Consider the following 115,343-nt stretch of genomic DNA (forward strand, 5'->3'; position numbering starts at 1 on the left):
ATCACGATGCCGGCGTTGGCCAGCGCGAACAGTGGCACCACCAGGTAGCTCGCCAACGGGTGGTAGAGCGTCTGCAACCGCTCGTTGGGCGACAGCGCCGAGGTGAGCCCGGCCCGGGCCATCCGGGCCAGTTGCGGGGTGGGCTGTTCCCGAAAGAGGCGGAACTGGTCGCTGGCCCGCTGCAGGTCGCCGCGGCCGGGAGCGTAGGCATAGGTCAGCAACCCCATCACCAGACCCACAGCGACCGGGTCGACACCGGACATCGAGACGGCGAGCCAGGCCGCCACCCCGAGCAGCGCGTAGACCGGCCCGAACCGCACCCCGCAGCCCCGGACGAGCAGCACCACGCCGAAGATCGCCGCCGCGACGACCAGCGCCGTCAGCGAGGGATGATGCGGGTACGCGATGGCCAGCACCGCGATAGCCACCACGTCGTCGACGACGGCGACGGTCAGCAGGAAGCCTCGCAGCCGTTCCGAGAAGCGTGGCCCGAAGACAGCGAGGGCGCCGAGCGCGAGCGCCGTGTCGGTGGCCATCACCGCACCCCAGCCCGCCGCAGTGGTGTGCCCGGCGTTGATGGCGAGGTAGATGGCGATCGGCACGAGCATGCCGCCGACCCCGGCCAGCATCGGCAACGCCAGGCGACGCCGTTCCCGCAGCTCACCGATGTCGAACTCGCGGCGCAACTCCAGCCCCGCGACCAGGAAGAAGAACGTCATCAGGCCGCTGTTGATCCAGGTGCGCATGTCGTGCGCCACCTGCCAGTCGCCGAGCCGGACCGAGAGGGGAGTGCTCCAGACCGACTCGTACGACGATGCGCTGAGGTTCGCCCAGACGAGGGCCGCCACCGCGGCGATCACCACCACCCGCGCGCCGCCGGTCTCGGTACGCAGGAACGAGCGCAGCGGAGCGTCGAACCGCCGGTCCCAGATGGTTCGGGCGGACCACCCCCGCTGCGTGTTGTCGCTCGTCACGGAAACAATCTTCGTCGCCCTGGACCGTCACGTGGTCCGGATTGCCACTCCTCCCCCGCGAACACGTCTCCTTGGCGGCACCCCTGCCGCGTCGATCTTGCAGTTTCGGTCACCGAGATGCAGGTTTCTGCGTCATGTGCCGCGACAGAAACTGCAAGATCGCGCCCCGACTCCGTCGATCATGGAGTTGTGGTGCCTGATTTAGCGCCGTAGCAGGTGCTTTGTTACCCACCACAAGTCCATGATCGACGGGACGGCCGGGGCTTGATGGGCCGCCCGCTTCGCCTAGCGCAACTCTTGGCGTTCGATCTCTGGGCATGCACGCAGCGCCACTGGTTGGTAGCGTGCCGGTGATGTTGCCGGTTGTCGCCGGCAGCGGTCCCCTGGGGAGGGTCGACGTGTGGGCGGACGACGCTGCTCTCGACGCGGCGGAGCGCCGGCTCGACGAGTGGGAGACGTCGCTCGCCGAGCGGGCGGCACGAGCGAAAGCGATGTCGGCGACGGTGCGGGATCTGACCGGCACCGCCCACGACACCGACCGGACCGTCGATGTCACAGTCGACTCAGCCGGCCTGCTGATCGACCTACGGCTCGACGAACGCGTCCGGCAACGACCCGCGGCGCACACCGCTCGGCAGATCCTGGAGACCACCGCTGCCGCGCGCGCCGACCTGCTTCGACAGGTCAGCGACGCAGCCACGGAGTCATTTGGCGACGACGCGAGCGCCCAGGCCATCATCGACTCGTACCGCAGCCGGCTCCTCCCCGACCAGGGATCGACCGATGCCCGCCGGTGACGGCATCCAGGTCGACCCGGACGACCTGACCGCCCACGCGGCCCGCCTCGACCGCTGCGCCAGCAGCCTCGACACCGCCCAGCAGGCAGGCCAGCACGTCCGATTGGGCACCGACGCCTACGGGCAGCTCTGCGCGATGATGCCGGTGCTGCTCGACGGCCTCCAGCGCACCCTGGTCGACAGCATCGGCGCCGCCGCCGCATCGGTACGGGACACCGCTGGCAAGCTGCGGGTCGGAGCCGACCGCTACCGAAGCTCCGACGCCCACGCCAAGCAGCTACTCGACGGGGTGCGGCGACACAGGTGACGTCGAACCCGCTCGTCGCCGCCGCTGCGGACACCCCACCCAGCGCCTGGGCGGGCGTGTGGATCTGCGAGGACATCGAACTCATCGCCCAGGGCGTCCGCACCGGCAGTTGGATCGACGGCAGCCTCGGCGTCGTGAGCGCCGGCCTGGACGCCCTCGCCCTCGTCTCCGACCCGGTCGGCGCCCTGCTCCAGTACGGGATCGCCTGGCTCATCGAACACGTCAAGCCACTCAGCGAGGCGCTGGACTGGCTCGCCGGCGACCCGGCGCAGATCACCGCACACGCGCAGACCTGGCGCAACATCGCGGGGTCACTCCGCGACGACGCCGCCGAACTGGCACGCGCCGTGCGCACCGACGTCGCCGGCTGGGGCGGCAGCGCCGGCCCCGCCTACCGGGCCTGGACCGCCGAACAGCAACAGGCCATCACCGGCCTCGCCCAGGGCGCCGACACCATGGCCGCGATCACCGAAGGGGCCGCCGGCCTGGTGGCCGCCGTCCGACTCCTCGTCCGCGACGCCATCGCCGCCTGCGTGTCCCGCATCATCGTGTACGCGGGCGAACTCCTCATCACCGGCGGACTGGCCGCGCCACTGGTCGTGGAGCAGGTCACGACCTTGGTGGCGTCGTGGGGTGCGCGGATAGCGCGGTTGTTGCGCGGGTTGCTGGCCAGCCTGCGGCGGTTGATTCCGGAGATGCGCCGGCTCGGCGACCTCATCGAGAAACTCAAGCAGGCACTGGAGCGACTCCTGAAAGGTGAGGCGCCGCCGATCCGAACCACGCCAGAGCCTGAGCCTCCTCGCGAGAGACCCGGCCATGGCGTGACGGAGCAGCAACGAGTCCACGATCTCGGCATGGATCCGGCCACCGGGCGATTTCGTCCGGGCGAGGCGGAGACAGCGGTCCGTTTGGAGCAGGAATTGGGCGTGAAGCTGCAGCGCGCTCAGGCAGACTCCTCTGCCGACTGGGTCGACGAAGCCGGTCGGACCTACGATGCGGTGGGCAACTTCCCGGCCCAGTTCTTTGACCGGCAGTGGCCGCAACTGCAGTATCAGATCGAGCGACACTTAGACAAAGCAGACCTGGTGCCGGTGGACGTCGCGCAGTTCAACCCGGAACAAGTGGCCCGTATCGAACAGTTCATTGCGGACCGGAGCCTCGGTCCGCGAGTATTCATCGTGGGGAAGTAATGGCTAGCCTCATCGTGCTGAAACCCGGCGTCGACTGGACCGCGACCGGGGGGTTGTTCGACTGGACGCTGGAGTTCCTGATCTCCCGCCTCTCGGACCGACAGACCGCCGACCGCCTGCAGGAGATCGTCGACAACAACCTCGGGTCGTTGTGGATCGACGATTTACCTGCCCCCGCACAGCAGGAAATTGTCAACCACTGGCGCAACGGGCTGGTGACGGCTGGCGAGCGACAGCTGCCGGAAACCGAGCACAAGGTCGACGTCCTCCGTCGTCTTCAGGAGTTGGTTGACGCCACCTATTCCGCAGGATTCTCCGAGACGCACGATCCTGGGTAGGCCGTCCGACCGCGTACGAAGTCGAGTTCACGGACACTGGTGGCCGCACCGTAGCCACGGTCACGCTCGAAGCCGACCAGGTGTCGCGGTGCGGTGGCCACCGTTGACAGGTGTCCATGCGACCGTATGGCGGGGCGCGGGGGTTAACGTGCGGCAGGTGCGGCGAGCCGCAGGGAGATGTAGTTGCTGCCATTTGGGCCGGGCCGGTGGTCGCCGTCAGGCTTCCAGCCGAGTTTGCCGTAGAAGGACTGTGCACGGGCGTTGCGTTCCCAGACCTCGAGCAGGCCTGTCGTCAGCGAAGCCTCCGTGAGGTAGTCGACAAAGCTGGTGTGCAGGCGTACCGCGATGCCGTTGCCCCAATGGCTGGGCATCACGTGGATCTGGTGAAGCTGCCCGACCGTGCGGGCGTCCTTTGTGGGCGAATTTGGGCGTCCCATACTCAGGATGCCGACGATCTTGCCATCTAGAGTGGCGCACTTCACCACCCGATCTGGTGAGTCGATGGCGCGCGCCCACCCGTCATGGCGTTGCTGCGTCTGCGCCGGGTCGGCGAGGTCGTCGGCGCTGAGTCCTCCGGCGATGTAGTAGGCGCTGCGGGCTTGAGTGTGCACCTCGACTATGCGCTCGACATCTACAAGCGTGGCTTGTCGGATCATCACGGGGATGCCCATACCGTCTACTCCCATCTACTGGTCTCGATCTGTCCTGCTGACTCGAGGCCGACAGGGCTGGCCTTAGCCCCTCAGTGAGGGCAGCTCGCAACGAAAGCCCGAGGCTGGGTGTCGTCAGCCGCTGGTGAGGCGGCCCTCCTGGTCGTACCGGAGGCGACCGCTGGTTAGGGCGACGTGCAGCCCGTACCGGAGCAGCTTGTCGATCTTTTCGGTGCGTCGGCGGTAGCCGAGCCGCTCCAGGCCGGCACGCAGCAGCCGCTCCTCGTCCATGCTCGCTACGCCCTGCAGCGCGTGCACGAGGGCGTTGGCCACCTCCTCGGGTGGCACCTCCTCGAACGCGCGGTCGTTGCTCGCCTGGGTGACCCGGAACCCTCGGTAGGTCTGCGGGTCGACGCCATCGGGCCAGGCGTACCGGCTCACGGTCGGGTGCGTGTAGAGGCGGCGGGAGTCGACGAGGGAAAGTACGGCGGTGCGTCGGTCCTCCCGGGTACGGAGGAAGCCGAACCGGGCGAGAGCGAGGCGTGCCAGCCGGTGCTGCTCGATGGGCCCTTCCGCCTCGATGATGTCGCGGAGCGCGTTCCGCATCAGATCGCGTATCCGCTGGTCGGTGGCCAGGAGTTCGAGGTCGGCCTGGTCTCCGAGCGAGGTTGGGGCGTACGGGACGAATGGGCTTGCCGTGATGGCCTCGGCGGCCGAAGCCACCGTGACCGGCACGACGACGGGTACCACCGACGCACCCCGAAGGGGCTCTTCGTCGACCGCTAGACGCGGCTGCGGCAACTCGGCGGCCGGTGCCGGGCATGGCTGCTCCACGTCCGTTGCGGGGCGCGGCTGCGGCACATCGACGCTCTCTGCGACCGCCGACGACTCGTATTCGGATTGGGCGGTCGTGGGGGTCTCGGCTCGGGTGACCGCGTCGTCAAGCCGGTCGAGCAGCGCCGACCGGTCGTGGATCCACGCCGGCAGCCAGAACCGTACGACCTCCGGCCAGCCCATGATCGAGCGGAGGAGCGTGGGTGCGGAGTCCCGGTCGGCCACGGTCGGGCGGGCGCTCCAGTCCGGGCCGTCGAGCATGACGGCCACCTGCCAACGGGAAGAGCCTGGTCTGCGTACGGCGATGTCGACTGTGAAGTCGGAGAGGCCATGTGAGGTACGGACCTCGTGGCCGCGGTCGCGCAGCGCCGCGGCCACCTCTTCGCGGATCCGGCTGCGCCGCTCGGTGCGGTCGGTGGCGAGGTCGCCCAGGCGTTCCGCGCCGGCGGCGGCCATCTCGCAGTACGCCCGCAGGTGCTGTGTGCCCAGCGCCGACGTACGGGACAGGTCGATGTCGGACGGGTCGAAGGACGAGTAGAGGATTACCTGGCGGCGGGCGCGGGTGATGGCCACGTTGAGCCGCCGCTCGCCGCCGGCCTGGCTGAGCGGGCCGAAGTTCAACGGGAGCTGACCTGTTTCCAGGTTGGTGGAGAAGGCCAGGGAGAACAGGACGACGTCCCGCTCGTCGCCCTGGACGTTCTCCAGGTTCTTCACGAAGATCGGCTCCGCGACCGCGCCGGAGAGGTGCTCGCGGATGATCGGATCGGTGCTCTCCTCCAGCAGGTTGAGGATCAGATCCCGCTGCTGGATGTTGAAGGTGACCACGCCGACGGACTGGGTGGAGGTCGCCGGGTCGTGCAACCGCAGGGTGATGTCCGCGAGGATCGCCAGTGCCTCGACCTCGTTGGTGCGGGATCCGCCCCGGTCGTACTGGCCCTCGACGCGTCGCCAGCTGACGCCCGCCGAGCTGGCGGCACCGGGCGACGGGAGGCTGGAGAGCTTGTTGTCGTAGTAGTAGCGGTTGGAGAAGGCGATCAGGGATTCGTCGTGGCTGCGGTAGTGCCAGGACAGCCACCGTTGCGGCAGTCCCGACTCGACGGCCTCGCTGAGGATGCTCTCCAGGTCCTCCGGCACCGGGCCGTTGCCCTCGTCGATCTCGTCCACGCTGTGGCTGGCCTGCATGATGCTGCTCGGCGGCATCTGCCGGGAGTCACCGACGACCACCACGGCGCTGCCCCGACCCATCGCGCCGATTGCCTCCGCGACGCGGATCTGCGAGGCCTCGTCGAAGATGACCAGGTCGAAACGTTGGCTCCCCGGCGCCAGGAAGTTCGCCGCGGACGCGGGGCTGACCAGCACGCAGGGGGTCAGTGCGAGCACCGCGTCCGGGTACTGCTCGAACAGTTCCCGGAAGGACCGCCCGCCCCGCTTACGGCGAAGCTCCGCCGCGAAGTCGGCGAACCGGCCACGCCGGTCGGTCGGGCTGAAGGGGCGGCGCCGGACCAGCACCGACGGCAACTGTGTCGGCAGCGCGGACCGAAGCTCACCAGCGGCTGCCTCGAACTGGCTGATCTCGTCGTCGTGCAGTTCCGGGTCGAAGTACTGCAGACCGCCGGCCCGTACCCGCTCGGCGAGGGACGCCGCCGCGACTCCCCGCCGGTAGGCCTCCTCGGCGAGATGCGCGGGCACCTCGACGCGCAGCAGCTGGTCCCGATAGTCGGTGAGACCGGCCGAGGCGAGCACGTCGGCGTGGGCCAGGACGGTCGCCCATCGGCGCAGCGGGAACAACTCCTCGCTCTGCAACTCGTGCAGCCAGGCCGCGCCGTCGCGCTGCCAGGCGTCGATCCAGTGCGAACCGCCCGCCCACAGGGTCAGCTCCGGCCCGCCCGAGCGCAACACCCCACGCCAGGCCCGCCATCGCGAGGCACATCGGTCGAGCATTGCCGCGTCGGCATCGGTGAACCCGCTCTGGAACAGCTCCCAGGCCTGCGGGTGCTGGCTCAGCAGCGTCCGGCCAACCCGGGTCGCCTCGACCGCTTCCGTCAACCGTTCCTGCGCGTTCGGGTCCGTGGGCAACCACTGCGACAGCCGCAGCCCACCGAGCCCCAGCAGGTGTTGGTGGAGCGCGGCGGCCTGCGCTCGGGCGGCGACCAACCGGCCGGTGAGCACCTCCACCTGTTCCACGTCGAGCGTGGCGCCGGCCACCAGATGCACCGCCAACCGGTCCGCGATGGCCTGACGGCGCTTGCCCTTGCCGAACAACCGCTTCGCCGCCTCCTGGGCCTCACCGTGCCAGGCGGTCAGCTCCGGCCGGGCGAACACGTCCGCCCGGAAGGTGGCCAGCTCACCGGCGAAGCCCTGCCGGAAGACCGCCAGGTCCGCCTGGAGCCGGGCCACCGCCTCGTCCCACCGCCGGTCGCTGGCGTGCACTGTGGTCTGCCGGTCCGGCAACATTCCGCGTACGGCGAGCCAGGCGCCCGCCTGCAACTCGCTCACGGTCTCCGGGGCGGGCAGCGTCCGCAGCAACTCGACCAGGCGCGGGTACTCGGCGAGGTCCGCGCGGAGCCGTTCGAGCTCACCGGCGATCTCGGTGACCGCCGCGCCGTGCAGCCCATCGAGGGTGCGGCAACCGCTGAGCGCCCACGGGTGCGCCGCCCGGAGCCGGGCCGACCGGGCGGCGGCCGGGAACTCCCGCAGTGTCGTCTCGACCTGCGCGCGTGCCGGGGCGGGTGCGTGCAGGTAGGCCACCGGGATCGGGGCGACCGGGCCGTCCCCGTACGCCAGGGTCTGCTCGTAGGCCGACCAGAGTGACATCCCGACGGGGTTGGTGGTGTGCACCTGGGCCGGGTACTCGGTCAGTGGGGCGAGCCGCGTCCGGTAGGCCGTCTCGACAGCCGTCCACGTGCCGTCGCCGCCCTGGTCGTACTGGTCGAGGGCGTCACGCAGCTGCTGGCGGATCGCGTTGAGGGACTGCTTGCGCCCGTGCAGGTCCAGCGCGAACGGCCCGAGGCCGACCTGCTTGAGGCGGCGCTTGACCACCTCCAGGGCGGCCTGCTTCTCGGCGACGAACAGCACCGACCGGCCCGAACTGACCGTCCGGGCGATCATGTTGGTGATGGTCTGGGACTTGCCGGTGCCCGGCGGGCCCTCCAGGACGAACGAGTGGCCCCGCTCGGCGCGCACGATGGCCTGCATCTGCGACCCGTCGGCGGGAATCGGCAGGTGCAGGTCCGCCTCGTCGACCATGACCTCGGCGTCGTCGGGGCGGGCCGGATCGTCGAACGTGGCGCCGGACGACTCGACCAGGTGCCGGACGACCGGGTTCTCCATGAACCTGGGCCAGTGATCGGTGAGGTCCCGCCACATCTGGAAGGTGGAGAACTGCAACAGTCGAAGACTGGCGGTCTCGTCGATGCGGTAGTTGAGCCGGTTGTCGAGCAACCCCGTGTTGATCGCCGCGAGGGTCTTGGCGATGTCGATGCCGTGCTCGTCGAGGACCGGTCGCTCCAGCTCCGGGATCCGCACGCTGTGCTTCACCCGCAACCACTCGATCAGGCAGTGGTTCGGGCTGGCGACCTCGGTGCCGTCGATGACCATCGCGTACGGGCGACGGCCGCTGCCGCCCTCAATGCGTACCGGCAGGAGGAACAGCGGCGCGTACGCCTCTCCCCCGGTCGTCTTCGTGTGCACCAGGGTGCCGATGGTCAGGTAGAGGTAGTTGCTGCCCGTCTCCTGCTCCATCGTGCGCGCCTCGCGCTGCAACGCGCGCATCGCCGTCTTGTAGCGGGCGTCGGTGACCGCGCCGTAGACCCGCCGGTCGGTACGCAGCTCCCGGGTCAGGATCTCGGCGTCGAGGTCCTGCGCCCGACGTGACCCGGCCAGCTCGTGGACCTGGCTGATGTCGTCCTGCGGGATGACCTGCACCTGCTTGCCATCGTGGATGAGGTCGTCGAGCAGGGCCAGCGCACCCGCCGGCACGTGCAGGTCCAGCCCACGACCACGCTTGGGCAGGTTGAGCAGCGGGTTACGCAGGCTCAGGTCAAGCAGCGACTTCTTCCACAGCTGGACGCGCGCCGGTGACCCGTCGGACTGCTGCGGGGCCTCCTCGCCCTCGTCGGCGAACTGGCGCAGCTTCGCGGCGGCGACGCCGGGCGGCAGGTCCAGGGACGCTGTTATCTCCGCCGTCGCCTCGGCGTCGACTGCGGCGGGCGTGATCAGTTCGTCGGGCGACGGCAGCGGCTGAATGCCGGAGCGATGGGCCAGGTGGACGTCGACAACGCCCTGCATCCGCTCACCGTCACCGCGGAAGTGGCCGAGCCCGACGCGTACCGCCTCGGTGAATGTCGCCGACTGCGCGCCCGGCCCGATGCGGGTCAGCTCGACCGGCACGGCACGGCCGGAGTCCACCATCGAGATCAGCAGGTTACTTTCGGTCACCGCGGCCGAGCCCAGCCGTTCCTCCTCCAGCAGGAAGCCGCCGAAGGCGTGCCCCGCGCTGATGAAGACGAGCGGGTGCAGCCCGGCCGCCTCCAGACACGCGGCGTACGTGACGGACAGGTCGAGGCAGTTGCCGAGCCGCCCGTCGAGCACCGCCGCTGTCGTCCGTACCTTTTGGCCGGTGTTCTCGAACGACGCCGGCAGAGTCTGGTAGGTGATCTCAAGTTGGCGCAACGCCTCGTACACCGCGCCGGCGATCAGCGCCGCCCGCTCCGAACCCTCCTGGTAGCCCTGCAACGAACCGGAGCCGGTCCGCGCGAGCAGGAGCTGGGCGGCAGCCCGCAGAACCGCCTCCACCGCCCGGGTGTTCGGCTGCACGAAAGCCGCCAGGCTGTCGTACAGGGCAGGGCTGTTGAACCACTCGTTGTGCGCCAGAACTCGTGACGGCGCGACCAGCCGCAGGGTCTGCTCCCCCGCCTGCACCCGGAGGATGTAGTCGACAGGGAACGCCTCGTCGGTGCGGTACAGCAGCACGCGGTCGGGCCTGAAGTCGAGGAAGTCGTCCCAACTCGTGCTGGCCCCGGGCCGCAACGGCGCGGTCAGGGTACGCGTCCACGGCTCGGTCAACGCCCCGTCCGGGCCTCGCAGTTCCAGCGTCACCGTGACATCGGTCAGCGGCACCGCACCTCGGTTGACGAGCGTGAGGTGACGCACCAACGGCACCCGGTTGTGCACCAGGGCGGCGTTGATCGCCGGCTGGACGATCAGCCCAACTTCGAGCTGGTCGTCGTCGGCGGTGAACTGCGCGAAGACGCTGTCGGACATGGGCGTTTCTCCAGGTGGCAAGGCCAGGACTCGTCAGCCTAGCGGTCACCCGACCGGTGGAGAGGGCCCCGGCCGTACGACGATCTTGGAAGTCGTACGTCTGAGGCAGGATGTGCGCCATGACGACGCAACACCAGCACCTGGTCTACGGCCACGCCACGGCGCACGACTGTCTCGCCTTCGCCGACGCGTGCACCGCAACCGAGGAGGCCGCGGAGATCCGGGCGCTCGCCGCCGCGCACACGTGGGGCGAGGCGCGGCAGATCCGGGTGACTCACCTGTGGAACCCCGCCGGTCCGGAATACCACGAGCCGGAGGACGGGTACGGCGACGACCAGCCCTTCGACATCACCGAGGTGGGCGCGGTCGCGGACGGAAACTGGCCGCCCATGGTCACCAAGCGGGCGTTCACGGTGCTGCCGCAGGACCTGCAGGACCGGTACGGCAAGCGCCAGGTCACGGTGCACGACGGCGACTACCTCGAGATTCCGCTCGAGTGCGAAGCCGAGCTGATTGCGGAGCTACGCCAGCGCGGCTACGAGGTGACCCGCGACGACGAACTGATCAACCTGCTCGACGGCGTCAACCTGGACTCGCTCACCGCATGAGGCGTGGCGGAGACCCCGGCATCGCCTCCGAGGGTTGACGTTCGGTCGGTCCGCCGCAGGCCGGGGTCTCCGTGGCTGGTGCTCATCGTCGGCGCTTGTTCAGACTCGGAAGGCCACCTGACACAGTCCGCACAGTGCCGTCCGGGTTGCTCCGGCCTGGCGTCTGTTGGGCCTCTGTCACTCGCCGCCCGGCGAGGTCGGAGGCGCTCAGGTTGATGACGACCCGGTCCGGCCGCTGCCAGCTCCGCAGGTGAGCCAGGGCAAGCTGTCTGTCGACGATGCCGGTGAGCGCACGAATCGCCGGCATCGCCCGGGACGGGTCAGCAAGCAGGAGATGGGCGACATCGGCTGGGGTCAAATGCCGCGGTGAGGCGTCGCCGGCTGAGATGAGGGATGCGTGAATTTCACCATTCTCAAGCCACAGCCACACCGGCAGCCTGCCGTCGTCGACCCGCATCACCGGGGTTGTCGACGGGATGCTCAGCGTGGTGGAAGCCTGCCTGGCCGCGAGGTGGGCTCGTAGGGCAACCGCCAGCTGCGCCTGTTGCCGCGACAGGGCCGCAACGTCGGCCGCCGGGCGGGACGGGGCCACCTGACCCGACGATGCCTTCGGACGGAGTTGCGGCGGCCTGGTCGGTGCGGCTCGCCGTTCCGCCGCTCGCCGTTCCTCCATGAACCAGCCGGCGAACGTCCACTGCTCCCGCGTGAAACTAACCGGGATGACCTCGGTCAGGTCTGGTGCCGACGTGTTCTGAACGGAAAGTTGGGCGTGCCGCTTCGCATGGTCGCTTGCGGTGAACGACCCGATATAGAGGATCGCGTCCAGCGGTATCCGCCTGACGTAGGCCTTCGGCCACGGCAGCAACCGCCAACGGCGGAGGACAAGGTGCTCCTCCTCGAACCTGGCGTCCCAACGCCGAGCGCCCATCCCCGCCACCTCCGTGCTGCGCACGCTAGCGGCCTGATGATCATCAGCGCACTCGGCACAACGGGCAGTTGAGATGCCGGATCGTCTGGTTGTGTCAGCGGTGCCGGCGTCTTGAGCAGCTGCCGTCGTGGCCGTCGCGCAGGAGGCAGCGCCGCCCGCCCGGCATCCGCAGGTCGCAGAAGACCCGGTGCCGGACAAGCTGATGGTCTTCTTCGGAGACGGTGGTCTCCCCGGGATCGGTCATCGGCAGCACCAGCATCCAGCGGCCGATGACCCGGGCAAGGCGCTGCGCGGCAGGCAGGTCGGTGGCGACGACGGGCAGGTGGATGACGTACCGCTGGCTCATTGGAGCTGGTCCCGCTCGTTGCGGGCGCGGGCCTGATCGGTCTGCCAGCGACGCAGCCCGGCCTTGATCCGGGCGGTCTCGCGGCGGCTCTCGGCGAGAGCGGCGTAGACGGCGGCCATGTCAACGGCGACCCGGTCGAGGAAGGCGTACACGTCGTCGGGGTTCAGACCGCGACGTCCGAACCCGACTGGCGCGAAACGGCGCTCGCGCACCTGCCACGGCAGCAGACTTGTGTACGCGGCGGAGCGGTAGGTCGCACCACTACCCGTCGCGGTTGATCGCTGGTTTGGAGCGTTCACGTCCGTCCGCCCTTCTTGGTCGTAGATGGGCGGGTTTGCCCGCCCACCCTGTGGAGGCACACCCGTCCCCTGAAACCCCAGTTCTCAGCGGTACGGTTCACTGCTCGGCGAGGGGTGTCCTGGGAAGCACGGCGGCCGTTCGGGGGGACCGGCGGGCCGCCGTGCTGTGATCAGCCTGCGATGGCCGCATTGGAGAAGCAACGTTTCAGGCCGCAATTTCGCCGTTATGCGTTGACTTTCTTTGCTGCAACCCGTGCGAGTTGCAGGGACGGCTCATGCAGTGTTGCGTAAGGGAATCAGGAACCGCGCGGATGCCGAACCACTCGACCGTGAGCAGCAACGGATGGCAGAGGATCTGCCGGGACACGGGCGATGTCGCGATGAGCTAACGCCCCGAGAGCGCCTCAGTGGCATCAGCGCACTCGCCCAGTTCAAGCTGACAGGCCACCACCTGCTGTCTACATTCCTCGACTAGATCCTGTTCCCCGCCCGACTGCTCCAGATCTTGTGCCAGAGCCTCGAAAGCGCGGCGCGCCTTTCGGAAGTCGCCTGCAAGCATCAAGAGGTTGGCGATATCAACTCGTAGCGCCAAGATCTCGGCGGTGAGCGGCGCACCGCCTTGCGGCACCAGGCGAAGGGCCCGCTGCAACACCTCGGCGGCCTGCACGAAACGCTCATTCTCGGCCAACTCTCTCACCTGCGCCCTCAACTCCACCAGTTCCCTCTTGGCCTTCTGCGGCGGAACCGAGACGGGGGCAGGGCCGGGAACCTTGTCGTCCGATCGCGCGGCCACGAGCCCTGGTGATTCACCGTTTTCGAGGAACGGCGTAAGGATCTGACGAACCTCGCCAGCCGACGCTGGCCTTTCCGCTGGGTCCTTGGCTAACAGGCAATACAAGAGGTGGGCCAGATCGTCGGGCACATCCGATCGATACTCAGTGATGATGGGAACCGGTGAGTCGATGTGACGGCGCATCATGTCTGGTGCGTTCGCCGCCTCATAGGGAGGGCTTCCGCCGAGCATCTCGAAGAAGATGCAGCCCAAGGCGTATAAATCGGCGGCAGGTCCCACCGGGCCGCCCTGCGCCTGCTCGGGTGCGATGTAGGCAGGGGTGCCGAGCGTGCGCCCGGTCGCGGTGAGGCGCGAGGCCTCGGCCGGACCGAGCAGCGCGGCTACGCCGAAGTCGAGAACTTTGACCACCCCCGATGGGGTGATCATGAGGTTGTGGGGCTTCAGGTCACGATGCACGAGCGAGGCGCGGTGAGCTGCCACGAGCACCGAACAGACCTGCGCGGCAATGGAAACCGCCTCGCCGACAGACAGTCGTTCCTGCTCGGCGATGTGGTCGGCGAGAACAATTCCCGGTACGAGTTGCATGACGAGGAAGAGGTCTTCGCCGTGTACGCCCAGGTCGTGTACGGCCGGCACTCCGGGATGGTCGAGCCTGGCGGTCGCTCTCGCCTCCCGCCTGAAACGCTTGCCCGCCGTCTCACGCTCGTCCTCCGGCACGTCCAACTGCCGGAGAAATTTGATCGCCACCGGCCGGTCGAGCCGCTCGTCGAAGCCGGCCCAGACCTGCCCCATACCTCCGCGACCGACCGGATACGTCAACTCGTACCGGTCACCGATACGCTCCCCCGCTTGCACCCACAACCTCCACGAATCGCACGTCGACCCCGCCTGAGCAGGCGCCGACCGTCAGGCTAGCTGTCGTTGTACGAGACGCCCGGTCAGGAACGGGCTGGGTGTGCCATGCCAGAACACCGCAAGCTCATCGCGCGAACGGGTGGCAGCGACGAAGAGCAGCGACCGGTCGCGCTGACGTTCACGTTGATAGCGTTTCGGGTCGGTGTCGCGGTACCTGTTGATCATCTGCCGAGGCATCAACCCGTCGCTGACCCCAGCGATGATCATGCGCTGGTACTCGAGCCCCTTGAACCGGTGCATCGTTCCGATGTGCACGCCGTCCGGGCGTTTCGGGCCGTCCGGGCCGATCTCCACCACTTCCAGGCCCTCAGCCTCCAGCCGGCTGATGACGTCCGTCGCCAGTTCCTTGGTCGGTACGCAGATGGCAACCGAACCGTCCGTCGGGTTGCCCCAACCGCGCAACTGCTCGACGATCAGGTCCCGCTCCTGAGCCCACGTCCCCGCCCCGCGGAAGACCGGCCGGCCGCCGCGGAGCAGCGACCGGTAGCCCGCCAGGTCCTCCTCACCGCCGTCGAGGTCGTCGTACACCTCCCCGGTCATGATCTGTAGGGCATCGGCGAGGATCTGCCGAGTCGTACGGTAGCTCAGGGTGAGCCGGGACGATCGCCCGCGGATGTTGACGCCGAGGCTGCTCAACGTGACGTGGTTGTCGTAGATGCGCTGGTGGGTGTCGCCGGTGAGGAACATGTCGTCGGGGCCCGGCGCGACCATGGCACGCAGCATCTTCCAGTGGGCAGCGCTGAGGTCCTGCGCCTCGTCGACCACCACGTGGCGGTAGCGCGGGCGGTAGAAACCGCCGGATGACTCGCCGGCGACCCCGGTGTTCTGGGCCGTGCGGTCCATCTCGAGGCGGGCAGCCCGTTGTGCCACCTGGCGCCAGGTCCAGACGCCGCGGTTCTCCAGCCAGGTGGTAAAGCGCTCGGTCAGCTGCCAGATCTGGTCCCGCTCGATCCGGGAGAGACTGCGTCCACGGTTGGGGCGGCGGGCCTTGAAGTAGTCCGTCCGCGAGTTGAGCACCTGACCGAGGATCACCTGGGTCCACTCGGCGGCAAGGAACTCCGCCTCCCAGGCGGTCTCCCCGGTCTCGATGAGAAACTCGTCCCACAGCTCAAGGACGCGATTGTCGTCCACCACCCGGCGGCTGCCGCCTGCCTTGGCTTCTGCCACCACCCGGCTGGCCAACCGGTCGATGTTGACGATGTCGACCCGGGCCACCAACTCCTGCCCGCCCAACGCCATAAGGCGGGTACGCAGGTCCGCAGCCAGGTTCCGATTGAAGGTGGTGAGCAGGATCGGCTTGTCCACCCCCGGCGGCAGCTGCCGCGCGAGGTGCGCCACCCGATGCAACGCGACGATCGTCTTGCCGGTTCCTGGACCACCTCCGACCCGCGCAGGCCCGTTGTAACGGCGCTCGACCAGCTTCCGCTGGGTGGGGTGCAGGAAGATCTGCCACCGCTCGAAGGCTTCGCCGAGCATCGCCTGCAAAGCCTCGTCGTCGGAGGTCACCTGCGTGGCGGGGCGTTCCACCGCCGCCTCAAAGTCCTCGGGGTCGACCGGCTCGTCGGCGCGTACCGGGTCCGTGACCTGTTGGAGCACGTCGTCGTAGGGGGTGCCGTCGAAGAGCGCGAAGAGCACGTCGGTGGTGAGCTGCGGCGCTCGGTCGAGCAGTTCCAGCAGCTCCGCCTCGGCGGTCAACTCCCGGATCTGCGGCAGCAACGGCTCGGAGACGCCCAGCTCCAGCAACTGAGCGTCGGTGTACGCCTGGAACAGCGGCTTCTGCGCAGGCTCCGGTTCGACGTCCGGCGGCACGACCCGACCGATGATGCTGTCACCGACAGGTGCCATGTCGATAACCTCGATGCCGCCGGTGACCCGGTTGATGCGGTACGCGTACCGGGAAAGGTCGTCGTACACCTCGCCCCGATGCTTGACCGCGACGAGCAGGTAGTCGCGCTCGGCGATGTGCAGCAGCAGCGCCCGATAGTCCTTGTTGACCCGGGCGGACATCAGCCGGGAGTCGCCGTTGAGCGCCTTCAGGTTGAGCCCCGGGTTCTCCGGGTTGTGCCGGAACTTGTGCATGAACTCGTAGACCGCTCCGATGTCGGCGCGGGTGAGCTTCATGACCTCCTTGTCGGCGCGGTCCAGCATCCGCAGGGTTGTTGCTCCGGTGCTCATAGACGTTCTCCCCCGCTTGTCACCTTGATCGCTGCCGCCAACTCGTCGACCGACCATTCCCGAGCGGTACGGGCGTGCCAGCCCGCGTCCGCGTACGCCCGGTCGCGATCTTCCGTCTCCGGGTCGTCGGACGGACCGGTGAGCACGATGGCGATCCGCCGATCGGGCCAGGCCAACTCGGCCTGCCAGCCCTGATCGCCCAACTCGTAGCCGACAACTGGTGCGGGCAGATCCTGCCGGGCGAGTTGCTGGACGAGCTGGTCCAGCGTGTTCTCGTCCGGGTCCAGGTAACGCAGGATGTCCCGCCACGGCGACTCCGTGTGGAGCGCGGGCGCGGCGGCTGCCGGCTGCGCCGCGATACCAAGCCACGTTGCCGTCTCCTCGTCGAGCGGCAGCGCGCGTTGAGCCAGCACGAACCCGGTGCCCTCGGTCACTGCCATCGAGGCCGGCTCGAAGGTGTCGAGGGCGGACACGGCGAGTTGACCAGCGTCACCGCCGCCATTTGCGAGGAACTGGATGACATTTCCCCAGGTCAGCCACGCAGCCCAGCGTTCCTTGTGCCGCTCGTCGGCGACTGCGGCCGGCAGATCGTCGACAACGGCGAGGGCCGACATGGTAGGTAGCGGTTTGCTGCGCGCATCGAGGACGATCGTCACCGGGCAGCCCGCGTTGTCCTGCGCGCGGGCGACCATAATGCGTCCCGCTGTCGGCGGGGGCAGCGATCCTCCACGCAGAGCGGCGGTCAACCTCTCTGCGACGCCAGCGGAGTCGGTCGTGCTGTTGTCCCGGGCTTGCTTGAGCACGCCCCACAGACCCGCTTCCGCTCGACGCTGCCAGCGGGTCAGGTCAGGGTCGGCGAGGAAGCGCATGAGCTGTTCGATGGGATTGACCCAGATGGTTTCCGTGAGCTCATCCGGGTCGGCGCCGGAAAGGAGACCCCGGTATTTGTCTCGGGCGAATCGTTCGCTGACCCCGCCATACGGGGTCCACCGTCCCTGCCCGTCCGCACTCCCCCAGGTCTTGACGTCGTCCCAGGTGGCGGCGAAGACCAGATAGCCGTGGGCGCGCAACCGGGCTCGCTTCTCGGCGTCGTCGGCGAGCCGGTTGTACTGGGACGAGGCGTGGTACTTGAAGCCGTCGAGGTAGACGGCCACCTCGGGCGAGGGTGCGTCGAGGCGTTTGAAGTGAACATCGGGGCGGGTGCCTCGAACGGTGTTCTGCAGCTTCATCTGCCAGTGGGTGACGCTCTGACCGTTGTCGCGAACGAACCGCAGGTCGGCGACGCGGGCACCGTCGTGGTCGGTCCGTCGATCGATTCGCAGCCCGGAGTTGGGCGTCTCACCAAGCGCCAACAGCTTGGTGAGGAAACGCATCTCCAGCTCGCTCTCCACCTGATGGATCAGCGAGATCTCATCTGTGCGGGTGCCCTCCTGCACGTCCCAGGTGTCGAGGAGCTTGTCCAGCATCCCCAACGCCTCGTCTCGGCTCATCAGGGCGAAGTGCTCGTTGCGGGCGTGCCGCAGAAGGCAGCGGTGACACACCGCCCTGCCTTCGTGTCGACAGACACAGTCGGCGATCCGCTGCCGCGCGAGTTCCAGGACCGCGCGGAACTCCTCAGGCTTGGCGAGGCGATGCAGATAGCCGGTGCCCTGCGGCTGAGTGTCATAGACGACCACGAAGTTGCGTGTCCCGTCACTCTGCCCGTCCGGCATGGTGGCCGACACGGCCTGGAGGTGCGCAGGGTCGCCGCCGTACTGGGCGGCGATGCCGAGGCGGATCGCGGCTGCGAATGACGCGATGCGCTCCTGCACGACGGCGGTCGCGGCGGGGATCAGGATGCGCAGGGCCTCGGTCTCCAGCTCGTGGGCGAGGATCAGATCGACATGGGCGTCCGCGCCTGCCGGCGAGCGCCGGTAGGGACACCACGGCCGGTGGTGCTCGGCACCCTGCACGACGGTGGAGCCGGAGGCCTGCGCGGCGAGTTGTTGACTCACTGCGGGGACACCATCAACCGTGGTCCCGCCGCAGGAGGTGCAGGCGTGGAACCGGTTGATTCGCACCTCCTCGCCCGCGAAGAGTTCGGCTGCCCGGTCGTAGCGCTGCGCGCCCAGGTTGAAGTGCCGGATCATCGCGTGTCGGCTGTAGTCGACACCGAACGTGTCATGAGCGTGCCGCCAGGACGAATCGACCTTCGCCGGATCAACGTCGACTGCGACCGTGGTGGCGTAGAAGCGTCGGTCCCGATCGTCGCTGTCGTCACGGATGCGGGCGTCGTCGCGCTTGTCGCGGCTGAGCACCCGGGTCGGTTGGAGGACCTGGAACAGCCGTCCGTGATCGGCGATGCCCGAGTCCGCGCAGCGCGGGCAGGCGCTGGTGTCCTCCTTGGCGAGGTGGGTACGGACGTAGCCACACTGCGCGCAGATCCGCCACTGCTCGTAGGCCGGCCGATCCGCCGGACCGACGTCGAGGCCGGAAATCTCGTGTTTGTAGCCCCGCACGTAGTAGCTGTTGCCCGGAGCGATCTCGACCAGCGCTTGGCGGGCGGGGCGGGCGTACTCGCGCAGTTCGCTGTGGAACCGGCGGTCGCCGTCGGTTTTGTCCTCCCAGGTCAGGGTGGCTTCCAGGTCGGTCCGGCTGTCGACGAGGGCGTAGTTCGGCAGCAGACCGAACTCGACCAGGGTGCCGTGTGCGGCTGCCGCACTGACTTCCCGAAGTCGACGACGAACCGCACCCTCCTCGGCCTTCAACATCTTGATCTCGCGTGCGTGGTCCGGGTCGCTGGGCACCAGCGTGCCTCGGGCGACAGCAAGCTCCTGCATCCGGCGACGCAGGTCGGACAATCGGAACTCCCAGACCTCGTCGGCTTCCTTGACGCGGTGGACGATGCCGTCCACCGCGAACTCCCGCAGCTGGTCGGCGGCGGCCCGCAGGACCTTGTCGCCGAAGAGCGTCAGGAACTTCTCCACCAGCCGAGCACCATCGCGACGGCCAGCCTCGGCGAGGCCGGTCAACCAACCGGTCGGACCGAACAGCACGTGCGCCCGCCGTGGCATCGGCAGCACTCCGGCCAGCCGCCCGCGGGCGGCCAGGTCGATCAGGTGGGCGAGGTACTGGCGGCGCAGGATCTCCACTGCGGAGAGGAAACAGCCAGGCGGAACGATCTGGCCGGCGATCATGTCGCGGGGATCGGTGAGGTAGTAGCGGTCCCGCTCGGTTCGTCCCACGAGGGTCAGCACGAGCGCGTTGCCGCTCTTGCGGCCGGCGCGGCCCGCCCGCTGGACGTAGTTGGCCGGGCCGTGCGGAAGGGAGGCGAGCACCACGGCGGAGAGGGCGCCGATGTCGATGCCCATCTCCAGTGTGGGCGTGCAGGAGAGCACGTTGGGGTCGGTGTAGCGCACGCCGTCGCGGAACTGCTTCTCCACCGTCTCCCGCTGGGCGCGGGTGAGCATGCCGGTGTGTTCGCCGGTGACCACCCGGAACACCGGGCGGTCCAGGTAGAGCCGCCGGTAGTAGTCGTCGGCGGCGGCGGTGTCGTCGTGGGCGGCCTGGAGTTGGCCGCGGCAGCGGTACTGCCGGCACGGCTGGCCGATCCAGTCGGCCACCCGGTCGGGGTGCTCGGTCTGCTGCCAGTGGCAGGTGTCGCAGCCGACTCCGGCAGTCACGGCGGACGCGTCGTCGAGTCGGGTCACCCGCAGGTGGCCGGGCATCAGCCCGTACACCGTGTTGCCGTCCTCGGTGTCGCCAACGGCGACCACGCCTTCTGCGGCGAGGGCCGGCAGCAGCTGGCTGAGGAATCCGGCAGCGTCACCGGAGTCGAGGCCGAGGCAGCGCGACGTCCAGTCCTGATACCAGTTGCCGCGCGCGGTGATCACGTCGAATTCCGAGCGGGACTTCGGCGCCGCGAGCAGGAAAGCGGGCGCGGACAGGCCCTTCGGGAAGGCGGGCATCCCGGCGGGCCGGCCGCCCCAGATCTGCCACCGGGTGCCGCCACGCTTCAGGTACGGCACCAGCCACTCGTGGAACACCGCACCCCGGGTCCGTAGCCGTTCCAGCAGACCGCGGAGGAAGGCGAGGTAGCGGGCGTCGTCCGGTGCCATTCCGGCCAGGTGACCGGGGCCGGTGAGGTGGACGTCCCGGCAGATCGCGGCGGCTCGCGCCGGATCGTCGAGGGCAACCTCAACAGCGACGCTGCGGGTCAACTCCAGGGTGCGGCCCTGGCGGGAGCGAAGCCCGGTCTCCATCACGGTGGCGAAGACGAGTCGTTCGCTGATCAGCTCCCAGGTCTCGCGACTACCGGTGTGCTCGCCGGCAAGCAGGCTGTCGACGCCAGGCTGGTCATGCAGGTCCGGCGGCACGACGGTGGCGAGAATCTCCGGCTTCGCCGCCTCCTCGATCATCTTGACGAAGAGGTCGTCGAGCCCGATCGACTCCCCAGCCTCCAGGCGGCCGGCGAGGAGGGAGCGCAGCGAGAACGAGTAGGACCGGTTGGCGACGAAACCGGCGCGGTGCGCGGCATCCTGGACCGAGTCGTTGAAGAGCAACGTCTTCTTCTCGGCTTCGTCGAGCTCCCCGCCGGTGAAGAGTTGCGTGATCGCCACCGAGGCGAGGGTGGCCAGGCCGGCGCCGAGGAAGCGGATGCCGTGGTCCAGCTCGCAGGACGGGCAGCGGTCCTTCTCGGCGCCGTCGATGTCGAGCACGTCGCCGAGCACGACGATCGCGTCGTCGGTGGGCTCCCGGTCCCGCTGTTCATCGAAGGGGCGCACCCGACGGCCGTACTCCAAAACCAGCAGGCCACGGGAGCGCTGGCGCACCTCGTCCTCGGTCGCGGCGATCAGCGCGCGGACCCGGCGCTTGTCCCGACCGACGCTGGCGCGGTAGATCTTGTCCGGGTCGGTCTCCAGCTCCTGCGGGTCCTTCTCCGGCGACAACGCCATCCAGCCCGATCGGCCGCAGTGCCGGCAGTAGACGGCCGGTAGCCGGGGATAGCGGTTGTCGGCCACCACCACGTCGGCGTCGGTGGCGTACGGGTCCAGCTCGCGCGGTGCCTCGCCGTACCAGCCGAAGGCGGCCTGGTGGGAGGTGCCGCGCAGCAGGCGGGAGACGGCGCGTACCCAGAGGTGGGTTTCAATGTTGAGCAGTGGGCGGCCGGGAGCTTCCGGGTTCTGCGCGACGGAGAGCAGGCCGACGAACCGGGCGAGAGCCTTCGCCGTGATCTCCGACGGGGTCTTCATCACGCTGCCCCATCCGGTGGCGTTCTTGCGGGGCAGCACGTCGATGATCTCGTCGAGCGTGCACGGCCGCGTCTGGAGCGAGTCAAGCACCGCCTTCGTCAACGGGTGCTGGCGGAGCAGGCCACCGAGGCGCGTCGGGTTGTCAAGACAGCGTTCGCCGACGACAAGCTCGGCGACCTCGGCCAACATCTCTTCGGGGTCACGGTCGTCGACGGCCGCAAGCTGCTCCGGGCTGGGCAGCGGCAAGCTGAAGTCCTGGCTGGCGACGAACTCGCCAGCCTCGTACCGGTCCTCCCCCACCAGCGACCCGGCGTCGAAGGGAACGCCGAAGACCTGCTCGGCGACTTCACGGATTGCGGTACGACCGTCCCGGCCGCCGCCCTCACCGAGCGTGGCGGAGGTGGCCACCGGGCAGATCGGCCCGAGCGGCCGGTCTGGCTCGTCGAGGTCGAGCGCGGCGGCGAGACGGCGCAGCAGCATCGCCACGTCGGTGCCCTGCGCGCCGTCGTAGGTGTGGAACTCGTCCAGCACCACGTACGCCGGCTCGGCGCCCTCCCACAGCGGCAGGTCATCGGCACGCTGGAGCAGCAGATCCAGCATCTTGTAGTTGGTGATCAGGATGTCCGGCGGCGTGCGGCGCATCTCCGACCGTTTGGTGAACACGTGCGGGTACTCGATGGCCGCGACGTCGCCGATGTAGAGACCGGCCGTGACCTGGCTGAGCGCCGGGTCGGTGAGCAACTCGTTGATGCGAGACGTCTGGTCCGTCGCCAGGGCGTTCATCGGGTAGAGCAGGATCGCCTTGACCCCGGCCCTGCCCTGCTGCTTCTGCCGCCGGCAGTGGTCGAGCACCGGGATCAGGAACGACTCCGTCTTACCCGAGCCGGTGCCGGTGGTGATCAGGGTCGGCTCGGCCGCCTTGCCCTTCGTCGACAAACGGGCAAATGCGTTCGCTTGGTGCAGGTAAGGGGTGAAGTCGGCCGGCGCCCAGTCCAGGCCCGCCCGCCAGTCCCCTTCCGCCGGGCGGAAGGGGGTGCGGATCCGCAGGTACGGGCCGCGGAAGATGCCCTGCTCCGGGTGGGAGAGGAAACCCTCCAAACCATGACGTACGCCGTCCTCGGTCAGACCGAAGGTGGTGGTCAGGTACTGGGTGAGGGTCCTACGCAGGGTGTCGGCGGCGATGGTCGGCCTCATGAGCGGATCACCGCCGCATGCTACTGCACCCCTTACCGGCGTTGACCTGCCCAAGTGCCCACCACGACGCTGAGTCGGATTCGCGACACCCCTCCTCGTCATGATCGCCTAGGCTGCGACGACCTGTAACCGAGGGACGGGCGACTCCTCCGTGACCGAGACGAACAGTGCAGGCCAGCATATCTGCCGCAACTGCGGCATCGTCTGCGTCGAGGAGGTCGCCGGGTGGTTCCACCCTGAGCCGTGGCGCACCCTCAAGGCGCGGTGGATCTGCGAGCACCCTGAGCCGCTGCGTGCTGCGACACCGCAGGAGAGCAGGCGCGGCGCGATGCGGCAGGTCCGACGCGACCGCTGGATGCGACAGGAGCAGCTTCAGCCACTCGTCGTCGCCGACGACAATCCGGTCGAGGTCGCCATCGTCGGCTGCTACCAGCTGCATCCAACTGCGCACGAGCATCCCCGCGGCTGGGGTTACCTGGCCGACGACGGTCACTACGGCTTCGGGGCGACCACCACGCGTCGTCGCTTCGACGGTCAGGGGGAGTTGGCGGCGGAGGCACGGGCCCTGTTCTGGGCGCTGCTTCGGCTCCTGCCAGCGCACCAGGTGACGGTCGTGACCGACTACCCGGAGATCGCCGACATGGTGAACGCCTGGCGTAGGGGCGATCTCACCGCAGCGCCGCCCGGCTACGACCTTTCCGATCGTCCGTCGGGCCGCGAAGCCAAGCTGATGTACCTGGCGCCTCGTGTGCATCAGCACGCCGAACGGGTGACCGTACGGGTCGCCGACAGCTACGAGGACACCGCCCTCGGCCGGGCAGCCAACGAACTTTCCCTCTTGGGCTGGAAGTGGTGTGCCGGCGAGTTGACGAAGACCACCGCCGCCGACCGTGCCCTCACGATCGCGAGCAAAGCCCTCGGCGTCGAGCCGACCCTCGTCCCTCGCATGAACGGGACCGAGGACCGGGACGAACCGCACGACGACTCGTCAGATTGACCGACCACCTCTCCCCCACATTGCAGGACGGAAGAGACAGCATGTCGAACGGTTCGTCGTCCCGAAGCCGCCGGGAGCTTCTGATCAACGGCCGCCGGGTCCGCATCTCCGACCTGATCGACGCGGACCTGCTCGCCGCGGACACCGAGCTGACGTTCCAACAGCGGATCGGCGAGACGCCCTACCGGGCGACCGTGACGGCACGGGGTCAGCTGCGCCTCCCAGACGGCCGCGAATTCGCCACTCCGTCCCGCGCCGCGGCAGAGGTCGCCGGGCTCGTCGCGGTGCCGGGCTGGGCGGTCTGGCGGGTCCAACCGAGCGGGCAGACCCTTCATCATCTCCGGGTCAAGCTACTCAAGGACGTCGCCGAGGAAGTGACGGCGGACCAAGCGCGGCCTCACAAGGAGGCGGAGGCGGTACGCCGCCGCTTCGCGGTGCTTGAGGAGGCCCGGACGGAGGCCGAGGAGGGTACACCGCGCACCCTGACCGTCCGCGAGTTCATCAAACACTGGGGCTTGGAAGACCGCGACCGGACTACCAGCGCACAGATCGACGCCGACCTGGCCAACCATGGCCTGACCACCATTCCGGATTTCCGTACCGTCAGCTTGGACAAGACGATCCGGATCTTGGTTCTCCCGGAGGGCGACATTGACGACGCCGCCACCGACGTCGCGGGCGACGGAGTTGAGGCAACATCTTCCGACGACGAGGAGAGCGTGGACGTCGGACTCACCCTCGGTAATCTGCTGCCGGACGACATGTCGCTTGCCTGGGTATCGCCCACGGCGTCCTTCGAAGAAGCGATCACAGCGATGCAGGTCGACGATTTCTCTCAGATCGCAGTGCTGACCAACCCCTACACCCTGCACGGCGCGGTGAGCTGGGAATCGATCGCGGCGGCCAAGCACCGGGATGCCAAGGCCATCTTCAGCGACGCCATCGATCGTCGCGCGGCGACCCGAGTCTTTGACTACAACGTACGGCTGCTCGACGTGCTGGAGACGCTCCAGCAGAACGGGTTCATCTTTGTCCGCGACGACCAGCGGAAAATTACGGGCGTTATCACTGCCGCCGACGTGGTGCGCAAGTACGACGAGACGGCGACTCCGTTCTTCCTGATCGGCGAGATCGACCAAGAGCTACGGCAACTCCTGCAGAACACCTTTGACGAGGAGACCGTGAGGCAGGCGTGCAGCTCGGCCGGATCGTCCTTCCGGTCGTTCGACTCCATGTCCATCGGTCAGTACCAGGCGGTGCTCGACAACCCGGACTGTTGGCAGCAGCTCGACTGGCCGCTCGACCGAAGGGTCTTCATCAAGCGTCTGGACCAACTGCGCAAGATCCGCAACAACGTCATGCACTTCAACCCCGACCCGGTCAGACTCACGGATGTCGGCAAACTCCGTCACTTCCTCGGCCTGATCCGTCGGTACAACCGGTGAAGGAGCACAGTTTCCGACTCGACGGTCGCGCCTACGCCATTCCGGCCGAGGCGGTCCACTCCAGGCTGGTGGACCAAATCCGCGAAGACGTTCGTGAGCACTGGGTCGAGGTCGACGGGGCACGCTGGCCGGTTAAGCAGGTGTTCGCTGCCGTCACCGGTCTTCGCCGGGACGCCTTCACGTCGCACATCGCCCTGCGCCACCTTCGGACGATGGGGTTTCCGACCAGCAAACTGCCTGGAGAGCGTGCGAGCGCCGAGGCGACCGAGCCCGTGGTCCTGCCGGTCTCAGGACCGGACCCTGCGGAGGCGTTTGGCACGCTCCTCGCCTTCGTCGACTCGGCGGACCTGACCGCACGGATCGCCGCCCTGGAAGCGCGATTCAACGGCGTCGACCGCAGTGCGGCGGCCGAGCTCGCCGAGGACGCCGGCTTGGGATTGGACCTTCTGCTCGCTGCGCTGCTGGTAAGAAGGCATGCCGGCCGGCTCAGTGACATCATCCACGCCGCCGTGATCACTCGGGTTGTACCCCTGATCCTCGACGAGGGCGAGCGGGTGGCCCGGCGGCCGTCCCTGGCAGCGGGCAACGACCCGAGCCGACCGTACGACCTGGAGACAGACCGAAGGATCGCCGAGTTCAAGATGTCGGTGTGGAAGGGCGCGGACGCGATGCGCAAGCGCGGCGCGTTCGCGGACCTGGTCCATCTCGCGCTCGACGCGTCGGGTCGCCGGGCGCAGCTTTACGTCGCCGGCCCACCGGCCATTCATTTCCTACGGAGCGCCACAGGGTCGGCCGCCTGGGGATTGAACCGATCATCGCCAAAGTTGCGGCAGCGCTTCGAGGAACAATTCGGTTCCTTGGACGTTCCGATCCGTGACTTCACGGCCGGGCCGGCCGCTCACGTCGAGCTGGTCGACCTGACCCTCTTGCTACCGGAAATCGCCCCGGCCATTGCCTAACCGAACTCGGCACCACCGTCAAGAAGACCTGGCCTTACTCGACCCAGACCCAACGTACATCAACCTCACACCGCCACCGGCGGCCTACGACCCATCACCTGGACAGCACAACCTAGGCGGTCAGCCGGCGCTCACGCCAGCGCTGGATGGTGCGCTTGTAAGGCTCGGGCATGTGCAGGTGAGGCACCTCGTCGTACGTGAACACGCCGAGTTCCTTGTGCTCCGCAGAGTAGACAAGCTCCTCGTCGCCGACGTAGCTGGCGCCGAAGCTCACGATGAACACGTGCCGGGCAGGCGTGATCACGTAGACCCAGGAGTCGATGATTTCGACCTCCGTGATGGTCAGCCCTAGCTCCTCGGCGACTTCCCGGCAGACGCCGTCCTCGGGCGTCTCGCCCACTTCGAGCTTGCCGCCAGGCAGCTCCCACTCGTTACGCTCGTTCCTCAAAAGCGGCACTCGGCCGTGGTGGTCGACGACAAGCTTGACCGAGATCGGTAGCTGGTACTCGAAATACCCCGGGTTCCGCTCGACCAGGTACGGCGGTCGCTCAGTCATGCGGGAAGTCCTTCCGTATGTGCAGTGTCAGTTCGGGGTCAGCAGGAGAGCGGCAATGTCGTCGGCCCGCTTGAACCGGCCGCCGCCATTGCCGGGTTCGTTTTCTGCATCGCGGATCAGCTTCTCCAGGTAGTGCAGCCCTCGATCGCGCGCATCGGGGATCACCTGGGTCCACGAGCGGTAGAGCCTGTAGTCGGTGACCAGCCGGGCGAAGCCGTCGGTGCACAGCAGTATGCAGTCGGTGTGCGTCCACTCGCCGCAGGCGGTGTGTGGGCGGAGCTGGCGTAGCGGGTGACCGGAGAAGACGGATTCGACATCCCCGGAGGTCATCGTGTGTAGCCGGCGTTGGTGCATCGCCGCGACAACGCGATCCGCCTCGCCCTCATTTGTCGCCACCGCCGCAGCTTCGCGTTGGTCGAAGTAACCAGTCGACAGGACCACCGGCCGAACGCCGTCGACAACAGCGGTAGCGTCGCCGATGCGGGCGAGGTCGTAGCCCGTGCCCTGGTCGACGCAGACCGCTATCGAGCAGGCGGGTGGCACCCTGCTTGGGGGGAACGACAGTGCTGCCTGCTCGTGGGCAACGTCCGCGGCAGTCAACGTCAGCAGCTCAGCGGCGGAACCTCGGTAGTCGTCGGTGCCGGCTCGGGCCAACCGCTCACCGATGCTGTCGACAAGCCACTGCACGTCACTGTCACCGGGCAGCATGGTGTCGTCATACAGGTCGGTTGCGCCGTCGATGACCCAGGCGAGGGTGCCGCGGTGGCCGACGCGGTCCTCGTTCGCCCGCGTACCGCCGGCGGAGGTAATCGCTTCTCCTACCTTCATGGCTGGTCCAACTCTCATGACATCCACGAGGCCGGTACGAACATCCCTGCCCCGATCATGGCGCACCCGATGACGACCGCTGCGATCACCCGGAGAACGCGGCTGTTGTTGACGAGAGAGAACGTACCGAAAACGACAGCGATCGCGCCGGACGCCACGAGCATGAGGCGGAGGCCCTCGACGCCGCTGCTCTGGCTGGCGATGTTGCTGGCCGTGGCGATGAACGCCACCACGGCGGCCAGCAGTCCCAGGAGTTGCAGCTGCTGGCCCTTGAACTCGGTCAACTCGGTGCGGAAACGGGCGTGGGCCTGGGCCCACCGGGTGCGCTCCTGCATCAGATCAATTCGGATTCGGCTCGACTGGTACTGGGTGAGCCGACGCAGGTGATCCCGGGAGGCGCGCGGCTCAAGTTCGATTGCCTGCGCGACGGCACCTCGGGCAGCCTCGAACTCCCCGCGCAGTGCCAGCACCCGACCTTTTGTCTCGTAGTAGTGGGCGATACGACCCTGGGTCAGGGTGATCGCGCGGTCGACCTGCCGCTCCACCTCGTCGAGGTCACGTGCGGGTCCGGGATCCTCCAGGCGTTCGAGGTATTCGACCCAGAACGCCGCCAGTTGATGGACCACCGCCGCCACGTCAGGCATGGCGGCGACCGCCTGACGGGAGTATTCGACCGAACTGCGAAGCGAGGCGAGGTCACCCTTGGCCCGGGCCACGATCGCTCGAAAGGTGTGGAAGTAGGGCTCGGCTCCGAACTCATCTTCGTGGTGTCGGACGACCGAGCCGTACTCGGCGTGGCGTTCCTCGCGTCGCAGGCGCAGCAGGAGCGCGTAGAGTGCCGCGAACCGGGACCGGGTGCGAATGGTGCGATCGTCGAGAACGGCACGCAGCAGTGCCTCGGGGTCAGGGTACGCCTCGATGACGGCACGGACCGCCTGCGGAAAGGCCGCGTCGGATGGCGGCGGAACCTTCGACAGCGCAGCGACGAGGTGGGCGGGGCTCTGCGGTGACGACACTGCCGTGCGCGCTCTAGGAACTCGCAATCGAAAACCCCCGGTTCAACCAGGCGTACGAATGGTCGCTGTCAACTCTCGCCAGGAACCGCACCAGGCTCCGATCCCCGGTGAAGGCTGTGCGCCCGTGCAGGAAGCGGTGATTGTGTACGAGGTAACCGTCGCCCGCGTCCAGGTGCAGGGATCGGGCCGTATCGGAGATCAGGCGACGGAGATCGGCCACGAGATCTGTATGCCCGTCGGTGCTGTGCGGACCGGCGATCCGGTCGTCGCGGTACCGAATGTGGGCGTAACCGGGGATGAACTCGACGACAGGCGGGCCGGATTGACCGCTCGTCGTCCTCAGCCGCAGACGAGCGATTGCAGTGTCGTCGGCCCGACGGCGGATGAGCGTCAGCACCCGGGCTCCGTCCACCAGGGTGGCGCATCCCCCGGCCCTCGCCGGTGCGAGCATCAGTGTGGCGAGCACACTGGGTGGCTGCACGTGCAGACTGCGATCGGTGTGTGGCGACAGGGGCAGATCCGTGAAGCCGGCTTCGTTGTCACCATCATTGGCGCGGACACGAGGTGCGATGACGGTCAGTCCGTCGGCGACCTGATGAGGATGGTCGAAGGGGACCGTCCAGCGGTCGAGCAGCGCCTGGACCTCGGCTACGGAGCCCTGCTGGATCAGGACGATGCCATCACGGGCGAGGGTGAGGGGCAGCAGGTCCGGACTCACCTCGACCTCGCATCCCGCCTCCACCAACAACATTCGCCTCGCCTACCCGCGGTCAGTCCTCAGGTTCGTCCAGTTCAACGGCCGCCGGAAGCAGCGACCGGTCAGGAGGCCGCACCGGGGCCGGAGTGGGCAACGCACCCAGGCCAGCTCCGTCCAACGCTGTGTGCAGCGTCCCGACCAACTCCTTGAGCACATCTTCCCGGGCTTGGTTGTAGGCGAGCTGTGCTGCCGCACCGGCAGCGGCGCCAGCGCGCTCGTAACCGCCCCAGGTGTCCAGCCACTCGTAGGATCCGTTGACGCGACGTATGCGGGCGACCCAGTAGATTGCCCCCTGTTTGCGAACCGTCCAGTAGCTGCCATCGGCCGTGTAGTTCCTGTACGCCATGCTGACCAACTTATCGACCGCACACGTAGGTCACCTCAGCCTTACGTCCACTTCGAACTTCGAGCGTCATGCGTTCGGACCCGGGTGAAGCATTCCCTGCGGCATCTCGCCGCTCACCGCCAAAATCGCTTAATGGTATGTAATTTTCGCTGCCGTGAGTAGCGCGTTGAAGTCCTCTACCGAAGGACACCGGCCTGGTAGACAGCTTGGATGGGTATCGGCCTGGCCCTCGTCGTCGCCGAGAATTTGCCGCACCGGCAGTATCGAGGCTGGACGTTCCACGCGGTCGACGCAGAGGTGGCGTTGAAAGCCGCGCAGGCGGGAAGATCGTGACCCTGGAGTGCAAGGGCACCCACCAGTCAGCGGGCTCGGCAACGCGGGGAGCCGGAAGCACCGGCGCAGCAAGCCCTGTTCGAGCCGGATCTGCCGTGGACGTCGAGCACCGCCGAGACGCTGCGGTTACGCAACGGTCTGCAGGCCGAGGGCACCCGCTACCACGCGCCACTACCCGGCGGTCGGACGTTGGAGGTGTTTCGAGGCGTGGAGAGCAACCTGTATCGACATCTCGCGGGGGGCCAGATCGGCCCGTACCTGCGGGCGGCGCCCCGCGTCTTCCGCCAGTGGTCGGCCCTCCGCCCGCAGGGCGAGGTCTTCTCACCGGGCCGCGACGGCACGGTCCTCGTCGTACGCGCCGCTGACGGATAGCGCTGAGGTCGTCCGCCCGGGCACGCGCTGCCAGCATGATTTGGTGCAGTTTTTCTTTTGTACGGGTCAGTCGTTTCGGGGCATCGAGATCAATCACGGCCCAATAAGCTCTGCCTCCTCATTGCCGAACGAGGAGGAACTGGATGTCCACAGCGCGGGGGACTGCCGTCATCGCGGCGACCTTGGTAGCAGTTATTGCAATATCGAGCAGTCCGGCGGCGGCCGATCCGCCTCAGTTGACGAACCAGCAGATCGCGGCCATGTCACCCGCCGAGCAGGGCCTTCTGCTTCAGCCGCTGCGGGAGATCGCGAATGCTGCCGCGGCGGTCGGGGCCACCTCTCACAGCGACGTCTTCTCCGGTCTCGAGCTGGACGGGACAACCGGGACGGTCAAGATCTATCTGACGGATCCTGGCGCGGCGAAAGGCTTCCTTGCCGCAGTGAGGAAGACCGATCCGACTATCGAAGCCGACCGGATCGAACTGAAGCAGGGTCGTCACACGCTCAGCGAGTTGAAGTCGGCCAGTGAACGACTCATCAATGAGCAGCAGCGTACGGACCTGTCGATCGAGAGTGTGGCAGTCCCCGCCGACGGCAGTGGTCTGAGGGTCCGCGCCCGGGATGTCGCACGCGCTGCCGAGGCATTGACGCCCTCCACCGTCGCCCGGAGGCCCGTCGCCGAACTGGTCGGCGTTCCTACCGTCGTCGAGCCGGCTACCGCAATGGCCGACGCTTCGCGGCGGCGGGACACCCCGCAATGGATTTCCGGCGCAGCCCTGAGCGCGTCCGGAACCACGCAGAGCGAGGGATACGACTGCACGTCCGGCCTGCCTGCCCGCCGGAAATCCGACGGGCGGTCATTCCTCATCACGGCTGGGCACTGCTTCGCCAACAGCGTGACGATCTACACCGGGTGGGAGAGCGGTGGACGCAACAAGATCGGAGTTACCACCACCCGATCCGATTATTACGACGCGGTGGCGATCGACACCTCCTCCACGGGAACGACAGCGAGCCGGACGTGGGACGGAAAATCGGGTAACTACACGGTCAACGACGTGACCAGCTCTGCTCTCTCCTACACGGGAGACTGGGTTTGCCAAACCGGCTACACCTCCGGTGTCGTGTGCGGCATCCAGGTGACCAGCGGCTGGCTTACCTGGGTGGGATCCAATGGCATCACTCACGGCGGGGTCGAGGCCTTCCAGCGCGACGGCATCACGGCGTGCCGGCCCGGGGACAGCGGAGGGCTTGTATTCAACGTGAGTGCCAACGTTCGTCAGGCCCGCGGGATCATCAGCCAGTGTGGCGGCACGAAGGCGAGGTGGACGGAGGCCCCGGCCATCTTCAACATCCTTGGCATGTCACTCGCACCCTGACACTGGCATCGGTGCTCTCCCCGCGGGGCCCTGTAGTCGGGGGCTGCGCGGGGAGAGCGTCGTTTCAACCCGGCAGTGGCGCTTTCACCACCAGCGAGGCGACCGAGGGCGGAAGCGGAACGCCGAGGACGAGCTCCTCCCCACGCTCTTCGACCGGGCCGAGCACCACCGCGACCTCGTAGCGATCAGGCCGGGCCCAAATCTCGGGCCAGGTCAGGGAAGGGCACAACATCTCTCGCGGACCGAGCTGCTGCTCGTGAGGTTTGCCGGGAGCGAGATCGAACCCATCTCGGATCGCGTCGACGCCTTGAGCGCTGGTGTTGCCCGGTTTGTTGACCATCGGCCCTCCGCCAACAATGACGCCGTCCTTCAGGTAGAGGACCTGAAGGAGCGATGGCGGACTGGAGGCCACATGGACCGCCCGAGTGGCGGCGAATGTCACAGTGACTGCGGGACCCGCGTCGCCATTCACCTTGGCTACCGAGGACACCTCTGCCGTGAGGATGCCTCCCGCAGTTGAACCGGGGTGGTCGTAGCGGTCGCCGCAGACGTACACCCCAGGCTCCTTGTCGGTGGTGGCGGTGGGCTTGGTGGGAGTCGACAGCCCCGGCGTTGCGCCCGTGCCGGTGATCGGATCACCGCCACCCACGATCCCGGCTGCGGCGACCGTCACCAGCGAGACCACCATGATCGACGCGGCGCCGGTTCCGGCCGCCAGTAGATTGCGCCGCCGCCGAACACGTGCGCGCAGGCGATCGGTGGCGAACGACGGCGGAGCGGCCCGGTCCGCCAGGCTTGCCAGACGCTCCCGCAAAATTCGATCATCGGACGGCACGGTCGTCCTCCCTGGTGTCGTCGTGCAGCAGCCCGGCCAGGCGGCGTCGACCGTCGTGCAGGTGGCGTTTCACCGTGCCGACCGCGCAACCGAGTTGTGCGGCGATTTCTGGGATTGGTAGATCAACGTGGTAGTAGAGGACGACGCAGGCTCGTTGCTGGGGGGCGAGCGCCAGGAGCGCCGCCTGAAGGTCGTGGCGGGCATCGACTGCGCGTGAGTCGTCCTCGATCCGGTCGGGCGCGGCCGCGAACGGCATCACTCGCCGCCACACGCTGCGCCGACGGACCCGGTCGAGGTAGAGGTTGAGGACGGCCTTGCGAACGTACTGCTCAGGGCTTTCGACCTTGTCGCGCAGAGGTCGGGTGAACGCCCGCACCAACGCGTCCTGCACCAGGTCTTCGGCGTCGCTGTCATTGCCGCACAGCAGGTAGGCGTAGCGTTTCAGCGCCGCGCCTCTGGTGCTGACGAGATCCGTCAGCACCTGCTCCCAACCGGCCACAACAGGGTCCCCTCGGTGTTGTCCTCAGTATCTTGGACGAACGAGAGACCGCTCCGGTTGGGGCATCCAGTGGCCGTGAGGACCATCCCAGCCGCAGTGTCGGCAGCGTGCCGATGGCCGCGATCCTGACCGAGACCCGAAAGTAGGGCGCTGCACGTCACCGTCGAGATGGATGGATCGTATGCCAAGTGTGCTTTTGGAAATTGCGCGTCGACGACTTCGGTCAATCACTTCAGCCCCAGTCGACGACTGTCGACAGTTGTCCGACAAGCGACGGAAGCCATTTGAGCCAGATAGCCGACAGGGTGATTCTTAGACCACCAAGCTAGCCTGCTCTCGTCGGTTTATTTTAGGCAGGTAGCCCGAAGGAGAATGTCATGTTCATCGTGGCGACGCAGGATCCGAATACACGGGGTCAATCCGAAGGAGCCGAGTCGGGTGCGGCCGCGTGGGGTGCGCTCCTGCCCATCGACGCCGGGCTCACGCAGGCCGAGGCGGATCGGCAGTTGGCCACCTACCTGGCCGGGGTGCAGGCGGGCGAACCGCTGTGCATCCGCGCGCACGGCAACGACGAGGAGATCGGTGACTCCGAGGCCGGCGCCAAGGACTGGGGCTGGACCTACAAGAAGTTGGCCCGGATGCTGGCCACCCACCTGACCGCCACCCCGAGCGTGGTCCTGATCCGGTCGTGCGCCGAGGAGGTGACCAACTTCCCGACGCAGATGGCGGTCCGCCTGGAGTCGAACTGGCCGGGCGCGAACCACCTCGACGGGGTCGTCATCTACGGCTACAACACATCTGTCAACATCAGCACGCCCGTCCCCTCGCCGCAGCAGCTGACCAAGAACGTCCAGGTCCAGCCGGTCATCGTCTTCTTGTGACCGACACCCGCGCCTAGCAATTCATCCCGTACGACGACTTCCCTCAGCATTTCGGGCTGCCCACGTAGCGAGCTGACGCATTCGCACGGCATTGACACTCTGAGATTCTTCAATCACTCTGGGTGCCTGTCTCGTGTAGTGCGTCAGCACCGGGGGTGGGCGTGGAGATTGATTCCCTCGTACGGTCTCTGAGCTACCAGTCGCTACTGGCGCTCAACTCCTCCGATCAGCTCGTCGACGACGTGCTCCGGTACGCCGAGACACACGCCAAGACGCGCGAGGCGTACTGGCACCACAAAACGTTGACCCCGGTGGACGTCGGCAGGGGCGGGATGCGGACCACCCCGGCGGAGGTGCTGCACGAGTTGGGGGTGGCCACAACCCTGCTGACCGCGTCACCGTTGTCGCAGGTGGCCCGGCACTGGGCCGCCGTCCGCTACTGCGCCACGCTGACCAGGAACAGCGGGCGTCTTGCGCTCACGCCGGATGCCAACGAGGTCGTCTACCACCACAAGGTGACCCAGTCCGAGCAGTTGGGCATCGGCCTGGCCCTCGTCGTCGCAAAGAACCTACTTCGCCGGCAATATCGGGGCTGGACGTTTCACGCGGTCGACGCAGAAGTGGCGTTGAAGGCCGGTTTCGTGGACGGGATCGGCGCGGTGGAGTCGGTCTCGCGCACCAAGAAACGGCCGGACTACATCCTGCTCGGGCACCACGCCACGAAGGCCCGCCGGCGGATGAAGATCGTGATCCTGGAGTGCAAGGGCACCCACCAGTCGCCGAGCTTCATCCACGGGCAGCTCGCCCGAGCCGCCGTACAGGTGGAGGCTCTGTCGGTGGGCGGGCACCACCCGCCGTCGCTGATGGTCGCCTCGCACCTCACCCAGGCTGGGATAACCGCCTACGTGCTCGATCCGCCCGGGGATGACGGGTTGTGGTCCGGTGATGACGACGAACTCGACGGCCTGTTGAGTACCACCCCCGAGGACCAGTTCTGGCGGCCCCGTACTGCCGCCCCAATAGAGCCCGAAGCGAGACAGACGCCTACCGGCGTGCCCTCCCCGGCAGACGAGGCCGATCCGGACCTGGCCGAGGAGTTGCCGCCGGGCGCACCCCAGGTCTTCGACATACCCGAGCAACAGCGCGGCTGGTTCACCCAGATCCTGACCCGCGCCGTGGCGGCCACCGCCCTGCTCTTCGCCGGGAACAGCGAAGCCGCCAGCGGCTATGCCACACCCCGCCAGCACGGCACGGAGGATCCAACATTCCAACCGGGGCTGTTCGACCTGGACCCGGCGTGGGCGACGAGCAGCGCCGGCACATTTGCGCTACCCAACGGGCTCTCCGCGGAGGGCACCCGGCACCGCGCACCCCTGGGACGGGGCAGAGTCCTGGAGGTCTTCCGAGGTGTGGAGAGCCGCCTCTATCGCGAGCTGGCCGACGGCCGGATCGGCGCCTACCTGAGGGATGCGCCCAGCTTCTTCGGCAAGCGAGCCGCGATGCCGGCCGACGGCAGCGTGTACTCGTTCGGCCGCGATGGCACAGTCCTGGTCGTCCGGACCCTCCACGGCGACGATTGAGACGCGCCTTCGAACGCTCGACTTGCCGGCCGCCTCGCGTTCGTCATCTGCCTCGTCCTCGTCGCCCGACTGGCGGTGGCGGTCTCCATCGGCGTCCGACCGGGCAGGGACGTGCCCTGGACGAGGGTCGGGCTGGTCATTGTCGGCATCCTGCTCGCCTGCGGTCTGGCCCGGATTCGCTACGAACTCTAAACCCCACCCCAACACCATTCCAACCGCGACGGTACGCGAATCAACCGCGCGTGGGAATTGCGCGTCCATGGCTCGTGTCGGAGGTGTCTTGTATGGTCAGACGCGTAATCGCTCTGCAAGACAGCAGCGAGTGGAATTGCTTCTCGGGGCGACGACCGCGCGTTTCAGCGATGGCATCCAGATGTAACAAAATGCAACATGGAGAGGGCGGGAGCCGATGGCCGACGACATGGGATCGACAGTGCCGCGACGGCAGCTCGGGCGGGCGCTGCGCGAGCTACGCACCGAGGCCCGGATGACTCTGGACGGCGCGGCCGAAGCGATGCAGTGCAGCCGACAGAAGATGTGGCGCATCGAGACCGGCCTCGGCCCGGTCCGCGCCCTCGACGTCAAGGTCATGTGCGAGCTGTACGGGGCGACCCCCGACCTGGCCGGCGCCCTCACCGCCCTGGCCAGCGAAACCAAGGCCAAGGGCTGGTGGCACTCGTACGGCGACGCCGTCCCCGACTGGTTCGAGCTGTACGTCGGCCTGGAATCCGCCGCATCGCGGCTGCGAGAGCACGACGACACCCTGGTCCCGGGGCTGCTTCAAACTCCGGCCTATACACGCGGTGTCTACCAAAACCGCCCCAACATGCCGGCTGATGAATTGGACGAGGTTCTGGAAGTTCGCCGCCGCCGACAGGAGATCCTTGTTCGCCGTCTCCCGAAGGCACCCAAGCTGGAATGGGTCCTGTCGGAGGCCGTCTTGCTTCGACGTGTCGGTAGCCCAGTAGTCATGGCCGAACAACTGGACCGCCTTCTTGAACGGACCGCGCTACCCAACGTGTCGATCCGTGTGCTCCCGCTGTCGGTCGGTGCCCACTACGGCGCGCTGGCAGGGGCCTTCGTCATGCTCGACTTCCCACTCGTCAACCGGGTCGTCCCTGATCAGTCTGTCGTCTACTGCGAGTCGGTGACCGGGGCGCTCTATCTCGACCGGCCCGACGAGTTTGCGGTCTACGAGAAGGTCTGGGCGAGCCTGCTCAACCTCGCGCTTGATGAGGAACAATCAGGAAGGATGATCGGCAAGATCAAGGAAGAGGTCCATCATGGCTGACGACCTGCTCGGTGCCCAGTGGCGGAAGAGCACCCGTAGCGGCGACAACAACGGCAACTGCGTGGAGGTGGCCGACAACCTGCGCGGTCTCATCGCGGTGCGCGACAGCAAGGACCCGGCCGGACCCGCCCTCACCTTCTCCCCCGCCGCCTGGACCAGCTTCGTCCGGGTCACCAAGTCTGGGCATTGAGCCGTACACCAGACGGGAGCGCAGCCGGCGGTCACGCCGGATGTGCTCCCGTCACGCAATCGTCAGGAGGCCGTGTCCTCGGTCACGGGCTGGGCCACGTCCTCGAACAACGACCACCGGTTCCGCCATGCCTCCACGTTCGCGGGGTAGATCGCCGTATGCCGGCTGTCCGGGTTGCGTAGACGAACGCCGCCGACGCTCGCCCATGAACTCCTCGTGCCTTTAACGTACCCCCGCACGTAGCTCGTCTCGTGCAACAGGGTCTCGGCCACCGCAAGGCGCGCCCCAGCCTGGTGCTTCTGGTGGCTGCTCGGAGCCATCTCCTCCTCGGGTTGAAGAGGGTAGCCAGCTACGACGGCTGCCAGCCCGCCTCGATCGCATCCTGAAGCCGCTTACTGAACACGGCATGCGCCTGCCGGTACTCGTTCTCTCGATCCGCCTTATAGAACGGCGCCACGTACCCTTCCGGCACCGGATTCCGCTCCGGATCCTCCTGGTACGCCGTCAGCCACTTGAACGCATCCTTCGACTGATTGACGCCTTGCGCATGGAAGTCGCGCGCAATCTTGCGGCCCGCAGCGTCAAACCACATCTGCGACTCATATTCCATCAACACTGCGTACTTTGAATGATATATCGCAATTAGCTCGTCTGCCTGCATGCCTAGCCAAACCGCCGCGAGAGCATCGATCTCGACTAGTGCCGCACGGCGCTCACGTTCCGTCCGCACGGGAGTAGACCATGCCCACTCCGACTGAACGGCGTTCAGGGGCGCCACGTCGGGCCAGTACACCACCCAAGGCTCCGCCAACCACCCAGAATCAAAAAGCTCCGACCATAGCGGAGCGAATGCATTAGTGAGACAATTCAGCCTCATCGACCTCAGCAATAAGGCGTTTGCGAGTGGGTGACCAGCCTCAGCACCCGGCATGAGGAAAATCTCTTTTCCGTAGAGAGTCGACTTCCCAGAGACCCTCACGGAGTAATCCAGAGGCAGACTCGCCCACAGCCCAGCATTTAGCGCGGTAAGGTGATTATCTTTTAGGGCCATTGTATGGACAGCTTTAACGTGAGAGGGCCCAGGGGGAATAATCGCAGCAAAAAGGCTGCGTTCATTTACCACTGAGATCATTTCTCGCCAGGCAATCCTATAGTAATCGGTAAACGGGCGCCCGCTCTCCCATTTCTCGGCCGCCTGCCTCAAACGATCCACTCCTCGCACTGGGCGGAAATTAGACCGCGGAATAGCGTCAGGCGAGACCACGGAGAGGTCCCATGACTCATAGTCCTTGTTACTTCGACACGGCATATTCGGGTGTTTGGCAAGAGGTGTCGCGACTCCAAGATGAGGGCCCTGCAGAATCACCTCATCCCAACTCGTCGGCTGAAACGTGTCTCGCGTCAGTACGCCCGCTTGCTGCGACTCACTCTCCAACAGTCCTCGGCTAATCTTTGGCGCAAGCGACTCCAGTCGTCGGCCGACTCCGCTAAGAGCCATGCTGGCCCTCTGTTCCGCCGACGTTACGGGATACCTGAGTCGGGCCTCAGATCGGGGAGTTTCCGCTTCGCCGGCCACCGATGACCATTGCGCAAGGACGCCTTCGTCGACCCTCACAATTCGACTTGAGTGTGGACGAAGGTCCCAGCCGCCCAGATATTTAAGCCCCGGCGGATCACCCGCGCCCCTGTGATCAAGAGATTGCACTAGTGTAGACGGGTCGTAGAGCCAGGCAATCTGGTCGAAAGAGATTTCGGCTTCCCTGCCATAGACATGGATGCCGAACTCAACGTTGTTATGAACATCCATGAAAAGGTGCTGCTTACGCTGATTCACGAAGTGCGCATGAAATCGCATTCGATGATAGCAATTACGACGCAGAGCACCCTCTCTCGCGCCGGAGAAATGGGTATCAGGATGAAGCAGTGCAGATATTCCACTTTTCCGCGCATTTCCCCAGGAGCGAATCGCAAAAGCGCGATACAAGTTGGCCTGAGTCCCCGCAAGCAATGGGTAGGTCGACACGCCACTAATGAAACAGGAAACCCCCACGTTCATCACCATGTCTTGCAGAAATATTTGCCGAGACACACTGACAGAGAGTAGGTCGGCTCGACGGGAAGACCACTTAGCAGGGGTAGCCGCAACAAGGGCAAACCAGGGATCGAGTTCAGCTAGTATTAGCTCCTCCACCCAACGGGGCCTAACCCAAGGCGGGTTGCCGACCTGGAGGTCAAATCCGCCCTTGGCGAAGGCTTGGGCGAAGGTGAGTTCCCAGTGGAAGAAGCCTTGCTGCTCAGCAATCTGGTCGGCCGCGAGGAGCCAGGGAAACCGGTCGGAAAGAGTCCAGGGCGAGTCGACGCCGATGACCCCGTCGAGCTTTCGCTCGAACTCGCTTATCTCGCTCAAGCTTGTGAGCGTCCGGCCGTAGAACCGCTCAGTGTTCTCATCCACGTCGCTGCGGCCAATGAGTGCTTCGGCGAAGGTCAGCCATTCGTCCAAATTGGACAGCGGCACCTGCTGGCGGAGCTGTTCCGCCACAGTCATTCGCCGGGTGCCCGTCGGCTTTGTCGGGAGCTTCATCTGCTGGGGCTGCACGTTGCCGAAGATGTCCGCCGTCTCGTAGACGACCGGTTCCTCGTACGCTGGCTCGTCTTTGATGTGTGAGACCTGGACGGGCACGGCCGGGTAGGCCGGGTCGGAGCCGTCGAGTAGCCCAACCTTGTCCAGCGGCCAGAACCACAGCGCGCACCAGACGTCCATCAGCGTCTTGAGCCGCCAGTACGGTGTGCCCGGCGCGGTCAGGTCGGCGAGGATCTCGTCCCGGGGCACCGCCTCGGTGACCGGCGGCAGGTCCTCGGCACCCCAGACCGCGATGTCGCGGCGGATCTCCCGCTCGGAGATGTCGAGGCGCTGCTGCACCAGCCCCCACAGAAACTCGACCCGCCGAGCGAGCGCCTGCAACCGCTGGACCTGCGAGTTCTTCCCCTTTGCGGACGGCGTGCGCTTCATCGCCGTACGCCAGGCTTTCAATCTCGCGGTTTCGGCCGGCGCCAGCTCGCGGGCCTCCTTCTCGCCCGCTACCGCGCCCCAGCCGTCGGCGGGGAGCAGGAAGTGGTGGATGGTGCCCTCGTCGATCGGACCGTCCCGGAAGGGCTGTTCCTTCGGCGCGGTGGTGAGCCACGACTTGTCGGCGAGCTGCTTCGCGGTGTAGGTCTTGCGGCCGCCGCCGATGAGCGAGTTGCCACGTTGCAGGTGCAGGCCAAACCATGGTGCTTGGAGGCCGGCGTGCATGACGTTGAGCCAGAGCGACACCTCGGCCAGCTCGACGGCGGTGCGGTTGAGGTCGACGCCGAAGCTGTTGTGCAGGGCGATGTACGCCTTCACCCGCTGGAGTTCGAGGTGGTAGTCCTCCGGGTCGAGGGTGACCTCCAGCTCCTTCTGCCGGCGGCGCAGGTATTCGGCCGCTACCTGGTTGATCGCCTCGTTGAGGAACGCGCCGGAGCCGAGCGCGGGTTCGCAGATGGTCCAGTCCAGCAGCTCGCGCGCCTTTGTTACCGTGTCGTCCTGGTCGAGCCGGTACTTGAGGGCGAGTTGGACGGTGACCTCGGTCAGCGACTGCGGGGTGTAGTAGGAGGCGCTGGTCTGCCGGTCCCGGCCGGCGAGCCGGTAGACGAACTGGCCGGGCTGGTAGCTGACCCGGCTCCGGACGCCGGTGTAAGCGTCCTCCTTGTAGACGAAGACACCGTCGTCGTACTCGTCGACCTTGGAGGCCGGGATCATCCACGAGCCGTCCTTCGGGTCGCCGTTCTTGGCGACCTCGTAGAGCTGCTCGGTGGCGACGAAACCGGTGTACGACATCAGGCCCTCGTAGACCGCGCCGAGCTGGTTGATGCCGAGCTGGGCGTACGAGATGAAGCCACCGCGGCGCTTCTTGCCGCCCTTGGTGAGCATCAGCCGGCGCAGCACCTCGTAGAGGACCTTGTTGCGCAGCCGGGTGTCGATCTTTGGTGCGTGCTCGTCGTCAGGGTCGCTGCCCGGCTCGGCGATCAGCCGGCCGATGAGCTTGGTCTTCTCCGGCAGGAAAAGGTCGGACTTCATCGGCTCGAAGCGCAGCCCCTCCCCCTCGCTGGCCTTGTCCTCGACCTCGGTGCCGCCACGTGGACGGTGCCCCTCGTTGACCATGCGGAACAGCAGGTCCAGTGACTCGTACAGGTGGGTGCCGTCCTCGGCGGAGGGGGCGAGACGGCGGGAGACGAGGTCACCGAGGCGGGCGAGGCTGTAGCCCTCGACGTACTGGGGATCGTTGACCGGCAGCACGCCCAGCTCGGGGCGGGCCTCGGCATAGAGCAGGAACAGGATCCGGTACAGGTAGCGCAGCGACTCCCGGCCCAACTCCTTGGCCATCTCGCCGAGGTCCATCACCTGCTGCGGCTGGTAGCCGGCCCGCCGGATCTGGTCGAGGACCTCGTTGGCGATGAGTTCGACGGAGACCTTCAGGCCCTCGCGGAGTTCGCTGGAGACGCCGACGGCGTGCTGGCGGGAGCCGGCGACCAGGTCCGCGAGGGGCTCGGTGCCGCCCTCGGCGGGTGGGCGCAGCGAGTTGGCGCCGAAGAGCGCGGCGACGACGTCGAACTCCTTGTCGTCGTTGCGGGCGTAGGCGGTGTCGAGGCTGACGGCCAGGTAGCGGCCCTCACCCCAGACGGTACGGTCGGCGAGGGTGATCACGCCGCCGCTGAGGATCAGCACGTAGCGGGGCTTCGGGCTGTCGGCGGCGAAGAGCAGCGAGGTGAGCTTGGCGCCCGTCGCGATGGTCTCGGTACTCGACAGGGTGAGCGGGTCGAGCAGCCGGCCGGCGTCGTCCGGGTCCTGGGCGGCCTCGGTGTCGACCGCCCAACCGCAGTCCAGCGCGACGATGCCGTGCGCGGTGGTCAGCTCCGCGTGGGCGACGTGGACCTCGTACTCCTGGCCGTTGCGCTCGACGGTGATGGTCTGCGGCTGCGGGTCGAAGCCGAGCGCCCGCAACACGTCCTGGTGCTGTTTGCGCAGCCGCTCCGGGTCGAAGAAGTCGACGTCGGTCAGCTCGGTCTTGGCGTCGAAGTACGGGCGGCGCATCCCGCGAAGCTTTGTGCGCGGCGTGCCGTCCCCAGCCTTCTCCTGCTCAGCCCACTGCTTGAGCAGACCCCCCTTGAGGGTGGTGGGCAGGATCTCGGCAAGGTAGTGCGCGGAGAGGTACTCGCCGCGGTTGGTCAGCGACTCGAAGCTCATGCGGCACTCTCCTGCGACGGTACGAGGACGGCGAGCATCCGTAGTAGCGGGTCGCCGGCGGTTTCCAGGCGGTCGAGCAGATCGTGCTGCTCCTGGACGGTGGTGTCGACGCGTTGGCGTCGCTTCTCCCGGTGCGCGCCGGGCAGCTCATCGAGGATGCTGGCCTGCTGGAAGGTCCTCAGCTGCTCGCGGTGCCGGTGCAACGGCTCGGCGTTGGCCTCGGCCCACTCGGCACGCTTGCCCTCCAGATATTGCCGGGCAACCTGGACGGCCTCCGGCAGCAGTTCCTTGAGCGGTTCGATCCCGATGGCCTCGGCGCGGTTGACCATGGCGGGACCGACGTTGGCCTCACGCAGCACCTCGTCCATCGGGCGGATCGTCGGCGACGCGGGCAGGTTGGAGACGGCCATCCACTGGACGACTGTGGGCTGGCCGAGGCGGTTGGCGTAGACGCCCTGGATCAGAAACGTCGGCGTGGTCACGTCGGCGGTGAGCACCGGGGCCTGCTGGCGACCGAGCCGGATCAGCACCTTGTCGACAAGCCAGTCGACCATCGGGTGCACGTCGCTGAGGAAGGCAATCTCCGGCCACATCGGGGTCTTGCTCTGCCGGGCCTGGTCGAGCTTGCGCTGCGCGAGCGCACGGTCGAAGGTGACCTTGAGCCGCAGGTCCTCGCCCTCCCGGTGCGCCCGCAGGTAGGTGCGGGGCAGGTCGGTGAGCCGGTGCACCAGGTCATCGGGGGCGAGGAAGCTCATCAGTTCGTCCTCGCGCCGCAGGTCGATGCGATCCTCGGGCCGGTCCTCGTAAATCTCGTACAGGGCGGCGTCGACGAAATCCTGGGTGGAGTCGAAGAGCTTCGGCACCTTCGCCTGGGGCACGTCCTCCGCCACGGGAGCGGTGCCGACCTCGCCGAAGAGGTCGGCCATCACGTCGACCTCGGCGTGGGCAGCCTCGTACGACTCATCCACCGACTTGCCGGCGAGCAGGTCGCGCACAAGCCGGTCCTCCTCGGCTTTCGCGTCGAACTGACCGGTCAGGGCCTCGACGCTGCCAAGACTGCGGTGCGCAGTCTCCTCGCGGTTGAGCAGCTTCTCGGCGACCGTGCGGTCGTCCTTGGCGTCCTCGCGATCGGAGGTGAGGATCAGCGCGCGGAACTGCGGCTGGTGCTTCTGCCCGTATCGGTCGATACGGCCGTTGCGCTGCTCGATCCGGATCAGGCTCCACGGGATGTCGTAGTGGATCAGGTGGTGGCACTGCTGGTGCAGGTTGACACCCTCGGAGGCAACATCACCGGTGAAGAGCAACCGGACGTCGCTGCCGGCCAGCTCGAACTCCTGGAGAATCGTCTGCTCGTCGGAGTCGGCTACCCCGCCGTGCAGCACCCGGATCGCGTTCGGCTTGAGGCCGAGCATTCCGGGGACGACCTCGGCGAGCCACTTGATGGTCGGCACCCGCTCGGAGAAGACCACCGCCCGGGTGCTGCTGTTCTTGCCGACGCCGATTTTCCGCAGCTCGTCGACCAGGCCCTTGAGCTTGCTGGAGTCGCTGTCGGTCATGGCGGAGGTCAGCTCCGCCAGCCGGTCCAGGGCCGCCCGCTCGCTGCCGGTGGCCTTCTTGCGCCGGTTGGTCACCGTCTCGTGCAGCGCGCGGTGGGAGGATAGAAAAGACTTCAACAAGGTGTACGGAAACAGCCGGTGCTGCCCGGTGATCGCCTCGTCGGTCCACTTGCCCGCCAACCAGACATCGGTCAGCTCGTCGAAGATCTGCTCCTCAATGGTGGTCGCCGCGCAGTGCAGGGCCTCAGACGGGCCGCGGTCGGCCCAGCGGTCGCCGATCTGGTCGCGTACCTCCGGGCTGATCTTCGTGCGGCGCAGGTAGAGGTGCGCGATGTCGCTGGCCTGGTAGTCCTTCTCGTTGGCGATCGCCGCCGGGTCGAGCAACGAGATCAGCTGCGCGAACGACTCCTTGTCGCCGTTGTGCGGGGTGGCGCTGGCCAACAGCAGCGCATCGGTCTTCGCGGCCAGGCGCCGGGCCAGCTCGTTGCGCTGGGTGCCCTTGTTGATGAGGTTGTGCGACTCGTCGATGACGACCGCATCCCAGGTCGTGGCGTCCAGGTGATGGCCGAACTGGCCGGCGTCCTTCAGGGTGTCGACCGAGATGATGGCCCGTTTGAAGTAGGTGAACGGGTTACGCCCTGCGGGGATCTCCTGCTGAATGCGCTGGATGCCGGTCGAGTCGAGCCGGACCAGCGGGATCGCGAACCGGGTCCAGAGCTCGCGCTGGAACTGCTCAAGCACCTGCTGCGGGGACACCACGAGGATCCGCTCGCCTCGGCCCCGACGGATCAGCTCGGCGAGGATCAGCCCGATCTCAAGGGTCTTGCCCAGGCCGACGACGTCGGCGAGCAGGATCCGAGGCCGCAGGCCGGACAGCGCCAGCTCGACGGGTCGCTGCTGGTAGGTCAGCGGGTCGAGCAGGAACCGGTCGGCGAGCGCCAGTCCGCGCTCCGTACGCGGCAGCGGCGTACGTCGCAGCACAGCCTCCAGGAAGAGGCGGCTCTGCCGGAACCGCGACGAGGTGTCCTGGATGAGGTCGGTCTCCTCGGGCACCAGCGGCGTGATGTGCTCAAGCTTGGTGAAGAAGGTCGCCTCGACGTCCTGCACGAACTCGGAGACGCCAACCGCCTTCACCATCGTGCCGTCCGCGGTGCCGGTCTTGACGCTGCGGATCAGCCACTCCTCGTCGCGAACGACGATGCGGGAGCCCGGGGCGAAGGTCGCGGCCTGGGTGGTGGTCATCGGTAGTGCCTTCCTACAGGGTCGAGCGGCGGGCGTACTGGCGGCGCATCTTGTCGACGAGCCACGTCACATCGGCTGGCACCTTGGCGGGCCGCTCGGCGTCGACCTTCGTGGGGGTCGTCTCCGGCACCGGGACGGTGTCCGCCTCAATGCCAGGCGTGCCCTCCGGGTCCTGTCGCGGATCATCCAGGTCCGGAGGGACCAGCAGTTCCGTGCCACCGTCGTAGGTGAGTTCGGCGACTTCCTGGCGCAGGGCGAGGACGCTCTTGCCGCTGGTAGCGGTGGCGACCGCGAGCAACCGGGCGCGAACGTCGGTCAGCCCAGGTCGGGCGGTGGGATCGAACGCGAGCATCGTGCCGAGCAACTGCACCAGCTCCGCTGGCACCCCGGACAGGTCGGGAAGGTCACTCGGCTCGCTGATGCGCAGCAGCAGATTCCACGAGTTGGTCGGCGGGTAAAGCCCGCGCCCGGTCAGCGCGAAGACCAGCGTCGCCGCGAGCGCATAGACGTCGACCACCGGCGTGAGGTCCCGCTCACCCTTGACCTGCTCGGGCGACATGTAGGCGGGAGTGCCGACCAGGGCGCCGGGCTCGGTCAGGTAATCATTCCGGTCACTCAACACCGCCAACCCGAAGTCGATCAGCTTGGGACCATCGGGGCCGAGGATGATGTTCTGCGGCTTGAGGTCACGGTGCAGCAGCTTGACCTCGTGCACCTTGGCGAGGCCTTCGGCAAGCATCGCGCCGGCCATCGCGGCCACCGGCAGGGAGAGTGGCCCTCGGGCGTCGACGTGCTGGCGCAGCGTGGACCCGGGGACGTACTCCACGGCGAGCCATGCCGGGTTCGCGTAGGGGTCCGCGCCCTCCAGGCGGGCTACCCGGGAGCCGAAGACCAGTTTGAGGCTGTCGACCTCGGCGGCGAACCGCTCCCGCACCGTCGGCGCCTCGATCAGGTGCTGCTTGATCACCTTGACGGCGACCCGTTCGGCGGTCGGCGACACCGCGAAGAACACGTCGCCCATGCCACCTGAGCCCAGCGGCCTGACCAGTTCATAGCCGCCGATTCTGCCCAGCGTCATTCGTCCCCCTCACGATGACACAGACCCAAATTGAACGTCTGCCCTGTCGGCTCGACGCCCGGCAGACGCATGACCGTACAACGTTGAACTTTCGACGAGGAAGCGTCCGAATGGCGGTTCCTCTGAGGCCTTGAATTCATACTTCAGACGGCTCGATGCGCCGTCGTCGGATATCTGACGACACCAGAAAGCGTGTCAGCTGTTCCAGAACATCAGGTCGCGTGCCTGCCGGGAACACGCGGTCAACTCCGGCACGCCCCGGGAAGGGACGACGTAGTCACGCTCGCGGATGAGTGCGAGGAAGTCCGCCGGCAATGCGACGCGGTGACGCCGTACGTAGTAGGCGAGGTCCTTCCGCCAGAGCCAGTCACCGTCGGTCAGAACGGTCGAGCCGTTCATGACCTGGCGGGTCGAGTCGAAGGCGTCGTTGGCCACGTCCATCACGTCGATGAGGACGTGCCCTGAGTTCAGGTAGCTGACAACCTGAGTGAGGTCCGGCAGTTCCTGATCGGCGACGCTGTCGAAGATGCTTTCCTGCGGCTCGGCGGAACGGACCGGCCCGAATTCGCGGAACATCCCCGCCGTCTTCAGCTGACCGCCGCCCATCAACGCCCACCGTTCGGATAGAAGGTCTTCCACTCTCCGCCGCCCCGGATCATCGGGGTCTGCCCTACCGGACCATACCGGTCGACACCGACCGCGTCCGTCGGTGCCGTCACCGGCACCCCGAGGGCGTCGGCGACCTGTTGCGCTGCTGGTGGCACGCCGGCTTCGGGGGCGACGGTTCCGGTGTGGCAGGAGACCAGCCGTACCGGGCCACCGTCGTAGTGCGGGTTGGCGCGGATGGCATCGGCGATCTGCTGTGGGTGGGTGAAGTTGGCGGGGTGGTCGGCGCCGTCAGCGCCGACGAGGCCGGGGCGGAACAGCCCACTACGTTCGCCGTGCACCACCACGTCGTGATGGCCGGGGATCGGTGCTACAGCGTCGAAGTTGCGCATCGTGGCGCTGTCGTAGCCGATGGCCGTGCTGTTCGGGCGGTGGTAGACCGGATCCCCGGCCGGAAGGTCCGCATCCGGCGGTGGCGGCGTCTGCGGATGTGCGGAGGGATCCTCCCAGTCCGACCGACGCCCCATCGAGTCCAGGTCCGGGTCTCCCGAGGCCGCCCGGCGCCCACCGGGTGTGGCGCCGTTCGCCGGGCTGACCGGGTCGGCGCGGGCGGCCCGCCGCAGCAGGCCATTCAGCTCGTCGATCAGGTCGCCCAAGCGTCGGAGAAGCGGGGCCAGCCGACGCAGGCTACTGATCAGCGCGCTGATCAGCCTGCCGATCCGCGCCGCCCACTTGGCCACCAGGCTGCTGACCTGAGAGATCACCAGCGGGGTCGCCAAGCCCAACGTCGCGCCGGTCTCGGCCAGCCAGAGCGGCAGTCGGACCGCCAGCACGGATACGAAGTCCGCGATCAGGTCCCGGACCAACTCGCGGACCAACGCCACCAGCAGCCCTGCGCCCTCCACCAAGGAAGTGATGCCGCCGGCAGCCCGCGCGATGCCCTCCATCGCCCGCACCTGGCCAGACATGTGCGCCCGGTACGCGCGCGCCGAGGCGCCCTCCCACTCAGAAAGTTGGGACGAGATCGCCGCCTGCAAATCGGCCGCCGCATCGGTGCTCTGCTTCGCGACGTTGCGCCACGTTGACGCGTACGCGTTGATCTGATCCGGGTCGCCGGCCAGCCAGTCCAGCGCGTCCGACAGCGGCTTGACGTGTTCAAGCAACCAGCCGACGCCCCAACTGACCAGCGAGCCGAGCGGGTCAAGCACGGTGGCCAACGCATCCATCGACGTGGCGACACCACCGATCGTCGAGTCGATCCAGCTTCCCGACTCGATGCCCGACACGGTGTCGGCGACGTCCTCGACCAACCCGAGCCCGGTGTACCACTGGGTCGAGTCGTGGCGCTGCACCACCAGCGGGTTGACCGCTGCTTCGGTCACAGCGGCAGTTCCAACCGGCCGGCGCTGTCGGCAAGTCGTCGTGCGCTCGCCGCGTCGGTGGCTTCGGTCGCGGCAGCAACCGCTCGTAGGTTGGCTGCCGCTTCGCGCAGCGCCATGGCGGACTCTCCCAGCGCCGTCACCGCCCTGTCCGCCACCGGGTCGATCAACCGAGGCAGGAACGCACAGATCTGCCCGTACGCGTCAGCGCCCATCTGCACGTACGCAGCCGCTCCGCGAGCGGCTTCCATGCTGTCGGCGGTGTCGTCGACCGTCGCGGCGTGCCGAATCACCGCCGCCACCGACATCTGCATCTCAGCGTCACCAGCCATTTCTGGCGTCCCGCTCCCACCGATCGGGCTCGTCAGCGGGCCTGGGGAACCGCCTGGCGAAGGAGTCGGTGACCGCCCGCCCGGTCTCCGAGTCGGTGCCCACGGTGTCGTGCACCGCAATGCTCACCTGCTCGGTCAACCCGGCCTGTGCACGGGCGAGCGTGGCCATGATGATGCTGGCAAGTTCGGAGCCGCGCATCCGCTGAACGCGGTCGTCCAACCGTAGGTCCGTAAGAGCCCCCGAGGCGGCGACCGTCACGCGCACCGCGCCGTTCGCGCCGGTCGCCGACGCTGCGATGGTCGCGACCCGGTCCGACAGTTCGGCCGCAGCCTGAGCTCGTGTCGACAGCTCGGCCGTCCAGGAATGCATCAACTCCTGTGCCGCGTCCGGATCTTGACCCAGCATTCCCAGCCTCCCCGCTACGTACCTCGGCGCCATCGTTCAACTGACGCCGAGCCCACCACTCTGCACCACGATCGCGATGAACGATGCCCCGCAGCCATCGAGCGAGGGCCCGACAGGGGCGCCGATCGACAACTCAGTACGCCGCGACCGGGATCACGCTGGTCGACCTCGGCAACGGCCAAGGCACCGCCTCATCGGATGCCGGCGTCCGGCCGCAGGGCCCCGCGCGCCAGTCCGTCGGCGGTGAGTTGCGCCAGCTCCGCCCCCAGTGAGGCGGCCTGCCGGATCGCCGATTCGAAGGCGTCCAGGCGCCGGAACGCGTCCCCGTGCGTCCGCTGCTCGTCCAGCGACAGCCGCCGCACCTGCGCGCGCCGAATGTCGAACCGCATCGTCCCCGAGAGGCTCGACGACTGTTTCACGTTCGCCGACGTCCGTAGCTGACCGGCAAGGAACCACGGATCCAACGCCGCCGGGTTGGGCCGCAGGAGGTACAGGTTGCGCCCCAACAGCATCCCCTCGGTGGTGACCACCCGTGCGGTGAGCTGCCGCGCGATCATCGGCACCACCACGTCCCCCACCGCGAGGGGGATTTCCTGCCCGAACCGGTCGTCGACCCGCCCGGACGCCTCCGCCCCGGCGAGCACGTCCTGAACGGTGAGCACGAGCGGCCCGTCGGGTGCGGGTGTGGAGGTGCCGGCGCGGATCGGACCGATCAGGTGCAGCGCCCCGGTCTTCGCCAGTTCCCCCACGGTAAGGAAGAGGCCGTCCGGCCCGTCGGGCGCGGGCGTGACCTGCGGTAGCAGCGCCGGCAGCTCGCCGACGATGGCGGCCAGTCGTTCTCTGGTGCGTACCAGATGCTCTCCGGAAGCCTCGCCCACGACGGCGGGTTGCCGGCGCGCGGGGGTGAGGTCAACCTCCTCGTCGAGCAGTTCGATGACCGGGACCGCGCGGGCGAACCCGGCCTCCTCGACGTCACCGTTCGGGGCGGTGGCGAAGGCCCGCCAAGCAGCCAGCACGCGCGGCGCGGTGTCGGCCAGCTCGCCGCCGGCAGCGTCGATCAGCAGCGCCCGCGCTGGTGGCGGCGCGTCGGTCGCGGCGCGTCGCAGCACCCACAGGTGCAGGGGTACGCCGTGTGGCGCCGCCACCCCCGGTGGGAGCGCGATGACGGCGCGCAGGTGACCTCGGCGGAGCAGTTCGCCGCGGATGCGTTTGCCGGCGCGGCGGCTGGCGACAGTGGGTGGCATCAGCAGGACGGCGTGCCCGCCGACCCGCACATGGGCGAGGGCGTGTTGCACCCAGGCCAGCTCGGGTTCGGTACGGGGTGTGGTGCCGACGATCCAGCGGGGGTCGTGGCCGAGTTCCTCGTCGCCCCAGTTGGTGGCACCGAAGGGTGGGTGGCAGACGACGGCGTCGACGGCGCGGCCGGCGAAGGCGTCGGCGCGCAGTGAGTCACCGCCGTTGACCTCCCCGGGTACGTCGTGCAGGGCCAGCCACAGGCCGGCGAGCCGGGCCAGCTCGTCGTCGAGTTCCTGCCCGTACATCGAGGTGCTGCCGGCGCGGGCGGCGGCTCGCAGGATCGCGCCGGAGCCGGCGGCCGGGTCGAGCACTGAGCCGCCGCCGACGTTGGCGAGCCCGATCATCAGGTCGGCGAGGTCGTCGGGGGTGGCGAATGGGCGGCCGGGCCCTGGTGCGGAGAACCGCTGCCACAGCTCGTCGAACGCGCCCTGCGGGCCCAACTCGTCGGCGAGAGCGTCGACGTCGGGCAGCAGCGGCGTGAGTTGGGCGTCGATGCTGGCGCTGCGGGAGCCGCGTTGACGGGCCAGCAGCTGGGCGCCGACGGCGGCGAGGCCGGCGGCCGGGGAGTCGCTGGCCGCGGCGAGGTGTCGCCAAAGCCGGTCGGCGGTGGCGAGCTCGGGGAGCTTGCCCAGGGTGCGTAACCACTGCTCGACCTGGATCAGGTCGAACTCGGGGCTCGCCGTCGTTCCGCCCACCGGGGCGGGGAAGTCGGGATGCCGTTTACGCCAGTTGCTGACTGCAGCGCGACCGACACCGGCGAGCCGGGCGATCTCCGCTGCCGTGATGGTCGGGTTTTCCACGCCGAAAGTCTCCCACGCCTGTCAAGCATGAGATTGTCTGTTGACAGTGTTGTCAGACGGATGCTCTTATTGACCCCGCAACGGTCACTTCAGGAGGACAACGATGCGCAAGACCACCACTCTCGCTCTGCTCGCCACCGGCCTCATCGCCCTGGGCTGCGGCTCCGGCGCCGTGGACAAGGCGAGCGACTCCAGCAGCGACAGCAAGGCGAGCAGCTCCAGCGGCGACGAAGGCGGCGCCAAGGCCGAGGAGAAGCCGGCGAAGACCGCCAAGATCGGGCAGCCGGCCCGGGACGGGAAGTTCGAGTTCACCGTCAAGTCGTCCAAGTGTGGCGTCGCCAAGATCGGCAGCGACATGCTCGGCCAGAAGGCGCAGGGCCAGTTCTGCCTGGTCACGGTCAACGTGAAGAACATCGGTAAGGAAGCGCAGATGTTCGACGGCAGCAGCCAGAAGGCGTACGCGGCCGACGGTACCGAGTACTCCGCCGACACCGGCGCGGCGATCTACGCGAACAAGAACGCCGAGACGTTCCTCAACGACATCAACCCCGGCAACCAGGTCAACGGCGTCGTGGTCTTCGACATCCCCAAGAACGTCAAGCTCACCAAGCTCGAGCTGCACGACTCGATGTTCTCCGGCGGCGTCGAAGTCACGCTCGGCTGACCTCTCCCCCACCCCGGGGCGGGTCTGAACGATCCGCCCCGGCTGTTCACACCATCCCTGTTCACAGAAGGAAACCGGTGATGACCGACCCGATCACTCCAGATCCGCACGAGAGTCCCGAGCATCCAGAGTCGACCCCGGGCATCTCGGCCAACCCTGAGGTTGACGCCTCCAGCGCGAGCACAACGCCGATCGGCAGACGTCGCTACCTGATCGTGGCGTCGGCAGTGGTAATTCTGCTGGCTACGGCCATGAGCATCCTCCTCCTGATGCAGCGCGATTCGCCGTTGGAGGCGGCCCGACAAGCCTGCGGTGCCGGCAGGGAGGACTGGGCGATGCTGGGCGACGACGGCAACTCCGTCACGCTGCGCAGCGTCGGCAAGGAGCGAACCGGCCTGAAGCTGGAGCAGTTGCAGTGCTACTTGACCGAGCTGAAAGTGCCCGACGCCGTCATCGCGGAGATCGAAGGCACACGTGCGCTGGACGGACGGCAGTCCGGCGAGTGGGAGGACATGAGCGCTTCGTGGATCTACCACCCGGATGACGGCCTCCAAATGATCATCACCCGTTCGAACTGACTCCTTGCCATTCATCCCGGTCCGGCACTCGGCCGTACCGCTGTCCTTCCGCGCCCTGGAGACGACGATGTCCCTCCCCCACCCGTACGGCACCCTCCGCTGCTCGGCGCGGACCGTCCACCTGCGTCAAGCCGTCCGCGCCACCGGCGTCCTGCTCACCACCGCCTTGTTGGCGACGATGGTCACGGGCTGCGGCGATGAACAGCGCCCCACAGCCACGCTGGCGTCCGCATCCCCGATCGCGCCCGCTTCACCCAGCACGTCGCCGACACCGCCACCGCCCGACCGGGACAGCGACGGCATCCCCGACTCCAGCGACGCCTACCCCGACGACCCCAAAAACACCCCGCAGCAGCCGCCGGTCAGCTTTGAGTGCGACACGGGCAACGACTGGGATGCGCTGCTCACGGTGCGGCCTGGCAAGGACGGCCGACCGGACTTCAGTGAGGTTTGGGCGGCGAAGCCGACGTCCTGCGGCGCCCAGGCGGAGATCCATCCCGTGACCGATACCGAAAAGGCCGCGCTGACGACGTCGAAGTACGACGACGGGGACATCACGACCCTGTACGAGATGTGCGCCGCCGTCGACCCGGAGGACATCTACCTGGAGGCGGACTTCGCCGCCAGCAGCGAGCAGATCCCGGAGATCAACGCGGCCCTCCTGCTCTGTCCCACCTACCCGTACGCCAAGAAGTGGCGCGAGACGGTGATGCGCGGGCAGGTCGACGCTGACCTGGCAGCCCAAGGTCGGATCTTCGGCGAGGGCACCTTCCGCGTCGGTAAGGAGATCAAGCCCGGCACATACGTCACCACCGACGTCGACGGCTGCTACTGGGAACGGCAGAACAGCACCGGCGACACCATCGACAACTACTTCACCAACAGCGCCCGGCGAGTGCAGGTAACCATCCGTTCCTCCGACTACGCCTTCAGCTCCCGAAACTGCGGCGAGTGGCGCCCCGCGCGCTGAGCCGAAGCATCGACATCCACCGCTCACCCGGGCGGGTCGACGAGCCGTCGGCCCGCGGACACCACACGCCTGGAGACGACAATGACCCAGCCCGCACAGACCACCGCCCCGCTGATCGAGCTGATCTTCGACCGACTGGCCGCCGCTGACGACGTACCGACCGAGACCGCCGAACTCGTCCTCGCCGCCCTCACCGGCGAAGAGGACCTGACCGCCGCGCTCGCCGGTACTCCCACCCGGCTCGACCCCCGCTCCCCCGCCGACGACGGTCCGGCGGAACGGATCTGGTTGAAGTCGGTGACCGTCGCCGGGTTCCGCGGCGTCGGCCCGGAACGGACCATCCAGATCGGCCCCGGCCCGGGCTTCACCCTGGTCGTCGGCCGCAACGGCTCCGGCAAGTCCAGCTTCGCCGAGGCCGCCGAACTCGCCCTCACCGGCGACAGCGCCCGCTGGGCCGACAAGACCAGCGTCTGGCGTACGGGGTGGCGCAACCTGCACAACCCGGACCCGTGCTGGGTGGATGTGGAGCTGCGTGTCGACGGGGTGGCCACGCCGACGCGGGTGCACCGGGCCTGGCCGGTCGGTGCCGAGCTGGCCGACGCCGAGGTGACCGTCACCAGCGCGCAGGGCCGGCACGCGGGCCTCTCCGAGCTGGGTCTGGCCCGCCCGCTGGAGCTGTACCGGCCATTCCTCACCGCCGCCGAGCTGGGCAAGCTCGCCGCGGGAACGCAGAGTCAGCTCTTCGACGCGCTCTTCGCGATCCTCGGGCTGGACGCGCTCACCGACGCCGACCAGCGTCTGCTGCGCGCCGCCCGGCCGCACGACACCAGCATCAAGGAGGTACGCGCACAGCGCGCCACCCTGGTCGCCACGCTCGACGGCGTCGCCGACGACCGGGCCCGGCGGACCGCCGCGTTGTTGCGTGGCCGGGGCGCGGTCGACCTCGCGGCGGTGACGGCGATCCTCGACGAGCCCGACGAGGCGACCACCGACCGGGAGGTGCTGCTCTGTCGGGAGCTCGCCGCCCTCGCCCCGCCGCCGGTCGACGAGGTGACCCGGCTGGCCGGTCAGCTGCGGGACGCGGCGGTCGAGGCCCAGCGGTACGACGGTGGCAGGTCCCGGGCCGCACTGCGTAGCGCCGAGCTGCTCCGCCTCGCCCTCGAACATCACGAGGACGAGGGCGACGGGTCGTGCCCGGTCTGCGTCACCGGCACCCTCGACGGTGGTTGGCGTGCCGCCGCCGCACAGTCGCTCGGCGAGCTTCGGCAGCGCAGCGTCGCCGCCCAGACGGCGACGACCCGGCTGACGGCCCTGCTGCGGCAGACGCACCACCTGATCGACGACCTCGTCGTGCCCGAGGCCGCCGGGTCGGAGCCGACGGTCGGGGTGCTGCGCGACGCCGTTGTTGCGCTGCGGCGCGTACCCGGAGAGCCTGCCGAGCTGGCCGACCACCTGGCCGCGCGGTACCCGGCGGTGGTGGCAGCGGCCGACGCGGCCCGCGCATACGCCGAGGGGTTTCTGCGGCAGCGCGACACCGGCTGGCGAGCGGCGGCGGCCGACGTGCGCGAGTGGGTGGCGACCGTCGGCGGGCTGCCGGCGCGGGAGGCGACAGTGGCCCGGTTGAAGGCCGCGCGCGCCTGGCTGAAGGACGCCGGTGCAGAGATCCGCAACGAGCGGGTCGCGCCGTTCGCCGGGCACTCGCAGCAAATTTGGGCGCAGCTGCGGCAGGAGAGCAACGTCGAGTTGGGTGCGATGACGTTGGCAGGCGCGAACACCCGACGGCGGGTGGTTTTCCCGGTCAGCGTGGACGGCGCCGACAACGGCACGGCGCTGGGTGTGATGAGTCAGGGTGAGATGCAGGCGCTCGGGTTGGCGACGTTCCTGCCGCGAAGCTGCGCCCCGGAGAGCCCGTTCCGGTTCATCGTGGTCGACGACCCGGTGCAGAGCATGGATCCGTCGAAGGTGGACGGTCTGGCCCGGGTGCTCGCCGAGCTGGCCGAGCAGCGGCAGGTGGTCGTCTTCACCCACGACACCCGGCTGCCGGACGCGGTCCGCCGACTCGATCTCGGCAAGGCGCGGATCATCGAGGTGACCCGCGCGGAGAAGTCGGTGGTGACGCTGCGGCCCGGCTCCGACCCGGTGACCCGCTACCTGGACGACGCGTACGCGTTGGCGCGCAACGAGGAGATCCCCGCCGAGGTGCGCGGGCCGGTGGTCGCGGAGCTGTGCCGCTCTGCGGTCGAGGCGGCCTGCCACCGCTCAGTGTGGCGAAACCGGGTGGCGCGGGGTGTCCGGCACGCCGACATCGAGGCGGCCATCGAGGACGCGTCGAGTCGAGTCGCCACCATCGTCGCCCTTGCGGTGTTCGACGACGCCGAGAAGGGTGGTGACGTGCTCGGCTGGCTGGGCCGCCGGCACGGACGACGGGCTGTCAACGCGTACCAGGCGTGTCGGGAAGGCGTGCACGGCGCGTACCTGGCGGACCTGCCCGGCCTGGTCGCGGACGCCCGCCTCCTCACGGCGGCGCTGTCGTGACCGCGCCGACGCCACAGCGCTGCCTGGCGGCGGCCGATCAGCTTCTACGCGGGGCCGGGCTGCTCGGCGCTACTGCCGTGACCGCGGGCTGGTGGCCGCGGGCCTGCGCCTGCCTGATCCGGCTCGCCCTCGAAGGCGGCGTCGACGCCTACTGGCGGCGGGTGAAGCTGACCGTCGCGGCGTGCCGGCAGGGCCGCGCGAAGCAGTTGATGCTGCGCGGCCGGCTCGGTCCCGGCCGCGAAACCGCTCGTCGGGTGGCGTTCGCCTGGGCGACGCTCTCCGCCGCCACGCACCACCACTGCTACGAGCTGGCCCCCACGGCAGCAGAGCTGCGTCGCCTGCACACCGAGGTGAGCACCCTGCTCGCGCGACTTGATCCGACCGTGGACACCAGAGACTGACCACGTTCCCCTGCCAACTCGTCGCGGGGCGTCTGGGCGAGCAGGTCGGTGCGACAGCTCCAGTGGCTTATGGTGAGAAACCGGACACCCGGTGGGCTGGTGTCCGGTCCGGGCCGTGGGATTCACGCTGTTCAGCCGGAGGGTGACCGATGACCGCGAACGCTCGCGACATCGACGACTGCTGAGATGGACTGGGCCGGATGGGCGTTGTTCGGGTTGGTCGCCACTGCGGCGCTCACCGCGGCGATGATCACCGCTCAACTGGCCGGTCTCACCCGGCTCGACATCCCCCTGGTGCTGGGGGCCTTCGTCACCGAGGACCCCGACCGGGCCCGGGTTGTCGGGTTCTTCCTCCACCTCTGCACCGGTCAGGGTTTCGCCCTGGGTTACGCGGCCACGTTCGCGCTGTTGCACCGGGCGGACTGGTGGATCGGGGCGCTGCTCGGGATTGTGCACGTCGGGATCGCGCTGACGGTGATTCTGCCGCTGCTTCCTGGTGTCCATCCGCGCATGGCCTCGCAACGGGCGGGACCGGCCAGCACGGCGGTGTTGGAGCCGCCCGGGCTGTTCGCCCTCAACTACGGCATCCAGACCCCGCTGGTCACGGCTGTCGTCCACCTCGTCTACGGGGTTTGTCTCGGGCTGCTCCTGCAGGCCAGGTGACCGGCGCTCGACCGCCGTCCCGGCCCGACACGGGCTGCTCCCCGGCGTGGCGCATCGAGGAGCGATCTCCATGAACGGCGGGCCACCGATCAGCGACTACGGTCTGCTGGGCGACACGCGCGCCGCCGCCCTGGTCGCGAGTGACGGCGCGATGGACTGGTTCTGCGTTCCACGCTTCGACGGCGATCCTCTGTTCGGCCGACTGGTCGGGGGCCCGGACGCCGGAACGTTCCGGGTGGGCCCGGCCGGGCCGGCCTCCGTCGTTGAACGCCGTTACCGGCAGCACACCGCCACCCTGGAGACCGCCTGGGCGGCGGGCGGCGGGCGGCTCCGCCTCACGGAGGCGATGGTGGCCGAGGTCAGCGGTCGCCTGCTGCCCACGACACTGATCGTGCGACGGCTGTCGGCCGAGCAGGCAGCGGTCGAGGCGGTGGTGGAGTTCGATCCCCGCCTTGGCGCGCGGCACCACCGGCCCCGAGCACAGCACCGGCGCCAAGGGCTCGTCTGTGAGTGGGGAGCGTTGGCGGTCGCGCTGAACAGCACGCCCACGTTCAGATGTGAACCGGGTCGGCCCACCTCGATCACGGTCAGGCCGGGACATCCGGTCACAGTCGTACTGGCCGTGGCCCACCGCGAACCGGTGATCCACGTCGACCCGACAGCCGCCTGGGAACTGCTCGTCGAGGACGAGGCCCGTTGGCGGGCCTGGACCGCGGAGATCGATGAGCGGTTGCCGTTCCGGGAACACGTCGTACGCAGTCTGCTCACCTTGCGGCTGCTGACCTACTCGCCCTCCGGAGCGCCGGTGGCAGCGCCCACCACGTCACTGCCCGAGGATCCCGGCGGTGTACGGAACTGGGACTACCGCTATGTCTGGCCCCGCGACGCGAGCATCGGTGTCGGCGCCTTCCTCAGCGTCGGCAAGACCGACGAGGCACGCGGTTTCCTCGCCTGGCTGTTGCACGCCACCCGGTTGCAACGGCCACGCCTGCCGGCGCTGCTCACCCTGCACGGCCGGCGCGTTCCAGCGGAACGTGAACTGGCCGGTTGGCCCGGCTACCTCAACAGCGTTCCGGTACGAATGGGCAACGGCGCCGCAGGTCAACACCAGCTCGACGGCTACGGGTGGGTGATCGACGCCGCCTGGGTGTTCGCTCAGGCCGGGCACCGCCTCCCGGCCGAGACGTGGCGGGCGGTACGCGGTTTCGCTGACGTGGTCGCCGGTCGCTGGCGGGAGCCCGATGCCGGTATCTGGGAGGTACGGGAGCCGGCCCACCATGTCCATTCCAAGCTCATGGGCTGGCTCGCGCTGGACCGGGCTCTGGTCATCGCTGGCACTCATCCCCTGCCGGAGCGTCAACGTCGACGCTGGCAGGACGCCCGGGACGCCATCGCCGCCGAGGTCCGGACGCGCGGTTTCGACCCGACGGCGGGCAGCTACGTCCGCACCTACGGCTCGCCGGATCTCGACGCGGCCCTGCTCGTCCTGCCGCTGCTCGACATGGACCGGACCGATTCACCCCGGGTACGCGGCACCGTCGACGCCATCCGGGAAAGACTGTCCGCCGGCGGTCCGCTGCTCTACCGCTACCCGCCCGGGCGGGACGGGCTGCCCGGCACCGAGGGCGCGTTCCTGCCCTGCTCGTTCTGGCTCGTTCAGGCCCTCGCCCGCACCGGGCGTCGCCGTGAGGCCGTCGAACTGTTCGCGGCCATGCTCGACCACGCCAGCCCACTCGGCCTCTACCCGGAAGAGGTGGACCCGGCGACGGGTGCCCACCTCGGCAACTACCCTCAGACGCTGACGCACGCCGCGTTGATACAGGCCGCGCTCGCCATCCGGGACGCCCCCACGCGGGTAGGGTTCCGATCATGACGATTCCGCACCTGACGGCCGCTGACGGCACGACTCTGCCGGCGATCGGGCTCGGCACGTACAAGCTGAACGGCTCGGCGGGTGTCGACGCGATCGGTCAGGCGATCCGAACGGGCTACCGGTTGATCGACTCGGCGGTGAACTACGAGAACGAGGGCGCTGTCGGCCGGGCCGCCCGGTCGGCCGGTGACGTGCGGGACGAGCTGGTCGTCACCTCGAAGTTGCCGGGCCGGCACCACCGCTACGACGAGGCGCTGACCACCATCGAGGAGAGTGTGTTCCGCACCGGCCTCGACCGGGTCGACCTGTACCTGATCCACTGGCCGAACCCCAAGGAAAACCTGTACGTGCAGGCGTGGCGGGCGCTGATCGAGGCGCGTGCGCGTGGCCTGGTGCGGCACATCGGGCTCTCCAACTTCCTGCCCGAGCACATCGAGCGGCTGGTGACCGAGACCGGGGTGGCCCCGGTGGTCAACCAGATCGAGGTGCACCCGTATTTTCCGCAGCAGGAGGCGCTCGACTACCACCGGGAGCACGGCATCCTGGTGCAGGGGTGGAGCCCGCTCGGCCACGGCAACGACCTCCAGCAGCACCCCGTGGTCGTGGAGATCGCGACCGCGCTCGGCGTCAGCCCGGCGCAGACGATCCTCGCCTGGCACGTGGCCCGTCAGGTGATTCCGCTGCCCAAGGCCGCCTCCCCGCAGCGGCAGGCCGAGAACCTGGACGTCTTCGGTATCACGCTCACCGACGCGCAGGTCGAGGCCATCACCGCGCTGGGCCGCCCGGACGGGCGCCTCTCGGACCAGGACCCGGCGGTGTACGAGGAGTTCTGATCGCCCCCGAGCATGCTCGACCAGCACCACGGAGCGTGATGCCTGCGGGACCGGACGCGGTAATGAGCGTGATGACTGTGAGGCATCAATATGCCTGTGAGTCATCACGCTCATCACCACATCGGCCGGCAACATTCACGGAGCTCGAACAGCGACAGCGTGACCGGTCGGGCGTTGTACCCGTCGCGGACGGTCACCTCGACCCGCTCGTTGGTGGTCGGCACTGTCGACTGCCCGTGCTCGCGGCTCTGCGGGGGCGTCGGCGGGACCACTCGTGATGGCCGGCACCGGCAAGACCGGTCGCCGGCTGGTCCAGACGTTGCGGGCGGCGGGTCACCACGCCCGGGCCGCCTCTGGCTCCGGTGAGGTGCGCTTCGACTGGTCGGCGGGCGGCATGAGAGCGGGGTAACAGGTGATCTGCCCGCATACCGCGAGCACCCCGACGTACCGTGAGATCGTGCCGACGAGAGAGACACTCACCAAGGCTGGCCTCGCCGAACTTCGCCGCTCGGCGCTCGGGACGGCGAATCCGCTCGGTGTCGCCGCCGACCTCGCGGAGGCCGTCGAGCAGGGCCGGTTGGAGGACCCTGACGACGCCGGGGACGCGCTGACACTGGCCGCCGAGATCGCGGAGATCCGGGCCAGGCCCGAGGCCGCGCTGCGGTACGCGGAGCAGGCCCTGGCGGCGTACCCGTCCGGCGATGATCCTCGGGCCGGCTTCGCCCGCGCGCTGCGGGCCCGCGCGCTGTTCCGGGCCGGCGGTCACGACGACGAGGCGATGGCGGAGTTGACCGCGTTGCGCCCGTTGCTGCTCGTGCAGCCCGACGCCCCCGCCTACGTCAGTGCCGCGCTGGACGCCGGTGGGCGTTCGGCGACCGCCGAGACGTGGCTGAGCGAGGCGGTCGACACGCTCCTCAAGGAGCATGCGACCGCGGCGTCCGGGCCGGCCAGCACCGCCATCGACCCGGTGGTCGACCTCGGTCCGCCGGACGCGCCAGGTGTCGCCTTCTTCCTGTTGCAACAGCGCCATCGGGTACGACGCAATCTGAACCTGCCGCACGACCGGCAGGACGACCTGGCGGACCGGCTGGAGACCCAGCTCGTCCGTCGGGCCGGTGAGCGCAGGGACGCCGAGTCGGATCTGCTCTTCTGGCCGCGGGCCGAGTTCGATCGCCTGCTCGCCGAGCATCCCGCCCTCGCAGACGTCTATGGGCCGGACTGGGACGCGCACCGGGGCCGGCTGGAGACGGAGCTGGTTCGGCTGCGGGGTGCCGGTCAGGCCGGTTTGGGCGTGTTCGGCGCGACAGTGGCCGGGTTGACCGCGTTCGCCGGTCGACGCGACGGCGATCCGGCCGACGCGGCGGTCCGGGCCGGCTACGCGGCCGAGGTGTCGGCGCGGCCCAGCGCGCGGATCGCCTGGCCGCCGGAGCGCAACGACGCCTGCTGGTGCGTGTCGGGCCTCAAGTACAAGAAGGACTGCCTGCCGCGCTCGCGGAGCTGACCGCGGCGGTCATCGCGCTGCGCTGGCCGACCTGGCCCGGAGTAGCGTTCCTGACGGCTTACACGTTGATAGCCGTTAGGAGAGCCTCGTGCTGGTCATCGCGCATCTCAGTGACACCCACCTCGACAGCCATCCCCGGTCGGCCGAGCGGACCGCCCGGGTCATGGACTATCTGCACGGCCTGCCACGACCTGTCGACGCGATCCTGATCACCGGGGACATCGCCGACAACGGCGAGGTGGCCGAGTACGAGACCGCCACGAAGCTCTTCGAATCCCCGCTGCCGGTCATGGTCTGTCCCGGCAACCACGATGTGCGCGCCGCGTACCGCAAGGGTCTGCTCGGTGACGACGACGGCGGCACCGGCCCGATCAACGCCCGCCACGACGTGGCCGGGGCGGTCTTCCTCCTGGCCGACTCCTCCGTGCCCGGCGCCGACGACGGTCACCTGGACGAGGAGACGATGGCCTGGCTCGCCGACGAGCTGGGTTCGGTGCCGGACGGGACACCCACGTTCATCGCCCTGCACCACCCGCCGGTGGTGCTGCACCACCCGGTCATCGACCCGATGCGGCTACTGCCGGCCGACCCCCTGGCCGAGCTCGTCGCCGCCCACCCGCAGGTCGTCGCCGTGCTGACCGGGCATTTCCACACCGCCGCCGCGAGCACCTTCGCGGGCCGTCCACTGCGGATCGCCCCGGGTGTGGTCTCCACCCTGCGGATGCCCTGGGAGGGCGACGGCCCGTTGACCACCCAGACCCAGCCGCCCGGCGTCGCGTTCCACGTCTACGACGACGCCGGCCTGCTCACCACCCACTACCGGGTGGTGGTCTGAGGATGCACGGGGTCGCGGTGCTCGGCTTCCTGATCGCCGTCGCGCCGATCACCGCCACGCCGGGCGCGAGCCTGACCCTGGTCGTCTCGCGGGTCGCCAGCGGCGGGCGGCGGCAGGGCTGGTGGGTGATCCTGGGTACGGTGACCGGGCTCTACGTGCACGCCACGCTTGCCGCTGTCGGCCTGGCCGCGCTGGTGCTCCGCTCATCGCAGGCGTTCTGGGTGGTCAAGCTGGTCGGGGCCGGCTATCTGGTCGGGCTCGGGCTCTGGATGCTCTGGTCCGCGTCACGCCGTCGCACGGAGGCGGGACGGCGACCCACGGTTTCCGCCCGGAGGTTGCCCTGGCGCGTGGACCACCCGTACCTGCAAGGGTTGCTCGGCAACGTGCTGAACCCCAAGGCCGCCGCCATCTACCTCACCTTGGCGCCGCAGTTCCTCGAACCGGGCCGACCGGTGCTGCTGCCGATGGTGCTGCTCGCCACAGCGCACGCCGCGTTGCACACCTGTTGGCTCGCCGGCTGGACCGTCGTCTCCGGTGCCGCCGCCCGGTTGCTCCGCACCGCATCGGTGCGACGAATGCTCGATCGGCTGACCGGTGTGATCCTGGTCGGCCTCGGCGTCCGCGCGGCGACGACCTGAGCGATCGACGGGGATGACACGCCCGCGTGGTACCGATAGCGTCCCGGTGTGGACGATCACCGTCCAGGCCGATGTCACCGGAGGAGACGCCGATGTTCGAGGAGATCATGGGCATCCCGGCCCACCCTCTGCTGCTGCACGCCGCTGTCGCGTTCGTGCCGCTGCTGGCCCTGCTGACTGTCGGCTACGCGTTCGTCCCGCCGATCCGGCCGCACACCCGGTGGGTGCTGGGTCTGCTGGCGGTGGGTGCGCCGGTCGCCGCCCTGCTGACGAAGCTCTCCGGCGACGCCTTCCTCGATCGGATGCGCGCCGCCAACCGGGTCACTCCCGAGTTCCTCCCGAAGCTGGAGGCACACCAGGAGTTCGGTGACATCACGCTCTACGCCAGCATCGGGTTGGGGGTGGTGGCCCTGGCGCTGGTCCGGCTCGTCCCGCCGAGGGCCGCCGACGCCAGCGCGGACGGGCGACCCGCTCGGCCGCTGACCCTGGCGTTGCAGGTGTTGTCGCTGGTGGCCGCCGCCGTCACCGTGTATTACGTGGTGCGCACCGGCGACTCCGGGGCGAAGGCGGTCTGGGAGGGCCAGTGACGGTCAGGCGACCTCGTCGCGTGTTCGCCAGGAGACCGCCACGAGCCACCCCGAGATGAGCACCGCTCCGACGGCGAAGCGGATGCTCGGAAATCGAGGGCTCCCACAAACCGGCGGGGTGCTGGTGCGGCCCGGTTGGGGGCCCGGGCCGCACCAGCGGGATGACGGTCAGCCGGCGTGGTACGCCCGGATGATCGTCTGGTCGATTCCGCTACCGCCGTTGGCGGCGGCCTTCACCCGCAGCGAGACTGCCTGACCGGAGGTGGCTCTCGGCAGCTCGACCCGGTAACTGTCGCCGCTGCCGGTGACCCGGGCCGACTTCCAGGTGGCGCCGTCGTCGGTCGACGTCCAGACCTGGAACGACGTCACCTTCTGCGTCTTCACACCGTGCGCCTGCCGGACGGCCAGCTCGGCCGTTCCGTCGACCGGGTGGTTGTTGTGGTCCATCGGCAGGGCGTAGTCGACCGCGAGCAGCGGCAACGGCACGCTCCCGGTGCCGTCCGGGCCGGCGGACCGGAACGTCCACGACGTGTTGACCTTGGTGGAGATCGGCAGGATCAGGCTCGTGTCGACGTCGAGAGTCACCCGGTAGTCGGCCATCGACTGCGGAACGCTGAAGTCGCCGTACGGGCCGGACCGCTCGTCGACCAGCTTGCCGTCGCGGTACAGCGACAGCTTGCGCTTCACACCGACCGCCTCGCCCTGGAGGCAGTCGGCCCGCTGGTGCTGGTCGGTCAGCGTCACCATGTCCAGGTGCAGGTTGCCCCTGGACCGCGACGGCGGGGTGGCACAACTCCAGTCGGCGCCGGCCGGGTCGTCGTACCAGTCGGAGTGCAGCGGCTGCCGCGCCCAGACCTTGGACTGCTGGCTGCCCGGCCGGTACTGACGCGGCGCCTCCATGGCCCCCAGTCCGCCGTAGACACCCTGGTCGGCCCAGACGATCTCGGGCGAGAGGTACGACGTCCGGCTCGGCGGCATGACGCCCTCGTAGGTCTGGGTCACCGGCACCCCGTCAGGCGTGGAGCCCGTGCGGACCAGCAGGGTGTACATCTCCGGTGAGTCGGTCTGGTGGAACCGCTCGTCGATGCGGGCCAGTCGGGCCTGCTCGGCCCTGGTCACCCGGAACGACGGGTCGGCCGGCACGCCGTTGGCGTACTCGTGCACGATGTTGTAGCGGTACGGCTTCGCGGTGCCGGCCGGTGAGTCCATGTTGACGGCCGCCCAGGTGCGCCGCGATCCGATGGTGGGCTTCGGGATCGCCACGCTGCGGACCGCCGTGGCCACGCCGAACCCGCTGATCTGGTGCCACCACGGCAGGCCGTTCACCGCGGTCTGGAAGGTGGTGACGTCGGTCCGGGTGGTCGTGGTGGCCGCCCCGTCGACGGTCGCCGTGACCGGCCGGGCCTGCGCCGGGTCGAGGGTCACGCTTCGGGGGGCGTGCACGTCCAGGTCACCCGCCGCGGTGAGGGTGCTCTCCTGCACGTCGCTGTCGACGTAGTAGGCGATCGACGCGCCGAGCACCGAGTACCGGCCTGCCGGCACCCGCAGGGTGAAGGTCTCCCCGGGCGTGCCGCCGCCCCCGCCGTAGAACAGCAGGGGGTCGGTGAGGTTGGCGACCATGAGGTTGATCCAGGTGTCCGCGCCGTCCCGCAGACCGGGCATCGGCTTGGTCTGGATCGTCAGGTCGTAGCTGGGCGGCTCGACGTAGAAGCTCACCGGGGTCGTCGCGACCAGCTTGCGGCCGGTGCGGGCGGTGACGGTGGCCAGGTAGAAGCCCGGCCGGGCGGCCAGCGCCGCACGATTGACGCGCAAAGTCGCCGCAGCGGTGACGCCGCGCTTGAGGGTCACCCGGCTCGTCGACAGCGACGCCGCGCCGCGCGGTACGGGCTGGCCGTCGTGGTTGACGACTGACACGTCGAGGTCGAGAACGGCAGTCGACTCACCGGTCCAGCTCAGCTTCGTCTCGTTGGTTCCGGACTGCGGGTACGCGAACGTGCCGAGGTTGACCACCGGCTGGTCGCTGGTCGGGCCGCCGAGGGCACGGGCCGCGTTGAGCCGGCCGGCGCCGACGGCGTACGGGTCGATGCCGGTGAGCGGGTCGGCGGCGCCGACGAGGGCGGCCTTGAGCCGCTCTCCGGTCCAGTCCGGGTGGCGCTGGGCGAGCAGCGCGGCGGCGCCCGCCACGTGCGGGCTCGCCATCGAGGTGCCGCTGATCGCCTCGTAGTACCTGTCGATCGGGTCCTGGAGGTTGGTGCCGGCGGCCCGGGCGGCGACGATGTCGACACCGGGTGCGACGAGCTCCGGCTTGGCCACGTTGCTGGTGACGAGCGGTCCCCGGCTGGAGAAGTCGGCGAGCTTGTCGTCGCGGTCGACGGCCCCGACGGTGAGCGCGGTGGCGGCCGACCCGGGCGAGGAGATCTGCGCGCCGCTGTTGCCCGCGGCGATGACGAACAGGGCGCCGGTGGACTTGCTCAGACCGTCGACGGCGAGCGAGAGCGGGTCGGTGCCGTCGTCCGGTGCGCTGCCACCGAGGCTCATGTTGATGACGTCGGCCCGGGTGGCGGCCCACTCCATGCCGGCGATGATGCCGGAGTCCTCGCCAGAGCCGTGGTCGTCGAGAACCTTGCCGATCACCAGCTTGGCGTCCGGTGCCACGCCGCGACGCTGACCGTGTGCGGCAGCGCCGGTGCCGGCGATGGTCGAGGCGACGTGCGTACCGTGGCCGTTGTGGTCGACGGCGTCACCACCCTCGGCGGTGAAGTCGGCCCGCTCGGCGACCCGGCCGACCAGGTCCGGGTGGGTGAAGTCGGCGCCGGTGTCGAGCACCGCGACCCGGACGCCCTTGCCGGTGTAGCCGGCCTTCCAGGCGTCCGGCGCGGCGATCTGGCCGAGGTTGCGGTCCAGGCCGGCGGGTCGCCCACCGCCGGTCAGGGCGGTGGCGTGCACCTTGCGGTCGAGCCAGACCTTCTTCGCGCCGGCGAGCAGCGAGTTGGTGGCGAGCTTCGCCGTTGCCGCGCTCTTCTTGGGTACGCGGCCGGCTACCGCGCCGATGCTGGGCAGCGGGAGCACGTCACCGAGCGCGGCCACCCGGGCGGACGCGGTGGCGGGCTGCACGATCAGCGGCAGCTCGGCGGAGTTGTCGTCGTCGTAGCCGTCGGCGATCAGGGTGGTGACGTCGAACAGGTCCGGGTCGAGGACCGGGCCGACCTGGGACGCGACGCGGGCGGGGATGACGTGCAGGTGACCGTCGGGGCCGCAGCTCTGGTGGATCACCGCGTTCTCGTCGACCGGCCGGATCGTGGCCTGCGGGCATCCCGAGCCGTTGCTGCGGACGGTCACCACGTCGCCGGTCAGCAGGGTGACGGTGTGGGTCTTGCCGTCGACCGAGGCGGCGGGTGCGCCGGGTCGGTCGATGCCGCCGGCTGTGGCTGCGCCGCCCGGTAGGGCGGTCAGCGTCGTGGCCGTGACGGCAACCGCCAACAGCCACCGCGTTTTCCTGAGCATGGTGCTCCTCGTCTAATGTGGACGAAAGTGCCTCTTCGGGCAACTTCCCGCAAGATCATATGCAGGTCAACGATCTTCGGGGAGCCCTCGACGAGGAGGTTTTCACGCTCTTAACAGTGGGAGCACCCGCCGGCCGAGCAGGTCGATGCCGCCATGCGGCGTCAACCCGTGCGGGGTGCCGAACTCCACCCGACTCGCCCCGGCGTCGAACACCGCCGCCGCCTGCCCCGCGACGTGCTCGGGCGTGCCGGAGAAGGCGAACAGATCGAGCAGGTCATCGCCGATCAGCGCGCCGGCGAGGTCGTCCTCCCGACAGCCGACGTGCTGCTGGATCCGGGCCAGCAGCTCCGGGTCCACCTCGATCGTCGGGTCGAGGGCGGCGACCACCGCCAGGTACATGGCCACCTCCCGGCGGGCCACCCGCCGTGCCAGCGCACCGTCCTCGTCGACGACGGTGACCGCGCCGAGCACGACACCAGTGCCGTCCGGGTCCGCGACCGCCGCGTCATCCAGCCAGGCGCGCATCATCCGGGCCATCGCCGGGTTGGCCGACCCGCCGACCTTGACCTCACCGGCGAACCCGGCCGCCGCCCGCGCGGTCTGCCGCCCCCAGGTGCCGACGAGGACCGGCACGTCGGCACGGGCCGGCGTGTACCGCAGCGACGTGCCCGGCGCGACGGTGAACTCCCCACCCTGGAAACCGCTGTCGTCGCCGGCGAGCAGCAGCCGCACGACGGCGACCGTCTCGACGATGCGCCGGATCGGACGGACCTGCGGCACACCGATCTCGTTGAGCCAGGTGCCCCGGGCCAGGCCCAGGTAGGCCCGACCCCGCGAGGCCAGGTCCAGCGCGGCCACCTGACCGGCGACCTCGACCGGGTGCATGGTGAACGGGTTGAGGCACGCCGCGCCGAGGCGGATCCGCCGGGTGTGCCGGGCCGCCACCAGCAACGGGAAGATCGGCGGTTGGTACATCAGGTCACCGAAGACCGACAGCACGTCGAAGCCGTGCCGCTCGGTCAACTCGGCAAGCTCCGCGTACTCGTCGGCGGACTTGTCGGACTGAAGGCCGATGCCGACCAGCCCAGCGCTCACGTCAGCTCCTCGGTGGGGATGTGCTGAAGGCCGGTCCGTTCGATGCGCATGATGAGCCGCTCGTCCGGGTCCGGACAGGCGACGTGGCTGTCCCGGGCCATCCAGTCACCCTCGGCCAGCGCCCGCTGCTTCGCCGGCAGCATCGGCAGGCACGCCGCCAGGGCGTAGAGGCAGAAGTGCCCCCCGGCCGGGATGGTCAGCCGATTCGACTCCGTCACGTCGAAGTGGTCGCCCGGCTTGAGGCCGCACACCGAGCGGCCCTCGATCCGCTCCACCACGACCCGCAGGTCGTACAGGTCGGTGGTGGGTTCCTCGGCGCTCATCGGACGGCCTCCGCGTGGTGGTGCACGATGCGCCAGGAGCCGTCCTCGCGGCGCAGGACGTCGGTGACCCGGAAACACTCGTCCGGCCGGCTGTCGGCGAAGCGGGCCCGCAGCACGTACCGGACCAGACCGGTGTCGCCCCAGGCGTCGGCACGCAGGTGTTCCGGCGCGACCGAGATCGGCGCCGACCCCGTCGCCCGGGTCGCCCGCCGGTCGCGCAGGTCGTCCAGCGCGGGCAGGCCGGACAGCAGGCCGTCGGCGTCGGACTCCCAGAACGTCAGGTCGGGGTGCAGGTGCGCGTCGAAGGCCGGCCGGTCGCCGAGGGACCGGTACAGGTCGGTGATGGTGGTGGTGAGCTCATCGCTCATCGGCTGTCACTTCCGATCGGGTACGGCGGTGCGGGGGTCAGGGCAGGTCGGCCAGGCGGGCGCGGAGCGGGTCCAGTCCCATGGGTCCGAGCGCCAACGCGGTGTGGTGGAAGCGTCTCCGGTCGAAGGCCGTACCCTCGCGCCGCTCGGCGTCCCGGCGGGCCTGCTGCCACAGCCGCGCGCCGACCTTGAAGGCCAGGGCCTGCGCCGGCCAGCCGAGATACCTGTCGACCTCGAAGCGCGCGGTCTCGGCGTCCAGACCGACGACACGGGTGAGGACGTCCACCGCGAGAGAAGGCGTCCAACGGCGTTCCTCGGTGAACCCGTTGCCGGCCGGGATCGGCAGCCCGAGGTGCAGACCCAGGTCGATGACCACGCGGGCGGCCCGCCACAGCTGACCGTCGAGCATGCCGAGCCGCTCGGCCGGGTCGGCGTAGAGGCCGATCTCGTCGGCGAGACGCTCGGCGTAGTGCGCCCACCCCTCGGCGTACCCGTGCACCTGGCAGAGGGTGCGCTGCCACGGGTGCAGGGCGCCGGTGGTGAGGGTGACGGCGTGCTGAAGGTGGTGGCCGGGCAGCCCTTCGTGGCAGAGCGTCCCGACGTGCCGCCACACCGGCACCGTCGACTCGCCGGTGGGCACCGACCACCAGATCGCGCCGGGACGCGTCAACGCCGGGTCGGGGGGCGTGTAGTACATGACCCCGGAGGTGGCGGGGCTGATCCGGCACACCACCCGGCGGGTGGCGGCCGGGATGTCGAAGTGGGTGCCGTCGAGCGCGTCGGTCAGCTGCTCGGTGCGCAGGCGCAGCCACTCCTCCAGGGCTGGCCCGGCCGCCACCCGACGGGCCGGGTCGGCGTCCAGGGCCGCCCGCGCGGCAGCCACCCGCTGATGGCCCAGCTCACCCGCGACGGTCCGCAGCTCGGCGGCGGTGACTGCCAACTCCGCCCAGCCGTACTCGTACACCTCGTCGAGGTCGACAGTCGCGCCGAGGAAACTGCGGGCGGTGACCCGGTACAGGTCGCCGCCCACACCGTCCACCTCGGACGCCGTGGGTGCCAGCTCGGCACGGAGGAACGCGGCGAAACCGGCGGTGGCGGCGGTCGCCAGCCGCGCGCCACGGTGCAGCCGAGCGGCGACCGGGCCGTCGGGGCAGCCGTCGACCAACCGCCCGTAGAAGTCGGCGGCGGCCCAGGAGGTGCACTGATCGGCGACCACGAGCACCTGGCGGCGGGCGACCAGTTGTCCCTGCCGCGCCGACCGGCGCAGCGTCGCGGCGTACCGGTCGAGGGCGTCGGGCACCTGGTGCAGGTGGTCGGCGACCACCGCCCAGTCGTCCTCGGTGTGCCGGGGCAGATTGTCGAAGAGCTGCCGGAGCAGGTGCACCGGCGTGGCCAGTGGGGCGAGCAGTCGGGTGGTGAAGCCCGCGTCGTACAGGTCGACCTCACTGGCCAGCCGGTCGAGCAGGGCGTCGGCCAGGGACCGCTCACCGGGGTCGTGCGTGGTCGCCGCGGCGGCGGCCGTCGCGGTGCGTCGGGCCAGCTCGGCGCGGGCGTCGAACCCCTCCGGGGAGAGATCCGGGACATGCGACCCGGGGGTACGCCCCACCGCCTCGGCCGCCTGCGGGTCCAGCTCGGCGAGCGCGTCGAGGTACCCGTCGGCGACCTGGGTGATGCTGCTCATCGCGGCACGCCGAACCGGCCGTTGTCGTCGCGGTACGCCACCCCGCCCTTCATCACCGCGTGCAGGGTGCGCAACGCGGAGACCGAGCGGGTCGGGTCGTCGCGCAGCACCAGCAGGTCGGCGTGCCTGCCGGCCTCGACGGTGCCGAGGGTGTCGGCACGACCCAGCCACTGCGCGGGGCGGGTGGTGGCGGCCTTGAGCGCGTCCGCGACCGGCATCCCGGCGTCCACCATGAACTCCAGTTCACGGACGGTCGCGGTGGTCTCGTCGTAGCCGGCGTGCGGGGGCATGTCGCTGCCCAGGGCGATCGGCACACCGTTGCGGATGGCGTGCTGGAGGCTCTCCCAGTGTCGTGGGCCGGCCGCGAGGGCCCGGTCCATCAGCCAGCCGGGCACCCCGGAGTCGCGGAAGAACTGTTCACAGCGGCTCACCACGATCGTCGGCACGTACCAGACACCCCGCTGGGCCATCAGCCGGGTGACGTCGTCGGTCAGCTCGTACCCGTGCTCGACGCAGTCGAGGCCCAGCTCGACGGCGCGGCGGACCGAGTCGGCCGGGCCGGCGTGGGCGGTGACCTTGCGCCCCCAGTCGTGTGCGACGCGGATGACAGCGGCCATCTCGTCGTCGAGCAGCTGCGGGGTGTCGATCGCCTCGTGCTGGCCGGCGATCCCGCCGGAGATGCAGACCTTGATCAGGTCGGCGCCGGCGCGGAGCTGTTCGCGGGTGGCCCGCCGGAACCCGTCCGCGCCGTCGGCCTCCAGGGCGTCGGCGTCCCAGCCGTGCCCGCCCGTGCAGCAGAGCGCGTGCCCCGCGGTGAAGATGCGCGGGCCGTCGACCGCGCCGGCCTCGATCCCCTTGCGCAGGGCGAAGTCGGCGTACCGGCTCTCCCCGACCAGGCGGGCGGTGGTGACACCGGAGTGCAGGGTGCGCCGGGCCGAGTCGGCCATCAGCAGCACCAGCTCGGCCAGGTTCGCGCCGTGCACCGTGTCGGCGAGGTGGCCGGGCAACCCCAGCGAGAGGTGGACGTGCATGTTGGTCAGACCCGGCATGACGTGCTCGCCGCCCAGGTCGACCACCCGGGCCGCGCCGGCCTCGGCGAGAACGTCGTCGACCTGACCGACGGCACGGATCATCCCGTCGGCGTCGATCCAGATGCCGCGATCCGGTTGGAGGGCGTCCTGGACACCGTCGTAGAGCGCGAGGTTGACCAGGACCTGTTCGGTGGGCATGCGCATGGGGCGTCCTCAGAGTGAGCGCGCGGCGGTCGGGGCCGTGGCAGGGTCGGTGAGCCAGCAGGCGACGCTGCGGCCGCCCAGGTCGACGGTGGGTGGCTGCTCGCCGCAGGGCGCGAACGCGTGCGGGCAGCGTGGCCGGAAACGGCACCCGGTGGGCGCGTTGGCCGGGTCGGGCACCTCCCCGGCGAGGATGGCGGGCAGGCGCGGGGTGGGCCCGATCTGCGGCACCGCGTCGATCAACGCCCTGGTGTACGGGTGTCGGGGCTCGCGCCACAGCTCGCGGGTGGGTGCGGCCTCGACGATCCGGCCCAGGTACATCACGGCGGTCACGTCGGCGATCTCGTGCACCAGCGCCAGGTCGTGGGAGATGAAGAGCATGCCCATGTCGAGGTCGCGGACCAGCCCGACGAGCAGGTTGACCACCTGCGCCTGGGACGAGGCGTCCAGCGCGGTGACCGGCTCGTCCGCGATGATCATGCGGGGTTCCGGGGCGAGCGCGCGGGCGATCGCCAGGCGCTGCCGTTGACCGCCGGAGAACTGGTGCGGATACCGCTGGGCGGCGCTGGTCGGCATGGCGACCCGTTCGAGCAGCTCGTGCACGCGGGCTCGGCGGGTCGATCCGGTGACCGCCGCCGGCACGCCGTCGAGGAGTTGAGAGCCGATGGTGCGCCGGGGGTTCAGCGAGGCGTACGGGTTCTGGAAGACCATCTGCAGGCCGACCTCGGCACCGGAGCGGGGCCGCCAGCCCAGCGGGTTGACCGGTCGGCCGGCGTACTCGACGGTGCCGGCGCTCGGCGCGCTGAGCCCGACCGCGACGCGGGCGAGTGTGGACTTTCCGCACCCGGACTCGCCGACCAGGCCGACGATCTGGCCGGGCGACACCTCCAGGCTGACCCCGGCGACGGCCCGCACCCGGCCCCGCCCTCGGGAGCGGTACTCGACCTCCACGTCGGTGAAGGACAGTCGCGCGGGCGCTGTGGTGTTCACGCGGCCACCTCCAGGTGCGGACGGACCACGCAGGCCACCGACCGGTCGGCTCCGGCGGGGGTGAGCGGGGGCGGGGCCTCACCGCAGGACGGTTCGGCGTACCCGCAGCGGGGTTGGAACGGGCAGCCGGGCGGCGCCTCGCCGGGTGCCGGCGGCGCACCCGGGATGGGCCGCAACGTCCCGCCGTTCTGGGTGCCGTGCGGTCGGGCGCCGAGCAGCGCGGCGGTGTACGGGTGGGTGGGGGCGGTGAGCAGGCTGCCGGTCGGGCCGGTCTCGACGACCCGCCCGGCGTAGAAGATGTAGCCACGGGTGGTGAGGGCGCTGAGCACCCCGAGGTCGTGGGTGATGAACGCGACGGCCAGCCCGGTCTCGGCGCGCAGCCGCTCCAGCAGGGCGAGGATGCCGGCCTGCACTGTGACGTCGAGGGCGGTCGTCGGTTCGTCGGCGATCAGCAGTCGGGGCCGGGCGGCCAGCGCGATGGCGATGGCCACCCGCTGCCGCATCCCGCCGGAGAACTGGTGCGGGTACGCGCGCAGCGCCCGCTCCGGGTCCGGGATGCGGACCTGGTCGAGCAGCTCCACAGCGCGGCGACCGGCGGCTCGGCGGTCCATCCGCAGGTGCACCCGCATGTGCTCGGTGAGCTGCCGCCCGACGGTGAGCATCGGGTGCAGGGCCGCGCTCGGGTCCTGGAACACCATGGCGATGCCCGCGCCACGGACCCGCTGCCAGCCTCGGGCGTCCAGGCCGAGCAGTTCGGTCCCGGCGTACCGGGCCGAGCCGGTGACCGCCGCCCCCGGGGGCAGCAGCCCGAGCAGGGTCTGGGCGGTGAGGCTCTTGCCGCAGCCGCTCTCCCCCGCGATGCCCACCAGCTCACCCTCGTCGACTGTCAACGACACGTCGTGCAGGATCGGCAGCGGGCCACGCGGTGAGGGCAGGGTGACGGCCAGGGAGTCGACGTCGAGCAGCGGTGCCACCTCAGCGTCCCTTCGTGTAGCGGGGGTCCAGCCGGTCGCGCAGCGCGTCGCCGAGCACGTTGAAGGCCATCACCACGGTGAGGATGGCGAGGCCGGGGAACACGCTGACCCACCACATCGACAGGTCCTGCGCGCCGAGGGCCACCATCGAACCCCACTCGGCAGCCGGTGGGCGCGGGCCCAGACCGAGGAACGACAGGGCGGCGAGCAGCAGCACCGCGTTGCCCAGCTCCAGGGTGGCCAGCACGATCGCCGGGCCGATGCTGTTGGGCAGCACGTCGCGGCGCAACGCCCGGATCGGCCCGACGCCGAGCAGGCGGGCGGCGTTGAGATAGTCGTCGCCGCGCATGCTCAACACGGCGCTGCGGATGACCCGGGCGTAGACCGGCCAGGAGACGATGACCAGGGCCAGTACGGCGTTGCGGGTGTTCGGGCCGAACGCCGCCGTCACCGCCATGGCCAGGATGATCTGCGGGAACGCGAACACCAGGTCGGTCAGGCGCATCAGCGCCTCGTCGACGAACCGACCGACGTATCCGGCGACCAGCCCGAGCAGCCCGCCGACCAGCAGGGCCAGCGAAACGATGGCCAGGGCCAGCGGGATGGACAGTCGGGCGCCGTGGATGACCCGGCTGAGGATGTCGCGGCCGAGCGAGTCGGTGCCGAACCAGTGCGCCCCGGACGGCGACGCGTACGTGTCGGGGCTCTGCGCCAGCGGGTCGTACGGTGCGAGAACGTCGGCGAGCAACGCCAGCAGCAACCACCCGCCGAGGATGGTCAACGCCGCCACGGTGATCGGTTGACGCCAGACCGGTCGGCTGGTCGAGCCGCCGCGCAGTCGGCCGAGCCAGCGGCGTCGGCCCAGGGCCCGCTCCGCCTTCGGGTCTGCAAGTGTCGTCATGACAACCGGATCCTCGGATCGATGAGCCCGTACAGCAGGTCGACGGTCAGGTTGACAAGCGTGTAGACCAGCGCCACGAAGAGGCTGACGCCGAGGATCGCGGGCAGGTCCAGCGCCGTGGCGCTGCGGTACGCGTACTGGCCGACGCCGGGCCAGCCGAAGATGCTCTCGACAAGCACCGTCCCGGAGAGCAGCGAGGCGAACGCCAGGCCGGATACGGTGACCACCGGGACGAGGCCCGCGCGCAGCAGATGCCGGCGCAGCACCACCCGGGTCGGCAGTCCCTTGGCGTACGCGGCCCGGATGTAGTCCTGCTGGAGCACCTCCAGCATCGCCGAGCGGACGAAGCGGACCAGCATCGCCACCGTCAGCGAGGTCAGCACGAGCACCGGCAGGGACAGGTGCTGGGCGGCGTCCCAGGCGACGTCCCACTGCCCGGCGAGTGCCCCGTCGACCGTGTACATGCCGGTGACTGTGGGCGGCGGGCTGAAGTCGGTGGAGAGTCGCCCGCCGCTGGGGGCCAGGCCGAGTTGGTAGAAGAAGACGTAGAGCACGACCAGGGACAGCCAGAACGGCGGGGTGGAGAGCCCGAGCAGGGCGCCGACCCGAACGAGCTGATCGGTGAGCCGGCCGTTGCGGACCGCCGCGAGCATGCCGACCCCGGTGCCGATGAGCAGCGCCAGCACCATGCTCGGGAGGGCCAGCTCCAGGGTCGCCGGCACGTAGTGCAGCAGGTCGTCCAGGACGGCCCGCCCGGTCTGCTGGGAGTGGCCCAGGTCGCCGTGCAGCAGGTTGCCCAGGTAGTGCAGGTACTGGGCCCAGAGCGGCTGGTCCAGACCCCACTTCTCGCGGAAGGCGGCCACCGCGGCGGGGTCGTTGAGGGCCTGGTCGGAGAGGTTGGCGGTGACCGGGTCACCGGGGACCACGTTGACCAGACCGAACGTCACCACTGTGACGCCGAGCAGCAGGCCGGCGGTGACCGCCACCCGCTTGGCCAGGAAGGTCAGCAGCGGGTGGGCACCCCGGGGCCGGGACGCGGTCGTGGCGACCGCGCCCGGCTCACCGTCGTGAACTGTCGTCATGTCGTCGGGACTACTTGCGCCCGACCGCGGCGACGTCCACCTGCCAACCGGCGGCGGTGTAGTCCGCCCCGGTCAGGTCCGTGGTCGCCACGACGATGGAGGAGTTGCTGGCCAGCACGAGGTACGGCGAGGACGCGTTCATCAGCCGCTGCCACTCCTGCATGGCGGTGGCCCGGCCGGCCAGGTCGAGGGTCTCGGTGACCTTCCTGCCGGCGGCCACCACTGCCGGGTCGGCCCGCTCGACCGTCCAGCCGGAGCGCAGCGCGGTCGCCTGACCCGGTGCCATGTTGTTGATCAGTGAGTCGGCGACCGGGTAGTTCAGGCTCTGCGGGGTGAACCCGAGCGGAGACTTCCCGCCGCGCATCTCGTCGAGGAACGTGGTCAGCGGCTGCGGGTTGAGCTCCAGCTTGATGCCGGCCTCGGCGGCGTCGCCCTGCACCTTGGTGGCAACCGTGCCGAGGTCCACACCCTTGTAGGTGATGGCCGGGTAGGTGAACTTGACCGTCGGGTTCGTCAGGCCGGCCTCGGTGAGCAGCGCCTTGGCCTTGGCGACGTCCCGCTTGGACTCCTCGCCGGCCGGCAGCGCGCCTGGGAAGGCGGGCGCGACCAGCCCGGTGCCGGGGGCGGCGCCCTTGCCGTACAGGGCGGCGATCCCCTGGTAGTCGATGGCGGCGCGCAGGGCCTGGTTGAACTTCGGGTTCGAGGTGACCGCCGAGACGGCCGGGTCGGCGTTGAGGAAGAGGAAGTAGACGGTGTCCTGCACGCCGGAGGTCTGCAGGCTGCCCGGCAGTCCGTCGAGGAGCTTGCCGGAGATGTCCAGGGACACCTCGGCGGCCTCGGCGCGTTGCATGGTCAGCTTCTGGGTCTGCACATCCATGTTGCGCAGCACCACCCGGGAGAACTGCGGCTTCGTGCCCCAGTACTTCGGGTTCGCCTCCAGCACCACCTGCGACGAGGGGTCGTAGGACTTCAGCACGTACGGGCCGCTGCCGACGGAGTTGGTGTCCAGGTACTGCTGCGCGGTGTCGCCCTGGGCGGCGTCGGCGCCGTCGCGGGCGCCGTGCTCCTTGGCGACCTTGGCGTTGAGCACCGCTGTCGACGGCATCGACAGCACCACCGGGATGTTCGGGTCGGGGGTGGCCGAGGCGACGACGACCGTGCTGTCGTCGGTCTTGGTCACGGTCAGGCCGCTGACGGTGACCGCGGGGCTGGCCTTGATGTTCTTCAGCCGATTGAGCGAGAAGACGACGTCGTCGGCGGTGAGCGGGCTGCCGTCGGCGAACGTCACGCCCTGCCGCAGCTTGAAGGTGAACGTCTTGGCGTCCGGCGACGCCTGGTACGACTCGGCCAGCGCCGGGACCGGCTTACTCACATCCGTTCCCTTGAAGGTGAGCAGGGTGTCGTAGAGGGCGTGCACGGCGGTCAGACCGGTTGCCTCGTAGACCCGGCCGGGGTCGAGGGTCTTGAGCACGAACGAGGTGTTCACGGTGAGGGTCTTGGCCGTGCCGTTCGCGTTTCCACCACTGCCGCCGGCGCTACAGGCGCTGACGGAGAGGACGGCCAGCGTCGCCAGAGCGGACGCTCCGGCGAGGAGCCGGCGGGGAGACACCGACATGCTGTTCCTACCTTCGTATCGCGCGGCCCGCCGTGCGGGATCCGCGGGGCGTCGACGCCCGGCTGGCGGCGCCACGCATCGGCGGGGCCGATGGGATGACGGCGTCGCGGGCTTCTCGGGAAGCGTCGTCTCGGGTTGGATGTAGGCCGGACTGGGAGGTCGTCCGGTTCGTCTTGGTGCGGCATTGTCTAGTGGTGTCGAACTTTGCCGCTTGTTGTTCAGCGATACTAAACAGACCCGTATAGTCAGGTCAATCAAGATTCAGCCACACTGTTTTTGGAACGAGGACACATGCTCGGTGACCGACTCCGCGACCTGCGTCAGCAGCACTCCCTCACGCTGCGTCAGCTCGCCACAGCCGCCGACGTGTCCCCCGCCCTGCTCAGCCAGATCGAGAACGGCGCCACCGACCCCAGCCTCTCCACCCTGCGCAAGCTCGCCCAGGTCTTCGACACCTCGATCGCCGAGCTGTTCTCCGAGCCCGAGGCGCCACCGGTGCACGTCAGCCGCGTCGGCGCCCGGACCAGGCTGGCCGCGCCACCCGGCCAGATCACCTACGAACGACTCACCCCCGGCCGCGGCGACCTGGAAGTGCTCCAGGCCCACCTCGCGCCCGGCGACGCCAGCTCCGCCGAACCGTGGGCGCACCCGTCGACCGAATGCGCGATCGTCATCACCGGCGCTGTCGTCGCCGAGATCGGCGGTGAGTCGTACGCCCTCACCGCCGGCGAGTCGGTCACCTTCGACTCGCGCCTCGCGCACCTCTACCGCAACGCCAGCGACCAGCGCGCCCACCTGATCATCGCGGTGACGCCACCGACTCCCTGACCGACCACGGTGGACATTCGACGGGATCGACGGGACGCCGCGGCGGACTTAGCATGACCACGAATGGATCTTCGAGATTGGCCCCTGCCGACCCGGCAACCAGCCCAACCGAAGGGAGACGCGCATGCGTCGACCCCGTCATCTGGCCCTCCTGAGCCTCGGCGTGTCCGGCGCTCTGGTTCTCACCGCAGCCCCACCCGCGGCTGCGGCTCCGCCCACGCCCACCACGCCCACCGGCATCGTGGTCAGCGACGGCATGACCCAACCGGTGTTCTCGCTCGCCGACGCGATCGAGGAGCGGGTGTTCGTCCAGACCCCGGTGGACACCGACCACGACGGTCGGCCCGACCGGGTGGCGATCGACATCTCCCGGCCCCGGGAGACCGCCACGCAGGGCTTCAAGGTGCCTGTCATCTTCGAGCACAGCCCGTACCGCAAGGGCACCTGGGGTGACGTGCCGTACCCGAGCGTGCTGGTCGACGACCTGCCGCAGAACGGCCTGACCGACCGCAACGGGCGTCGCGCCCTCGACGTCGGCGCGCAACGGGCCCAGGCCAAGGCAAACCTGCCCGGCTCGCTCGACGACTACTACGTGCCCCGCGGATACGCGGTGGTGCTCGGCCAGAGCGTCGGCACCGGCGACTCCGACGGCTGCCCGACCAGCGGGGACCAGGCCGAGACGCTCGGCACCAAGGCGGTCATCGACTGGCTCAACGGCAGGGCCAAGGGGTACGACGCCAACGGCGCCCCGGTCACCGCCGGCTGGACCACCGGCGCGGTAGGCATGACCGGTGTCTCCTACAACGGGACACTGCCCAACCAGGTGGCCACCACCGGCGTCAAGGGGCTCAAGACCATCGTGCCGGTCTCCGCGATCAGCAGCTGGTACGACTACTACCGGGCCAACGGCCTGGTGGTCGCGCCCGGGACGTTCCAGGGCGAGGACCTCGACATCCTGGCCCAGTACACCGCCGGGCAGGCGCGCGCCGAAGGGCCCTGCGCCGACGAGCTCGCGGACATCACCGCCAAGCAGGACCGGATCACCGGCGACTACTCGAAGTTCTGGCAGGATCGCGACTACCTCGACGCCCGCGACGTCAAGGCCAGCGTCTTCGTCGTGCACGGCCTCAACGACTGGAACGTGAAGACCGAGCACTTCGCCGGCTGGTGGGACCAGCTCGCCAAGCGCGACGTCCCCCGCAAGATCTGGCTGCACCAGGGCGGCCACGGTGGTCCGGGCAGCAGCGCGTCGGTGACCCTGCCCGGTGGGCAGACGTGGACGTACAAGCAGACCGAGAACCGCTGGTTCGACTTCTGGCTGTGGAACGTGCGCAACGGCATCATGGACGAGCCGACGGCGGTGCTCCAGCGCGAGGACCGCGCCTACACCACGTACGCCAACTGGCCCGACCCGGCGGCACGGGAGGTCGGGCTGCGCTTCGCCGCGACGGACACCACCGCGCCGGGCGCGCTCACCACGGGTAAGCCGCCTAAGGCGCGTGTCGAGCAGAGCTTCGTCGACGAGGGCCGGACCATCCACCCGGACACCCTGGTGTCCAACCCGGACACCGCGAGCGCCAACCGACTCGCCTACCGCTCCCCCGAGCTGACGCAGAGCGTGCGGATCTCCGGGCGTCCGGAGATGCGACTGCGGATGGCGATCGACAACAAGCCGGACGCGAACCTCACCGCGTACCTTGTCGACTACGGCCCGGCCGGGTCGACCGCAGCCCCGACCGTGGTGACGCGAGGTTGGATGGACCCGCAGAACCGCAAGAGCGCCGCTCGAACGTCGCCGGTGCGCCAGGGCAAGCTGTACGACTACCGGTGGACCATGGAGCCGAAGGACTACATCTTCCCGGCGGAACACCGGATCGGCGTGGTCGTCTTCTCCAGCGACCAGGAGTACACGTTGTTGCCGTTGGGCGGCACCGAGCTGCGGGTCGCGCCGAACGACAGCGAACTGCGACTGCCGGTTGTCGGCGGGCGGAGCGTCCTCGGGTTCTGATTTCCTCTTCGCGCTCCCGGGTGGGGCAGTCCGACACGTTCGGGCTGCCCCACCCGCACGTCCGAACACCCCGCCGGTGCGACCCCCGCCCGGTCGAGGCGATCATGGAGTTGTGGTGCCCGGCTTGGCCACGACGGAGCATTTTGTCACCCACCACAACTCCTTGATCGACGCTGGCCGGGCGTTGACGAACAGCCACTCTCCTCACGCGACGTCGTTCATGCCGGGATCGAGCGAGCTTTCCGGTGCCCTGCCCAAAGTCCGCAAGGTCGTGCTCGATCCTTGATGTAGCGCTCTCGTGGCACGAGGAAGGCCCTGTTTCCTGGATCAAGCACGATCTTGCGCCGGGTTCGCACTGCGCTGAGCTGGGCCAGGCCGCACCAAACGACGCGGCAACCTCAGCCAGGCCCCCCGCACCACCCGGCAACCTCAACCAGGCCCGACCACACGACGCGGAAACCCCGACCAGACGCGACCGGACCACTCGGCAATCTCAACCAGGCCTACGCACCGCTCGGCAACCTCAACCAGCCCCTACCGCCCCACACGGCAAAGCAACCACGCCCCACCCGCACCACGCGGCAACCCCGACCCGGGTCGACCTCACGACGCGCCGACCTGTTGGTCAGTCCCGGTCCGGGGACACGAACGGTGCACGTAAGCATGATCCACTCGGATTCCGTGAAGTCGGGGCATCCTGGGCAGCGGGACACCACGACTTGCAGGAATCCGAGTGGATCATGTTGGCCTGGCGGCCGTGTCGGGTTCGTTGGGCCGGGAGGGCGGGGGTTTTGTCGGGTTCGGCCTAGCGTGTCGGGTGGTCGGGGCCACCCCGGCGGCGGAATCGTGGGCCGGGCCGGGTCGTTATACCTGGCAGACCACCGCAACAGCCCGGCTCACCCCGGGCCGGCCGCCGGAACAGCCCCCGGGAACACCCGGCAGGCCACTGCGGTTACACCCCCGAACGGCCGAGCACCACAACGGCCGGGCCGCCCCCGGGAACACCCGGCAGGCCGCCTCGGTTACACCCCCGGAACGGCCGAGCACCACAACAGGCCGCCCCCCTGCGGGTTGGCGGAATGATTCGCCGCCGGCACCCGTTGCACGCTGTCCCGACGCCGGCCCCCTCGTTGCGGGTCGCCGGGCAGACGAACTTTCCCGCGCCACCATTCACCCCCTGGTGTGGTGTGGGTATCCCCCTGAGGCAGAGGAGCACGCCATCATGCGTACCGATCTGATCCGTAAGACCGCCCTGACCGCCGCCGGCCTCGCCTTCACCGGCGGCGCCATCGCCGGCCCCGTCACCACCGCGTTCGCCGCCCCGAACACCGGCAAGCCCACCACGCAGACGCAGACCGACCGCAAGGGCGGCCACGGCGAGCGGGAACTCGGTGTGCGCTACGAAGCCCAGCCGAACTTCTACTACTGCGGGCCCGCCGCGACCCGTAACGCCCTGAGCGTGCAGGGCAAGAACATCAACGTCGATGACATGGCCAAGGAGATGGGCACCACCGAGGCCGGCACCAACTCCATCAACGACATCACCCCCGTGCTGAACAAGGAAACCGGTAAGAACGACGCCTACCGCTCCGTCGAGATCAGCACCCCGAACGCTGATGCCAAGCAGACCGACCAACTGCGCGCCGACATCGTCCGCACGGTTGACGACGGCAGGGCCGTGGTCGCGAACATCGCCGGGACCAGCACCGACACCAACGATGTGACCCACTCCTACGAAGGCGGGCACTACATCAGCGTCGTCGGCTACCACGACAACGGCACCACCGTCACCATCGCCGACTCCGCCGACCCCAACCAGGCCGCCTACCAGATCAGCGTCGAACACCTCGCCGACTGGATCGCCACCCGCGGCTACGCCACCAGCTGACCCGAACCACACCACATGACCCAAGGGCCGGACCCCACCACGGGGCCCGGCCCTTCGTCGTCTTTCCACCATCTGCGGCACGTATTGACAATTGTCGACTTCGGCGTGAGGCTGGGAGCAGTGAGAGCGCTCTCTCACACCGGCCCAACCGGCCACCACCCAGTCTGGCCAGGCACAACTCCGATGCCTTCGGCGGCGGCGCCGGAGCTGTCCCTGACCCGTCCCCCGACAGGAGTCACGATGGACAGGGCCGCACCCCTCTCCGGCATCCCCCGCCGACTACGCCTCGCCACGGCGATCGGCGCCCTGCTGGTGCTACTCGGCACGTACCTGGTGTCCACCACCAACCGGGCCGACGCCGCCCCCGGCCAAGCCGGCGCTGACTTCGGCGCCAACGCCATCCGGGTCGCCGAGTTCCCCGCCGACTGCACCTACAGCCACCGGCTGCCGGACGACCCGATCGTCTTCCCCGGGCTGCCCGGGGCGTCGCACATGCACAGCTTCTTCGGCAGCACTGTGACGAACGCCAGGACCACCCTCCCCGACCTGGTCAACTCGCCCACCACCTGCAACCCGCGGGTGGACGTCTCGTCGTACTGGGTGCCGACCCTGTACCAGGACAACGTCGCGGTGGAGCCGGCAATCGCCACGTTCTACTACCTGGGCGAGGGCGTACGCGCCGACGTCGTCGCGAACACCCAGCCGTTCCCGCAGGGGTTGCGGCTCGTCGCCGGCAACGCGAAGGCCACCGGGCCGAACGACAGCATCGCCCGCTGGTCCTGCCTGCACGCCGGGCACGTGCCGCCGTCGAAGGACTTCGTCAACTGCCCGTCGGGCACGATGCTGGAGTCGTACCTGGACTTCCCGCAGTGCTGGAACGGCCGTGACCTCGACTCGCCGGATCACAAGAGCCACCTGGCGTACCCGGTGAACCAGGCCTGCCCGAGCACCCACCCCGTGCACGTGCCGAAGTTGCGCCAGGTGCTGCGGTACCCGGTCACCGGCGATCCGTCGCGGTTCCGGCTGGCCTCCGGGCCGGGTTACACCATGCACGGCGACTTCTTCAACGCCTGGCCGGTCGCGGAGTTGGCCCGCCGGGTCCAGGACTGCATCCGTCCCGTCATCAAGTGCGGTCACGACGGCCGACCGATCTGAGCGACAGCTCCACACCACGGCGGCGGGTCCGGTCACCCGGGCCCGCCGCCCTGGTTGGGAAGGGAGATCGGATGCGCCGACCCGCAGCGTCCACGGTGCTCATCGCCGTGCTGCTCGTCGCCGGCTGCGGCACCGGGCCACAGGACCCGGTCAGCACCGCCACACCACCCGTGGCCGCGCCACCGGCGACGACCACCCCAACCTCCACGGGTACGGCGTTCAACCCGACCGACGTCGCCTGGCTGCAACTGACCGTGGCGATGACCGAACGCCTGCTGCCCGTCCTCGATCTGGTGCCGGGGCGGACCACCGACCGAGCCTGGCGGCAGGCGGCCACCCAGGTGGCCACCACCCGACGCGCCGATCTGGAACGCGCCCGCCGGCTACTGGCCGACGCCGCCGCTCCGACCACGAATCCGCACGAGGGCCACGACATGCCGGGCATGGCCACCGCGCAGGAGATGGCCGCGCTGCGGGCGGCCAACGGGCAGCCGTTTCACCGCCTGCTCGCCGGGCACCTGCGGGCGCATCTCGCACAGTCGGTCCGGATCGCCACCGCGGAGCAGCAGAGCGGGGTCCAGCCGGCGACCGTCGCGCTGGCGGCGGCCGTGGTTCGGTCCGCCACCGCCGACCTCGAACGGCTCGATCACCTCGACCCCGCGTAGCCGCGCGTTCAGTGGGCGTTCCGGCGGGGTCGACGCTGGCTGGCCCCACCCGCGACCGACGACTTGAAAGATCGGCCGGCGCGGCTCAGGCGGCGTAGCGGGCGGCGAGGTCGACGACGCGCCGGGCGGCGGCCACCATCGCCCGGTCGGCGAAGCGGCCGTCGGGCAGCACCACGGTCCCCGAATCCCGCTGGTGCGCGTCCGCCACGGCGGCCAGCAGCTCCGCGGCGCGGGCCACCTCCCGATCGGCCGGGCGAAACGCGTCGACGATCACCGGGAGCTGGCGTGGGTGGATCGCCGCACGGCCGAGGAAGCCGAGCCGTCGGCCCGCCGCGCAGGAGGCGGCCAGACCGGCGAGGTCGACGACGTCGGCGTACACCGACATGGCCGGCGGGGCCAGACCGGCCGCGCGGGCCGCGACCACCACCCGGCCGCGCGCCCAGAGCAGCCCGTCGTCGTCGCTCACCCCCAGATCCGAGCGCAGGTCGGCCTCACCGAGCCCGATCGAGGCCACCGCCGGGTGAGCGGCGGCGATCGGGTACGCGGCCTCCAGCCCGGCCGCCGACTCGATCAGCGGGTGCAGGGGCACGTCGACCCGCTCGGCGAGGGCCGCCAGCGACGCGGCCGACTCGACCTTCGGCAGCCGCAGCCCGGCCAACCCGGGCCGGCCGGCCACCGCCGCGAGGTCGGCATCGAGGTCCGGGCCGGTCAGCTCGTTGACCCGGACCTGCACGGGCACCGGGTGCGCCCCGGTGAGGAACTCGGCGACGGCGTCCCGGGCGTACGCCTTGCGTCCGGCGACGACGGCGTCCTCAAGGTCGAGGATGACCGCGTCGGCACCGGAGGCGACCGCCTTGGCGAACCGGTCCGGGCGGTCGCCGGGTACGTAGAGCCAGCTCAACAGCATCAGAGCACCCCCCGCTCGCGCAGCGCGGCCAACTCCTCGGCGCTCAGGCCGAGCGCGCTGAAGACCGTGTCGGTGTCCTGGCCGTGCCGCCGGCCAGCGTGCCGGATCTCGCCGGGCGTCTCGGTCAGGCGGAACGGCACGTTCTGCATCCGCACCTCGCCCAGCTCCTCGTCCGGCACGGTGCGCACGGTGCCCAGCGCGGCGTACTGCGGGTCGGCGAGGATGTCGCGCACGTCGTAGACGGGGGCGACCGCAGCTTGGGCCTCCTCGAACGCGGCCACCACCTCGTCGCGGTCCCGTTGCGACACCCAGGCGCTCACCGCCGCGTCCAACTCGTCGGCGTGGGCGGCCCGCCCGCTGCCGGTGGCGAACCACGGCTCGTCGATCAGCTCGCCGCGGCCGACCAGTCGCAGCACCCGCTCGGCGATGCTCTGCGCGCTGGTGGAGACCGCCACCCAGCGCCCGTCGGCGCAGCGGTAGGTGTTGCGCGGGGCGTTGTTGTTGGACCGGTTGCCCAGCCGGGGCTGGATGTAGCCGAGCTGGTCGTACCAGGTGACCTGCGGCCCGAGCATCGCCATGATCGGCTCGATGATGGCGAGGTCGACCACCTGCCCGGCGCCGGTGACGTCGCGGGCCCGCAGGGCGAGCATCACCGCGTACGCGGCGGCGAGCGCGCTCACCGAGTCGGCCAGCCCGAACGGGGGCAGCGTGGGCGGCCCGTCCGGTTCCCCGGTGGCCGCGGCGAAACCGCTCATCGCCTCGGCGAGGGTGCCGAAGCCGGGCCGTCGGGCGTACGGGCCGACCTGCCCGAACCCACTGATTCGGGTGATCACCAGCCGGGGGTTGACGGCGTGCAGCTCGGCCGGCCCGAGCCCCCACCGCTCCAGTGTTCCGGGGCGGAAGTTCTCCACCAGCACGTCGGCGTCGGCGAGCAGTCGACGCAGCAACGCGGCGCCGTCCGGGTCGGAGAGGTTGAGGGTGACGGTGCGCTTGTTGCGGCCGAGCACCTTCCACCAGAGCCCGACACCGTCGCGGGCCGGGCCGTGCCCCCGCGACGGGTCCGGCTTGGCCGGATGCTCCACCTTGATCACGTCGGCGCCGAAGTCACCGAGGAACGCCGCCGCGAGCGGCCCGGCGAAGAGGGTGGCCAGGTCGACGACCTTGACGCCGTCCAGTGGCGCGGTCACCGGGTCACCTCCGGCAGGTCGGCCGCACAACGGAAGCCGACCTGTTCGGAGCGGGCGAGGCCGGCGCCGGTGAGCAGCAGCTTCACCGACACGTCCGCCGGTTGCGGGCCGCCGTCGAGGTACCAGTCGGAGCCCTGCGCCCGGTACTGGGCGCCGCCCTTGAGGATGGCGAAGCGGGTACGACCGTCGGAGTGCTCGCTCTCGGTCAGGTTCCACACCAGCGGTTCCCGCCGTACGATCAGCCCCGCCTCGGCGGCGACCTGCCACTCGTCCTCGGTGGGCAGTCGCAGCCCGGCCCACGCGGCGTACGCCCGCGCGTCGGCCAGCTCGACCCCGGTCACCGGGGCGTCGGCCGGACCGGAGCCGGCGGTGAACCGCTCCGGGCGCACCGGAACGTAGCCGGCGGCGCGCAGGAACTCGGCGTACTCGCCGTGGGTGACCTCGTGCACGGCGATGGCGAACCGGCCGAGCCGCACACTGCGCCGCAGCGTGCCGGGGTGGTGCAGCCGGGGCGGCAGGGGCTTCCACTCGTCGACGTAGGGCGCTTCGCCGTACAGCCCGGTCTCCCGTACCCGGTGCCGTACGACCAGGTCGTGCCGGCCGCCCTCGACGGCGACCAGGCCCGGCGGCACCTGCGGTCGGGGCGCCCAGGGCGTACGGACGCGCACCGCGGCGCGGGCCGGGAAGGACGGGTCGCCGGTCGGCGGCTCGTGCCGGTGCGCGGAGGCGGGTCCGCGCGCCACGGCCGCGATCGCGCCGGCCGGGAGCGGGCCGCCCACCGCCAGTCGACCGTCGGCGGTCTCAGTGACGGTCAACGCGGCACCGGTGACCAGGTCGACGAAGTGTCGGCCAGCGCTCGGGTCGGTGACCAGCCACGGGCCGTCGTGGTCAGCGCCCCGGTTCACCACCGTCCACAGCGGCTCGTCGTCGTGCGTCCAGCGGGACGCGTACACCTGGCCGTCACCGGGGTGGTCGGCGAGCGGCACCCAGTCCTCGGCGCGCAACCACGCCGCGTGGCTGCTCTGCACCCGGCGCATCGCCCGCAGCACCGCTCGGTCGCGCTCGTTCCAGCCGACCCAGACGCCGAAGACGCTTTCCCAGACCAGCACGCCGACGCCGTTGAGCCAGGCGGAGTGCAGCTCGTCGAGGTGGTCGCGGTGCCAGCGCCGGGTGTGGTGCAGCACGTGCCGTCGCTCGAACCACTTGGCCCGCAGCACGCCGGGCACCTCGGAGTCGGCGAACCACTGCGCCCAGGACATGGCGTGGTCGGCGATGCGGGCCAGCGGCACCCGGCTCTCGCCCTCCAAAACCATGCCGGGGCGAACCGCGTCCAGCGCGGTGCGCAGCTCCCCGGCGCCCTCCTTGAGGGTGTCCAGGAAGACCCCGTCGACGCCGAGCTTGCCGGCCAGCGTGGCGACCTCCTCGGCGTCACTGCCCACCTCGCGCCGGGTGCCGGTGTCCCACGGGTTGTAGTCGACGAAGACCCGCACCCCACGCTGCTGGAACGCGCGCACCACATCGGGTAGCTCCGGCACGTCCCGGTACCAGTCGAACTGGTTGCGGTCGTCGAGGCCGATGACCGGGTACGCGTGCCAGAGCACCACCCCGTCGAAACCGCCGACGTCCCGCCCGGCCGCGTCGAGGAACTCGTCGACGGTGAAAACACCGCGTTCGTGGTCGTAGAGCGTCTCGTCCCAGAGCCAGGCCAGGCAGACGCTGAAGCAGTCACCGGCGATCTCGTCGTAGTGCTCGCCGACGTAGCCGATCCGGTCCCGGGCGTCGACCCGCCACCGGGCGATCTGTTCCCGCCAGGCCGGCCAGTCGGCCGGGTCGGCGGGGGCGGCGAAGATCTTCGCCTCGTCCAGGGCGCTCAGGTCGGCGTGCCCGCCCAACGGCACCTCGGTCGGCCGGTCGATCGGGCGCGGGACGTACGGGTTGAAGCTCACGGTGCACCTCGGTAGGTCGCGTCGTAGAGGGCGTCGATGGCCGGCCGGTCGGGCAGGGCGGTGGACGCTCCGGGCCGCTGGGCACAGGCCGCGCCGGCGGCGCAGGCCCAGCGCAGGCTGGCGGTGACGGTGTCCTCGCTGCTGGCGCCGCCGCGTTCGGCCCAGCTCACGGCGAGCGCGCCGGTGAACGCGTCACCGGCGGCTGTGGTGTCCACAGCGTCGATCTGCGGCGCCGGGACCGCGAGACGCAGGCCGTGTCGATCGGCGTACGCGGCCCCGCGCGCGCCGAGGGTGAGGACCACCCGGGGCACCAGCTTCAGCAGGGCGTCGAGCAGCACCGGCGGGTCGTCGGAGGCGACCTCGGCAACGACCGCCGCCTCGTGCTCGTTGACCACCAGCACGTCGACCAGGTCGAGCAGGACGGCGGGCAGCGCGGCGGCGGGCGCGGCGTTCAGCACCACAGTGGTGCCGTCGGCCCGGGCCCAGCTCGCCGCCTGGAGCACGGCGCTCAGCGGCACTTCCAGTTGCAGCAGCAGCACCTCGGCCGCCGTGATCGTCGCCCGGTCGTCCGCGTCCAGCTCGGTCAGCGTTCCGTTGGCGCCGGGCGCGACCAGGATGAAGTTCTCCGCGTCCCGGTCGACGGCGATCAACGCGACACCGGAGGGGCCGGCTGCGGTCCGCAGACCACGGACGTCCACGCCGGCGTCGACGAGACTCGCCCGCATCCGGGTACCGAACTCGTCGTCGCCCACCGCTCCCACGAAGTCGCAGGCCGCACCGGCCCGGGCTGCGGCGACGGCCTGGTTGGCGCCCTTACCGCCGGGTACGGTCCGGAAGTTCTCGCCGAGCACCGTCTCACCGGGGCGGGGCAGCCGCGACGCCGTGACCACCAGGTCCAGGTTGCTGCTGCCCACCACCGCCACCCGCGCGCTCATACCACGCTCCGTTCCGTCGCCGGCTGTGCCAGGGCGAGGGTCCGCTCGGCCAGCTCGTCGAAGCCGATCCCGTCGAAGCCGGCGATGCTGCTGGCCAGCCGGTTGCGCAGCGGGGCGACCCAGCGCTGCGGCAACCCGGACGCGCCGGTGAGCGCTCCGGTCACCGCGCCGACCGTCGCGCCGGTCGAGTCGGTGTCCCAGCCACCACTGACCACGGCGGTGATCGACCGTTCCAGGTCCCCCCGCCCGTACGCCAGGGCGGCGGCCACCAGCGCCGCGTTGTTGCGGACGTGCACCCAGTGCAGGTGGCCGTGTCGTGCGTACAGCTCGTCGACGACGCGTTCCCAGTCGTCGGTGCCCGCGCCGAGGGCGCGCGCCTCTCGGACCGTGGCGGCGAACCTGCTGTTCGGCGGCAGCACCGCCTCGGCGGCGTCCAGCACCTCGTCCATGGTGTCGGCCACCGGCGCGGCTGCCGACAGGGCCGCAGCCCAGAGCGCGCCGTGCACCCCTCCCCGGACGTGGCTGACCGTCGCGTCGCGTACCGCCAGTTCGGCGGCGCGGTCCGGCCGGCCGGGGTTGACCCAGCCGTACACGTCGGTGCGGATCTGCGCGCCGATCCACTCCCGGAACGGGTTGTGCCGGCGGGCGCTCTGCGGCGGCGGGTATCCGAGCAGCAGGTTGCGGTAGGCCACCCGCTCGGCGGTGAAGACCCGCCCGCCGGGCAGCCAGTCCAGCCACGCCTGCGCCACGTCATCGCTGGTGAAGCCCCGACCGTGCGTCTCCAGCACGCGCAGGGCCAGCAACGCGTAGTTCAGGTCGTCGTCCTCGGGCATCCCGTCGATGTTCTCGGCGAGGCTGGTCGGCGCGCTGCGCCGGTTCCACGGCCAGCGGGCGGCAACGTCGGCCGGGAGCCCTTTCGCGGTGAACCAGTCGCGCAGTGGCCACCGGTCGGTAGCGGTGAGGATCTCCCGGATGCCCTCGCGGGGGATCTTCTCCACCGGCTTGCCGAGCAGGCAGCCGACCGCCCGGCCGAGCCACCCGCCGTGCAGCCGGTCGTACGCCGCCTCGGTCGGCAGCGACCAGGTGGTCGGCCACCCGGCCCGCAGCGAGGTCAGGTCGTCGGCCTCGTCAGTGGTGTCGACGGCGGGCACCGCGTCGGCGGCGTCCAGCAGCTCCGTGGCGAGGGCCCGCAGCTCCGGCGAGGCCGGGTTCACCGACGCCCCGCTGACCGGTGGGGTCAGGTCCCCGCCGGCCGCCGCCCACCGCTGAGCGATCGCGGCGACGTCACGCCCCTCGTCCCGGCTGGCAGCCAGCTCGTGCGGCAGCAGGTCCTCCGGCTGAACCCAGGTGATCCTCACCGGGTCTCGCCCCCAACCCCCCGGGTGGCACCGGCGGCCAGCCCGGCGAACCGCTCCGCCCGGCGGGCGAAGCGGGCCTGGTCGCGCTCGAAGACCTCGCCGGCCACCGTCGCGAGAACCCGGGCCGGTTCCACCAGGTCGGTCTTGGAGGCGGTGGCGACCACGTCGGACCATTCCGCCGGCACCGCGTCGGCGCCACCGAGCGCCCCGGCGATGGCGGCGGCCATGGTGGCGGTGGAGTCGGCGTCCCGGCCGTAGTTGACCGAGCCGAGCACCGCGGCCCGGAAGTCACCGCCCGCCACCACGAGCATGCCGAGAGCCACCGGCAGCTCCTCGATGGCGTGCAGGCGACTGGGCCGCCGCGCGCCGAGGCCGGGGCTGCGGTACTCCTCCCCCACCGTGTCGTAGGGGGCGACCGCGGCCCGCAGCGCCGGGATGGCCTGCTTCCAGTCGTGGTGGCCGCGAGCTTCCTTGACCACCGCGTCGATGGCCGCGCGGGTGCCGTCGCGGGCCAGGTCCAGCGCCGCCGCGACGACGTCCTCGACGCTCGCGCCGGGGGTCGCGGCCGCCGCGACCGAGGCCGCGAACACGGCGGCGGCCTCCCGCCCGTAGCTGTGCTGGTGCGCGCCGGCGATCTCCACCGCCTCGGCGTACGCCCCGGCCGGGTCGCCCGCGTTGACGATGCCGACAGGCGCCATGTACATGGCCGCGCCACAGTTGACGATGTTGCCGACCCCGGCCTCGCGGGGGTCCGCGTGGGCGTGGTGCAGTCGGGTGACCAGCCAGCGTTCGGCGGCGGCGAGCCGGTGGAAGGTCACCCCGTCGCGCTCCAGGTCGGGGATGTACACCACCCGCTCGATCAGGTCGGGAACCAGCAGGTCCACCACGTCGAAGGCATCGAGGTGGTCCCGTTTGGCCGCGTACGCGCGGACCAGGGCGTGGGTCATCAACGTGTCGTCGGTGAGGTGCCCGTCGCCCTTGTGGTAGGGCGCGAGGGGTCGCGCGGTGGCCCAGTCGGCGTGGTACGGGGGCACGATGCCCTCGACCCAGCCGCCGAAGCGGGCACGGATCTGCTCGGGCAGCGCCGTCTCGGTGGCGCCACCCAGGGCGTCTCCGACAGCGGCGCCGACCAGGCAACCAACCGATGTGTCGAGCAAGAGTGACATGTCGTTACCTCAGAACCTGCTTGCCACCGTCGACCAGCTGCGTGCCGAGCTGATCGAGGGTGATCTTGTTGGCGAAGTACTGCTGGAGGGCCGGGGTGGCGTACTTGGTCTTCCACTCCGGGTAGCCGTCGGCCTGCTGGAACGGGGCGACGGTCAGGTCCGCGGCGCTGTCCGCGGCGACGTCCCAGCCCTGCTTGCCTTCGGTGAGCTTGACCAGTTGCTCGTTGGCCTGCTTGCCGGTCGGCACCAGCCAGTCGCCCTTGGCCAGGGCGGCCATGTTCGTCGGGTTGAGGAAGTACTCCAGGAACTGCGCGGCCTGCTTCTTGTGCTTGCTGTCCTCGGAGATCGACAGCGTCTGCGGGTTGGCGGCCTGCTTGGTGGAGAGTCCCTTGATCGGGGGCAGGGTGACCCACTCGAAGCCGGCCGGCGCCTGCTCGACCATCTGCTGGCGCAGCGACACCGAGCCGGGCAGCATCGCGTACTTGCCGCCGAAGAAGCCGGGCAGGGTGTCCGCGCCGCTCATGCCGAGCGCCTCCGGCGAGGCGGACTTGGCGGTGTAGAGCATGTCGTGGATCCGCTTCGGAATTTCCTTCTCCGCGTCGCCGACCTTGACCTCGGTGCGCCCACCGTCGCCGTAGAAGAACTTGCCGTCGTAGTTGAGCGCCAGGTTGAGCACCCGGTTGGTCGGCGACTTCAACGCCCACGCCGCGCCGTACTGGCCGGGCTTGGTGAGCTTCTGCGCGTTGCTCTGGAACTCGTCCCAGGTCCAGCCGCCGTCGGCCGGCGGCACCGCGACACCTGCGGCGTCGAGCAGCTTCTTGTTGGCGATGACGACCTGCGACTCCAGCAGGAACGGCACGCCGGTGACCTTGCCGTCGACGGTGGCGGTGTCCCAGATGCCCTTGTCGATCTGCCCCTTCAGGTCGTCGGAAACCAGGTCGGAGAGGTCGGCCAGGTAGCCCTGCTTGCTGAACTCCCCGATCGAGGACGCCTCGTAGTGCACGATGTCCGGCGCGTCGCCGCCCTCGAAGGAGGTGAGCAGCTGGTCGTGCACCGAGTTCCAGTCACCCTGGACGTACTCGACCTGGATGTCCGGGTGCTCGGCGTTCCACTTGGCGACCAGGTCCTTGTTGACCTGGAGCGACTCCTTCTGCCAGGCGAGGCTGAGGAAACGCAGCTTGGCCGGGCCGGACGCGGCCTCGTCGTCGCCGCCGGAGCCGCACGCGGTGAGCGCGCCGAGGCCGACGACCGCGACCGCGGCGCCCGCCGCGAGTCGGCGGAATCGGGTACGAAGCATGGGGGGTACCTCCTTGGTGGTGGTTGGGGGGACGGTTCAGCCCTTGACCGCGCCCGCGAGCGACCCGGACGAGAGCCGGCGCTGCATGAACGCGAAGAAGATCAGGCTGGGCAGCGTGGCCAGCAGTGAACCGGCGGCCAGGGGACCCAGCCGGGCGGTGCCCTCGATGCCGACGAACCGGGCCAGCGCCACCGGCAGGGTGGCCAGCTCCGGGGTCTTGATCAGCACCAGTGCGAAGAAGAACTCGTTCCAGGCCGAGATGAAGGAGAACAGCGCGGTCGCGACCAGGCCCGGAGCGAGCAGCGGGAAGACCACCCGCCGCAGCACCTGCACCCGGGTTGCGCCGTCGACCGACGCGGCCTCCTCCAGCTCCCTCGGGATGTTGCGGACGAAGCCCTGCAACATCCACAGCGCGAACGGCAGCGCCCAGACCACGTAGATCAGCACCAGCCCGGCGTGCGTGTTGGCCAGACCGACCTGCCGCAGCACCAGGAAGATCGGGATGATCAGCAGTACGAACGGGAAGAGCTGGGACAGCAGCACCCAGCCCAGCGCGGCGGTGCCGAGCTTGGAGCGGAACCGGGCCAACGCGTACGACGCCGGCATGGCGACCAGCACGGTCAGGACCGCCGAGGCGAGGGAGACCTGGAGGCTGTTGAGCGCCGCCCGGCCCAGCTCCTGTTCGGTGAACGCCTGCACGAAGTTCTGCAGTGTCGGGTTGTCCGGGATCAACGTCGGGTGCAGGCGCACCAGTTCGCGCGGCGGTTTGAACGCCGTGGAGAGCAGCCAGACCAGCGGGAACCCGAGGAAGATCAGGTAGCCGGCGAGCGCCAGGTAATGCAGCGTCCGGCTCGTGCGGCTCGGTTTTCCGAACATGTCAGTTCGCCTCCCTGAGCCGGCGACGGAGATAGACCGCGAGCAGCGCGATGATGATCACGACCATGACGTTGCCGAGGGCCGCCGCGTAGCCGTAGTTGCCGTAGCGGAACGCCTCTTCGTACGCGAAGAGCATCGGCAGCATCGTCTTGCCGCCCGGCCCACCGGCGGTGAGCACGTAGACCAGGCCGAACGAGTTGAAGTTCCAGATGAAGTCCAGCGAGGTGATCGCCACGATCACCGGCGCCAGCGCGGGCAGCGTGACGTGCCGGAACCGGTGCCAGGTGCTGGCCCCGTCCACCGCCGCCGCCTCGTGCAGCTCGCGACCCACACCCTGCAGACCGGCGAGCAGGACCACAGTGGTCTGCGGCATCCCCGCCCAGACCCCGACGATGATCACCGCGGGCAGTGCGGTGCTGAAGTCGCCCAGCCAGTTCGTCCGCAGTCCGTCGGCGCCGACGCGGTGGAAGAACTCGTTGATCAGGCCGGCGTCGGGGTGGTAGACGAGCTTCCACAGGATGCCGACGACGACGGGCGGCATCGCCCAGGGCACGACGGCCAGCACCCGCGCCACACCTCGGAACCGCAGTTGCTGGTTGAGCAGCAGCGCCAGCCCGAGGGCGAGCAGGAACTGCAACACAGTCACCCCGACCGCCCAGAGAAGACCGATCTTGAACGAGTTCCAGAACAGCTCGTCGCCGAGGAGGTCCCGGTAGTTGGCCAGGCCGGTGAAGCTGACCTCGACGTTGCGACCGGCGCGGGCGTCGGTGAAGCCGAGGTAGATGCCGCGCAGCAGGGGAAACACCGACAGCACCAGGATCGGCAGCAGCGACGGCAGCAGGAGAAGGTAGATGGTGGTGCGGTCGGAGCGGAACCGGTTGCGCCGGCGGGCCGGCTCGGCCCGTTCGACGTCCGGCCGCTCGGTCAGGGTGGTCATGCGGTCACCCCTTCGCTGGACGGGTGGGTGGTGGGTGGGCCGGCGGGTCGAGGGACCGGCACTGTCGCGGCGCTGGACGCGCGAACGACGAGACTCGGCGGCACCTGCTCGCGGCGCGGCGGCAATGTGGCGTCGGCAATGCGGTGCAGGAGCAGTTCGGCGGCTCGGCGACCACGCTCGGCCGAGCCGAGCGAGACGCTGGAGAGCTGGGGAAACATCATCCGGGCCAGTTCGGTGTCGTCCATGCCGACCAGGGCGACGTCCTGCGGCACCCGACGGCCGGCGACCAGCAGGGCGTGCAGCGCGCCGACCGCGATGAGGTCGTTGGCGCAGACCAGGGCGTCCGGGTCGGCGCGGGCGAGCAGTCGCTCGGTGGCGGCGCGGCCGGCCGCGTACTGGAAGTCGCCGACCTCGATCAGGTCGGCGTCGAGCGGGATGCCGTGTCGGGTCAGGGCGGCCCGGAATCCGGCGTCGCGGGCGGCGCCCGGAACGGTGTCGAGCGGGCCGTTGACGAAACCGATCCGCCGTCGGCCGGTGGCGACGAGGTGGTCCACGGCAAGCGCCACACCGTGGCGCGAGTCGGTACGCACGTTGTCGATCGGAGCGTCCTCGCCGAGCTGGCCGACGACCACCACCGGCACCGGACTGTCCACCAGCGCGGTGAGGTGGTCGTCGGTGACCCGGATCGGCGAGACGATCATGCCGTCCACGTAGCGGTTGGCCAGTCGTCGCAGCAGAGCGGTCTCGTTGTCGATCCGCCCGCCGGTGGCGTGCACCAGCAGTTGCCGCCCGGAGGACGCGACCACGGCCTCGATGGCCCGCATCATCTCCACGTAGACCGGGTTGCCGATGTCCTCCACCGCGAGCGCGATCAGACCGGTGCGCTGGGACTGCAACGACCGGGCGATCGCGTTGGGCACGTAGCCCACCTCGGCCGCCGCCTCACGAACCTTGCGGATCGTCTCGGGGCTGCCGCCGACACCGTTGAGCACCCGCGAGGCGGACGCGATGGAGACGCCGGCGCGGGCGGCGACGGTGTGCACCGTGGGCCGGCCGTCCGCCGATTCCTGTAAACGTTTACGACCCACGTTCGGCACCTCCACCCGATAGCTGTAAACGTTTCCGGGGAGTCTGCTCCGCAAGTGGCGGAGAGGTCAAGAGCCCGTTACGAAAACGTTTCCAACCCCGCACCCCCGCGCCCCACCGCGCCCCACCCCGCACCGCACCTCCCACCCCGCCGCGTTGATCATGGAGTTATTGCCCTGCGCAGCGGCGTGTCGTGGCGATAACTTCATGATCAACAGTTCCGGGGGGTGGGGTGCGGGAGGGGTGGGGGTGGGGTGGGGGTGGGGTGGGGGTGGGGGTGGGGTGGGGGTGGGGTGGGTTCAGGTGGGGAGGCGGAGCTCTGGGCCGGGCCAGCGGGAGCGGAGTCTGCGGTCGTGGCTGGCCACGACGATGGCACCCGGGCCGGTGCCCAGCGCGTCCTCCAACTCGTCGCAGAGCGTCGGCGAGAGATGGTTGGTGGGCTCGTCGAGCAGGAGCAGCTCCGGCGGATCGGCGACGAGCACCGCGAGGGCGAGCCGACGGCGTTGTCCGACCGACAGGTCGGCCACCGGGTGGTCGAGGTCCGCCGGGGCGAGCAACCCGAGGGACGACAGCGGTACGGCAGCGGCCCGTTCCATCCCGACGGCCGCCTCGAAGACCTGCCGGGCCGTCCGCCGCGCATCCGGGAAGACGCTGTCCTGGCTGAGCAGGCCGACCCGCAGCTCCGGTCGTCGCCAGAGCATTCCGGCACCGGTCAGCCGGCCGGCGAGCACGGCGAGCAGGGTCGACTTGCCAGCGCCGTTGGGGCCGGTCACCAACAACCGGTCGCGGGACCTGAGCTCCAGGTGCGCCACCCGCAGTCGGCCGGGAACCTCCAGCCGGTCCGCCGTGACGATCACGCCGTCACTGTCGCCGACGGTGAGCGCCGTCGCGTGAAAGCGCAACGGCTCCGACGGCACCGGAACGGGGTCGCGCTCGATCGTCTCCAGTCGACGGACGGCGTCGCGGACGCGCCGGGAGATCTGGTTCTGAACGCGGCCGGCGGTGTGCCCGTACCCCATCTTCTCGCTGTCGCGCGGGCCCCGTCCGTGAGCGACCTGGTGCCCGGTCACGGCGGCGGCCTCGCGCAGGTCGGCGAGGAGCGCCTGCTCGTCGTCGTAGCGCCGCCGCCACCGTTGCGCCTCGGCGCGCTTCGCCGTCAGGTACGCCGTGTAGCCGCCGCCGAAGCGGACCGGCCCGTCGGCCGCCGGGTCCAGGTCGATGAGATCGGTGCAGACCGCGTCCAGGAAGGCCCGGTCATGACTGGCCACCACGACCACCCCCGGCATGGCACGGAGCTGGTCCTCGCAGAACGCCGCCGCCGCGTCGTCGAGATGGTTGGTGGGCTCGTCGAGCAGCAGCGCGCTCGGCCGGCGGATCAACGTCGCCGCGAGGGCGAGCCGGCCACGTTGCCCACCGGAGAGCGCGCCCAGCATTCGGTCGTGGGGCAGCCCGCCGAGACCGAGGCCGTCGAGGACCGTGCGGGCACGCCGGTCGGCGTCCCAGGCGTCGCGGTCCTGCGCCCGTTCCAGCACCTCGCCGTACGCGGCCAGCAGCCGGTCGTGCTGCTCGGCGCCCTCCGGCGCGTCGGCGAGCGCCACGCCAATCCGGTCCAGCTCGGCGAGGTCGGCGCGAGCCTCGCGCAGCGCGTCGTCGAGGACGGCGGCGATGGTGGCGGATGCCCGCAACGGCAGTTCCTGGTGCAGGAAGCCGACGTCCGGTGGACGAGTGACGGTGCCGGAGTCGGGTACGTCGACGCCGGCCAGGACCCGCAACAGGGTCGTCTTGCCGGTGCCGTTCTCACCGATCAGGCCGATCCGGTCGCCGGGCGCGGCGGTCAGGGAGACGCCGTCGAGCACCTGGCGGTCGCCGCGGATCCGCACGAGGTCATGGGCGGTGAGGGCAGGTCGAACAGACATGGGGAACCTCGGATGACGACGATCCGGGGCGCACACCGGCACCCCGGCGGAAGCAGGACATGACGACGGCGGCCGCGGCGACGGAGGCGCGATCACGCGCCCGTCGGCGGCCGGTCCGGGTGCTCACCCGGAGATGTCGTCGTCACCTGCCACGTCTGCTCCGATCTCCCAGAACTCGGGCGCAAGAATAACCGTGCCGGCTCCGGCTCAGCTCCCGCCCGTGCTCGACGAGCTGTTGTCCGATGAGTTTCCCCGCCGGGACGTGTATCGGCCCGCCAGTCGCCCGGCCCGAGCGCGACGCCCCAGCACGGCGATGATCACCAGCAGCAGGCCAGCGCAGAGCACGACCCCGCCGCCCACCAGTGACGCCGCCATTCCTGCCGACATGATCGACCGCCCTTCTCCGACCGCGACCGGCACGGCCGGACGGGCAGATCCTGACACGATCAGGCCGTCCGGGCACCTGCCCGCAGGGAGTCGATGGTGAGGTCGAGGGCCGCTTCCAGGTGGTCGGTCTTTCCGGTGGAGAGCAGCAGGAGTACGCCGCCCTGGATGCCGGCGAGCAGCGCCGCGGCGGCGCGGTCGGCGTCCACGTCCGCGGAGATGTCCCCGGTCGACTGCATGTGCCGGACGCCGTCGGCGATCGCGTTCTGCCAGCGCCACATGAGCCCGGTCACGATCGCCTGCGCGCCCGGCGCCCGCCGCCCGGTCTGGCCGAGCAGACCGTTGAGCGGGCATTTCACCCCCTGCGCCCGGTAGCGCTCGATCAGTAGGTCGCGCCACGCCAGCCAGGCCGGCCAGGACGTCAGGTTGCTGAGCATCGGCTCCTGGTCGAGCAGGACCTGGTCGGCCTCGTGCTGGGCCACCGCCAGCAGCAGTTCTTCCTTCCCGTCCGGGAAGTAGTGGAAGAGTTGACCCTTGCTGGTGCCGGTGTGGGCCATCACATCCTCGAGGCGTACCTCGTCCACGCCGCGCTCACGGATCTCGGCGGCGGCGCCGGCGACGATCCGCGCCCGGGTGGCCTCACCCTTGCGGGTCAGCGCCCTTGTCATGAGACCTCCCGCACCGCTTGCCCCTCGTGCATGCCCGACTGACCCTAGCTCGGCTTTTGGACTTGCAGGTCCAATTTTGCCGAGCAAAGGTCTGGAAAACGGTCCGCTCGGGGCCGCCACGTGATCGGGAGGACACAACGATGAACCACTACTACCTGCTCGGGCGGTCCGGTCTGCGGGTGAGCCGGCTGGCGCTGGGCACCATGAACTTCGGCGTCGACGGGTTCCACGCCGCGTACGGCAAGACCGAGGAGGAGGCCGAGCCGATCTTCCGCCGGTATCTGGAATCGGGCGGCAACTTCATTGACACGGCTGACTTCTACACAGCCGGCGAGAGCGAAAAGATCCTCGGCCGGCTGATCGAGCGGGCCGGCGTGCGCGAACGGCTCGTGCTCACCAGCAAGTTCACCAACACCGTCGACCCGAGCGACCCGAACGCGAGCGGCAACGGCCGTAAGCACATCATGCGGGCCGTCGAGGCGTCGCTGAGCCGACTGGGCACCGACTACATCGACCTGTACCTGCTGCACACCTGGGACCGGATCACGCCCGTCGAGGAGGTCGTGCACACTCTCGACGACCTGGTGCGCGCCGGCAAGATCCGGTACGCCGGCCTCTCCGACGTACCGGCCTGGTATGCCACCCGGGCGCAGAGCTACGCCGAGGCGCACGGCCTGGCCCCGATGATCAATCTGCAACTGCCGTACTCCCTGGTCAGCCGCGACATCGAGGCGGAGTACGTGGCGATGGCCCAGACCATGGGCATGGGGCTCACCGCGTGGAGCCCGATCGCCAGCGGCCTGCTCAGCGGCAAGTACCGCCGCAGCGGCGACGGCCTGAGCGGGACCGGCCGGTTGACCAATCCCGACACCGGCGGCCGCGAGGTCAGCGCCAGCGAGTGGCAGGTCATCGACGCCCTGGAGAGTGTCGCTACCGAACTGGGCCGCAGCATGGCCCAGGTCGCGATCAACTGGGTCGCCACCCAACCCGCAGTGGCCTCGGTGATCATCGGCGCGAGCAGCGCCGAGCAGATCGGCAGCAACTTCGAGGCGCTCGACTTCGAAATCCCGGCCGACGCGCGTCGCCGTCTCGACGAGGCCAGCGCTCCGCAACTCGGGGTGCCCTACGTGATGTTCACCCCGCAGTACCAGTCCTGGGTGGTGAGCCCCGGCCTCGGCATCGGCGACAAGCCGGCCGGCTACGCCCCGCCGGTGTTCAACGCCAAGTAGAACCTCGCACGACCCCTGCCCCTGCCCCTACCCCCTACCCCCTGCCCCGCCGATCTTGCACTTGCTGTCCCGACATAAGGGGCGTCCCACTCATGTCGACAACCGCAAGTGCAAGATCGGCGGGGCAGGCGGGGCAGGGCGGGGCGGGCGGGGCGGGGCGGGGCGGGGCAGGCGGGGCAGGCGGGGCGGGGGCGGGGGATTTAGCGGTGGGTTGGTGTGGGGTCTGGTTCTGGTGCTGGTGCACCCTCGTAGAGCGCCACGTACAGCCGGCGCAGCTCGTCGCCCTCAGCGCCGAGGGCGGCGAGGTTGAGGGTGTTGTGTTCGACGCCCAACGTCTCCGGCAGGGTGCACACCCGCAGTGGTATCGCGTTCGCGTCGGCGATACGGCGCGGCACGTCGACCGCCGCCCTGAGGTCCACCACGCCGTCGAGGGGGCTGATCGCGACCGCCGCGCTCCGCAGACCGGTCCGCCGCGGCGGCTTCGGCAGTGTGCGCGCGATCGTCAGGTACTGGGTGACGGCGGCGAGGGAGTATCCCCGCGACGTGACGCGATCCCGCAGAACGCGACGCCCGTACAGCGTGATGAGCGGTTTCACCGCGTAGGCCGGCGCCTGTCGCGGATTCGGAGCAAAGAACGGCGACAGCAACAGCAGATGCCGTACGACGTTTCCCGGCACCTGGGCCAGCCAGGCGGCCAGCACGGCGCCCCCGGAGATGCCCACGACGCCGACCTCGTCTCCCAGGGCCGCCGCGACGGCCCACCCCTGCGCGGCGTACGTCGTCAGCTCACCGGCCTCGACCCGGTGGTGGGCCCGCCGGTCGACGGTCCCGTGCCGGGGCGCCCGGGGAACCCAGACGTTGTACCCATTGTCGAAGAACTCCTCGGCCAGCCGTTCGTACTGCTCGGGCGCGAGGGTGTACCCGTGCAAGAGCAGCACGGCCCGGCCGGTACGGGAACCGTGGCTCAGCAGGCGACTGCGCGACTCCGGTCGCACCTCCGGATCGGCCGTCTCGGCGGCGATGATGGCCGCGGCGGCACGGGTGGCCGTGTCGAAGTCGAGCGGTCGGGCCGGCGCGACCCGTAACCCACTGCGGCCCACCGGCCAGAGGTAGAGCCCGGCGACCGCCGCCACGACGAGCGCCAACCCGCCGACGAGGAGCGCGATGATCTCCGGCATGGTCAGATGCTGACAGGGGACGCGTTCGACGCCGGCTGAGGGGGTGCGCCCGGGTGACCGGGCGCACCCGGTCAGCTATTCCTTGCTGTTCGGCGGCGCGAAGACGACCCGGGTGCGCAACTGTCGAAAGCCGGTCCGCTCCAACTCCGCCAGTACCGCCACCCGGTGCGAGTCCACGTCGGCGATGACCTCGCGGGCACCGCCGGCGGACAGCACCCGGACCGCCTCGGCCAGCAGCTCGGGCCGGGCCGCCTCGTCGAGCAGGCCGAGATAGGCGAGCAGGGGGTAGCAGGCGTCTCCGGCCGTACCGGCCAGGCCCACCGGCTCACCGGCGTCCACCGCGACGCGCCATTGCCCGGTGTTGTCGCCCAGCCAGGCCAGCGGGTCGGTGGCCAGGTCGACGCCGCCGACCACCCGCGCGATCTCGACGCCGGTCAGCACGTCCGGCTCGGCGATCCTGGCGACCAGGGCATCGATCTCCGCCGCATCGACGGGCGGGCGGAAGTCGTACCGACCGGAGGACGCCGGCAGGGGTGTGCCAGTCCAGGAGCAGCGGAGTCGCTCCCCCCGCTCGACCAGCCCGGCGAGGCGAGCGGCCTCCATGGGCGCCCGCACCACGGCCAGCACCTCGGGTCGACGCCGCCAGTGCGCCGGCAGCGCGGCGTAGTACAGACCGGGACCGCCCAGCGCCTCGTGGGCGGCGCGCAGAAGCTCGGCGCCCACCTCCGGCTCGGCGTCCAGGTCGAACCGTTCCAACCACGGGGCACCGACGGCACCCGGCGGAAGGACCCAGGCGGCCCGACCGACCACCCGGCCGGCGCGCAGCGCGACCCAGGTGTTCTCGGGACGGTAGCCGCCACCGGCGATCCCGTCGGCGTACGCGACCTGGCGCAGTTGGGGCAGCGGATCAGGCATGGAGTCGAACAGGTTTTCCTCGCCCGCGACGAGCGGACGGATGACCAGATCAGTCATGGGTTGGTCCTCCGGGAAGCGCGCGCCCCGGATCAGATCCGCGCGGACGCCGGAGCGCGGAGGGGGCGCAGAACATCGGACATTGTTCTGACCTCCTTCCAGCTCGACGGCGTGCCCGACGACCATACGCGCAGGGGTCGACAGCCCGCAACGGATCGTCACAACGTCGGGTTGGTCTCCGACCCACGCTTGTGGGCACGCTGGTCGTACACGGTGATGCCGGCCAGGATCACGGCCGCGACGGCCGCCACGGCGATCGGCGGGAGCAGCACCATCGGCGGGGCCGCCAGGATCAGCGCCACCACGCCGAAGTACAACGCCCGACACCTCGGCGCGGTACGGTCCTCCCGCTCCAGGGTGCTCCGCCCGATCAGGAACAGCACCGGGCCGCCGAAGATGATGACCACCAGAGCCCAGTCGATCGGCGGGTGCGGATCCTCGATGACCTGACCGAAACCGACGGCGGTGCAGATGATGCCACCGACGATCAACAGCAGGCTGTAGCTCGCCCACCGCGACAGCTGGATCCCCTCCCCGCTCGGGGTCGAGGCGTGGCCGGATCTGACGTGGTAGAAGTAGATCCGCCAGAACGAGACGACCGCCACGAACGAGGCGATGAGGGCGATGGTTCCCCCGGTCGAGAAGCCGGGGTAACTGACCGCGGCGCCGGCTTCGAGCACCACCTCGGCGAGAGCGATCATGAAGAACTGGTTGTACCGCTCGGCGAGGTGCGCCTGCGAGACGCTGACTCCCAGGCTGGTGAGCTGCGGCCCGCCCATCCGGGGCAGCGGGTAGGTGGTGGCTGCGCCGATCATCTCGATGGCGAGCGCGATGGTCCAGAAGATGCCTCGACCGAGGCCCCCGCTGATGCCACCGCTGATCCAGAGCACGCCGGACGCCACGTGCCAGGTCAGCACCCGGAGCGAGAACGTGTGCACCGCGTGGCCCCGCAGGGCGAACGCCAGAAAGAGCGGTCGGCCGACCTGGATGACCACGTAGGTGCAGGCGAAGATCACGCCACGTTGCCCGAACGCTTGCGGCAACGTGACCGCCAGCACCAGGGTGCCGAACATCGTCACCAGCAGGAATGCCTGGATTTCGGGACGGCGAGGGTCGTAGGTGCTGGACAGCAGGGCGTTGAGTGACCAGATCATCCACAACGCCGCGAAGAACAGGACGGTCTGGCCCGCCTCGGACAGCAGGGTGTGCCGGACGATGGTCAGGTCGTCCGCGACCCGCCCGGCGAGGCGGGCCAGCGCGAAGACGTAGACGATGTCGAACAGCAGTTCCAGGACGGTCGCCGAGTTCGGGCTCCTGCTGTCCCCGAGGCCACGGAAGAGCTCGGCGCGCCTCAGCACGGACGGCGGGACAGCTCAGCCGGCCAGGGCCGCCGGCACGGGCACCCCATGCTGGTGACCCTGATGGCCTGCCATCGTCCCCGAGCCTCCCTCGCCTGCCGGTTCGCCTGATCCGCTATCTGCGTACTTTATCCATCTTTATCGGGTCTCCGTCGCTGATGGCGGATACCGGGTCGGCGGTACGCCGGATCATCTGTGCCGTCACCCTGCGGTACGAGCCCGGGTCGACGGGGAGCAGCCACTGCCGGGCCCGGGTCAGCGGGCCGACGTTGAGCCCCAGCTCGTCGAGCACCTCGTCGACGTTGTGCATCGAGAACGGGATGATGTTCGTGCCCCGAGCGTGCCGTCCGTTGGTGCGCTTCGTCATCCAGATCAGTCGGGCGCGCACCTCGTCGCGCATCTGGACCTCGGTCGGCAGTGTGATCCCTCCCCGTAGGTACGCCGCCGTCCAGACCGCTGCCATCTCCGCGCTGAGCGGGCTGAAGAACGACGAGTTGTAGCCGGCGAACGTCAGCCGCGGCACGCCGATCGGCAGGATCTGCCGGTAGAGCATGAAATTGCCGGCGTCGTCCTGAAGCCGGGCGTGCAACGCGTCGTCGAAGAACGGCACGTGCTGGCGGAAGCCCGTACCGCAGATCACCAGGTCGGCGGGGAGCACCGTGCCGTCGGCCAGGCGCGCGGCGGGCCGGCCACCGTCGACCAGCAACTCGGTGATCACCTGTTCCCGGTGCACGGCGATGCGGCCGTCGGTGACCCGCTCGAAGAAGCCCTCGGTGGCGAGGCTGACCGTGCTGCGGGCGATGTCCTCGAAGCTGCCGTTGGGCACGAGACCCAGCTCGCGCAGGTTGAACTGCCGGGTCGCGACCGAGCCGACGCTGTCGACCATGCGTTGGCGCAGACCGTTCCCCGGGCCGTGCAGGAACCGCTCGAAGCCCTTCAGGTGCAGGTAACGGAAGAGCGCCTCACCCATCCGGGTGAGCAGCAGGTACTTGTAGTTGAGCGCTCCACCGAGCTTGCGGGGCATCTTCCAGAGCAGTTCGCGCGCCACCACGTGGGTCTGGGCGGCGACCTCGCTCACCGGGACCGCCACGTCGCAGGACGACTTGCCGTACCCGACCACGAGGACGTTCCTGCCCCGGGCGGCCTCGATGTCGTGGAACTCCCCCGTCGCCAGGACGCGCCCTCCGGCAGCCGCGAAGCTCGCATGCCCGTCGAAGGACGGGACGACCGGGTCGGAGAAGATGCCGTTGGCGACGACCAGGTGGTCGTACCGTTCCACGGTCAACGGGGCCGGGGCGCCCGCCGGCCGCGAGGTCACCAGCCACCCGGTCTCGTCGTTGACCAACTCGGCCGAGGCGACCTCCGTGGACAGGCGCAGCGCGCTGGCCAGCCCGAACTTCTCCACGTAGCTCTCCAGGTACCGCTGGACCTGCTCACCCGACGGCCACTGCGGGCAGTCGGCGGGCATCGGCAGGTCGGAGAGGTGGTAGGTGCCCTTGTCGTTCTGGGTGTGCAGGCCGGGGTATCGCCGGGTACGACTCCACACCCCGCCGACGTCGGGCGCGCGCTCGAACACTGTGACGTCGAATCCGCTCTGCCGCAGCACCTTGGCTGCGCTCACACCGGCGAATCCGGCACCGACGACGGCAATCCTCATGATGTCCTCCGAAGGACGTACGAACCGTGCCGGCGCTGACCGCCCGCGGTGCTCGCACGCTAGCGAGCAGGCCACGAAGGTCGCTATCCGCTCGACGCGGGCGCTGTCCGCGGTACGCAGCCGGACCCTTTCCTGTCGGGTCGACGGCTTTCGGATCTGGTCCGGCCCGGTCACGCCTTACGGTCAGCGCGACGGGACGCCCGGGAGGTGTCGGATGGATGCGGTGACGGTCCGGACGGACGACGTCGACCGGGCTCGCGCCGAGGTGGGTCGGGTCTTCTGTCCACACCGGCTCACCCCGCAGGCGGGTGTGCACGCCGTGCAACTGCGGATGGCGGCTCGCCGGGCGGGCGGGGTGGGCGTCATCGACCTGGACTACGGGCAGGCGGTGCGCATCCAACCGCCAGCGCTGGAGACCTTCTACCTCGTCCAGATCCCCAGCGCCGGCAGCACGATGGTCCGGCACGCCGGTCAGACAGTGACCTCGACCCCCGACGTCGCCTCGGTGCTGTCCCCGTACGACTCCTCGGACATGCGGTGGTCCGAGGGATCACCCCACCGGATCTTCTACGCCGACCGGCGCGCCGTCGACCGGGAACTCGCCCGCCTGCTGGGCCACCCGGTGGACGACCCGGTCCGCCTCGACGTCGGCATGCTCATGACCACGCCGACCGCGCAGGCGTGGGCGCGCGGGGTGGCGTTCCTCGCCGACGAGCTGTCCCAGCCGGCGGACGCATCCCTGTTCGACCACCCGCAGGTGGCCGCCCGCTTCGAACAGGGGCTCATCGGCAAGCTGTTGCTGGCCCATCAGCACAGCCACTCCCACCTGCTGGCCGAGCCGGGCCAGCACGCCCACCCCGGGCGTCTCGTCCGCCGGGCCTGCGCCCTGATTGCCGAACACCACGGGGAGGCGCTGACCGTCGGCGACGTCGCCGAGGCGCTACGGGTGAGCGTACGGACACTTCAGGACTGCTTCCGCCGTGAACTGCAGATCACCCCGACCGCGTACCTGAGGGCGTGCCGACTCGACGCGGCGCACCGCACGCTCCGCTCGGCCGCGCCGGGGGCGTCCGTGACGACGGTTGCCCTGCAACACGGCTTCGTGCACCTCGGTCGTTTCGCGACCGAGTATCGGAGCCGCTTCGGCGAGACGCCGTCCACGACCCTGCGTCGGTGACGACCGTCGCCTCGTACGGTCGGCCCTTGCCTTGACGCTGACGACAAGGTTTAGCGTGGTCGCGACGGGCCGATGGAGGAGGTTGGATGCTGATCGGCGAGCTGGCTGAGCGGGCCGGCACAAGCCCTCGCACGCTGCGCTACTACGAGGCGCACGGATTGGTACGGGCGCAGCGCTCCCCCAACGGCTACCGCGACTATGACGAGTCGGAGCTACGCGTCGTGCGGGAGATCCGGGCGCTGCTCGACGTCGGGTTCGGCCTCGACGATGTCCGGCCGTTCGTCGCCTGCCTCCGGGCCGGCAACACGTCAGGTGACGTCTGCCCGGACTCGGTGCTGGTGCTGCGGCGCAAGATCGTCGAGGTCGAGGCCGTCATCGACCGGCTCGGCGCGGTGCGCCAGCAACTGCACAGTCAACTCACTCAAGCGATCGCACATCGGGAGAAGACATGCCCCAGGAGACGCAGATAGGCTCGCTGGTCACCGTCACGGACGACACATTCGCGGAGCTGGTGCTGGCCAGCGACCGACCCGTGGTCGTCGATTTCTGGGCGGACTGGTGCCCCCCCTGCAAGGCCATCGAGAAGAGCCTCGCCGAACTGGCCCAGGAGTTCGGTGACCGGATGGTCGTGGCGAAGCTCAACTCCGACGAGAACCCCGGAGCGACCCGTAGCTACCGGGTGATGTCCCTGCCGACGCTGCTCGTGTTTCGTCAGGGCGAGGTCGTCGGCTCGACAGTGGGGTCCAGGCCTAAGACGTACCTGCGAGAGACCCTGACCGCGCAGGCCGGCTGGTAACGGCCTGTGGAAATCGTTATCCCGGTGCGGCCGGCCAGTCTCCTGAGGGGAGGCAGGTGACGGATCTTCCGTCATCGTCTCCGTCAGTCAGCGGTACGACCGAACGAGGGAGTCGAGACGATGCGCGCAACCGGCCAGGGTGAGGCGGACGCCGCGAGGGGGAACCGGGGCGTCCACGCGGAACCCCGACGCGGGATGCTCGGCCGCCTCCCGAACGGCGTGAGGCGGCTGCTGTGGCCGCTGCTCGTAGCCGCCGCGGTCGCCGTACTGGTGACGGGTGTGATCGTCGTGGTGCAGCCGACCGGGCCGACGCCCGCCCCGGCGGCGACGCAGGCGCTCGACGCGTCACCGTCCACGAGCCCGCTGCCGGGCACACCCGCCGCGACCACGCCCGCCGCCACGGCGAGCCCGACGGGGACGGCTCCCCCGTCGACGCCGGCGGCGAAGCCGACATCCGGGCGTCCGGTCGCCCCGGCGGCCACTGCGGTGACCTCCAAGCGCAAGGGCGTCGGCGTGTGGACCTTCGACGGCGTCAGCCAGGCGTTGGCCAACTCCGGGGCGAGTTGGTACTACACCTGGGACGTGAAGCACCAGGGCGTCACCAGCCCGCAGGGCACCGAGTTCGTCCCGATGATCTGGGGGGCGAAGAGCGTCACCGCGAGCAACCTGCAACAGGCCAAGCAGAACGGCCGTTACCTGCTCGGCTTCAACGAGCCGGACCTGAAGGGCCAGGCCGAGATGACCGTCGAGCAGGCGCTTGAGCTGTGGCCGCAGTTGCAGGCCACCGGCCTGCCGCTGGGCAGCCCGGCGGTGGCCTGGGGCGGTGACCGGCAGGGCGAGTGGCTCGACCGGTTCATGGCCGGGGCCAAGCAGCGCGGCTACCGGGTCGACTTCATCGCCCTGCACTGGTACGGCGGCGACTTCACCACTGCCAACGCGGTCAACCAGCTCAAGTCGTACCTCCAGGCCGTGCACGACAGGTACAACCTGCCGGTCTGGCTCACCGAGTTCGCCCTGATCGACTTCTCCAACGGCGTCCGTTTCCCCACCCAGGCACAGCAGGCCGCGTTCCTCACCGCGGCGACGAAGATGCTGGGTGGGCTGTCCTGGCTTCAGCGGTACGCGTGGTTCGGCCTGCCCGCCACCGACAAGGACCAGACCGGCCTGTTCCGTACCGGCAGCACCGCCACCGCCGTCGGTCGCGCCTACCAGGCGGCACGCTGACCTACAGCACGTCCACGTGGTCTCGCCATGAGTGCCGCGGCTCGTAGCCCAGCACCCGGCGGGCCTTGTCGATGCTGAGCAGGGTCTCGTGCTCACCCAGCTCCTTGCGGATCTCGACGCCTGGGTAGACCTCGGCCATCAGGCTGGCGCTGGACCGGGTCATGACGGTGTCGGCGTTGGCGATGACGAAGACGTCGGCACCGGGCTGGTCGTGCGCGAGCGCGCGCTCGACCGCCTGGGCCCCGTCGCGCGCGTCGATGTAGCCCCACAGGTTCCACCGGCGCAGCTGCGGGTCGGCGTCGAACGAGGGGAACGGCGCGTAGTCCTCGACGTCCATCACGTTGGAGAAGCGCAGACCCACCATGACCAGCTCCGGGTCCCACCGGCAGAAGTGCCGGGCCATCTCCTCCTCAAGTGCCTTGTTCAACGAGTACGTCGACTCGGGCCGGGGCGCGTACTCCTCGTCGACCGGCGCGTACGGCGGCGGCGTGTCGAACGGCAACCCGAGCACCGTCTCGCTGGACGCCCAGACGACCCGCTTGATCCCGGCCGCCCGCGCGGCGGCGAACACGTTGTACGTGGCGGCGGAGTTGTTCGCGAACGTGGTCGCGTTCGACATCAGCCCGGGGGCCGGGACCGCCGCCAGGTGCACGACCGCGTCGACGCTGCCCGCGTGCTCGTCGGCGCCCCCGGTGAACGCCTCCACCACCTGCCCGTAGTCGGTCAGGTCGACCAGGAGGAACTCGCCGTCCACGTCGCGGGGGTCGCGGCCGCCGGCGCGGTCCACCGCCAGCACGTCGACACCCGCGGCCCGTAGGTGGGCGACGACGGCGCGGCCGAGCTTGCCGGTGGCGCCGGTGACGACGACACGCCTGGGCAGTGCGGAGATGCTCATGACCCCATCTTCGCCGCCGACGACGGCAGCCGGGCAGCGGGGTGGGATCGGCCCGCCGCGCCGCCATCGCGATCCGAGCGCGATCGGGTGGGCAGGTGCGTAACGTGCAGGGGTAAACGTTGTCGCGAAGAGGAGACTTCATGTCCAAGCCACCGCTTCCCGAGGCCGCGGTCGCCATGCTGCAGAAGCCGAACCCGGCCGTCATGACCACGCTTCGCAACGGTGGTCAGCCGGTGTCCGCCGCTACCTGGTACCTGTGGGAGGACGGCCGGATCCTGGTGAACATGGACGAGAGCCGCCGCCGGTTGGAGCACGTCCGCAACGACCCCCGGGTATCCCTCACCGTGCTCGACGAGGCCGGTTGGTACACCCACGTCAGCATCATCGGGCACGTCGCCGAACTGCGCCCTGACGAGGGCCTGACGGACATCGACCGGTTGTCGAAGCACTACACGGGCAATGCGTACCCACGGCGGGAACGCGCCCGGGTCAGCGCCCTGATCGAGATCGACCGCTGGCACGGTTGGGGAGCGCAGAAGGACAACAACCAGGTCGGCTGACCGTTGCCGTACGCCCTGTCGCCTCGACGGCTGCCGTCGGGGCGACAGGGCGCCGGCCGTCAGGGTGTCAGGGCGGGGGCGGACCGGGCGCCGACGCGGGTCACCAGGTAGCCGAAGGCCGCCGCGGTGAAGAACATGACGATGCCGTAGACGGCTCCCGGGATCGCCATCTGGGTGCTGTTGAGCAACGCCGGGCTGAGCGCGATCGTGATGGCCAGGGTGCTGTTGTGGATGCCGATCTCGAAGCCGGCGGCCGTCGCGGCGCTCCGGTCGACGCCGGCGAGGCGCGGTACCCCGTACCCGATGGCGAGGCTGAGCAGGTTGAAGGCGAGCACGGCCAGGCCGACCGAGACGAAGTAGTCGGCGATGTTCTCCCGGTCGCCGAGCACCGCGCCGGCGATCACCGCGACGAGTACGACGACGGAGAAGATCCGGACCGGGCGGTTCAACCGCTCGGCCACGTGGGGCATCCGCGCCCGGATGAGCATGCCGATCGCGACCGGGACGAGCACGATGGCGAAGACCTGGAGCACCTTGTCGAGCTGCAGGCCGATGCTCCTGCCGTCGGGCAGGAAGTACGCCGCCGACAGGTTGACCAGGATCGGCAGGGTGAACACGGCGAGCACCGAGTTGATGGCGGTCAGGGTGATGTTCAGGGCCACGTGCCCGCCGAACAGGTGGCTGTAGAGGTTGGCGGTGGTGCCGCCCGGTGACGCGGCGAGCAGCATCATGCCGACGGCCAGTTCGGGTGCCAGGTCGAACGCGAGGACGAGGCAGAAGCAGAGCGCTGGCAGCACGAGCACCTGGCAGACCAGGGCGATGACGGCGGCTCGCGGGTGCTGGGCCACCCGGCGGAAGTCCGCCATGGTCAGTCCGAGACCCAGACCGAGCATGATGATGCCGAGTGCGACGGGTAGTCCGATCAGTGTCAGGGCGGAGTCCATGGCACAACATCGTTACCACCGGGTAACGCGTTCACAATCCCCCGTGCGGACGGACGCCTCTTGACCGCAGACGGTGACCGGCTTAACTTCATCAATCAGATAAGTCTCTTAACTAATTCTGCTTGATCTCTCGTGGAGTGTGCCGATGCGACCATTCCGTCACCGCCGTCTCACCGCCGTCGTCGCTCTGACGACCCTTCTGGTCACCGCCGCCCCACCGACCGCCGCGAACGCGGGCGCCAAACCCGACCGCGCCGGCTACCACCGGGTCGGCTACTTCACCCAGTGGGGCATCTACGGTCGGGCCTTCCCGGTCAAGAAGCTCGAAACCTCCGGGGCGGCGAGCCGCCTCACCCACCTCAACTACGCCTTCGGCAACGTCAGCGAGGACGGTCGCTGCTACGTCGACGGCGGGCCGGGTGAGGGCGACGCCTGGGCCGACTACCAGCGCCCCGTCCCGGCCGAGGAGAGCGTCGACGGTGTCGCCGACGCCCCGGGCCAGGCGCTCAACGGCAACTTCGGCCAACTCGCCAAGCTGAAGGCCAAGCACCCCAAGCTGAAGGTGCTGATCTCGCTGGGCGGCTGGAGCTGGTCGACGTACTTCTCGAACGCGGCCCGCACCGACGCGTCCCGCAAGGCGTTCGTCACGTCCTGCATCGACCTCTACCTCAAGGGCAACCTGCCGGGCACCACCGCCGGTGCCGGGGCCGGCGTCTTCGACGGCATCGACCTCGACTGGGAGTGGCCCGGCTCAGACGGTGAGCCCGGCAACGTCATCCGCCCGGAGGACCGGGAGAACTTCACCAAGCTGCTCGCCGAGTTCCGCCGGCAGCTCGACGGGTACGGGCGCACGACCCGCGCGCATCACCCGCTGACCGCGTTCCTGCCGGCCAGCCCGACCACCATGGACGCCGGCTACGAGGGCCGCAAGATCTTCAAGTACCTGGACTTCGCCACCGTGCAGGGGTACGACTTCCACGGCGGCTGGGACGCACGGGCCAACCAGCAGTCAGCGCTCCGCGTGCCGGCTGGCGCCCCTGACAACCCGGACTTCTCCGTCGAGGTCGCCATCGACGGGTGGATCGCCCGTGGAGCGCCGCGCGACAAGCTCGTGCTCGGCATCCCGTACTACGGTCGCGGCTGGACCGGCATCACCGGCGGCGGCAACGGTCTGTTCCAGCCGGCCACCGGGCCCGCGCCGGCCACCTTCGAGGCCGGGTACGAGGACTACAAGAACCTCAAGACCCTGGCCGGTAACGGCTACACCGTGCATCGCGACCTACGCGCCGGACACGCCTGGTTGTTCGACGGTACGACGTTGTGGACGTACGACGATCCAGCGGTCGTGTTGCAGAAGACGCTCTACATCCGACGGGCCGGCCTGGCCGGCGCGATGATCTGGTCGCTCGACGGCGACGACGACAATGCCACGTTGACCAAGACGATCGGCCTCGGTCTGACGACCTGGTAGCCGTACCCGATCCACCCGGCCCGCCGCCGGCCGACTCCTCGGCTGGCGGCGGGCCGGCGGCGAACCGCCACTGCGTCACGCCGTCGGGCTGCTGTTACCCGACGTGCCGAGGTGGATGTCGACGTCCGCGGCTCCGGTCATCTGGTCGTACGCCCTGGTCTTGAGCCGGTTGGTCTGCAGCTCGCCGTCGAGCAGTGCCGCCCGCAGAGCCTCCGCGTCCGTGATCTCCCTGCTGGTCACCGCGTCGGCCGCGGTTGTCGCGCCCTGCACGACCTCCAGGTGAGTGCCGTCGGTGGGCATCAGATCGGCCCACTTGGCAAGGCAGTAGACCCGCTCCGGCACCTCCTGGCACTCGCTGGTCAGGTCGGGCATCTCGTCGCCGGTGCCGAGGTGACTGGTGCGGAACGCGGCCAGTTCGTCGACGAACGCGGCCAGTTGCTCCTCCACCGCCGGCGCGAGCCGGGTCGCCACCGCCTTGCCGAAGATCCACCGCAGCGCGGCAAGTTCCATACCGGCCCGCACCGGGAGGTAGAGCTTGGCCCAGCTGGCGTTGAGGAAGTCACTCGGGTCGCGCTCGGGGGCACGGGCGTCACCGGCTGACCACCAGCCGGGGTACGACACGAACGAGGCGCGCTCCCAGTCGAAGACGCGGTGCCAGAAGTCGATCTCCCACGCCTCGTCCCGCACGCTGGCCGGGAAGTGCGCCTCGACGATCTGCGAGACCATCTCGTTGACCGGTGAGTAGCCGCCGCGCAGCCGCGCCTCGAACTCGTCCCCGGCCTCCTCGGCCGCCGCCAGCGCCGCGCCGCGCGTGTCCTGCCAGGCTTGCAGATCCGTGAGATAGCCAGCCACCAGCGCGTTGTAGGCGGCGTCGTCGGCATTCTGGTCGACCAGCGTCGGGGTACGCCGGAACGTGGCGGCGAGCTGCACGTCGGCGCCGGGACCGGCCAGCCAGCTGGCCGCGCCGACGTGGATGCGTACCCGCAGTGCCGGCTGACCGTTGGCGTCGGTGACCACCGGAACGCCGACCACCCGAGCCGCGATGCCCGTCGGCGGCCGGCGGGTGATCAGGTTGAGGCTCTGCCGAATGCTCTCGATGTCGCCGTCCCACTCCCACCCGCTGTCGAAGGTGACGTCGATGTCGTAGTCGGCGCTCATGTCGCCGGTGAAGCCCCACTTGTCGAGTGTGACCACCGGGGAGTGGATGGTGCGGGTCTCCACGGCGGCCGGCACGCCGGGTGCGGGGCGCACCGGCTTGACCGGCATGGCGGGCAGCGCGGCGAGAGCGTTGTCTCTGATCCGCTGGCGCCCGTCGGTGATCTTCTTGGCGAATGCCAGCGCCGGGTCCCTCACCGTCGGCGCCCAGCACACCCGGGCGCCGTACCGTTCGTGGGCCAGCTCCAGGCGTTGCAGCACCTTGAAGTAGTGCAGCGTGATCGGCGTTACCCGGTTGGGATTGCGGACGGTCCGCTTCGAGGTCGACTCCATGCCGGTCTCGCTCACCAACTTGAAGTCGGTCTTGTGCTGGGTGCGATAGCGGGCGGCGACCTTGGAGGTGGCGGTCTGACTGTCCTTCACCGCACGGCGGCTGGTCTCCTGGCTGGCCGCCGTCACGCTGCGCGTGTAGCCGATCGTGTGGCTGGCGTTGAAGGTGCCCCAGACGCCGGTCGGGCTGGTGTACTGGCCGGTGTGGCTGGCGTTGAGCCCCCAGGTGTCGGTGAGCGACTTCTGCCGCTCGAAGCCCTCCTGCAGTTCCGTGGTGAGCGCGCTGGTCAGCTCGACGTCCGTCTGCCTCTCGGTTTCGTCCTGCTCCTCCAGGGTCAGCTCACGCTTGGTGTAGGTGCGCTGCTCCAGCACCGCCTCCTCGCCGGGCGCGAGCGCCAACGCGTAGACGTGCTCGCCGAGCGCGAAGCCCACCGGCCGGATCCGGGTCCGGTCGAGGAACGCGATGCCCACGTCGGACTGGAGCAGGCCGGCGACGAACTCCGCCTCCTGGTCGCCGAGGATGCTCTGGCGCCGAGCCAGCGGCTCCCGGTAGATCATGCCGGAGTCCTGCCCCGGCAGCGCCGCATCGGCGGCGTCCATGTCGTTGGCCTTCCACACCCCCGACAGACCGAGTTCCTTGAGCAGGTGCGGCAGCCGGTCCTGGGAGAGCCCGCCGTACCGCATCGCCTCGATCAACGCCTGCTTGACGTAGAAGGGCAACAGCGGCGTCTGCCCGTCGTCGAAGGTGAGCTGGACCGGCACGAAGTAGTTGGAGTAGACGTAGCGGTCGGAGTGCGCGGTACTGAACCCCAGCGTCGCCAGGTCCGCCTCGGCGACGACGACTTCACCCATCGGTGCTCCTCTAAAGTGGCAGTTTGTAAAGGGCGTGCAGACCCTGGTAGGTCATTTCGTGCGAGGTGACGAAGAACCCGGGAAACAACTGGCTGAGGGCGGCCTGCCGGACGACGGTCTCCCGCACCGCGTGCGCCGTCAGCTCCTCCAGGCCGGCGACGACCTCAGCCGGCACCCCGCCCTTGCTGGCCCGCTGGTAGGCGTCCGCGATCGCCTCCCAGCGACCGTCGAACGCCTCGCCGAGGTCGTCGGCGACCGTGCCCCACGTCTTCTCGAAGCGCTCCAGCTTCGTCGACGCGGTCCAGTCCACGTTGGTGACCCGGGCCGCCTCCGAATCGACCAACAGCAGGTCGCTGCGAAGCTCACCGACGGTGGTGGACGCCTTCCAGCCGAACCGTTCGGCGAGGTGGGTGGCCAACGCCTTTTCCGCGCCGGCCGCAGCCGGGCTCCTGGTGAACCCGACGAGACGCAGCAGCAGGTCCCGGTCCGGGTGGCTGAGCAGGAGCTGGGCGACCGTCTGTCGTAGCACCGCGTCGGAGCCACGCAGGGCCGCAGCCAGCTCCGGGTTGGCCGCGCGGACCGCTTCGACGACAGTGGCGAGCGACTTCTCCGCGAACGGCTGCAACCCCGGCGAGCGGGCGACCAACTGGGCGGTCTCGGCCGCCATCCGCCGGTGTACCTGTTGGCCGAGCCGCCACGGTTGCGCCTGCCCGGCCTTCCGCAGCGCGCGGAACTCCTCGTACGCGGCGGTCTGCAACGCCCGGTTGAACACGGTGGTCAGGCGCTGCTCGAGCTGTCGGGCGATGGCGGCCCGCACCGCGGCGGCCCGGACGTCGCGGGGGGCCTTGGGCGGTTTGAGCTCGCGCAGGTCCTCGACCCGCTTGATGATCTCGTCAAGCGCCTGGTTCAGCTCGGCTCGACTGGCCGAACGACCGGCCGACGACAGGGTCTCCGACATGCACGCCATCAGGACCGGCTTGCCGTCGGCGCTGATCAGCGCGCTGAGCCGGGCGCCCGCACCCGCCCCGGCGAACGCCTCGGCGTGCGCGGCCTGGTTGAACACCGTCAGGGTCAGCTCGGCATCGACGAGCAGCGCCCGGCCCTGCCGGAACAACGCGTCGAGCACCTTCGGGGGGAACAGGGTACGCAGCACCGCCAGGCCTACCTGCGGCGTGGCGAGCAGTGTCGCCCGGCCGATCGCGACGAGCAGCGCGGCGATCTGGGTGGTCAGGAGACGGACCTCGGCGGCGGCCTCCCGGGCGCCCACGATCAGCAGCGGCACGTACCGGATAGCGGCGCGCACCGCCACGCCACCGAGTAGCCGGACCAGGTGGACCAGGCCGGTCAGCACCTGGAACAGGTCGCCGGCGATCCGGCCGAGCAGCCGGCCGGCGGCGAACGGATCGAGATCCTCCAGGTGCCGCCCGAA

The 115,343-nt window shown here is 69.7% G+C and carries 97 protein-coding genes (2 of these 97 cut by a window edge); 41 read left to right on the forward strand and 56 right to left on the reverse strand.

Going from position 1 to position 115,343, the window contains the following annotated elements; genetic code table 11:
- On the reverse strand, positions 1-974 hold the 5' portion of the coding sequence (gene nhaA, locus ACFYPG_RS02895; protein WP_387349845.1) for a Na+/H+ antiporter NhaA. 961 nt of this gene lie to the left of the window's left edge; the window shows 974 of its 1,935 coding nt (coding positions 1-974); the start codon lies at positions 972-974; its stop codon lies off the left edge, out of view.
- Positions 975-1,327: 353 nt separating this feature from the next.
- Between nhaA and ACFYPG_RS02900 the strand changes: the two genes are divergently transcribed.
- Genes ACFYPG_RS02900 through ACFYPG_RS02920 form a run of 5 tightly spaced genes read left to right on the forward strand, consistent with a single transcriptional unit; the run spans position 1,328 to position 3,713 of the window.
- Complete coding sequence (locus ACFYPG_RS02900; RefSeq protein ID WP_387349847.1) at positions 1,328-1,771, forward strand: YbaB/EbfC family DNA-binding protein; 444 nt, start codon at positions 1,328-1,330, stop codon at positions 1,769-1,771.
- Positions 1,758-2,078 carry a type VII secretion target gene (locus ACFYPG_RS02905; RefSeq protein WP_387349849.1) on the forward strand — a complete coding sequence of 107 codons (321 nt, stop codon included), beginning with the start codon at positions 1,758-1,760 and terminating at the stop codon, positions 2,076-2,078. The genes ACFYPG_RS02900 and ACFYPG_RS02905 overlap by 14 nt, the downstream gene beginning before the upstream one ends.
- Positions 2,075-3,268 (forward strand): WXG100 family type VII secretion target, encoded by a 1,194-nt coding sequence (locus ACFYPG_RS02910; RefSeq protein WP_387349850.1) that lies wholly within the window; start codon positions 2,075-2,077, stop codon positions 3,266-3,268. The genes ACFYPG_RS02905 and ACFYPG_RS02910 overlap by 4 nt, the downstream gene beginning before the upstream one ends.
- Entirely contained in the window at positions 3,268-3,606 is a 339-nt protein-coding gene (locus tag ACFYPG_RS02915) for a hypothetical protein (RefSeq protein WP_355006513.1), read from the forward strand. Before ACFYPG_RS02910 ends, ACFYPG_RS02915 begins: the two co-directional genes overlap by 1 nt.
- Complete coding sequence (locus ACFYPG_RS02920) at positions 3,579-3,713, forward strand: DUF4926 domain-containing protein (RefSeq protein WP_355006778.1); 135 nt, start codon at positions 3,579-3,581, stop codon at positions 3,711-3,713. Before ACFYPG_RS02915 ends, ACFYPG_RS02920 begins: the two co-directional genes overlap by 28 nt.
- A 36-nt stretch (positions 3,714-3,749) precedes the next feature.
- Here the strand turns inward: ACFYPG_RS02920 and ACFYPG_RS02925 are convergent, their stop codons facing one another.
- Together ACFYPG_RS02925 and ACFYPG_RS02930 are read right to left on the reverse strand one after the other, a co-directional pair.
- Positions 3,750-4,277, reverse strand: coding sequence for a GNAT family N-acetyltransferase (locus tag ACFYPG_RS02925; RefSeq protein ID WP_387349853.1), 528 nt, complete (start codon positions 4,275-4,277; stop codon positions 3,750-3,752).
- 114 nt (positions 4,278-4,391) lie between these two features.
- A complete protein-coding gene (locus ACFYPG_RS02930) occupies positions 4,392-10,352 on the reverse strand; it encodes a DUF4011 domain-containing protein (RefSeq protein ID WP_387349855.1) in 5,961 nt (1,986 codons plus the stop codon).
- A 119-nt stretch (positions 10,353-10,471) separates the two neighbouring features.
- Between ACFYPG_RS02930 and ACFYPG_RS02935 the strand changes: the two genes are divergently transcribed.
- Positions 10,472-10,960: a hypothetical protein gene (locus tag ACFYPG_RS02935; RefSeq protein ID WP_387349857.1), complete on the forward strand. Its 489-nt coding sequence runs from the start codon at positions 10,472-10,474 to the stop codon at positions 10,958-10,960.
- Positions 10,961-11,042: 82 nt separating this feature from the next.
- On the opposite strand, the gene ACFYPG_RS02940 is transcribed toward ACFYPG_RS02935, so the two are convergent.
- The 6 genes from ACFYPG_RS02940 to ACFYPG_RS02965 form a co-directional block, all read right to left on the reverse strand.
- Positions 11,043-11,912: a hypothetical protein gene (locus ACFYPG_RS02940; RefSeq protein ID WP_387349859.1), complete on the reverse strand. Its 870-nt coding sequence runs from the start codon at positions 11,910-11,912 to the stop codon at positions 11,043-11,045.
- Positions 11,913-11,982: 70 nt separating this feature from the next.
- Positions 11,983-12,234 (reverse strand): hypothetical protein, encoded by a 252-nt coding sequence (locus ACFYPG_RS02945; protein ID WP_387349861.1) that lies wholly within the window; start codon positions 12,232-12,234, stop codon positions 11,983-11,985.
- Positions 12,231-12,533, reverse strand: a complete 303-nt coding sequence (locus ACFYPG_RS02950; RefSeq protein ID WP_387349863.1) for a DivIVA domain-containing protein — start codon at positions 12,531-12,533, stop codon at positions 12,231-12,233. The genes ACFYPG_RS02945 and ACFYPG_RS02950 overlap by 4 nt, the downstream gene beginning before the upstream one ends.
- Before the next feature lie 385 nt (positions 12,534-12,918).
- Positions 12,919-14,181, reverse strand: a complete 1,263-nt coding sequence (locus ACFYPG_RS02955; protein ID WP_387349865.1) for a protein kinase — start codon at positions 14,179-14,181, stop codon at positions 12,919-12,921.
- A gap of 51 nt (positions 14,182-14,232) precedes the next feature.
- Entirely contained in the window at positions 14,233-16,416 is a 2,184-nt protein-coding gene (locus ACFYPG_RS02960) for a UvrD-helicase domain-containing protein (protein WP_387349866.1), read from the reverse strand.
- Entirely contained in the window at positions 16,413-22,841 is a 6,429-nt protein-coding gene (locus ACFYPG_RS02965; protein ID WP_387349868.1) for a DEAD/DEAH box helicase, read from the reverse strand. Before ACFYPG_RS02965 ends, ACFYPG_RS02960 begins: the two co-directional genes overlap by 4 nt.
- A 151-nt stretch (positions 22,842-22,992) precedes the next feature.
- Between ACFYPG_RS02965 and ACFYPG_RS02970 the strand changes: the two genes are divergently transcribed.
- From ACFYPG_RS02970 to ACFYPG_RS02980, 3 genes are read left to right on the forward strand one after another with little or no spacing between them, the layout of a single operon-like run.
- On the forward strand, positions 22,993-23,838 hold the full coding sequence (locus ACFYPG_RS02970; RefSeq protein ID WP_387349869.1) for a hypothetical protein: 846 nt from the start codon (positions 22,993-22,995) through the stop codon (positions 23,836-23,838).
- A 41-nt stretch (positions 23,839-23,879) separates the two neighbouring features.
- Positions 23,880-25,283, forward strand: coding sequence for a hypothetical protein (locus ACFYPG_RS02975; protein ID WP_387349871.1), 1,404 nt, complete (start codon positions 23,880-23,882; stop codon positions 25,281-25,283).
- Positions 25,280-26,242: a hypothetical protein gene (locus tag ACFYPG_RS02980; protein ID WP_387349872.1), complete on the forward strand. Its 963-nt coding sequence runs from the start codon at positions 25,280-25,282 to the stop codon at positions 26,240-26,242. Before ACFYPG_RS02975 ends, ACFYPG_RS02980 begins: the two co-directional genes overlap by 4 nt.
- Positions 26,243-26,354: 112 nt before the next feature.
- Here ACFYPG_RS02980 and ACFYPG_RS02985 read toward each other — a convergent pair whose 3' ends face one another.
- The 5 genes from ACFYPG_RS02985 to ACFYPG_RS03005 are packed head-to-tail and all read right to left on the reverse strand — an operon-like array spanning position 26,355 to position 29,745.
- On the reverse strand, positions 26,355-26,798 hold the full coding sequence (locus ACFYPG_RS02985) for an NUDIX domain-containing protein (RefSeq protein ID WP_387349874.1): 444 nt from the start codon (positions 26,796-26,798) through the stop codon (positions 26,355-26,357).
- 27 nt (positions 26,799-26,825) lie between these two features.
- Complete coding sequence (locus ACFYPG_RS02990; protein ID WP_387349876.1) at positions 26,826-27,626, reverse strand: protein phosphatase 2C domain-containing protein; 801 nt, start codon at positions 27,624-27,626, stop codon at positions 26,826-26,828.
- A gap of 14 nt (positions 27,627-27,640) precedes the next feature.
- Positions 27,641-28,642 carry a hypothetical protein gene (locus ACFYPG_RS02995; RefSeq protein WP_387349877.1) on the reverse strand — a complete coding sequence of 334 codons (1,002 nt, stop codon included), beginning with the start codon at positions 28,640-28,642 and terminating at the stop codon, positions 27,641-27,643.
- A 13-nt stretch (positions 28,643-28,655) separates the two neighbouring features.
- Complete coding sequence (locus ACFYPG_RS03000) at positions 28,656-29,393, reverse strand: TauD/TfdA family dioxygenase (protein WP_387349879.1); 738 nt, start codon at positions 29,391-29,393, stop codon at positions 28,656-28,658.
- A gap of 19 nt (positions 29,394-29,412) precedes the next feature.
- A complete protein-coding gene (locus ACFYPG_RS03005) occupies positions 29,413-29,745 on the reverse strand; it encodes a hypothetical protein (RefSeq protein ID WP_387349881.1) in 333 nt (110 codons plus the stop codon).
- A gap of 210 nt (positions 29,746-29,955) precedes the next feature.
- On the opposite strand from ACFYPG_RS03005, the gene ACFYPG_RS03010 reads away from it, so the two are divergent.
- The 3 genes from ACFYPG_RS03010 to ACFYPG_RS03020 all read left to right on the forward strand — a co-directional run bounded on the left by ACFYPG_RS03010 (position 29,956) and on the right by ACFYPG_RS03020 (position 31,829).
- Entirely contained in the window at positions 29,956-30,078 is a 123-nt protein-coding gene (locus ACFYPG_RS03010) for a hypothetical protein (RefSeq protein WP_387349883.1), read from the forward strand.
- Between the two features lie 207 nt (positions 30,079-30,285).
- The gene (locus ACFYPG_RS03015; RefSeq protein ID WP_387349885.1) at positions 30,286-30,450 is read left to right on the forward strand and encodes a hypothetical protein; all 165 of its coding nucleotides are present in this window, start codon (positions 30,286-30,288) and stop codon (positions 30,448-30,450) included.
- Positions 30,451-30,593: 143 nt separating this feature from the next.
- Complete coding sequence (locus ACFYPG_RS03020; protein WP_387349887.1) at positions 30,594-31,829, forward strand: hypothetical protein; 1,236 nt, start codon at positions 30,594-30,596, stop codon at positions 31,827-31,829.
- 64 nt (positions 31,830-31,893) lie between these two features.
- On the opposite strand, the gene ACFYPG_RS03025 is transcribed toward ACFYPG_RS03020, so the two are convergent.
- Positions 31,894-32,664, reverse strand: coding sequence for a hypothetical protein (locus tag ACFYPG_RS03025; protein WP_387349889.1), 771 nt, complete (start codon positions 32,662-32,664; stop codon positions 31,894-31,896).
- Complete coding sequence (locus ACFYPG_RS03030; protein ID WP_387349891.1) at positions 32,651-33,163, reverse strand: sigma-70 family RNA polymerase sigma factor; 513 nt, start codon at positions 33,161-33,163, stop codon at positions 32,651-32,653. The genes ACFYPG_RS03025 and ACFYPG_RS03030 overlap by 14 nt, the downstream gene beginning before the upstream one ends.
- 377 nt (positions 33,164-33,540) lie before the next feature.
- Here ACFYPG_RS03030 and ACFYPG_RS03035 point away from each other — a divergent pair, with 377 nt between their 5' ends.
- The 4 genes from ACFYPG_RS03035 (at position 33,541) to ACFYPG_RS03050 (ending at position 37,105) form a co-directional block, all read left to right on the forward strand.
- Positions 33,541-34,044 (forward strand): hypothetical protein, encoded by a 504-nt coding sequence (locus ACFYPG_RS03035; RefSeq protein ID WP_387349893.1) that lies wholly within the window; start codon positions 33,541-33,543, stop codon positions 34,042-34,044.
- A gap of 161 nt (positions 34,045-34,205) precedes the next feature.
- Positions 34,206-35,624 carry a hypothetical protein gene (locus ACFYPG_RS03040; protein WP_387349895.1) on the forward strand — a complete coding sequence of 473 codons (1,419 nt, stop codon included), beginning with the start codon at positions 34,206-34,208 and terminating at the stop codon, positions 35,622-35,624.
- Positions 35,625-36,033: 409 nt separating this feature from the next.
- Positions 36,034-36,915, forward strand: coding sequence for a helix-turn-helix domain-containing protein (locus tag ACFYPG_RS03045; RefSeq protein WP_387349897.1), 882 nt, complete (start codon positions 36,034-36,036; stop codon positions 36,913-36,915).
- Entirely contained in the window at positions 36,908-37,105 is a 198-nt protein-coding gene (locus ACFYPG_RS03050) for a DUF397 domain-containing protein (protein WP_387349898.1), read from the forward strand. Before ACFYPG_RS03045 ends, ACFYPG_RS03050 begins: the two co-directional genes overlap by 8 nt.
- A 349-nt stretch (positions 37,106-37,454) precedes the next feature.
- Here ACFYPG_RS03050 and ACFYPG_RS03055 read toward each other — a convergent pair whose 3' ends face one another.
- From ACFYPG_RS03055 to ACFYPG_RS03090, 8 genes are all read right to left on the reverse strand, one after another.
- Positions 37,455-42,371 (reverse strand): class I SAM-dependent DNA methyltransferase, encoded by a 4,917-nt coding sequence (locus ACFYPG_RS03055; RefSeq protein WP_387349900.1) that lies wholly within the window; start codon positions 42,369-42,371, stop codon positions 37,455-37,457.
- A complete protein-coding gene (locus ACFYPG_RS03060; protein WP_387349902.1) occupies positions 42,368-45,169 on the reverse strand; it encodes a helicase-related protein in 2,802 nt (933 codons plus the stop codon). The genes ACFYPG_RS03055 and ACFYPG_RS03060 overlap by 4 nt, the downstream gene beginning before the upstream one ends.
- Before the next feature lie 13 nt (positions 45,170-45,182).
- Positions 45,183-46,247 carry a serine/threonine-protein kinase gene (locus ACFYPG_RS03065; protein WP_387349904.1) on the reverse strand — a complete coding sequence of 355 codons (1,065 nt, stop codon included), beginning with the start codon at positions 46,245-46,247 and terminating at the stop codon, positions 45,183-45,185.
- A 195-nt stretch (positions 46,248-46,442) separates the two neighbouring features.
- On the reverse strand, positions 46,443-46,853 hold the full coding sequence (locus ACFYPG_RS03070) for a hypothetical protein (protein WP_387349906.1): 411 nt from the start codon (positions 46,851-46,853) through the stop codon (positions 46,443-46,445).
- The gene (locus ACFYPG_RS03075; protein WP_387349907.1) at positions 46,853-48,235 is read right to left on the reverse strand and encodes a WXG100 family type VII secretion target; all 1,383 of its coding nucleotides are present in this window, start codon (positions 48,233-48,235) and stop codon (positions 46,853-46,855) included. Before ACFYPG_RS03075 ends, ACFYPG_RS03070 begins: the two co-directional genes overlap by 1 nt.
- Positions 48,232-48,564 carry a hypothetical protein gene (locus ACFYPG_RS03080; RefSeq protein WP_387349909.1) on the reverse strand — a complete coding sequence of 111 codons (333 nt, stop codon included), beginning with the start codon at positions 48,562-48,564 and terminating at the stop codon, positions 48,232-48,234. Before ACFYPG_RS03080 ends, ACFYPG_RS03075 begins: the two co-directional genes overlap by 4 nt.
- Complete coding sequence (locus ACFYPG_RS03085; RefSeq protein ID WP_387349911.1) at positions 48,554-48,970, reverse strand: YbaB/EbfC family nucleoid-associated protein; 417 nt, start codon at positions 48,968-48,970, stop codon at positions 48,554-48,556. Before ACFYPG_RS03085 ends, ACFYPG_RS03080 begins: the two co-directional genes overlap by 11 nt.
- Before the next feature lie 191 nt (positions 48,971-49,161).
- Positions 49,162-51,066: an N-6 DNA methylase gene (locus ACFYPG_RS03090; protein ID WP_387349913.1), complete on the reverse strand. Its 1,905-nt coding sequence runs from the start codon at positions 51,064-51,066 to the stop codon at positions 49,162-49,164.
- Between the two features lie 103 nt (positions 51,067-51,169).
- Here ACFYPG_RS03090 and ACFYPG_RS03095 point away from each other — a divergent pair, with 103 nt between their 5' ends.
- From ACFYPG_RS03095 to ACFYPG_RS03150, 12 genes are all read left to right on the forward strand, one after another.
- The gene (locus tag ACFYPG_RS03095; protein WP_387349915.1) at positions 51,170-51,730 is read left to right on the forward strand and encodes a DUF4352 domain-containing protein; all 561 of its coding nucleotides are present in this window, start codon (positions 51,170-51,172) and stop codon (positions 51,728-51,730) included.
- 80 nt (positions 51,731-51,810) lie between these two features.
- Positions 51,811-52,308: a hypothetical protein gene (locus ACFYPG_RS03100; protein WP_387349917.1), complete on the forward strand. Its 498-nt coding sequence runs from the start codon at positions 51,811-51,813 to the stop codon at positions 52,306-52,308.
- A 4-nt stretch (positions 52,309-52,312) separates the two neighbouring features.
- The gene (locus ACFYPG_RS03105; RefSeq protein ID WP_387349919.1) at positions 52,313-53,278 is read left to right on the forward strand and encodes a hypothetical protein; all 966 of its coding nucleotides are present in this window, start codon (positions 52,313-52,315) and stop codon (positions 53,276-53,278) included.
- An 81-nt stretch (positions 53,279-53,359) separates the two neighbouring features.
- Entirely contained in the window at positions 53,360-55,813 is a 2,454-nt protein-coding gene (locus ACFYPG_RS03110) for an AAA family ATPase (RefSeq protein ID WP_387349921.1), read from the forward strand.
- Positions 55,810-56,214, forward strand: coding sequence for a hypothetical protein (locus ACFYPG_RS03115; RefSeq protein WP_387349923.1), 405 nt, complete (start codon positions 55,810-55,812; stop codon positions 56,212-56,214). Before ACFYPG_RS03110 ends, ACFYPG_RS03115 begins: the two co-directional genes overlap by 4 nt.
- A gap of 186 nt (positions 56,215-56,400) precedes the next feature.
- Positions 56,401-56,877 carry a hypothetical protein gene (locus ACFYPG_RS03120; protein WP_387349925.1) on the forward strand — a complete coding sequence of 159 codons (477 nt, stop codon included), beginning with the start codon at positions 56,401-56,403 and terminating at the stop codon, positions 56,875-56,877.
- Between the two features lie 70 nt (positions 56,878-56,947).
- Positions 56,948-58,750: a glycoside hydrolase family 15 protein gene (locus tag ACFYPG_RS03125; RefSeq protein ID WP_387349926.1), complete on the forward strand. Its 1,803-nt coding sequence runs from the start codon at positions 56,948-56,950 to the stop codon at positions 58,748-58,750.
- A complete protein-coding gene (locus tag ACFYPG_RS03130; protein WP_387349928.1) occupies positions 58,747-59,583 on the forward strand; it encodes an aldo/keto reductase in 837 nt (278 codons plus the stop codon). Before ACFYPG_RS03125 ends, ACFYPG_RS03130 begins: the two co-directional genes overlap by 4 nt.
- Positions 59,584-60,040: 457 nt before the next feature.
- Positions 60,041-61,084, forward strand: a complete 1,044-nt coding sequence (locus tag ACFYPG_RS03135; RefSeq protein ID WP_387349930.1) for an SEC-C metal-binding domain-containing protein — start codon at positions 60,041-60,043, stop codon at positions 61,082-61,084.
- A gap of 88 nt (positions 61,085-61,172) precedes the next feature.
- Positions 61,173-61,919 carry a metallophosphoesterase gene (locus ACFYPG_RS03140; RefSeq protein ID WP_387349932.1) on the forward strand — a complete coding sequence of 249 codons (747 nt, stop codon included), beginning with the start codon at positions 61,173-61,175 and terminating at the stop codon, positions 61,917-61,919.
- 2 nt (positions 61,920-61,921) lie between these two features.
- Entirely contained in the window at positions 61,922-62,557 is a 636-nt protein-coding gene (locus tag ACFYPG_RS03145; RefSeq protein WP_387349934.1) for a LysE family translocator, read from the forward strand.
- Positions 62,558-62,628: 71 nt separating this feature from the next.
- On the forward strand, positions 62,629-63,144 hold the full coding sequence (locus ACFYPG_RS03150) for a DUF2231 domain-containing protein (protein WP_387349935.1): 516 nt from the start codon (positions 62,629-62,631) through the stop codon (positions 63,142-63,144).
- A 168-nt stretch (positions 63,145-63,312) separates the two neighbouring features.
- On the opposite strand, the gene ACFYPG_RS03155 is transcribed toward ACFYPG_RS03150, so the two are convergent.
- From ACFYPG_RS03155 to ACFYPG_RS03205, 11 genes are all read right to left on the reverse strand, one after another.
- Positions 63,313-66,648 carry a S8 family peptidase gene (locus ACFYPG_RS03155; protein ID WP_387349936.1) on the reverse strand — a complete coding sequence of 1,112 codons (3,336 nt, stop codon included), beginning with the start codon at positions 66,646-66,648 and terminating at the stop codon, positions 63,313-63,315.
- A 102-nt stretch (positions 66,649-66,750) separates the two neighbouring features.
- Complete coding sequence (locus tag ACFYPG_RS03160) at positions 66,751-67,743, reverse strand: LLM class flavin-dependent oxidoreductase (protein WP_387349937.1); 993 nt, start codon at positions 67,741-67,743, stop codon at positions 66,751-66,753.
- Positions 67,740-68,066, reverse strand: a complete 327-nt coding sequence (locus ACFYPG_RS03165; RefSeq protein WP_387349938.1) for a TIGR04076 family protein — start codon at positions 68,064-68,066, stop codon at positions 67,740-67,742. The genes ACFYPG_RS03160 and ACFYPG_RS03165 overlap by 4 nt, the downstream gene beginning before the upstream one ends.
- Positions 68,063-68,434, reverse strand: a complete 372-nt coding sequence (locus ACFYPG_RS03170; RefSeq protein WP_355006476.1) for a nuclear transport factor 2 family protein — start codon at positions 68,432-68,434, stop codon at positions 68,063-68,065. Before ACFYPG_RS03170 ends, ACFYPG_RS03165 begins: the two co-directional genes overlap by 4 nt.
- A 37-nt stretch (positions 68,435-68,471) precedes the next feature.
- Positions 68,472-70,115 (reverse strand): DUF885 domain-containing protein, encoded by a 1,644-nt coding sequence (locus ACFYPG_RS03175; RefSeq protein ID WP_387349939.1) that lies wholly within the window; start codon positions 70,113-70,115, stop codon positions 68,472-68,474.
- Positions 70,112-71,350 (reverse strand): amidohydrolase family protein, encoded by a 1,239-nt coding sequence (locus ACFYPG_RS03180; RefSeq protein ID WP_387349940.1) that lies wholly within the window; start codon positions 71,348-71,350, stop codon positions 70,112-70,114. The genes ACFYPG_RS03175 and ACFYPG_RS03180 overlap by 4 nt, the downstream gene beginning before the upstream one ends.
- A 9-nt stretch (positions 71,351-71,359) precedes the next feature.
- Positions 71,360-72,337, reverse strand: coding sequence for an ABC transporter ATP-binding protein (locus ACFYPG_RS03185; RefSeq protein WP_387349941.1), 978 nt, complete (start codon positions 72,335-72,337; stop codon positions 71,360-71,362).
- Complete coding sequence (locus ACFYPG_RS03190) at positions 72,334-73,311, reverse strand: ABC transporter ATP-binding protein (protein ID WP_387349942.1); 978 nt, start codon at positions 73,309-73,311, stop codon at positions 72,334-72,336. Before ACFYPG_RS03190 ends, ACFYPG_RS03185 begins: the two co-directional genes overlap by 4 nt.
- A 1-nt stretch (position 73,312) precedes the next feature.
- Entirely contained in the window at positions 73,313-74,212 is a 900-nt protein-coding gene (locus tag ACFYPG_RS03195; protein ID WP_357221220.1) for an ABC transporter permease, read from the reverse strand.
- Entirely contained in the window at positions 74,209-75,294 is a 1,086-nt protein-coding gene (locus ACFYPG_RS03200) for an ABC transporter permease (protein ID WP_196926229.1), read from the reverse strand. Before ACFYPG_RS03200 ends, ACFYPG_RS03195 begins: the two co-directional genes overlap by 4 nt.
- Before the next feature lie 10 nt (positions 75,295-75,304).
- On the reverse strand, positions 75,305-76,909 hold the full coding sequence (locus ACFYPG_RS03205; RefSeq protein WP_355006470.1) for an ABC transporter substrate-binding protein: 1,605 nt from the start codon (positions 76,907-76,909) through the stop codon (positions 75,305-75,307).
- 291 nt (positions 76,910-77,200) lie between these two features.
- Here ACFYPG_RS03205 and ACFYPG_RS03210 point away from each other — a divergent pair, with 291 nt between their 5' ends.
- From ACFYPG_RS03210 to ACFYPG_RS03235, 6 genes are all read left to right on the forward strand, one after another.
- Positions 77,201-77,737: a helix-turn-helix domain-containing protein gene (locus tag ACFYPG_RS03210; protein ID WP_387349944.1), complete on the forward strand. Its 537-nt coding sequence runs from the start codon at positions 77,201-77,203 to the stop codon at positions 77,735-77,737.
- A 124-nt stretch (positions 77,738-77,861) separates the two neighbouring features.
- Positions 77,862-79,745 carry a Xaa-Pro dipeptidyl-peptidase gene (locus ACFYPG_RS03215; RefSeq protein ID WP_387349946.1) on the forward strand — a complete coding sequence of 628 codons (1,884 nt, stop codon included), beginning with the start codon at positions 77,862-77,864 and terminating at the stop codon, positions 79,743-79,745.
- Positions 79,746-79,869: 124 nt separating this feature from the next.
- Positions 79,870-80,031, forward strand: coding sequence for a hypothetical protein (locus ACFYPG_RS03220; protein ID WP_387349948.1), 162 nt, complete (start codon positions 79,870-79,872; stop codon positions 80,029-80,031).
- A 936-nt stretch (positions 80,032-80,967) separates the two neighbouring features.
- A complete protein-coding gene (locus ACFYPG_RS03225; RefSeq protein WP_387349950.1) occupies positions 80,968-81,633 on the forward strand; it encodes a C39 family peptidase in 666 nt (221 codons plus the stop codon).
- A 240-nt stretch (positions 81,634-81,873) separates the two neighbouring features.
- A complete protein-coding gene (locus ACFYPG_RS03230) occupies positions 81,874-82,788 on the forward strand; it encodes a DUF1996 domain-containing protein (protein WP_355010236.1) in 915 nt (304 codons plus the stop codon).
- Positions 82,789-82,859: 71 nt separating this feature from the next.
- Positions 82,860-83,453 (forward strand): DUF305 domain-containing protein, encoded by a 594-nt coding sequence (locus ACFYPG_RS03235; protein ID WP_387349952.1) that lies wholly within the window; start codon positions 82,860-82,862, stop codon positions 83,451-83,453.
- Between the two features lie 85 nt (positions 83,454-83,538).
- Here the strand turns inward: ACFYPG_RS03235 and ACFYPG_RS03240 are convergent, their stop codons facing one another.
- The 13 genes from ACFYPG_RS03240 to ACFYPG_RS03300 form a co-directional block, all read right to left on the reverse strand.
- A complete protein-coding gene (locus tag ACFYPG_RS03240) occupies positions 83,539-84,360 on the reverse strand; it encodes an HpcH/HpaI aldolase/citrate lyase family protein (RefSeq protein WP_387349954.1) in 822 nt (273 codons plus the stop codon).
- Complete coding sequence (locus tag ACFYPG_RS03245) at positions 84,360-85,547, reverse strand: CaiB/BaiF CoA transferase family protein (protein ID WP_387349956.1); 1,188 nt, start codon at positions 85,545-85,547, stop codon at positions 84,360-84,362. The genes ACFYPG_RS03240 and ACFYPG_RS03245 overlap by 1 nt, the downstream gene beginning before the upstream one ends.
- Positions 85,544-87,493: an SUMF1/EgtB/PvdO family nonheme iron enzyme gene (locus ACFYPG_RS03250; RefSeq protein ID WP_387349957.1), complete on the reverse strand. Its 1,950-nt coding sequence runs from the start codon at positions 87,491-87,493 to the stop codon at positions 85,544-85,546. Before ACFYPG_RS03250 ends, ACFYPG_RS03245 begins: the two co-directional genes overlap by 4 nt.
- Positions 87,490-88,428, reverse strand: coding sequence for a ribokinase (locus ACFYPG_RS03255; protein WP_387349959.1), 939 nt, complete (start codon positions 88,426-88,428; stop codon positions 87,490-87,492). Before ACFYPG_RS03255 ends, ACFYPG_RS03250 begins: the two co-directional genes overlap by 4 nt.
- Positions 88,425-89,786, reverse strand: coding sequence for an ADP-ribosylglycohydrolase family protein (locus ACFYPG_RS03260; protein WP_387349961.1), 1,362 nt, complete (start codon positions 89,784-89,786; stop codon positions 88,425-88,427). The genes ACFYPG_RS03255 and ACFYPG_RS03260 overlap by 4 nt, the downstream gene beginning before the upstream one ends.
- Positions 89,783-90,952, reverse strand: a complete 1,170-nt coding sequence (locus ACFYPG_RS03265) for an ADP-ribosylglycohydrolase family protein (protein WP_355010243.1) — start codon at positions 90,950-90,952, stop codon at positions 89,783-89,785. Before ACFYPG_RS03265 ends, ACFYPG_RS03260 begins: the two co-directional genes overlap by 4 nt.
- A gap of 4 nt (positions 90,953-90,956) precedes the next feature.
- A complete protein-coding gene (locus ACFYPG_RS03270) occupies positions 90,957-92,249 on the reverse strand; it encodes an ABC transporter substrate-binding protein (protein WP_387349963.1) in 1,293 nt (430 codons plus the stop codon).
- A 36-nt stretch (positions 92,250-92,285) separates the two neighbouring features.
- Entirely contained in the window at positions 92,286-93,125 is an 840-nt protein-coding gene (locus ACFYPG_RS03275) for a carbohydrate ABC transporter permease (protein ID WP_387349964.1), read from the reverse strand.
- A gap of 1 nt (position 93,126) precedes the next feature.
- Complete coding sequence (locus ACFYPG_RS03280; RefSeq protein ID WP_355010245.1) at positions 93,127-94,062, reverse strand: sugar ABC transporter permease; 936 nt, start codon at positions 94,060-94,062, stop codon at positions 93,127-93,129.
- Positions 94,059-95,150 (reverse strand): LacI family DNA-binding transcriptional regulator, encoded by a 1,092-nt coding sequence (locus ACFYPG_RS03285; protein WP_387349965.1) that lies wholly within the window; start codon positions 95,148-95,150, stop codon positions 94,059-94,061. The genes ACFYPG_RS03280 and ACFYPG_RS03285 overlap by 4 nt, the downstream gene beginning before the upstream one ends.
- 297 nt (positions 95,151-95,447) lie before the next feature.
- Positions 95,448-97,064, reverse strand: a complete 1,617-nt coding sequence (locus ACFYPG_RS03290; protein WP_387349967.1) for an ABC-F family ATP-binding cassette domain-containing protein — start codon at positions 97,062-97,064, stop codon at positions 95,448-95,450.
- A 207-nt stretch (positions 97,065-97,271) separates the two neighbouring features.
- Positions 97,272-97,451 carry a hypothetical protein gene (locus tag ACFYPG_RS03295; RefSeq protein WP_355010248.1) on the reverse strand — a complete coding sequence of 60 codons (180 nt, stop codon included), beginning with the start codon at positions 97,449-97,451 and terminating at the stop codon, positions 97,272-97,274.
- 59 nt (positions 97,452-97,510) lie between these two features.
- Positions 97,511-98,116, reverse strand: a complete 606-nt coding sequence (locus tag ACFYPG_RS03300) for a TetR/AcrR family transcriptional regulator (RefSeq protein WP_387349969.1) — start codon at positions 98,114-98,116, stop codon at positions 97,511-97,513.
- 140 nt (positions 98,117-98,256) lie between these two features.
- Between ACFYPG_RS03300 and ACFYPG_RS03305 the strand changes: the two genes are divergently transcribed.
- A complete protein-coding gene (locus ACFYPG_RS03305; RefSeq protein ID WP_357201758.1) occupies positions 98,257-99,345 on the forward strand; it encodes an aldo/keto reductase in 1,089 nt (362 codons plus the stop codon).
- Positions 99,346-99,545: 200 nt separating this feature from the next.
- Here the strand turns inward: ACFYPG_RS03305 and ACFYPG_RS03310 are convergent, their stop codons facing one another.
- From ACFYPG_RS03310 to ACFYPG_RS03325, 4 genes are all read right to left on the reverse strand, one after another.
- On the reverse strand, positions 99,546-100,523 hold the full coding sequence (locus tag ACFYPG_RS03310) for an alpha/beta hydrolase (protein WP_387349971.1): 978 nt from the start codon (positions 100,521-100,523) through the stop codon (positions 99,546-99,548).
- 75 nt (positions 100,524-100,598) lie between these two features.
- Positions 100,599-101,495 carry an acetyltransferase gene (locus tag ACFYPG_RS03315; RefSeq protein WP_355006101.1) on the reverse strand — a complete coding sequence of 299 codons (897 nt, stop codon included), beginning with the start codon at positions 101,493-101,495 and terminating at the stop codon, positions 100,599-100,601.
- Positions 101,496-101,653: 158 nt separating this feature from the next.
- Positions 101,654-102,853 carry a low temperature requirement protein A gene (locus ACFYPG_RS03320; protein WP_387349974.1) on the reverse strand — a complete coding sequence of 400 codons (1,200 nt, stop codon included), beginning with the start codon at positions 102,851-102,853 and terminating at the stop codon, positions 101,654-101,656.
- A gap of 115 nt (positions 102,854-102,968) precedes the next feature.
- Positions 102,969-104,510 carry a flavin-containing monooxygenase gene (locus ACFYPG_RS03325; RefSeq protein ID WP_387349975.1) on the reverse strand — a complete coding sequence of 514 codons (1,542 nt, stop codon included), beginning with the start codon at positions 104,508-104,510 and terminating at the stop codon, positions 102,969-102,971.
- Between the two features lie 223 nt (positions 104,511-104,733).
- Between ACFYPG_RS03325 and ACFYPG_RS03330 the strand changes: the two genes are divergently transcribed.
- The 4 genes from ACFYPG_RS03330 to ACFYPG_RS03345 all read left to right on the forward strand — a co-directional run bounded on the left by ACFYPG_RS03330 (position 104,734) and on the right by ACFYPG_RS03345 (position 107,707).
- A complete protein-coding gene (locus ACFYPG_RS03330) occupies positions 104,734-105,687 on the forward strand; it encodes an AraC family transcriptional regulator (RefSeq protein ID WP_387349977.1) in 954 nt (317 codons plus the stop codon).
- Positions 105,688-105,773: 86 nt separating this feature from the next.
- Positions 105,774-106,157, forward strand: a complete 384-nt coding sequence (locus tag ACFYPG_RS03335) for a MerR family transcriptional regulator (RefSeq protein WP_387349979.1) — start codon at positions 105,774-105,776, stop codon at positions 106,155-106,157.
- The gene (trxA, locus tag ACFYPG_RS03340) at positions 106,136-106,483 is read left to right on the forward strand and encodes a thioredoxin (protein WP_355006106.1); all 348 of its coding nucleotides are present in this window, start codon (positions 106,136-106,138) and stop codon (positions 106,481-106,483) included. The genes ACFYPG_RS03335 and trxA overlap by 22 nt, the downstream gene beginning before the upstream one ends.
- 120 nt (positions 106,484-106,603) lie before the next feature.
- A complete protein-coding gene (locus ACFYPG_RS03345; protein ID WP_355006107.1) occupies positions 106,604-107,707 on the forward strand; it encodes a glycoside hydrolase family protein in 1,104 nt (367 codons plus the stop codon).
- A 1-nt stretch (position 107,708) separates the two neighbouring features.
- On the opposite strand, the gene ACFYPG_RS03350 is transcribed toward ACFYPG_RS03345, so the two are convergent.
- Positions 107,709-108,602, reverse strand: coding sequence for an NAD-dependent epimerase/dehydratase family protein (locus ACFYPG_RS03350; protein WP_387349982.1), 894 nt, complete (start codon positions 108,600-108,602; stop codon positions 107,709-107,711).
- A 140-nt stretch (positions 108,603-108,742) separates the two neighbouring features.
- Here ACFYPG_RS03350 and ACFYPG_RS03355 point away from each other — a divergent pair, with 140 nt between their 5' ends.
- Positions 108,743-109,162: a PPOX class F420-dependent oxidoreductase gene (locus tag ACFYPG_RS03355; protein WP_387349984.1), complete on the forward strand. Its 420-nt coding sequence runs from the start codon at positions 108,743-108,745 to the stop codon at positions 109,160-109,162.
- Between the two features lie 59 nt (positions 109,163-109,221).
- On the opposite strand, the gene ACFYPG_RS03360 is transcribed toward ACFYPG_RS03355, so the two are convergent.
- Positions 109,222-110,106 (reverse strand): bile acid:sodium symporter family protein, encoded by an 885-nt coding sequence (locus tag ACFYPG_RS03360; protein WP_355006109.1) that lies wholly within the window; start codon positions 110,104-110,106, stop codon positions 109,222-109,224.
- Positions 110,107-110,251: 145 nt separating this feature from the next.
- Here ACFYPG_RS03360 and ACFYPG_RS03365 point away from each other — a divergent pair, with 145 nt between their 5' ends.
- Positions 110,252-111,577 carry a glycoside hydrolase family 18 protein gene (locus ACFYPG_RS03365; protein ID WP_355006110.1) on the forward strand — a complete coding sequence of 442 codons (1,326 nt, stop codon included), beginning with the start codon at positions 110,252-110,254 and terminating at the stop codon, positions 111,575-111,577.
- Between the two features lie 75 nt (positions 111,578-111,652).
- Here the strand turns inward: ACFYPG_RS03365 and ACFYPG_RS03370 are convergent, their stop codons facing one another.
- Positions 111,653-113,914: a hypothetical protein gene (locus ACFYPG_RS03370; protein ID WP_355006111.1), complete on the reverse strand. Its 2,262-nt coding sequence runs from the start codon at positions 113,912-113,914 to the stop codon at positions 111,653-111,655.
- A gap of 10 nt (positions 113,915-113,924) precedes the next feature.
- Positions 113,925-115,343, reverse strand: partial view of a hypothetical protein gene (locus ACFYPG_RS03375; RefSeq protein ID WP_387349986.1) — the 3' portion only. Its footprint extends 675 nt past the window's final position; 1,419 of the gene's 2,094 nt are visible here — the last part of the coding sequence; its start codon lies beyond the right edge, outside the window; its stop codon occupies positions 113,925-113,927.

This window comes from Micromonospora sp. NPDC005553 (assembly GCF_042871765.1).
Classification (GTDB): Bacteria; Actinomycetota; Actinomycetes; order Mycobacteriales; family Micromonosporaceae; genus Micromonospora.

What these genes read in the sequence shown, in the direction of transcription:
- ACFYPG_RS02900 (WP_387349847.1), top strand. Translation starts at nt 1,328, where the DNA reads ATGTTGCCGGTTGTCGCCGGCAGCGGTCCCCTGGGGAGGGTCGACGTG.
- ACFYPG_RS02905 (WP_387349849.1), top strand. Translation starts at nt 1,758, where the DNA reads ATGCCCGCCGGTGACGGCATCCAGGTCGACCCGGACGACCTGACCGCC.
- ACFYPG_RS02915 (WP_355006513.1), top strand. Translation starts at nt 3,268, where the DNA reads ATGGCTAGCCTCATCGTGCTGAAACCCGGCGTCGACTGGACCGCGACC.
- ACFYPG_RS02925 (WP_387349853.1), bottom strand. Translation starts at nt 4,277, where the DNA reads ATGGGCATCCCCGTGATGATCCGACAAGCCACGCTTGTAGATGTCGAG.
- ACFYPG_RS02930 (WP_387349855.1), bottom strand. Translation starts at nt 10,352, where the DNA reads ATGTCCGACAGCGTCTTCGCGCAGTTCACCGCCGACGACGACCAGCTC.
- ACFYPG_RS02935 (WP_387349857.1), top strand. Translation starts at nt 10,472, where the DNA reads ATGACGACGCAACACCAGCACCTGGTCTACGGCCACGCCACGGCGCAC.
- ACFYPG_RS02945 (WP_387349861.1), bottom strand. Translation starts at nt 12,234, where the DNA reads ATGAGCCAGCGGTACGTCATCCACCTGCCCGTCGTCGCCACCGACCTG.
- ACFYPG_RS02960 (WP_387349866.1), bottom strand. Translation starts at nt 16,416, where the DNA reads ATGAGCACCGGAGCAACAACCCTGCGGATGCTGGACCGCGCCGACAAG.
- ACFYPG_RS02965 (WP_387349868.1), bottom strand. Translation starts at nt 22,841, where the DNA reads ATGAGGCCGACCATCGCCGCCGACACCCTGCGTAGGACCCTCACCCAG.
- ACFYPG_RS02975 (WP_387349871.1), top strand. Translation starts at nt 23,880, where the DNA reads ATGTCGAACGGTTCGTCGTCCCGAAGCCGCCGGGAGCTTCTGATCAAC.
- ACFYPG_RS02985 (WP_387349874.1), bottom strand. Translation starts at nt 26,798, where the DNA reads ATGACTGAGCGACCGCCGTACCTGGTCGAGCGGAACCCGGGGTATTTC.
- ACFYPG_RS02990 (WP_387349876.1), bottom strand. Translation starts at nt 27,626, where the DNA reads ATGAAGGTAGGAGAAGCGATTACCTCCGCCGGCGGTACGCGGGCGAAC.
- ACFYPG_RS03000 (WP_387349879.1), bottom strand. Translation starts at nt 29,393, where the DNA reads ATGTTGTTGGTGGAGGCGGGATGCGAGGTCGAGGTGAGTCCGGACCTG.
- ACFYPG_RS03005 (WP_387349881.1), bottom strand. Translation starts at nt 29,745, where the DNA reads ATGGCGTACAGGAACTACACGGCCGATGGCAGCTACTGGACGGTTCGC.
- ACFYPG_RS03010 (WP_387349883.1), top strand. Translation starts at nt 29,956, where the DNA reads ATGGGTATCGGCCTGGCCCTCGTCGTCGCCGAGAATTTGCCGCACCGG.
- ACFYPG_RS03020 (WP_387349887.1), top strand. Translation starts at nt 30,594, where the DNA reads ATGTCCACAGCGCGGGGGACTGCCGTCATCGCGGCGACCTTGGTAGCA.
- ACFYPG_RS03035 (WP_387349893.1), top strand. Translation starts at nt 33,541, where the DNA reads ATGTTCATCGTGGCGACGCAGGATCCGAATACACGGGGTCAATCCGAA.
- ACFYPG_RS03045 (WP_387349897.1), top strand. Translation starts at nt 36,034, where the DNA reads ATGGCCGACGACATGGGATCGACAGTGCCGCGACGGCAGCTCGGGCGG.
- ACFYPG_RS03050 (WP_387349898.1), top strand. Translation starts at nt 36,908, where the DNA reads ATGGCTGACGACCTGCTCGGTGCCCAGTGGCGGAAGAGCACCCGTAGC.
- ACFYPG_RS03055 (WP_387349900.1), bottom strand. Translation starts at nt 42,371, where the DNA reads ATGAGCTTCGAGTCGCTGACCAACCGCGGCGAGTACCTCTCCGCGCAC.
- ACFYPG_RS03060 (WP_387349902.1), bottom strand. Translation starts at nt 45,169, where the DNA reads ATGACCACCACCCAGGCCGCGACCTTCGCCCCGGGCTCCCGCATCGTC.
- ACFYPG_RS03065 (WP_387349904.1), bottom strand. Translation starts at nt 46,247, where the DNA reads ATGACGCTGGGCAGAATCGGCGGCTATGAACTGGTCAGGCCGCTGGGC.
- ACFYPG_RS03070 (WP_387349906.1), bottom strand. Translation starts at nt 46,853, where the DNA reads ATGGGCGGCGGTCAGCTGAAGACGGCGGGGATGTTCCGCGAATTCGGG.
- ACFYPG_RS03080 (WP_387349909.1), bottom strand. Translation starts at nt 48,564, where the DNA reads ATGGCTGGTGACGCTGAGATGCAGATGTCGGTGGCGGCGGTGATTCGG.
- ACFYPG_RS03085 (WP_387349911.1), bottom strand. Translation starts at nt 48,970, where the DNA reads ATGCTGGGTCAAGATCCGGACGCGGCACAGGAGTTGATGCATTCCTGG.
- ACFYPG_RS03095 (WP_387349915.1), top strand. Translation starts at nt 51,170, where the DNA reads ATGCGCAAGACCACCACTCTCGCTCTGCTCGCCACCGGCCTCATCGCC.
- ACFYPG_RS03100 (WP_387349917.1), top strand. Translation starts at nt 51,811, where the DNA reads ATGACCGACCCGATCACTCCAGATCCGCACGAGAGTCCCGAGCATCCA.
- ACFYPG_RS03110 (WP_387349921.1), top strand. Translation starts at nt 53,360, where the DNA reads ATGACCCAGCCCGCACAGACCACCGCCCCGCTGATCGAGCTGATCTTC.
- ACFYPG_RS03120 (WP_387349925.1), top strand. Translation starts at nt 56,401, where the DNA reads ATGGACTGGGCCGGATGGGCGTTGTTCGGGTTGGTCGCCACTGCGGCG.
- ACFYPG_RS03125 (WP_387349926.1), top strand. Translation starts at nt 56,948, where the DNA reads ATGAACGGCGGGCCACCGATCAGCGACTACGGTCTGCTGGGCGACACG.
- ACFYPG_RS03130 (WP_387349928.1), top strand. Translation starts at nt 58,747, where the DNA reads ATGACGATTCCGCACCTGACGGCCGCTGACGGCACGACTCTGCCGGCG.
- ACFYPG_RS03145 (WP_387349934.1), top strand. Translation starts at nt 61,922, where the DNA reads ATGCACGGGGTCGCGGTGCTCGGCTTCCTGATCGCCGTCGCGCCGATC.
- ACFYPG_RS03150 (WP_387349935.1), top strand. Translation starts at nt 62,629, where the DNA reads ATGTCACCGGAGGAGACGCCGATGTTCGAGGAGATCATGGGCATCCCG.
- ACFYPG_RS03155 (WP_387349936.1), bottom strand. Translation starts at nt 66,648, where the DNA reads ATGCTCAGGAAAACGCGGTGGCTGTTGGCGGTTGCCGTCACGGCCACG.
- ACFYPG_RS03165 (WP_387349938.1), bottom strand. Translation starts at nt 68,066, where the DNA reads ATGAGCGCCGAGGAACCCACCACCGACCTGTACGACCTGCGGGTCGTG.
- ACFYPG_RS03170 (WP_355006476.1), bottom strand. Translation starts at nt 68,434, where the DNA reads ATGAGCGATGAGCTCACCACCACCATCACCGACCTGTACCGGTCCCTC.
- ACFYPG_RS03175 (WP_387349939.1), bottom strand. Translation starts at nt 70,115, where the DNA reads ATGAGCAGCATCACCCAGGTCGCCGACGGGTACCTCGACGCGCTCGCC.
- ACFYPG_RS03180 (WP_387349940.1), bottom strand. Translation starts at nt 71,350, where the DNA reads ATGCGCATGCCCACCGAACAGGTCCTGGTCAACCTCGCGCTCTACGAC.
- ACFYPG_RS03195 (WP_357221220.1), bottom strand. Translation starts at nt 74,212, where the DNA reads ATGACGACACTTGCAGACCCGAAGGCGGAGCGGGCCCTGGGCCGACGC.
- ACFYPG_RS03200 (WP_196926229.1), bottom strand. Translation starts at nt 75,294, where the DNA reads ATGACGACAGTTCACGACGGTGAGCCGGGCGCGGTCGCCACGACCGCG.
- ACFYPG_RS03205 (WP_355006470.1), bottom strand. Translation starts at nt 76,909, where the DNA reads ATGTCGGTGTCTCCCCGCCGGCTCCTCGCCGGAGCGTCCGCTCTGGCG.
- ACFYPG_RS03210 (WP_387349944.1), top strand. Translation starts at nt 77,201, where the DNA reads ATGCTCGGTGACCGACTCCGCGACCTGCGTCAGCAGCACTCCCTCACG.
- ACFYPG_RS03215 (WP_387349946.1), top strand. Translation starts at nt 77,862, where the DNA reads ATGCGTCGACCCCGTCATCTGGCCCTCCTGAGCCTCGGCGTGTCCGGC.
- ACFYPG_RS03225 (WP_387349950.1), top strand. Translation starts at nt 80,968, where the DNA reads ATGCGTACCGATCTGATCCGTAAGACCGCCCTGACCGCCGCCGGCCTC.
- ACFYPG_RS03230 (WP_355010236.1), top strand. Translation starts at nt 81,874, where the DNA reads ATGGACAGGGCCGCACCCCTCTCCGGCATCCCCCGCCGACTACGCCTC.
- ACFYPG_RS03235 (WP_387349952.1), top strand. Translation starts at nt 82,860, where the DNA reads ATGCGCCGACCCGCAGCGTCCACGGTGCTCATCGCCGTGCTGCTCGTC.
- ACFYPG_RS03240 (WP_387349954.1), bottom strand. Translation starts at nt 84,360, where the DNA reads ATGCTGTTGAGCTGGCTCTACGTACCCGGCGACCGCCCGGACCGGTTC.
- ACFYPG_RS03255 (WP_387349959.1), bottom strand. Translation starts at nt 88,428, where the DNA reads ATGAGCGCGCGGGTGGCGGTGGTGGGCAGCAGCAACCTGGACCTGGTG.
- ACFYPG_RS03265 (WP_355010243.1), bottom strand. Translation starts at nt 90,952, where the DNA reads ATGTCACTCTTGCTCGACACATCGGTTGGTTGCCTGGTCGGCGCCGCT.
- ACFYPG_RS03270 (WP_387349963.1), bottom strand. Translation starts at nt 92,249, where the DNA reads ATGCTTCGTACCCGATTCCGCCGACTCGCGGCGGGCGCCGCGGTCGCG.
- ACFYPG_RS03275 (WP_387349964.1), bottom strand. Translation starts at nt 93,125, where the DNA reads ATGTTCGGAAAACCGAGCCGCACGAGCCGGACGCTGCATTACCTGGCG.
- ACFYPG_RS03280 (WP_355010245.1), bottom strand. Translation starts at nt 94,062, where the DNA reads ATGACCACCCTGACCGAGCGGCCGGACGTCGAACGGGCCGAGCCGGCC.
- ACFYPG_RS03290 (WP_387349967.1), bottom strand. Translation starts at nt 97,064, where the DNA reads ATGTCTGTTCGACCTGCCCTCACCGCCCATGACCTCGTGCGGATCCGC.
- ACFYPG_RS03295 (WP_355010248.1), bottom strand. Translation starts at nt 97,451, where the DNA reads ATGTCGGCAGGAATGGCGGCGTCACTGGTGGGCGGCGGGGTCGTGCTC.
- ACFYPG_RS03300 (WP_387349969.1), bottom strand. Translation starts at nt 98,116, where the DNA reads ATGACAAGGGCGCTGACCCGCAAGGGTGAGGCCACCCGGGCGCGGATC.
- ACFYPG_RS03305 (WP_357201758.1), top strand. Translation starts at nt 98,257, where the DNA reads ATGAACCACTACTACCTGCTCGGGCGGTCCGGTCTGCGGGTGAGCCGG.
- ACFYPG_RS03310 (WP_387349971.1), bottom strand. Translation starts at nt 100,523, where the DNA reads ATGCCGGAGATCATCGCGCTCCTCGTCGGCGGGTTGGCGCTCGTCGTG.
- ACFYPG_RS03315 (WP_355006101.1), bottom strand. Translation starts at nt 101,495, where the DNA reads ATGACTGATCTGGTCATCCGTCCGCTCGTCGCGGGCGAGGAAAACCTG.
- ACFYPG_RS03325 (WP_387349975.1), bottom strand. Translation starts at nt 104,510, where the DNA reads ATGAGGATTGCCGTCGTCGGTGCCGGATTCGCCGGTGTGAGCGCAGCC.
- ACFYPG_RS03335 (WP_387349979.1), top strand. Translation starts at nt 105,774, where the DNA reads ATGCTGATCGGCGAGCTGGCTGAGCGGGCCGGCACAAGCCCTCGCACG.
- trxA (WP_355006106.1), top strand. Translation starts at nt 106,136, where the DNA reads ATGCCCCAGGAGACGCAGATAGGCTCGCTGGTCACCGTCACGGACGAC.
- ACFYPG_RS03345 (WP_355006107.1), top strand. Translation starts at nt 106,604, where the DNA reads ATGCGCGCAACCGGCCAGGGTGAGGCGGACGCCGCGAGGGGGAACCGG.
- ACFYPG_RS03350 (WP_387349982.1), bottom strand. Translation starts at nt 108,602, where the DNA reads ATGAGCATCTCCGCACTGCCCAGGCGTGTCGTCGTCACCGGCGCCACC.
- ACFYPG_RS03355 (WP_387349984.1), top strand. Translation starts at nt 108,743, where the DNA reads ATGTCCAAGCCACCGCTTCCCGAGGCCGCGGTCGCCATGCTGCAGAAG.
- ACFYPG_RS03360 (WP_355006109.1), bottom strand. Translation starts at nt 110,106, where the DNA reads ATGGACTCCGCCCTGACACTGATCGGACTACCCGTCGCACTCGGCATC.
- ACFYPG_RS03365 (WP_355006110.1), top strand. Translation starts at nt 110,252, where the DNA reads ATGCGACCATTCCGTCACCGCCGTCTCACCGCCGTCGTCGCTCTGACG.
- ACFYPG_RS03370 (WP_355006111.1), bottom strand. Translation starts at nt 113,914, where the DNA reads ATGGGTGAAGTCGTCGTCGCCGAGGCGGACCTGGCGACGCTGGGGTTC.